General features: G+C 63.0%; 97 protein-coding genes, 1 tRNA gene and 2 rRNA genes (2 of these 100 cut by a window edge). 61 read left to right on the forward strand and 39 right to left on the reverse strand.

Going from position 1 to position 114,178, the window contains the following annotated elements; translation table 11 throughout:
• From U9R80_RS03070 to U9R80_RS03105, 8 genes are all read left to right on the forward strand, one after another.
• Positions 1–1,684: ribosomal RNA gene (locus tag U9R80_RS03070) — 23S ribosomal RNA — on the forward strand; it begins 1,206 nt to the left of the window's first position.
• A 137-nt stretch (positions 1,685–1,821) separates the two neighbouring features.
• Positions 1,822–1,937: ribosomal RNA gene (gene rrf, locus U9R80_RS03075) — 5S ribosomal RNA — on the forward strand.
• Positions 1,938–2,060: 123 nt separating this feature from the next.
• On the forward strand, positions 2,061–5,540 hold the full coding sequence (gene recC / locus U9R80_RS03080; protein ID WP_301842644.1) for an exodeoxyribonuclease V subunit gamma: 3,480 nt from the start codon (positions 2,061–2,063) through the stop codon (positions 5,538–5,540).
• Complete coding sequence (gene recB, locus U9R80_RS03085) at positions 5,537–9,217, forward strand: exodeoxyribonuclease V subunit beta (RefSeq protein ID WP_301842642.1); 3,681 nt, start codon at positions 5,537–5,539, stop codon at positions 9,215–9,217. The genes recC and recB overlap by 4 nt, the downstream gene beginning before the upstream one ends.
• Complete coding sequence (gene recD, locus U9R80_RS03090) at positions 9,214–11,295, forward strand: exodeoxyribonuclease V subunit alpha (protein ID WP_301842639.1); 2,082 nt, start codon at positions 9,214–9,216, stop codon at positions 11,293–11,295. The genes recB and recD overlap by 4 nt, the downstream gene beginning before the upstream one ends.
• A gap of 113 nt (positions 11,296–11,408) precedes the next feature.
• On the forward strand, positions 11,409–11,984 hold the full coding sequence (locus tag U9R80_RS03095; protein ID WP_301842638.1) for a YfiR family protein: 576 nt from the start codon (positions 11,409–11,411) through the stop codon (positions 11,982–11,984).
• Positions 11,981–13,249, forward strand: a complete 1,269-nt coding sequence (locus U9R80_RS03100; protein WP_301842636.1) for a diguanylate cyclase domain-containing protein — start codon at positions 11,981–11,983, stop codon at positions 13,247–13,249. Before U9R80_RS03095 ends, U9R80_RS03100 begins: the two co-directional genes overlap by 4 nt.
• A 3-nt stretch (positions 13,250–13,252) precedes the next feature.
• Complete coding sequence (locus U9R80_RS03105; RefSeq protein ID WP_442964932.1) at positions 13,253–13,753, forward strand: OmpA family protein; 501 nt, start codon at positions 13,253–13,255, stop codon at positions 13,751–13,753.
• Here U9R80_RS03105 and U9R80_RS03110 read toward each other — a convergent pair.
• Positions 13,750–14,697: a LysR family transcriptional regulator gene (locus U9R80_RS03110; protein WP_301842634.1), complete on the reverse strand. Its 948-nt coding sequence runs from the start codon at positions 14,695–14,697 to the stop codon at positions 13,750–13,752. The two genes, U9R80_RS03105 and U9R80_RS03110, sit on opposite strands and share 4 nt — an antisense overlap.
• Positions 14,698–14,831: 134 nt before the next feature.
• Between U9R80_RS03110 and U9R80_RS03115 the strand changes: the two genes are divergently transcribed.
• On the forward strand, positions 14,832–16,358 hold the full coding sequence (locus tag U9R80_RS03115; RefSeq protein ID WP_301842632.1) for a CoA-acylating methylmalonate-semialdehyde dehydrogenase: 1,527 nt from the start codon (positions 14,832–14,834) through the stop codon (positions 16,356–16,358).
• Positions 16,359–16,368: 10 nt separating this feature from the next.
• Positions 16,369–17,256: a 3-hydroxyisobutyrate dehydrogenase gene (mmsB, locus tag U9R80_RS03120; RefSeq protein ID WP_301842630.1), complete on the forward strand. Its 888-nt coding sequence runs from the start codon at positions 16,369–16,371 to the stop codon at positions 17,254–17,256.
• Positions 17,257–17,316: 60 nt separating this feature from the next.
• On the opposite strand, the gene U9R80_RS03125 is transcribed toward mmsB, so the two are convergent.
• The 3 genes from U9R80_RS03125 to U9R80_RS03135 are packed head-to-tail and all read right to left on the reverse strand — an operon-like array spanning position 17,317 to position 19,417.
• Entirely contained in the window at positions 17,317–17,661 is a 345-nt protein-coding gene (locus tag U9R80_RS03125; protein ID WP_038614945.1) for a cupin domain-containing protein, read from the reverse strand.
• Positions 17,662–17,708: 47 nt separating this feature from the next.
• Complete coding sequence (locus tag U9R80_RS03130; protein ID WP_301842627.1) at positions 17,709–18,524, reverse strand: aminoglycoside adenylyltransferase family protein; 816 nt, start codon at positions 18,522–18,524, stop codon at positions 17,709–17,711.
• An 11-nt stretch (positions 18,525–18,535) separates the two neighbouring features.
• Positions 18,536–19,417: a LysR family transcriptional regulator gene (locus tag U9R80_RS03135; protein ID WP_301842623.1), complete on the reverse strand. Its 882-nt coding sequence runs from the start codon at positions 19,415–19,417 to the stop codon at positions 18,536–18,538.
• A gap of 77 nt (positions 19,418–19,494) precedes the next feature.
• Here U9R80_RS03135 and U9R80_RS03140 point away from each other — a divergent pair, with 77 nt between their 5' ends.
• A complete protein-coding gene (locus U9R80_RS03140) occupies positions 19,495–20,259 on the forward strand; it encodes a sulfite exporter TauE/SafE family protein (protein WP_301842622.1) in 765 nt (254 codons plus the stop codon).
• Here the strand turns inward: U9R80_RS03140 and U9R80_RS03145 are convergent.
• Entirely contained in the window at positions 20,249–20,563 is a 315-nt protein-coding gene (locus U9R80_RS03145) for a putative quinol monooxygenase (protein ID WP_301842620.1), read from the reverse strand. The genes U9R80_RS03140 and U9R80_RS03145 overlap by 11 nt on opposite strands.
• Before the next feature lie 196 nt (positions 20,564–20,759).
• Between U9R80_RS03145 and U9R80_RS03150 the strand changes: the two genes are divergently transcribed.
• The 3 genes from U9R80_RS03150 (at position 20,760) to ggt (ending at position 24,099) form a co-directional block, all read left to right on the forward strand.
• Positions 20,760–21,350, forward strand: coding sequence for an NAD(P)H-dependent oxidoreductase (locus U9R80_RS03150; RefSeq protein ID WP_301842619.1), 591 nt, complete (start codon positions 20,760–20,762; stop codon positions 21,348–21,350).
• Positions 21,351–21,417: 67 nt separating this feature from the next.
• Complete coding sequence (locus U9R80_RS03155; RefSeq protein ID WP_301842618.1) at positions 21,418–22,314, forward strand: LysR family transcriptional regulator; 897 nt, start codon at positions 21,418–21,420, stop codon at positions 22,312–22,314.
• 117 nt (positions 22,315–22,431) lie between these two features.
• Positions 22,432–24,099: a gamma-glutamyltransferase gene (ggt, locus tag U9R80_RS03160; RefSeq protein WP_301842617.1), complete on the forward strand. Its 1,668-nt coding sequence runs from the start codon at positions 22,432–22,434 to the stop codon at positions 24,097–24,099.
• An 89-nt stretch (positions 24,100–24,188) separates the two neighbouring features.
• On the opposite strand, the gene U9R80_RS03165 is transcribed toward ggt, so the two are convergent.
• Both U9R80_RS03165 and ypfJ read right to left on the reverse strand, forming a co-directional pair.
• The gene (locus U9R80_RS03165) at positions 24,189–26,108 is read right to left on the reverse strand and encodes a methyl-accepting chemotaxis protein (RefSeq protein ID WP_324804800.1); all 1,920 of its coding nucleotides are present in this window, start codon (positions 26,106–26,108) and stop codon (positions 24,189–24,191) included.
• Positions 26,109–26,306: 198 nt separating this feature from the next.
• Entirely contained in the window at positions 26,307–27,188 is an 882-nt protein-coding gene (gene ypfJ / locus U9R80_RS03170; protein ID WP_301842615.1) for a KPN_02809 family neutral zinc metallopeptidase, read from the reverse strand.
• A gap of 200 nt (positions 27,189–27,388) precedes the next feature.
• On the opposite strand from ypfJ, the gene pcaH reads away from it, so the two are divergent.
• Both pcaH and pcaG read left to right on the forward strand, forming a co-directional pair.
• A complete protein-coding gene (pcaH, locus tag U9R80_RS03175) occupies positions 27,389–28,108 on the forward strand; it encodes a protocatechuate 3,4-dioxygenase subunit beta (RefSeq protein ID WP_301842613.1) in 720 nt (239 codons plus the stop codon).
• 10 nt (positions 28,109–28,118) lie between these two features.
• On the forward strand, positions 28,119–28,724 hold the full coding sequence (pcaG, locus tag U9R80_RS03180) for a protocatechuate 3,4-dioxygenase subunit alpha (RefSeq protein WP_301842610.1): 606 nt from the start codon (positions 28,119–28,121) through the stop codon (positions 28,722–28,724).
• Positions 28,725–28,805: 81 nt separating this feature from the next.
• On the opposite strand, the gene U9R80_RS03185 is transcribed toward pcaG, so the two are convergent.
• Positions 28,806–30,524: an FAD-dependent oxidoreductase gene (locus U9R80_RS03185; protein ID WP_301842607.1), complete on the reverse strand. Its 1,719-nt coding sequence runs from the start codon at positions 30,522–30,524 to the stop codon at positions 28,806–28,808.
• A gap of 177 nt (positions 30,525–30,701) precedes the next feature.
• Here U9R80_RS03185 and U9R80_RS03190 point away from each other — a divergent pair, with 177 nt between their 5' ends.
• The 3 genes from U9R80_RS03190 to U9R80_RS03200 all read left to right on the forward strand — a co-directional run bounded on the left by U9R80_RS03190 (position 30,702) and on the right by U9R80_RS03200 (position 33,327).
• Positions 30,702–31,481, forward strand: coding sequence for an IclR family transcriptional regulator (locus tag U9R80_RS03190; protein WP_301842605.1), 780 nt, complete (start codon positions 30,702–30,704; stop codon positions 31,479–31,481).
• Positions 31,482–31,616: 135 nt separating this feature from the next.
• A complete protein-coding gene (locus tag U9R80_RS03195; protein WP_301842604.1) occupies positions 31,617–32,432 on the forward strand; it encodes a sugar phosphate isomerase/epimerase family protein in 816 nt (271 codons plus the stop codon).
• 16 nt (positions 32,433–32,448) lie between these two features.
• Positions 32,449–33,327, forward strand: coding sequence for a DMT family transporter (locus U9R80_RS03200; protein WP_301842601.1), 879 nt, complete (start codon positions 32,449–32,451; stop codon positions 33,325–33,327).
• On the opposite strand, the gene U9R80_RS03205 is transcribed toward U9R80_RS03200, so the two are convergent.
• Positions 33,324–34,664, reverse strand: a complete 1,341-nt coding sequence (locus U9R80_RS03205; RefSeq protein WP_301842599.1) for an MFS transporter — start codon at positions 34,662–34,664, stop codon at positions 33,324–33,326. The two genes, U9R80_RS03200 and U9R80_RS03205, sit on opposite strands and share 4 nt — an antisense overlap.
• Before the next feature lie 303 nt (positions 34,665–34,967).
• Between U9R80_RS03205 and quiC the strand changes: the two genes are divergently transcribed.
• Positions 34,968–36,875 (forward strand): 3-dehydroshikimate dehydratase QuiC, encoded by a 1,908-nt coding sequence (quiC, locus tag U9R80_RS03210; RefSeq protein ID WP_301842597.1) that lies wholly within the window; start codon positions 34,968–34,970, stop codon positions 36,873–36,875.
• Between the two features lie 66 nt (positions 36,876–36,941).
• Complete coding sequence (locus U9R80_RS03215) at positions 36,942–37,610, forward strand: TetR family transcriptional regulator (protein WP_301842596.1); 669 nt, start codon at positions 36,942–36,944, stop codon at positions 37,608–37,610.
• Between the two features lie 60 nt (positions 37,611–37,670).
• Here the strand turns inward: U9R80_RS03215 and U9R80_RS03220 are convergent, their stop codons facing one another.
• Entirely contained in the window at positions 37,671–38,531 is an 861-nt protein-coding gene (locus U9R80_RS03220; RefSeq protein ID WP_301842594.1) for a shikimate dehydrogenase, read from the reverse strand.
• Positions 38,532–38,689: 158 nt separating this feature from the next.
• Between U9R80_RS03220 and U9R80_RS03225 the strand changes: the two genes are divergently transcribed.
• Positions 38,690–39,853, forward strand: a complete 1,164-nt coding sequence (locus U9R80_RS03225; protein WP_301842592.1) for an alkaline phosphatase family protein — start codon at positions 38,690–38,692, stop codon at positions 39,851–39,853.
• 57 nt (positions 39,854–39,910) lie between these two features.
• On the opposite strand, the gene trmA is transcribed toward U9R80_RS03225, so the two are convergent.
• Positions 39,911–40,996: a tRNA (uridine(54)-C5)-methyltransferase TrmA gene (trmA, locus tag U9R80_RS03230; RefSeq protein WP_301842590.1), complete on the reverse strand. Its 1,086-nt coding sequence runs from the start codon at positions 40,994–40,996 to the stop codon at positions 39,911–39,913.
• Positions 40,993–42,288 carry an NCS2 family permease gene (locus U9R80_RS03235; RefSeq protein ID WP_301842587.1) on the reverse strand — a complete coding sequence of 432 codons (1,296 nt, stop codon included), beginning with the start codon at positions 42,286–42,288 and terminating at the stop codon, positions 40,993–40,995. Before U9R80_RS03235 ends, trmA begins: the two co-directional genes overlap by 4 nt.
• A gap of 228 nt (positions 42,289–42,516) precedes the next feature.
• Between U9R80_RS03235 and U9R80_RS03240 the strand changes: the two genes are divergently transcribed.
• Positions 42,517–43,068, forward strand: a complete 552-nt coding sequence (locus U9R80_RS03240) for a DJ-1 family glyoxalase III (protein ID WP_301842583.1) — start codon at positions 42,517–42,519, stop codon at positions 43,066–43,068.
• 57 nt (positions 43,069–43,125) lie between these two features.
• On the opposite strand, the gene U9R80_RS03245 is transcribed toward U9R80_RS03240, so the two are convergent.
• Complete coding sequence (locus U9R80_RS03245) at positions 43,126–44,343, reverse strand: MFS transporter (protein WP_301842581.1); 1,218 nt, start codon at positions 44,341–44,343, stop codon at positions 43,126–43,128.
• A 362-nt stretch (positions 44,344–44,705) separates the two neighbouring features.
• Here U9R80_RS03245 and U9R80_RS03250 point away from each other — a divergent pair, with 362 nt between their 5' ends.
• The 3 genes from U9R80_RS03250 to U9R80_RS03260 are packed head-to-tail and all read left to right on the forward strand — an operon-like array spanning position 44,706 to position 47,323.
• Positions 44,706–46,145: a cytochrome ubiquinol oxidase subunit I gene (locus tag U9R80_RS03250; RefSeq protein ID WP_301842579.1), complete on the forward strand. Its 1,440-nt coding sequence runs from the start codon at positions 44,706–44,708 to the stop codon at positions 46,143–46,145.
• A 3-nt stretch (positions 46,146–46,148) separates the two neighbouring features.
• On the forward strand, positions 46,149–47,156 hold the full coding sequence (gene cydB / locus U9R80_RS03255) for a cytochrome d ubiquinol oxidase subunit II (protein WP_301842578.1): 1,008 nt from the start codon (positions 46,149–46,151) through the stop codon (positions 47,154–47,156).
• An 11-nt stretch (positions 47,157–47,167) separates the two neighbouring features.
• Positions 47,168–47,323, forward strand: a complete 156-nt coding sequence (locus U9R80_RS03260) for a DUF2474 domain-containing protein (protein ID WP_036989853.1) — start codon at positions 47,168–47,170, stop codon at positions 47,321–47,323.
• A 154-nt stretch (positions 47,324–47,477) separates the two neighbouring features.
• Here the strand turns inward: U9R80_RS03260 and U9R80_RS03265 are convergent, their stop codons facing one another.
• Positions 47,478–48,602: a methyltransferase gene (locus U9R80_RS03265; RefSeq protein ID WP_301842574.1), complete on the reverse strand. Its 1,125-nt coding sequence runs from the start codon at positions 48,600–48,602 to the stop codon at positions 47,478–47,480.
• 218 nt (positions 48,603–48,820) lie between these two features.
• On the opposite strand from U9R80_RS03265, the gene U9R80_RS03270 reads away from it, so the two are divergent.
• Positions 48,821–49,597 carry a ferredoxin--NADP reductase gene (locus U9R80_RS03270; RefSeq protein ID WP_301842571.1) on the forward strand — a complete coding sequence of 259 codons (777 nt, stop codon included), beginning with the start codon at positions 48,821–48,823 and terminating at the stop codon, positions 49,595–49,597.
• A gap of 105 nt (positions 49,598–49,702) precedes the next feature.
• On the opposite strand, the gene mscL is transcribed toward U9R80_RS03270, so the two are convergent.
• Positions 49,703–50,116, reverse strand: a complete 414-nt coding sequence (gene mscL, locus U9R80_RS03275; protein WP_301842569.1) for a large-conductance mechanosensitive channel protein MscL — start codon at positions 50,114–50,116, stop codon at positions 49,703–49,705.
• 175 nt (positions 50,117–50,291) lie between these two features.
• Here mscL and radA point away from each other — a divergent pair, with 175 nt between their 5' ends.
• The gene (radA, locus tag U9R80_RS03280; RefSeq protein WP_028944029.1) at positions 50,292–51,659 is read left to right on the forward strand and encodes a DNA repair protein RadA; all 1,368 of its coding nucleotides are present in this window, start codon (positions 50,292–50,294) and stop codon (positions 51,657–51,659) included.
• 70 nt (positions 51,660–51,729) lie between these two features.
• On the opposite strand, the gene U9R80_RS03285 is transcribed toward radA, so the two are convergent.
• Both U9R80_RS03285 and U9R80_RS03290 read right to left on the reverse strand, forming a co-directional pair.
• Complete coding sequence (locus U9R80_RS03285; RefSeq protein ID WP_301842568.1) at positions 51,730–53,250, reverse strand: nucleobase:cation symporter-2 family protein; 1,521 nt, start codon at positions 53,248–53,250, stop codon at positions 51,730–51,732.
• 274 nt (positions 53,251–53,524) lie between these two features.
• On the reverse strand, positions 53,525–53,890 hold the full coding sequence (locus U9R80_RS03290) for a PilZ domain-containing protein (protein ID WP_301842566.1): 366 nt from the start codon (positions 53,888–53,890) through the stop codon (positions 53,525–53,527).
• 181 nt (positions 53,891–54,071) lie between these two features.
• Between U9R80_RS03290 and U9R80_RS03295 the strand changes: the two genes are divergently transcribed.
• The 3 genes from U9R80_RS03295 (at position 54,072) to yjiA (ending at position 57,411) form a co-directional block, all read left to right on the forward strand.
• Complete coding sequence (locus U9R80_RS03295; protein ID WP_301842563.1) at positions 54,072–56,138, forward strand: carbon starvation CstA family protein; 2,067 nt, start codon at positions 54,072–54,074, stop codon at positions 56,136–56,138.
• A gap of 18 nt (positions 56,139–56,156) precedes the next feature.
• Positions 56,157–56,354, forward strand: a complete 198-nt coding sequence (locus tag U9R80_RS03300; protein WP_028944033.1) for a YbdD/YjiX family protein — start codon at positions 56,157–56,159, stop codon at positions 56,352–56,354.
• A gap of 85 nt (positions 56,355–56,439) precedes the next feature.
• Positions 56,440–57,411, forward strand: coding sequence for a GTPase (yjiA, locus tag U9R80_RS03305; RefSeq protein ID WP_301842561.1), 972 nt, complete (start codon positions 56,440–56,442; stop codon positions 57,409–57,411).
• Positions 57,412–57,531: 120 nt separating this feature from the next.
• On the opposite strand, the gene glyA is transcribed toward yjiA, so the two are convergent.
• Both glyA and U9R80_RS03315 read right to left on the reverse strand, forming a co-directional pair.
• The gene (gene glyA, locus U9R80_RS03310; RefSeq protein ID WP_028944035.1) at positions 57,532–58,785 is read right to left on the reverse strand and encodes a serine hydroxymethyltransferase; all 1,254 of its coding nucleotides are present in this window, start codon (positions 58,783–58,785) and stop codon (positions 57,532–57,534) included.
• Between the two features lie 250 nt (positions 58,786–59,035).
• A complete protein-coding gene (locus tag U9R80_RS03315; protein WP_301842557.1) occupies positions 59,036–62,863 on the reverse strand; it encodes a bifunctional diguanylate cyclase/phosphodiesterase in 3,828 nt (1,275 codons plus the stop codon).
• Positions 62,864–63,130: 267 nt separating this feature from the next.
• On the opposite strand from U9R80_RS03315, the gene ettA reads away from it, so the two are divergent.
• Both ettA and gdhA read left to right on the forward strand, forming a co-directional pair.
• Complete coding sequence (gene ettA, locus U9R80_RS03320) at positions 63,131–64,795, forward strand: energy-dependent translational throttle protein EttA (protein ID WP_301842556.1); 1,665 nt, start codon at positions 63,131–63,133, stop codon at positions 64,793–64,795.
• A gap of 245 nt (positions 64,796–65,040) precedes the next feature.
• Positions 65,041–66,378: an NADP-specific glutamate dehydrogenase gene (gdhA, locus tag U9R80_RS03325; protein ID WP_301842555.1), complete on the forward strand. Its 1,338-nt coding sequence runs from the start codon at positions 65,041–65,043 to the stop codon at positions 66,376–66,378.
• On the opposite strand, the gene U9R80_RS03330 is transcribed toward gdhA, so the two are convergent.
• The 4 genes from U9R80_RS03330 to U9R80_RS03345 all read right to left on the reverse strand — a co-directional run bounded on the left by U9R80_RS03330 (position 66,375) and on the right by U9R80_RS03345 (position 69,861).
• Positions 66,375–66,872, reverse strand: a complete 498-nt coding sequence (locus U9R80_RS03330) for a GreA/GreB family elongation factor (protein WP_301842552.1) — start codon at positions 66,870–66,872, stop codon at positions 66,375–66,377. The genes gdhA and U9R80_RS03330 overlap by 4 nt on opposite strands.
• Positions 66,873–66,938: 66 nt before the next feature.
• The gene (locus U9R80_RS03335; RefSeq protein WP_301842550.1) at positions 66,939–67,295 is read right to left on the reverse strand and encodes a hypothetical protein; all 357 of its coding nucleotides are present in this window, start codon (positions 67,293–67,295) and stop codon (positions 66,939–66,941) included.
• Between the two features lie 147 nt (positions 67,296–67,442).
• Entirely contained in the window at positions 67,443–69,296 is a 1,854-nt protein-coding gene (locus tag U9R80_RS03340; protein WP_301842548.1) for an Lnb N-terminal periplasmic domain-containing protein, read from the reverse strand.
• Positions 69,297–69,372: 76 nt separating this feature from the next.
• On the reverse strand, positions 69,373–69,861 hold the full coding sequence (locus U9R80_RS03345; RefSeq protein WP_301842546.1) for a DUF3015 domain-containing protein: 489 nt from the start codon (positions 69,859–69,861) through the stop codon (positions 69,373–69,375).
• Between the two features lie 279 nt (positions 69,862–70,140).
• Here U9R80_RS03345 and U9R80_RS03350 point away from each other — a divergent pair, with 279 nt between their 5' ends.
• From U9R80_RS03350 to U9R80_RS03370, 5 genes are all read left to right on the forward strand, one after another.
• On the forward strand, positions 70,141–72,579 hold the full coding sequence (locus U9R80_RS03350) for a Lon protease family protein (RefSeq protein ID WP_301842541.1): 2,439 nt from the start codon (positions 70,141–70,143) through the stop codon (positions 72,577–72,579).
• Between the two features lie 159 nt (positions 72,580–72,738).
• Positions 72,739–73,080 (forward strand): PA4575 family protein, encoded by a 342-nt coding sequence (locus U9R80_RS03355; protein ID WP_028944043.1) that lies wholly within the window; start codon positions 72,739–72,741, stop codon positions 73,078–73,080.
• 101 nt (positions 73,081–73,181) lie between these two features.
• The gene (locus U9R80_RS03360; RefSeq protein WP_028944044.1) at positions 73,182–73,670 is read left to right on the forward strand and encodes a TIGR00645 family protein; all 489 of its coding nucleotides are present in this window, start codon (positions 73,182–73,184) and stop codon (positions 73,668–73,670) included.
• A gap of 134 nt (positions 73,671–73,804) precedes the next feature.
• Positions 73,805–74,110, forward strand: coding sequence for a DUF6482 family protein (locus U9R80_RS03365; protein WP_301842538.1), 306 nt, complete (start codon positions 73,805–73,807; stop codon positions 74,108–74,110).
• Between the two features lie 86 nt (positions 74,111–74,196).
• On the forward strand, positions 74,197–74,814 hold the full coding sequence (locus tag U9R80_RS03370) for an FKBP-type peptidyl-prolyl cis-trans isomerase (protein WP_301842537.1): 618 nt from the start codon (positions 74,197–74,199) through the stop codon (positions 74,812–74,814).
• A 64-nt stretch (positions 74,815–74,878) separates the two neighbouring features.
• On the opposite strand, the gene U9R80_RS03375 is transcribed toward U9R80_RS03370, so the two are convergent.
• The 3 genes from U9R80_RS03375 to U9R80_RS03385 form a co-directional block, all read right to left on the reverse strand.
• Positions 74,879–75,127, reverse strand: coding sequence for a PA4570 family protein (locus tag U9R80_RS03375; protein WP_028944047.1), 249 nt, complete (start codon positions 75,125–75,127; stop codon positions 74,879–74,881).
• A gap of 133 nt (positions 75,128–75,260) precedes the next feature.
• Entirely contained in the window at positions 75,261–75,602 is a 342-nt protein-coding gene (locus U9R80_RS03380) for a zinc ribbon domain-containing protein YjdM (protein ID WP_028944048.1), read from the reverse strand.
• A 100-nt stretch (positions 75,603–75,702) separates the two neighbouring features.
• Entirely contained in the window at positions 75,703–76,671 is a 969-nt protein-coding gene (locus U9R80_RS03385) for a polyprenyl synthetase family protein (RefSeq protein WP_301842534.1), read from the reverse strand.
• A 251-nt stretch (positions 76,672–76,922) separates the two neighbouring features.
• On the opposite strand from U9R80_RS03385, the gene rplU reads away from it, so the two are divergent.
• From rplU to U9R80_RS03410, 5 genes are all read left to right on the forward strand, one after another.
• Entirely contained in the window at positions 76,923–77,234 is a 312-nt protein-coding gene (gene rplU / locus U9R80_RS03390; RefSeq protein WP_038614793.1) for a 50S ribosomal protein L21, read from the forward strand.
• Positions 77,235–77,266: 32 nt separating this feature from the next.
• Positions 77,267–77,524, forward strand: a complete 258-nt coding sequence (gene rpmA, locus U9R80_RS03395; protein WP_010225698.1) for a 50S ribosomal protein L27 — start codon at positions 77,267–77,269, stop codon at positions 77,522–77,524.
• A gap of 193 nt (positions 77,525–77,717) precedes the next feature.
• Complete coding sequence (cgtA, locus tag U9R80_RS03400; RefSeq protein ID WP_301842523.1) at positions 77,718–78,941, forward strand: Obg family GTPase CgtA; 1,224 nt, start codon at positions 77,718–77,720, stop codon at positions 78,939–78,941.
• A gap of 75 nt (positions 78,942–79,016) precedes the next feature.
• A complete protein-coding gene (gene proB / locus U9R80_RS03405) occupies positions 79,017–80,135 on the forward strand; it encodes a glutamate 5-kinase (RefSeq protein ID WP_301842519.1) in 1,119 nt (372 codons plus the stop codon).
• Between the two features lie 10 nt (positions 80,136–80,145).
• Entirely contained in the window at positions 80,146–80,604 is a 459-nt protein-coding gene (locus U9R80_RS03410; protein ID WP_301842518.1) for a CreA family protein, read from the forward strand.
• 55 nt (positions 80,605–80,659) lie between these two features.
• Here U9R80_RS03410 and mksF read toward each other — a convergent pair whose 3' ends face one another.
• From mksF to mksB, 3 genes are read right to left on the reverse strand one after another with little or no spacing between them, the layout of a single operon-like run.
• Entirely contained in the window at positions 80,660–83,491 is a 2,832-nt protein-coding gene (gene mksF / locus U9R80_RS03415) for an Mks condensin complex protein MksF (protein ID WP_301842517.1), read from the reverse strand.
• Positions 83,488–84,189 (reverse strand): Mks condensin complex protein MksE, encoded by a 702-nt coding sequence (gene mksE / locus U9R80_RS03420; RefSeq protein WP_301842515.1) that lies wholly within the window; start codon positions 84,187–84,189, stop codon positions 83,488–83,490. The genes mksF and mksE overlap by 4 nt, the downstream gene beginning before the upstream one ends.
• Entirely contained in the window at positions 84,179–85,456 is a 1,278-nt protein-coding gene (gene mksB, locus U9R80_RS03425) for an Mks condensin complex protein MksB (RefSeq protein WP_301842514.1), read from the reverse strand. Before mksB ends, mksE begins: the two co-directional genes overlap by 11 nt.
• Before the next feature lie 179 nt (positions 85,457–85,635).
• Between mksB and U9R80_RS03430 the strand changes: the two genes are divergently transcribed.
• The gene (locus U9R80_RS03430) at positions 85,636–86,433 is read left to right on the forward strand and encodes an energy transducer TonB (RefSeq protein ID WP_301842513.1); all 798 of its coding nucleotides are present in this window, start codon (positions 85,636–85,638) and stop codon (positions 86,431–86,433) included.
• Positions 86,426–86,878 carry a ribosomal protein S18-alanine N-acetyltransferase gene (rimI, locus tag U9R80_RS03435; protein ID WP_301842512.1) on the forward strand — a complete coding sequence of 151 codons (453 nt, stop codon included), beginning with the start codon at positions 86,426–86,428 and terminating at the stop codon, positions 86,876–86,878. Before U9R80_RS03430 ends, rimI begins: the two co-directional genes overlap by 8 nt.
• 4 nt (positions 86,879–86,882) lie before the next feature.
• On the opposite strand, the gene U9R80_RS03440 is transcribed toward rimI, so the two are convergent.
• Positions 86,883–87,293, reverse strand: a complete 411-nt coding sequence (locus U9R80_RS03440; RefSeq protein ID WP_301842511.1) for a serine kinase/phosphatase — start codon at positions 87,291–87,293, stop codon at positions 86,883–86,885.
• A gap of 122 nt (positions 87,294–87,415) precedes the next feature.
• On the opposite strand from U9R80_RS03440, the gene can reads away from it, so the two are divergent.
• From can to U9R80_RS03455, 3 genes are all read left to right on the forward strand, one after another.
• On the forward strand, positions 87,416–88,054 hold the full coding sequence (gene can / locus U9R80_RS03445) for a carbonate dehydratase (RefSeq protein WP_301842508.1): 639 nt from the start codon (positions 87,416–87,418) through the stop codon (positions 88,052–88,054).
• A gap of 108 nt (positions 88,055–88,162) precedes the next feature.
• Positions 88,163–89,305 carry a helix-turn-helix domain-containing protein gene (locus U9R80_RS03450; RefSeq protein WP_442964933.1) on the forward strand — a complete coding sequence of 381 codons (1,143 nt, stop codon included), beginning with the start codon at positions 88,163–88,165 and terminating at the stop codon, positions 89,303–89,305.
• A 138-nt stretch (positions 89,306–89,443) separates the two neighbouring features.
• Positions 89,444–90,055 (forward strand): D-Ala-D-Ala carboxypeptidase family metallohydrolase, encoded by a 612-nt coding sequence (locus tag U9R80_RS03455; protein ID WP_301843401.1) that lies wholly within the window; start codon positions 89,444–89,446, stop codon positions 90,053–90,055.
• On the opposite strand, the gene U9R80_RS03460 is transcribed toward U9R80_RS03455, so the two are convergent.
• A complete protein-coding gene (locus tag U9R80_RS03460; protein WP_301843402.1) occupies positions 90,043–90,921 on the reverse strand; it encodes a LysR substrate-binding domain-containing protein in 879 nt (292 codons plus the stop codon). The genes U9R80_RS03455 and U9R80_RS03460 overlap by 13 nt on opposite strands.
• 123 nt (positions 90,922–91,044) lie before the next feature.
• On the opposite strand from U9R80_RS03460, the gene U9R80_RS03465 reads away from it, so the two are divergent.
• Positions 91,045–91,662, forward strand: coding sequence for a LysE family translocator (locus U9R80_RS03465; protein ID WP_301843403.1), 618 nt, complete (start codon positions 91,045–91,047; stop codon positions 91,660–91,662).
• A gap of 103 nt (positions 91,663–91,765) precedes the next feature.
• Here the strand turns inward: U9R80_RS03465 and U9R80_RS03470 are convergent.
• The 4 genes from U9R80_RS03470 to U9R80_RS03485 all read right to left on the reverse strand — a co-directional run bounded on the left by U9R80_RS03470 (position 91,766) and on the right by U9R80_RS03485 (position 95,916).
• Positions 91,766–91,842: transfer RNA gene (locus U9R80_RS03470), tRNA-Met, on the reverse strand.
• Between the two features lie 93 nt (positions 91,843–91,935).
• Positions 91,936–94,353 carry a TonB-dependent siderophore receptor gene (locus U9R80_RS03475; protein WP_301843404.1) on the reverse strand — a complete coding sequence of 806 codons (2,418 nt, stop codon included), beginning with the start codon at positions 94,351–94,353 and terminating at the stop codon, positions 91,936–91,938.
• A gap of 103 nt (positions 94,354–94,456) precedes the next feature.
• Entirely contained in the window at positions 94,457–95,398 is a 942-nt protein-coding gene (locus U9R80_RS03480) for a FecR family protein (protein WP_301843405.1), read from the reverse strand.
• Positions 95,395–95,916, reverse strand: a complete 522-nt coding sequence (locus U9R80_RS03485) for an RNA polymerase sigma factor (protein WP_301843406.1) — start codon at positions 95,914–95,916, stop codon at positions 95,395–95,397. Before U9R80_RS03485 ends, U9R80_RS03480 begins: the two co-directional genes overlap by 4 nt.
• Positions 95,917–96,088: 172 nt before the next feature.
• Between U9R80_RS03485 and U9R80_RS03490 the strand changes: the two genes are divergently transcribed.
• From U9R80_RS03490 to U9R80_RS03520, 7 genes are all read left to right on the forward strand, one after another.
• Positions 96,089–97,306, forward strand: a complete 1,218-nt coding sequence (locus U9R80_RS03490; RefSeq protein WP_301843407.1) for an MFS transporter — start codon at positions 96,089–96,091, stop codon at positions 97,304–97,306.
• Between the two features lie 342 nt (positions 97,307–97,648).
• A complete protein-coding gene (locus tag U9R80_RS03495; RefSeq protein ID WP_301843408.1) occupies positions 97,649–98,818 on the forward strand; it encodes an MFS transporter in 1,170 nt (389 codons plus the stop codon).
• A gap of 182 nt (positions 98,819–99,000) precedes the next feature.
• Positions 99,001–99,864 carry an MBL fold metallo-hydrolase gene (locus U9R80_RS03500; protein WP_301843409.1) on the forward strand — a complete coding sequence of 288 codons (864 nt, stop codon included), beginning with the start codon at positions 99,001–99,003 and terminating at the stop codon, positions 99,862–99,864.
• Positions 99,865–99,979: 115 nt separating this feature from the next.
• A complete protein-coding gene (locus U9R80_RS03505) occupies positions 99,980–101,776 on the forward strand; it encodes an acyl-CoA dehydrogenase (RefSeq protein WP_301843410.1) in 1,797 nt (598 codons plus the stop codon).
• Between the two features lie 104 nt (positions 101,777–101,880).
• Positions 101,881–102,051 (forward strand): hypothetical protein, encoded by a 171-nt coding sequence (locus U9R80_RS03510; RefSeq protein WP_324804804.1) that lies wholly within the window; start codon positions 101,881–101,883, stop codon positions 102,049–102,051.
• A 755-nt stretch (positions 102,052–102,806) separates the two neighbouring features.
• Complete coding sequence (locus U9R80_RS03515) at positions 102,807–103,856, forward strand: MBL fold metallo-hydrolase (protein ID WP_301843447.1); 1,050 nt, start codon at positions 102,807–102,809, stop codon at positions 103,854–103,856.
• A gap of 148 nt (positions 103,857–104,004) precedes the next feature.
• Positions 104,005–105,147, forward strand: a complete 1,143-nt coding sequence (locus U9R80_RS03520; protein WP_442964933.1) for a helix-turn-helix domain-containing protein — start codon at positions 104,005–104,007, stop codon at positions 105,145–105,147.
• Between the two features lie 64 nt (positions 105,148–105,211).
• Here U9R80_RS03520 and ehuA read toward each other — a convergent pair whose 3' ends face one another.
• The 4 genes from ehuA to ehuB all read right to left on the reverse strand — a co-directional run bounded on the left by ehuA (position 105,212) and on the right by ehuB (position 108,295).
• Positions 105,212–106,063: an ectoine/hydroxyectoine ABC transporter ATP-binding protein EhuA gene (gene ehuA, locus U9R80_RS03525; protein WP_301840961.1), complete on the reverse strand. Its 852-nt coding sequence runs from the start codon at positions 106,061–106,063 to the stop codon at positions 105,212–105,214.
• Entirely contained in the window at positions 106,063–106,719 is a 657-nt protein-coding gene (gene ehuD / locus U9R80_RS03530; RefSeq protein WP_301840960.1) for an ectoine/hydroxyectoine ABC transporter permease subunit EhuD, read from the reverse strand. The genes ehuA and ehuD overlap by 1 nt, the downstream gene beginning before the upstream one ends.
• Positions 106,716–107,375: an ectoine/hydroxyectoine ABC transporter permease subunit EhuC gene (gene ehuC / locus U9R80_RS03535; RefSeq protein ID WP_301840959.1), complete on the reverse strand. Its 660-nt coding sequence runs from the start codon at positions 107,373–107,375 to the stop codon at positions 106,716–106,718. The genes ehuD and ehuC overlap by 4 nt, the downstream gene beginning before the upstream one ends.
• Positions 107,376–107,437: 62 nt before the next feature.
• On the reverse strand, positions 107,438–108,295 hold the full coding sequence (ehuB, locus tag U9R80_RS03540) for an ectoine/hydroxyectoine ABC transporter substrate-binding protein EhuB (RefSeq protein WP_301840957.1): 858 nt from the start codon (positions 108,293–108,295) through the stop codon (positions 107,438–107,440).
• A gap of 292 nt (positions 108,296–108,587) precedes the next feature.
• Between ehuB and ehuR the strand changes: the two genes are divergently transcribed.
• From ehuR to doeB, 5 genes are all read left to right on the forward strand, one after another.
• Positions 108,588–109,982, forward strand: a complete 1,395-nt coding sequence (gene ehuR / locus U9R80_RS03545; RefSeq protein ID WP_301840955.1) for a MocR-like ectoine utilization transcription factor EhuR — start codon at positions 108,588–108,590, stop codon at positions 109,980–109,982.
• Between the two features lie 108 nt (positions 109,983–110,090).
• A complete protein-coding gene (gene eutB / locus U9R80_RS03550; protein WP_301840953.1) occupies positions 110,091–111,062 on the forward strand; it encodes a hydroxyectoine utilization dehydratase EutB in 972 nt (323 codons plus the stop codon).
• 25 nt (positions 111,063–111,087) lie between these two features.
• On the forward strand, positions 111,088–112,080 hold the full coding sequence (locus U9R80_RS03555; RefSeq protein WP_301840951.1) for a cyclodeaminase: 993 nt from the start codon (positions 111,088–111,090) through the stop codon (positions 112,078–112,080).
• A 34-nt stretch (positions 112,081–112,114) separates the two neighbouring features.
• Positions 112,115–113,305, forward strand: coding sequence for an ectoine hydrolase DoeA (gene doeA / locus U9R80_RS03560; protein WP_301840950.1), 1,191 nt, complete (start codon positions 112,115–112,117; stop codon positions 113,303–113,305).
• Positions 113,306–113,308: 3 nt separating this feature from the next.
• Positions 113,309–114,178: the 5' portion of a N(2)-acetyl-L-2,4-diaminobutanoate deacetylase DoeB gene (gene doeB, locus U9R80_RS03565; protein ID WP_301840949.1), read on the forward strand. The gene runs 150 nt beyond the window's last position; the window shows 870 of its 1,020 coding nt (coding positions 1–870); it begins with the start codon at positions 113,309–113,311; its stop codon lies off the right edge, out of view.

Genomic DNA, 114,178 nt, shown 5'->3' on the forward strand with positions numbered 1-114,178 from the left:
GTTGAGAAGCTTGCTGGAGGTATCAGAAGTGCGAATGCTGACATGAGTAACGACAATGGGAGTGAAAAACTCCCACGCCGAAAGACCAAGGTTTCCTGCGCAACGTTAATCGACGCAGGGTTAGTCGGTCCCTAAGGCGAGGCTGAAAAGCGTAGTCGATGGAAAACAGGTTAATATTCCTGTACTTCTAGTTATTGCGATGGAGGGACGGAGAAGGCTAGGCCAGCTTGGCGTTGGTTGTCCAAGTTTAAGGTGGTAGGCTGAGATCTTAGGTAAATCCGGGATCTTAAGGCCGAGAGCTGATGACGAGTTGCCTTTAGGCGACGAAGTGGTTGATGCCATGCTTCCAAGAAAAGCTTCTAAGCTTCAGATAACTAGGAACCGTACCCCAAACCGACACAGGTGGTTGGGTAGAGAATACCAAGGCGCTTGAGAGAACTCGGGTGAAGGAACTAGGCAAAATGGCACCGTAACTTCGGGAGAAGGTGCGCCGGTGAGGGTGAAGGACTTGCTCCGTAAGCTCATGCCGGTCGAAGATACCAGGCCGCTGCGACTGTTTATTAAAAACACAGCACTCTGCAAACACGAAAGTGGACGTATAGGGTGTGACGCCTGCCCGGTGCCGGAAGGTTAATTGATGGGGTTAGCTAACGCGAAGCTCTTGATCGAAGCCCCGGTAAACGGCGGCCGTAACTATAACGGTCCTAAGGTAGCGAAATTCCTTGTCGGGTAAGTTCCGACCTGCACGAATGGCGTAACGATGGCGGCGCTGTCTCCACCCGAGACTCAGTGAAATTGAAATCGCTGTGAAGATGCAGTGTATCCGCGGCTAGACGGAAAGACCCCGTGAACCTTTACTATAGCTTTGCACTGGACTTTGAATTTGCTTGTGTAGGATAGGTGGGAGGCTTTGAAGCGTGGACGCCAGTTCGCGTGGAGCCATCCTTGAAATACCACCCTGGCAACTTTGAGGTTCTAACTCAGGTCCGTTATCCGGATCGAGGACAGTGTATGGTGGGTAGTTTGACTGGGGCGGTCTCCTCCTAAAGAGTAACGGAGGAGTACGAAGGTGCGCTCAGACCGGTCGGAAATCGGTCGTAGAGTATAAAGGCAAAAGCGCGCTTGACTGCGAGACAGACACGTCGAGCAGGTACGAAAGTAGGTCTTAGTGATCCGGTGGTTCTGTATGGAAGGGCCATCGCTCAACGGATAAAAGGTACTCCGGGGATAACAGGCTGATACCGCCCAAGAGTTCATATCGACGGCGGTGTTTGGCACCTCGATGTCGGCTCATCACATCCTGGGGCTGAAGCCGGTCCCAAGGGTATGGCTGTTCGCCATTTAAAGTGGTACGCGAGCTGGGTTTAGAACGTCGTGAGACAGTTCGGTCCCTATCTGCCGTGGACGTTTGAGATTTGAGAGGGGCTGCTCCTAGTACGAGAGGACCGGAGTGGACGAACCTCTGGTGTTCCGGTTGTCACGCCAGTGGCATTGCCGGGTAGCTATGTTCGGAAGAGATAACCGCTGAAAGCATCTAAGCGGGAAACTTGCCTCAAGATGAGATCTCACTGGAGCCTTGAGCTCCCTGAAGGGCCGTCGAAGACTACGACGTTGATAGGTTGGGTGTGTAAGCGCTGTGAGGCGTTGAGCTAACCAATACTAATTGCCCGTGAGGCTTGACCATATAACACCCAAGCAATTTGCGTCGAATGACCAGATTGCGGTGTTGTGAAGACGAAACGAACCGAAAGTTTGCGACTCACAAAACATCACATACCCGATTTGCTGGAGCGTCGAACGACGGTCCGGTACACAGAATTTCTTGACGACCATAGAGCATTGGAACCACCTGATCCCATCCCGAACTCAGTAGTGAAACGATGCATCGCCGATGGTAGTGTGGGGTTTCCCCATGTGAGAGTAGGTCATCGTCAAGATTAAATTCCGAAACCCCTATCTGCACATGCAGGTAGGGGTTTTGTCTTTTCTGGCTCTGCAATCGCAGCGCCACTTCCCCATGATATGGTTCCCCTCTGCCCGCACAGACTCAAGGATGTCCAATGCCGCACGTAAATCCCTTACTTCCAGGATTCATGGTGGTCCACGGCAATCGCCTGGACGAATTGCGCAGTCTGGTCGTCAGTTGGATGCGGCGTTACCCCCTCAAGCCGCTGGAAAACGAGATTGCCCTGGTGCAGAGCAACGGCATCGCCCAGTGGCTGAAACTCGCCCTGGCTGAAGATCCCGAAGACGATGATTCAGGCGGCTGCGGCATCGCGGCAGCCATCGAAGTGCAACTGCCCGGTAGCTTCATGTGGCAGTTGTACCGCCGCGTGCTGGGCCGCCACGAGATCCCGGAAGTTTCGCTGCTCGACAAAGCCCCCCTGACCTGGCGCCTGATGCGCCTGCTGCCCGAAGTCATCGACAAACCGCACTTCGAGCCCCTGCAGCGCTTCCTCAATGACGACACCGACCTGCGCAAGCGCTACCAACTGGCCGAGCGCCTGGCCGACCTGTTCGACCAATACCAGGTGTACCGGGCCGACTGGCTCAAGGACTGGGCGGCTGGCCGGCATGTGCTCAACACCGCCAGAGGCGAAACCAAGCCACTGCCCCCCGCCAATTGCTGGCAAGCCGAACTCTGGCGCGCACTGCTGATGGATGTCGGGGAAGAGGGCATGGCCCAGAGCCGTGCCGGGGTACACCAACGGTTTGTCGAGCGCATCAACAGCCTCGAAAAGGCCCCGCCAGGGCTCCCTTCACGGGTGATCGTCTTCGGGATTTCCTCGTTGCCGGCACAGGCGCTGGAGGCGCTGGCCGGCCTGGCCCGCTTCAGCCAGGTGCTGCTCTGTGTGCACAACCCCTGCCGTCACCACTGGGCCGATATCGTTGCCGACAAAGACCTGCTCCGTCACCAGTACAAACGCCAGCAGCGTAAGCAAGGTATGCCCAGCCTGATCGACGCCCAGTCCCTGCACCAGCACGCTCACCCGCTGCTGGCCGCCTGGGGCAAGCAAGGGCGCGACTACATCAACTTGCTCGACAGCTATGACGACCCCGGCAGCTACCGCGCAGCGTTCAGTGAGGGCCGCATCGACCTGTTCAGCGATAGCGACCCCAAGACCCTGCTCAACGAATTGCAGGACGACATCCTGGAACTACGTCCGCTGAGTGAAACCCGCGAGCGGTGGGCAGACGTCGACCCTGCCAAGGATCGCTCGGTACGCTTCCACATCGCCCATAGCCCGCAGCGTGAAGTCGAGATTCTTCACGACCAATTGCTGGCCCGCTTCAGCGCCGACCCGCACCTGCGTCCCCGTGATGTCATCGTCATGCTGCCGGACATCAACACCTACGCGCCGCACATCCGCGCCGTGTTCGGCCAGCTGGAGCGTGATGATGCCCGCTACATTCCCTACACCCTGACTGACCAGGGCCAGCGTGGACGCGATCCGTTGCTGATTGCCCTGGAGCACCTGCTCAAGTTGCCGGACAGCCGCTTCTCGGTCAGTGAAGTGCTCGACTTGCTCGACGTTCCCGCCTTGCGGGCCCGCTTCGCCATCAAGGAAAGCGATCTGCCGACCCTGCATCGCTGGATCGAAGGCGCCGGTATCCGCTGGGGGCTCAATGCCGAGCAGCGTGCCAGCCTGGGCTTGCCCGCTGACCTGGAGCAGAACAGTTGGCGATTCGGTTTGCGCCGCATGTTGCTGGGCTATGCCGTCGGTGTCGGTGAGGCCTGCGATGGTATCGAACCGTACGATGAAATCGGCGGCCTCGATGCGGCGTTGATCGGCCCATTGGTGGCCTTGCTCGATGCCCTGGAGGTGGCCTACCAGCAGCTGTCCCTGCCAGCGACCGCCACTCAATGGGGGGAGCGACTGCACTCCTTGTTGCAGGTGTTCTTCCTCGCCGAAAACGAACACGACGATTACCTCTTGGTGCAGTTGCAGACCCTGCGCGAAACCTGGCTGCAAACGTGTGAGTCGGTGGCCCTGCAAGACCTGCTGCCGCTGACGGTAGTGCGTGAAGCCTGGCTGGCCGGGCTTGATCAAGGACGTTTGTCCCAGCGTTTCCTGGCCGGCTCGGTCAACTTCTGCACCCTGATGCCGATGCGTGCGATCCCGTTTAAGGTGGTGTGCCTGCTGGGCATGAACGATGGCGATTACCCGCGCGCGCAACCGCCGCTGGACTTCGACCTGATGGGCAGCGACTACCGCCCGGGTGACCGCTCGCGCCGCGAGGACGATCGCTACTTGCTGCTCGAAGCATTGCTCTCGGCGCGTGAACAGCTGTATGTCAGTTGGGTCGGGCGCAGCATTCGCGATAACAGCGAGCGACCGGCCTCGGTGTTGATCGGGCAGCTACGCGATCACCTGGCCGCCGGTTGGCGCCTGGCCCGTGCCGACGCCGCCAGCAAGCTTGATGCGGGTGAGCAATTGCTTCACACCCTGACCGTCGAGCATCCCCTGCAACCCTTCAGCAGCCGCTACTACCTCAAAGGCAGCAACCTGTTCAGCTATGCGCGTGAATGGCATTCACTGCACCTGCCCGCAGAAGACAAGGTAAAGCCTGAAGACGAGCTGCCGCCTTATGTCAGTGACGAGGCGTTGAGCCTGAACCTGCTGCAGGACTTTCTGCGCCGTCCGGTGCAGCACTTCTTCAGCCAGCGTCTGAAGGTGTTCTTTGAATCGGCCCAGGCCCCGCTGCCCGACGAAGAACCTTTCGTGCTCGATGCCCTCGAGCGCTACAGCCTCAGCGCGAGCCTGCTCGATGCAGCCCTTGCGGCACCGGACGATGCGGCCCAGGCGTTGCACGCCCAGGCCCGCCGCCTGCAGGGTAGCGGCATGCTGCCGCTGGCAGGTTTCGGCGAGTGCCTGCAGGAGGAGTTGATCGAGCCGTTGCCGGACCTGTTGCAGCGTCACCAACAATTGCTGCGCCAATGGCCCACCCCGCTGGACAGCGCCTTGCCCGTGCACTTCGAGCACCGCCAGCTCACGCTTGAGGGGTGGCTTGGCCGGGTCTATCAAGGTGACGATCAGTCCCTCTTGAGCATTACCACCGTCCCCAACACCATCAGCAGCGGCCGCACCCGCAAGTGGCATCGGCTGACGGCAACCTGGGTGACGCACCTGGCGGCCTGCGCTGTCGGCCTGCCCCTGAACAGCGCCGTAGTGGCGACCGACGTCACCTTGCTGCTCCCCCCTCTTGAGCAAGCGCAGGCCGCCAAGTTGCTGGGTTACCTGCTGCTGGCCCGCCAGGCCGGGATGTGCGCGCCGTTGCCCGTGGCGGTCAAGACGGCCTTTGCCTGGCTGGCCCAGAGCGATCCCGACAAAGCGCTGGCCGCAGCGATCAAACAATACGAAGGCGATGGTCGCAACAGCGCCGGTGAGCGTAGCGAAAGCACAGCGCTGGCCCGTCAGTTCCCAGACTTTGCCGCCCTAAGCGCCAGCGAAGAATTTGAAGGCTGGTGTGAGTCGCTTTACCGTCCGATGTTCGATGCGCCCTGGCAGACCTTGGGCAATGAGGAGGCCGGCCAATGAGTCGCGCAGCACCCCTGGCACTGACCTTTCCCCTGCATGGCAGCCAACTGATCGAAGCCAGCGCCGGTACCGGCAAGACGTTCACCATCTCTGCCCTGTACCTGCGCCTGGTGCTCGGCCATGGCGGCGAGCAGGGGTTCGGCCGTGAGCTGTTGCCGCCCCAGATTCTGGTGGTGACCTTCACCGATGCCGCGACCAAGGAGCTGCGCGAGCGTATCCGCACCCGCCTTGCCGAAGCGGCGCGGTACTTTCGCGGTGAGCTGCAGGAGGCCGATCCACTGCTCCAGCAACTGCGCGACGATTATTCGCCCGACCTCTGGAGCGCTTGCGCCAACCGCCTGGACGTGGCGGCGCAATGGATGGACGAAGCCGCTGTATCGACCATTCACAGCTGGTGCCAGCGCATGCTGCGCGAGCATGCGTTCGACAGCGGCAGCCTGTTCACCCAGAGTCTGGAAACCGACCACAGCGAATTGCTCGGGCAGGTCATGCGCGACTACTGGCGCCGGTTCTGCTATGGCATGCAAGGTGAGGCACTGGACTGGGTCCGCGCCCACTGGGTCAGCCCCCAGGACTTGCTGCCACGGGTGCGTGCCCTGTTCGGCCGCCAGCGTGTCCTGAGCAACGATGAAGAACCCCAGGCATTGATCGAAGCAGTCTTGCAGCAGCGTGCCGAGCAACTGCGCACGCTCAAGGCGCCGTGGGCCAAATGGGCGGATGAATTGCTGCAGATTTGCCGTGACGGCGTCGCCGCCAAGCAGGTCGATGGCCGCAAGATGCAGGCGCGTTTCTTCGAGCCCTGGTGCGAAAAACTGGCGGCGTGGGCAACGGATGAACACGCGCTGGATCTGGACCTGGGCACAGGCTTCACCCGCCTGACCCGGGCCGGTATGGCCGAAGCCTGGAAGGGCGAGCCGCCCGAGCATCCGGCCTTGCAGGCGATGGAGAGCCTTGCCCAGCAACTCCAGGGCCTGCCAACGGCAGACGCCTGCCTGCTCGAACACGCGGCGGTCTGGGTCGGTGCGCGCTTTGAGGCGGAAAAGCGTCGGCGCGCCGAAATGGGCTTCGATGACATGCTGCTGCGCCTGGATCACGCCCTGCACAGCGACACCGGTGAGCGCCTGGCAGGCGTGATCCGCGAGCAATTCCCGGTGGCCCTGATCGATGAATTCCAGGACACCGACCCGGTGCAGTACCGGATTTTCCAGCGTATCTACCGTATCGAGGAAAACCTGCACGACACCGGCCTGTTCATGATCGGCGACCCCAAGCAGGCGATCTATGCCTTCCGTGGCGCCGATATTTTCACCTACCTGGGCGCTCGCCGCGCCACTGCCGGGCGCCTGCACAGCCTGGACACCAACTTCCGCTCCAGCCAGGCCATGGTCACGGCCGTCAACCATGTGTTCATGCAGGCCGAGACGCGTGTGCTCGGGCGTGGCGCGTTTCTGTTTCGCGACGGTGATGACAACCCGGTGCCCTTTGTCGAGGTCAAGGCCAAAGGCCGTAGCGAGCACCTGCAGATCGACGGGCAAGCAGTTGCTGCGTTGAACCTCTGGCAACTGACCAGCGAAGAGCCAGTGTCCGGTGCGGTATACCGGCAACAGCTGGCCGCCAGCTGCGCCAGCCAGATCGTGGCCTTGCTCAATGGCGGGCAGCAGGGCCGCAGCGGTTTTGTTCAGGCCGATCAGCGCGTGCGTGGTTGCCTGCCGTCGGACATCGCCATTCTGGTGCGCGACGGTCATGAGGCACAGTTGATTCGTGCCGAACTGGCGGCGCGCGACGTGCGCAGCGTGTACCTCTCGGATAAGGACTCGGTGTTCGCGGCCCAGGAAGCCAAGGACCTGTTGAGCTGGCTCAAGGCCTGTGCCGAACCGGACGCCGAGCGCCTGCTCAAGGCCGCGCTTGCCAGTGTCACCCTTGACCTGCCGCTCACCGCCCTGGAGCAATTGAATCAGGATGAGCGGGTCTGGGAACGCTGGGTCATGCAGTTTCGCCAGTACCGGATGATCTGGCGCAGCCAGGGTGTGTTGCCGATGCTGCGCCACCTGCTTCACGATTTCGACCTGCCCCAGGTGCTCATGGTCCACAGCGACGGCGAGCGGGTACTGACCAACTTGCTGCACCTGGCCGAACTGCTGCAGCAGGCTGCCACCGAGCTTGATGGCGAACAGGCATTGATCCGTCACCTGGGCGAGCACCTGGCCAACGCCGGGCAGGCCGGTGAAGAGCAGATCCTGCGCCTTGAAAGCGACGAACAGTTGGTCAAGGTGGTGACCATCCACAAGTCCAAGGGCCTCGAATACCCGCTGGTGTTCCTGCCGTTCATTTGCTCCAGCAAACCGGTGGATGGCCAGCGCTTGCCCCTGGGTTGGCACGACAGCGACGGCCAGGCCCACCTGACCCTCACCCCGGATGCCGAACAGATCGCCCTGGCCGATGAGGAGCGTCTGGCTGAAGACCTGCGCCTGCTCTATGTCGCCCTGACCCGAGCCCAGCACGCCTGCTGGCTGGGCGTGGCCGACCTCAAGCGTGGCAACGTCAAAAGCTCGGTGCTGCACCGCTCGGCCCTGGGTTATCTGCTCGGTGGCGGCGCGCCGCTGGCGTCCTCGGGTCAGTTGAGTGATTGGCTGAAAACGCTGCAGGCCGATTGCCCGGCCATCGCCAGCAACCTCATGCCGGAGGCGGACGACCTCAGCTTTATCGCCCCGGCCAACACGGCTGAGTTGCTTCCTGTGCGCCAGCCAAAACGCCGGGCGGCGGAAAACTGGTGGATCGCCTCCTACAGTGCGTTGCGTATTGGTGAAGAGTCGCTGTCACTGACCGCCGACAGTTCCCAGGCGCAGCACCTGCTCGACGACGAGCGGCCCGACCCGCAACAACTGCGCGAAGTGGCGCCTGGCAGCGGTGATATCCACCGATTCCCTCGCGGCCCGAACCCCGGCACCTTCCTTCACGGCCTGCTTGAATGGGCGGGGCACGAAGGTTTTGGCCCGGTGACGGCCGACCTGGAAAAACTGCAGCGCACCGTCGGCCAGCGTTGCAACCGCCGCGACTGGACCGGCTGGATCAATACCCTGACCTCGTGGCTGCAGACGCTGCTGGTGCAGCCCATGAACCTGGCGCCGGACAGCCCGCCAACGGCCCTGAATCAATTGGCCGAGTACCAGATCGAAATGGAGTTCTGGTTCGCCAGCCACAAGGTCGATGTCGGTCAGCTGGACCGCTTGGTCGGCGAGTTCACCCACCAGGGCATGAGTCGGGTCGCCGCTCAGCCGGCCCAGCTCAACGGCATGTTCAAAGGCTTCATCGACCTGGCCTTCGAGCATGACGGGCGCTATTACGTGGCCGATTACAAGTCCAACTGGCTCGGTCCTGATGACCTGGCCTACAGCGAGCAGGCGATGGAAGCGGCGATCCTCGCCCACCGCTACGACCTGCAATATGTGTTGTACCTGCTGGCCCTGCACCGCCAGCTGCGCGCGCGGCTGCCGGACTACGACTACGACCTGCACGTCGGCGGGGCATTGTTCGTGTTTCTGCGCGGCGTGCATGCGGCGTCGGGCGGCCTGTACTTCGTCAAGCCGCCACGGGAGCTGATCGAACGCCTCGATGACCTGTTCCGCGGCGTGAGCACCTTGCAACAACACGACCTGTTCCTGGGAGATGCATCATGAGCCGTACCCTCGACGACCTGCTGCCTACACCGCTGGATGCCCGGCATCTGGCGGCGCTCGAGCCGTTGAGCAACAGTGCCGACTTGCTGGCCCTGCTCGATCGCTGGGTCGAGCGGGGATGGTTGCGAGCGCTGGACCGTGCATTCGTCGGCTTTTTGCAGGAGCGCGAGCCGGGCAGTGATTCGCTGGTATTGCTGGCCGCTGCCCTGGCCAGCCATCAGTTGGGCCATGGCCATGTGTGCCTGGACCTGGGCGAAACCCTGGCCGAGCCGGACTTTGCCCTGTCCTTGCCGCCGGAAGGCGATGCTCTGGCCGGCCCGTTGCTGCTGCCCTCGCAGTTGCTCGAACGCCTGGTGCTGGGCACCTGGCTGCAACGGCTGGCCAGTAGCGGCCTGGTGGCCGATGCGGATCATCCGGCACATACATCGCGGCCCCTGGTGCTCAGTGGCCAGCGCCTGTACCTGCGTCGTTACTGGGCCTACGAGCGCAGTATCGACCGTGCCCTGCATCAACGTCTGGAGCAGGTCGAGCCCAGCCCGGCCGACTTGCCGGCGCGCCTGGCGCAATTGTTCGCAGGTGGCGGCCCGGCAGGGCAGGTGGACTGGCAGAAGCTCGCCTGTGCCCTGGCGACCCGGGGTGCGTTCAGCATCATTACCGGCGGCCCCGGGACCGGCAAGACCACCACCGTGGTGCGCTTGCTGGCCCTGCTGCAAGCCCCGGCCGTGGAGGCCGGGCGGCCTTTGCGCATTCGTCTGGCGGCGCCCACCGGCAAGGCGGCAGCGCGGCTGACCGAGTCCATCGGCCAGCAGGTGGAGCGCCTGGCGGTTGCCGCTCAAGTGCGCGAGAACATTCCCACCGATGTGTCCACCGTTCACCGCTTGCTGGGCAGCCGCCCGGGCTCGCGGCATTTTCGTCACCATGCCGGTAATCCATTGCCCCTGGATGTGCTGGTGCTCGACGAAGCCTCGATGATTGACCTGGAGATGATGGCCAATCTGCTGGCTGCGCTACCGCCTCACGCGCGCCTGGTGTTGCTGGGTGACAAGGACCAGTTGGCTTCGGTGGAGGCCGGTGCGGTACTGGGTGATCTGTGCCGGGATGCCGAGGCGGGTCGCTACAGTGCGCAGACCCAGGCGTGGCTGGAGCAGGTCAGCGGCGAAACGTTGACCGATAGTGGGCTCGAAGCGGGCACTGCCGAGCAATTCCCGCTGGCCCAGCAGGTGGTGATGCTGCGGTTTTCCCGGCGTTTCGGTGAAACCAGCGGCATTGGCCGTCTGGCGCGCCTGGTCAACCAGCAAGACGCCGACCAGGCGCGGGCTTTGCTCAAGGACAAGCTGGAGGATGTGTTTGGCCTGAGCCTGCGCGGCGAGCAGGATCGCGCCCTGGATCGCCTGCTGCTGGACGGATTGGGCCGCGGCGAGCAGGGCCCCCAGGGCTATCGAAGCTACTTGCAGGTCATCGGTCGGCAGCGCCCGGCTGCGGGTACTGCTGCCGATGATCCGCGCTGGGAAACCTGGGCCATGGCGGTGCTGCAGGGCTTTGAGACATTCCAGCTGCTGTGCGCGGTGCGCAAGGGGCCGTGGGGTGTCGAGGGGCTTAACGTGCGGGTCAGCCGGGTGCTGGCGGCAGCGGGCCTGATACCGGCCGACCAGCCCTGGTATGAAGGCCGTCCGGTGCTGATGACACGCAACGACTATGGCCTGGGGCTGATGAACGGCGACATCGGCATCGCCCTGCGCCTGCCGGATGAGCAGCACCCCGGGCACTCGGTCCTGCGCGTCGCCTTTGCCCGCAACGACGGTCGTGGCGGCGTGCGCTTCGTACTGCCGAGCCGGCTCAACGAGGTGGAAACGGTCTTCGCCATGACCGTGCATAAGTCCCAGGGCTCGGAGTTCACCCACACCGCACTGGTACTGCCCGATGCGTTGAATCCGGTGCTGACCAAAGAACTGATCTACACCGGGATCACCCGGGCCAAGACCTGTTTCACCTTGATCGAACCGCGCCAGGGTGTGTTTGAAGACGCTGTGCGGCGCAAGGTCAAGCGGATCTCGGGGTTGATGCTCAAGCAGGTGTGAGCGCGGCGGTCCGGTAAATGACCGGACCGCCCCTGGCTTGCCCCCTCGCTGGCAAATCGCCCACTGTGCTATCGTTGCGACAGTATCCTGCAGTGTTTTAAGAGATTTCCTTCATGAAAGTGGCCGCCCCGACATCGGGACGTGTGACGAGCCGGGGGCGTTCGCTGCTGGCCGCGTTGCCGTTGATGTTCGCAGCGCTGGCCCACGCCGAGACAGATTCAGCCTCGACCCTGGCAGAACAACGCGCCAAAGCCGTGACCCAAGTGGTACTGGGCATCCTCAGTTATGCGCGCTGGCCGGTGGAGCCCGAGCAGCTGCGCCTATGCCTGATCGGCCCCACTGAATACGCCGACGACCTGGTCAAGGGCACCACCCAGGCCAGCGGTCGCCCGGTGGCCGTACGCCGGTTGCTGGCCAACGATCCCCGTATCGTCACCGAGTGCGACGCCATGTACCTGGGGCGACTGGACCAGGATGAACGCAAACAGCTGTTCAGCGCCGTCACGGGCCATCCGGTGTTGAGCATCAGCGAGGCCCATGATCCCTGTACGGTCGGCAGTGTGTTCTGCTTGCGGGTCAGCGACCAGCAGGTGGCCTTCGACGTCAACCTCGATTCGGTGGCGCGCAGCGGCGTGCGTATTCACCCCAGCGTGCTGCAGTTGTCGCGGCGCCGGGCGGCACAGCCATGATGGGCTTTAAATGGAGGCGACAGCGCCCGACCTTGCGCTCGGTACTGGGCCGCCGACACTTGAGCGTGGCGTTGTTGGCCGTGGGCCTGGCCGGCATCTCACTGACCGTACTCGGCGTGCTGGCGCTGCGGGTGTATGCCAATCACAACCTGCACTTGATCGCCCGCTCGATCAACTACACCGTCGAAGCCGCCGTGGTGTTCAACGACAGCAGCGCCGCCAACGAAGCCCTGGCAATGATTGCCTCGACCGAAGAGGTGGCCGACGCCAAGGTATTCAACCACCGCAATCAACTGCTGGCCCGCTGGCAGCGCAGCGAAGACTCCGTGATGGCTCAGATCGAGCAACGGGTGGCTCGTGCATTGCTGGAAGAACCGATCATCCTGCCGGTGCTGCACCAGGACCGCCAGGTCGGACGCATCGAGCTGGTGGGGCAGGGCGGGAGTCTGTTGCGCTTCATGCTCAGTGGCCTGGCCGGCATCATCCTCTCCACGGTGTTGAGCGCGTTGGGGGCGCTGTACCTGTCGCGGCGCCTGTTCGGCGATATTGTCGGCCCGCTGCGCAGCCTGGCCACCGTGGCTCACGCGGCGCGGCGCGAGCGCAGTTTCGACCGGCGCGTGCCACCGGCACAGATCGCCGAGCTCAATGAACTGGGCAACGACTTCAATGCCTTGCTCGACGAGCTTGAGAACTGGCAGAACCACCTGCAAAGCGAAAACGAAAGCCTCGCCCACCAGGCCAGCCACGACAGCCTCACCGGGCTGCCCAACCGGGCCTTCTTTGAAGGCCGGCTCAGCCGCACCGTGCGCAATGCCATCAAGCACCAGGAACACCTGGCGCTGTTGTTCCTCGACAGCGACAACTTCAAGGACATCAACGACAACTTCGGGCATGCGGCCGGTGACGAAGTGCTGATCAGCGTCGCGGCGCGCGTGCGCTCGCAGTTGCGTGAAAATGATCTGGTGGCGCGCCTGGGGGGCGATGAGTTCGCTGTACTGCTGGCCCCCCTGCACAGCCGAGAGGATGCCCAGCGCATCGCCGAGAAGATCATCATCAGCATGCGCCAGCCCATCGGCCTGAGCGAGGGCAGGAGCATCGTCACCTCGTTGAGCGTCGGCATTGCCTACTTCCCGGATGACGGCCGTAGCCCGTCCGATTTACTCAATGCCGCCGATGCGGCGATGTACCAGGCCAAGCGCACTGAGCGCGGCCAGTGGCAAACGGCAGAGGCGGAGTGCTCTGCCCATCAAAAAAACAGGAGCTGAACCGTGACACATTTGAGTCGATACCTGCGTTTTCACTTTGCCTTCCTGGCCTTGGCGTTGTTGGCCTTGACCGGTTGCCAGAGTGTGCCGCCCAAAGGACTGACGGCCGAGCAGATTGCCGTACTCAAACAGGAAGGCTTTCGTCTGACCGACGAGGGCTGGGAATTCGGCTTGTCTGGCAAGGTGCTGTTCGGCAGCGACCTGGACTCGCTCAACAGCCAGAGCCAGGCCATTGTCGAGCGCATCGGCAAGTCGTTGCTGTCGGTGGATATCCAGCGTGTACGGATCGACGGTCACACTGACTCCACCGGCCAGGCCGCCTACAACGAGCAACTGTCGCTGCGCCGGGCCAAGAGCGTGGCCAACGTCCTGACCTCGGTCGGCATGCGTCCGGAAAACGTCGTAACCCGTGGCCTGGGCAGCAGTGAGCCGGTGGCCAGCAACGCCAACCGTGCCGGGCGCATGGAAAACCGCCGGGTGGCCATCGTCGTCGCCTCCGACTAATCGGCAAAACTCATCGAGCGCGACGTGCCCATCAACAGCGGCGCGTTGCGCTCGGTGACATTGCGGATGTAATCCCACAACAGGGTAATCCGCTTCAACTTGCGCAAGTCCTCGCGGCAGTACATCCAGAACTGCCGGGTAATCTCCACTTCCTCCGGCAATATCGCCACCAGGCGCGGGTCCTGTGCCGCCAGAAAACACGGCAGAATCGCCAGCCCTCGGCCCTGCTGGGCGGCCACGTACTGGGCGATCACGCTGGTACTGCGCAGGTTGGCGCTGGCCGAGGGAATCAGGTTGGCCAGGTACAGCAGCTCGGAGCTGAAGGCCAGGTCGTCGACATAACTGATGAACTGATGATTGGCCAGGTCGCTGCTGCGCGTGATCGGCTCATGGCTGTCCAGGTATTCCTGGGTGGCGTACAGGCGCAGGCGGTAGTCGCACAGTTTGCAGCACACATAGGGCCCGTGTTCCGGGCGCTCCAGGGCGATGACGATGTCGGCCTCGCGCTTGGACAGGCTGATGAAGTGCGGCAGCGGCAGGATGTCCACCGAGATGGCCGGGTAGGCATCGACGAAATGGCTTAGCTGCGGGGTGACGAAAAAGCTGCCAAAGCCCTCGGTACAGCCCATGCGCACATGCCCGGACAACGCCACGCCAGACCCCGACACCTGCTCGCACGCCATGTGCAGGGTGCTTTCGATCGACTCGGCATAGCTGAGCAGGCGCTGGCCCTCGGCGGTCAGGACAAAGCCGTTGGTCCGCGATTTTTCAAACAGCAACGTCCCCAGCGACACTTCCAGTGAACTGATCCGCCGCGACACCGTGGTGTAGTCCACACCCAGGCGCTTGGCGGCCGCGCTGGCCTTGCGGGTACGGGCTACTTCGAGAAAAAACTTGAGGTCGTCCCAGTTCAGCGACCCCAGCGAGGTGATGTTTTTTTGCATGTTGGTCCGGTTTTTATGTGCGTTCTTATTGGATCTTTGCACATCTATACTCCAAAACAAGCCCCAGACCCAAGCGTCCGTCGCGGCAAACCCGGCGGCGTTCTCTTCCTAACAACAATTTCAGGAGAGCCCACATGAACGCATCCCTCACTCCCGACCAGACCAAGGTCGAGCAGGTCAAGCTGCTGATCGACGGCCAGTGGGTCGAATCGAAAACCAACGAATGGCGCGACGTGGTCAACCCGGCCACCCAGCAAGTGCTGGCCCGTGTACCGTTCGCCACCGCCGAAGAAGTCGATGCCGCTATCGCCGCTGGCCAGCGTGCGTTCCAGTCCTGGCGCGACACCCCGATCGGCGCCCGCATGCGCATCATGCTCAAGCTCCAGGCCCTGATCCGCGAACACTCCAAGCGTATCGCCGTGGTGCTCAGCGCCGAGCAGGGCAAGACCATTGCCGACGCTGAAGGTGACATTTTCCGTGGCCTGGAAGTGGTCGAGCACGCCTGCAGCATCGGCAGCCTGCAAATGGGCGAGTTCGCCGAGAACGTGGCAGGCGGTGTCGATACCTACACCCTGCGCCAGCCCATCGGCGTGTGCGCCGGCATCACCCCGTTCAACTTCCCGGCGATGATTCCGCTGTGGATGTTCCCGATGGCCATCGTCTGCGGCAACACCTTCGTGCTCAAGCCGTCGGAGCAGGACCCGCTGTCGACCATGATGCTGGTGGAGCTGGCGCTGGAAGCCGGTGTGCCGGCCGGCGTGCTCAACGTGGTACACGGTGGCAAGCAAGTGGTCGATGCCCTGTGCACCCACACCGACATCAAGGCCATCTCGTTCGTTGGCTCTACCGAAGTCGGCACTCACGTCTACAACCTGGCCGGCCAGCACGGCAAGCGCGTGCAGTCGATGATGGGCGCCAAGAACCACGCCGTGGTGCTGCCGGATGCCAACCGTACCCAGACTCTCAACGCCCTGGTCGGCGCAGGCTTCGGCGCGGCCGGCCAGCGTTGCATGGCGACGTCGGTGGCGGTGCTGGTGGGCAAGGCCCGCGAGTGGCTGCCGGAGCTCAAGGCGCTGGCTTCCCAGCTCAAGGTCAACGCTGGCAGCGAGCCTGGCACCGACGTCGGGCCGCTGATTTCCAAGCGCGCCAAGGAGCGAGTCCTGGGCCTGATCGAAAGCGGCATCAAGGAAGGCGCCACGCTTGAGCTCGACGGTCGCGACGTGAGCGTGCCGGGTTACGAGCAAGGCAACTTCGTTGGCCCGACCCTGTTCTCCGGGGTGACCACCGACATGCAGATCTACACCCAGGAAATCTTTGGCCCAGTGCTGGTAGTGCTGGAAGTCGACACCCTCGATGAAGCCATCGCCCTGGTCAACCGCAACCCCTTCGGCAACGGCACTGGCCTGTTCACCCAGAGCGGCGCGGCAGCGCGCAAGTTCCAGAACGAGATCGACGTCGGTCAGGTCGGCATCAACATCCCGATCCCGGTACCGGTCCCTTACTTCAGCTTCACCGGTTCGCGTGGCTCCAAGCTCGGCGACCTGGGCCCGTACGGCAAGCAAGTGGTGCAGTTCTACACTCAGACCAAGACCGTCACCAGTCGTTGGTTCGATGACGACAGCGTCAACGACGGTGTGAACACCACCATCAGCCTGCGCTAAGGAGTTCACCATGCGTATTGCATTCATCGGCCTGGGCAACATGGGTGCGCCCATGGCGCGCAACCTGATCAAGGCCGGGCATCAACTGAACCTGTTCGACCTGAACAAGACCGTCTTGGCCGAGCTTGCCGAGCTGGGCGGGCAGATCAGCAGCTCGCCACGCGATGCCGCGCAGCAGAGCGACATGGTCATCACCATGCTGCCGGCCGCCGCGCATGTCCGTGGTGTGTACCTGAGTGAAGACGGTGTGCTGGCCGGTGTGCGCAAAGGCACGCCGGTCGTGGACTGCAGCACCATCGACCCACAGACCGCCCGTGATGTCTCGGTCGCCGCGGCCAAGCAAGGCATCGACCTGGCCGATGCCCCGGTATCCGGTGGCACCGGTGGTGCAGCCGCCGGCACCCTGACCTTCATGGTCGGTGCCAGTGACGAACTGTTCGCCACCCTGCAGCCAGTGCTGGCGCAGATGGGCCGCAATATCGTCCATTGCGGTGCAGTGGGGACCGGGCAGATCGCCAAGATCTGCAACAACCTGCTGTTGGGCATCTCGATGGTCGGCGTGTCTGAGGCCATGGCTCTGGGCAACGCCCTGGGCATCGACACCAAGGTACTGGCCGGGATCATCAACAGCTCGACCGGGCGCTGCTGGAGTTCGGACACCTACAACCCCTGGCCGGGCATTATCGAGACGGCTCCGGCCTCACGCGGCTACACCGGAGGCTTTGGTGCCGAGCTGATGCTCAAGGACCTGGGGCTGGCAACCGAAGCGGCGCGCCAGGCACACCAGCCGGTGATCATGGGCGCCGTGGCCCAGCAGCTGTACCAGGCCATGAGCCTGCGAGGTGACGGCGGCAAGGACTTCTCGGCGATTGTCGAGGGGTATCGCAAGCCGGAGTAATAAAGCATCGCGGGGCAGGCCCGCTCCTACCGTAGGAGCGGGCTTGCCCCGCGATCAATTTCAAGCAAACACAAAATACTTGCGCACCGTCTCCACCACTTCCCAGGTCCCCTTCATTCCCGGTTCGATCACGAACACATCCCCCGCCTTCAGATGCACCGGCTGCTCACCTTCCGGGGTGATCACGCAGTAGCCGTCGAGAAAGTGGCAGTACTCCCATTTTTCATAATTGACCTCGAACTTGCCCGGCGTGCAGATCCAGGTGCCCATGATCTTGCTGCCGTCTTCGGACAAATAGGCATTGAGGTTCACGGTGTGCGGGTCGCCGCCGATGCGTTTCCACTTGGTCGCGTTCAACACGGGAGTAGGGCAGGTGTCGCGCAGTACGGTGATGAAATCAGACATGTGAACTCCATAGGATCGGCTCAAAGATCCGTCACCATAGGCCCGAACTACGGGGTGGAGTTGTCTGGGTTCGACGTCGAGCGCTCGATCTGCGCCTTGCAGTGGTACACGAACGCGCTCACCTGTCCGGAATCATCCGCCAGGTTGTCTTTGACATGGCCAAGGTAAGCATCGCGCGCATGCCTCAACACGGCCTGGTGTTGTTGTGGCAGGCGCTCCAGCAGCCATGCCGCCGCCATATCCTTGGGCACGATCGCGCCGGTCTCCACGCTGTACCCGATGCGCGCCAGCGCCAGTACCACGGTCAGTTCATCACCTTGCCAATCGGCCGGGACCTGCCATTGCGCAAGCGTATCGGCGAAGGCCCGGGCCAGGTCCGCCGTTGGCACAGGCGCGAACCAGGCCGGCGCCGCGACGCCCGCCAAGCAGAAGCTGTGCTGCCGGGCCTTGGTCAGCAGGATCGCCAGGTCGGGGTCGGGCTGGGCGGGCTCGACCTGACCGGCCAGCACCGCGTTGCGCAGCCATTCGCCAAACTGCAGTTCGCGCCGTGGCGGGTAGCGCCAGGGCTGCACATCGGCCTTGACCACCACGGTCACTTCCAGGGCGCGCACCGGGCCTCCGGGTGGCGCCGAAACGCCGAGCAAGTCGGTCATCAGCGCCAGCCGCACCGGCCCCGGCAGCGGTGCGCTGACGGTCACCAGCAGGTCCAGATCGCTGGCCGGCTTGAGCCCGCCGTCGGCAGCCGAGCCGTACAGGTGAACAGCTTGCAGGGTGTGGGCGAGGTGGCGTTCAAGTACCGCGCAGGCCTTTACCAGCTGCGCCGCAACAGCGCTGGAACAGGTGGGGGGGAGCGTGAAGTCCATGGTCATTCTCCTTATGGGCGCAGGTGCTGCACCAACGCCAGGCTGTGGCCTGGCAAGGTGCTGAAGTCACGGGCGCACAGCCTCAGTTGGCGCTGGCCCCAGGGTTCCTTGAGGGCCACGCTGTGCAATGCCAGCACGCCCTGCCAACGGCGCACCGCTGCCAGCGGCACCACGCCCAGCCCGGCGCCATGGGCGACCATGCGGATCATGCCGTCGAAGCCCTCGGCCCGCACCCGGATCTGCAAGCGCCGGCCCAGGTGCAAGGCTTGCTCCTCCAGGTGCAGGGTCAGGGCGCTGTCGCTCGACAAGCCGACAAACCCATAGTCCAGCGTGTCGGCAAAGCGCAGGTCGGTGCGTGTCGCCAGTGGGTGCGCCGGCGGCATGATCAGCACCAGCGGGTCGTCGCGAAAGGGCAGGGTCTGCAAGTGCTCGCTGGTGACGGCGGTGGAGATGATGCCGATGTCCGCTGCGCCCTCGGTAATGGCCTGGACAATTCGCAGGCTGGGCAGCTCCTGGATGTCGAGGGTGATGGCCGGGTAGTCGGCGAGAAAGCCTGCCAGCCGTTCGGGCAGGTATTCGCTGAGGGCGGCGGTGTTGCACAGCAGCCGCACCTGGCCTTGCAGGCCCTGGGCATGTTGGGCCAGGTCGAACTGCAAGCGCTCCACTTGCTGGCCGATCAGGCGTGCATGCTGCAGCAACGCCTGGCCGGCCGGGGTTGCCTGCACCCCGCGGCGATTGCGTTCGAGCAGAGGCGTGCCGAGCGACGCTTCCATGGCGCGGATCCGCGCACTGGCGGCGGGCAATGACAGGTGGCTGCGCTGGGCACCGGCGGTGATGTTGCCGCACTCCAGGGTGTGCTGGAACAGTCGCAGGTCGATCAGATCAAAATGCATGAGCCTCTGCCTGAGCAATAGTCTGGCTCAGTATATGGCAGATTTTCAGGCAGCCGCAGTGCAGGCAGCATGGGCCCATGACGACCTTACTTGGCTTTTATCAGGACATCGGGCCGGCGCTGACGCTGCTGGTGATGCTGACGTTCTTGCTGGCGGGGGCGGTGAAGGGCGTGATCGGCCTGGGCCTGCCGACCATTGCCATGGGCCTGCTCGGGCTGGCTATGCCCCCGGCGCAGGCTGCAGCGCTACTGATCGTGCCGTCCACCCTGACCAACCTCTGGCAACTGGCGGCCGGCGGGCACTTGCTGGCCTTGCTGCGACGCTTGTGGCCGATGCTGGTGATGATCTTCGCCGGCACCTTGCTGGGCAGCGTGTGGCTTGGGATCGACAGCGGTCAGTGGGCCGTGCATGCCTTGGGTGGGGCGCTGCTGGTGTATGCCCTCTATGGGCTGTGTGGGCCTGGCCTGCGCCTGGCGCCTGGCCCGGCGCTCTGGCTGGGGCCGCTGTGTGGGCTGGTAACCGGGGTGGTGACGGCGGCCACCGGGGTGTTCGTGATCCCGGCGGTGCCCTATTTGCAGAGCCTGGGCCTGAGTCGTGACGAGATGGTCCAGGCCCTGGGCCTGTCGTTCACGGTCTCGACCCTGGCCCTGGCTATCGGCCTGGCCGGCCAGGACGCGCTCGGCGCCCAGGCGCTGGGGGCGTCACTGCTGGTGCTGGCGCCAGCGCTGTTGGGCATGCTGTGCGGCCAGTGGCTGCGTCAGCGCATCAGCGCCGTGCTGTTCAAGCGCTGCTTCTTTATCGGCCTGGCGGTGCTCGGCGCGCACCTGTTGCTCAACGGCTAGCCGAGGACGGGCTGAGCATCTCGACCAACTGAATATCGAAGTCGCGCTCGAGATAGTCCATGCGCGTTTCAAAGAACTGCTGCATGTGTGGCAGTGCCGAGTGCACGTCCAGCGCAGCCTTGCTGGCCCAGATCTCGTAGAACACGAACAGGCTCGGGTCTTCCTTGTCGCGCAGCATGTGGTACTCGATGCAGCCGGGCTCGGCACGGCTCGGCTCGACATAGGCGCGAAACAGCGCCTCGAACGCTTCGGCTTTTTCCGGACGGGTCTTGGCTTTGAGGATGAAGCCGTAGGGTTCGCTCATGAGGTGGACCTCTGGTGGGGGAGGCCTGATTTTATTTCAATAATAAGTGGTCTATTCGTGCCTTTTGGTCAAAAGCCTTTTGCCTGCGAGGTGGTTTTTCCATCGCTCGCGAAGCCCTAATCTGCCGCCATTCAAATTCACCCGATCCCAGGCTTCCAAGACGCAGCAGCGGATCGAACGACAGATGAGGCAAGTGATGAAAAAGGTCCTGTTGCTCAACGGCGGTAAAAAATTCGCCCACTCCGATGGTCGCCTGAACGAGACCCTGCACGAGGCCGCCCTGGCATTCCTCGACCGCGCGGGCTTCGACGTCAAGACCACCTATATCGACGGTGGCTACGACAACGCCGAAGAAGTGCAAAAATTCCTCTGGGCCGATGTGATCATCTACCAGATGCCCGGCTGGTGGATGGGGGCGCCCTGGACCGTCAAGCAGTACCTGGACGAAGTCTTCACCGCCGGCCACGGCAGCCTGTACGCCAACGATGGCCGTACCCGCTCCGATGCCTCGCAGAAGTACGGCAGCGGCGGCCTGATCCACGGCAAGCAGTACATGCTGTCGCTGACCTGGAACGCACCGCAGCAAGCCTTTGACGACCCCAGCGACTTCTTCGAGGGCAAGGGCGTGGATGCGGTGTACTTCCCGTTCCACAAGGCCAACCAGTTCCTCGGCATGACCGGCCTGCCGACCTACCTGGCAGTGGATGTGATGAAGCGCCCCAACGTCGAGGCCGCCGTGGCCGCCTACGAGCAGCACCTGGCCCGGGTTTTCCAGACACCGGCCTGATGAGTCCTTGCGTTGGCCGCGCCAAGCGGCTATCTATCACGGCTGTTGCTCACCCCAAGGTACAGCCGTGAAAGCCAGGTCCGATGAATTGCAGGTGTTTGTCTCGGTGATCGAGTGCGGCTCGATTTCCGCTGCCGCCGAGCAGGGCGGGCAGACGCCTTCGGCAATCAGCCGGACCCTGTCGCGCCTGGAGGCAAAGCTTGGCACCACGCTGATCAACCGCACCACCCGGCGCATGGACCTGACCGAAGAGGGGCGGTTTTTCTTCGAGCGGGCCAAGTCGATCCTGCAGCAGATGGACGAGCTTGAAGAGCACCTGTCGGTGCACCACCAGACCCCTTCCGGTCGCCTGCGCATCAATGCTGCCTTGCCTTTCATGCTGCACGCCATCGTGCCCTGGGTTGGCGAGTTTCGTGAGCTGTACCCGCAGATCCAGCTGGAGCTCAACACCAGCGACTTGATCATCGACCTGATCGAGCAGAGCACCGACGTCGCCATCCGCATCGGCGAGCTGGCCGATTCCAGTCTGCATGCCCGCTCGCTGGGTTGCAGCCCGTTGAATGTGCTGGCCAGCCCCGCATACCTGGCGCGTCATGGCATGCCCGAGCGGGTTGAAGACTTGCAGGCGCATTCGCTGCTCGGCTTCACCCAGACCGAAACCCTCAACCACTGGCCGCTGCGCCATGTGGAAGGTGACCGCCTGCTGATCCGTCCGAGCCTGTCGGCGTCCAGCGGGGAAACCCTGCGCGAGCTTGCCCTGGCCGGTGAAGGCATCGCGTGTCTGTCGCACTTCATGACCCATGAAGACATCCGCACCGGCCGCTTGCATGTGGTGCTCGGCGAGCACAACAGTGGTTATCGCCAGCCCATCAATGCGGTGTACTACCGTAACTCGCAGTTGGCGCTGCGCATCCAGTGCTTTCTCGATTTTATCCAGCACAAGCTGGCGGCCTACGCCTGCTGAGCACTCCGGCCACGACAAAACCTGCCTGCCTGCGGCGCATTTTCTTGCGGTGTTTGATTAGTTTTCGGACATAAGCCTTAATGGCTGTTCAACGAAAACAACACCAAGGAAGCTCTCATGCGCGTTGTGATGTTCCGAACCCTGGGCCTGAGTGCCGCAATAATCGCCAGCTCATCGGCTTACGCGGTGACCCTGGAAGGTGGCGCGGTAGCTGCACCTGATCAATATGGTGCACAGGTGGCCGCCGACGTCCTGAAAAAAGGCGGTAACGCGGTCGATGCCGCCGTCGCCACCGCGTTCACCCTGGCCGTGACCTACCCCGAAGCCGGCAACATCGGCGGCGGCGGTTTCATGACCCTGTACATGGATGGCAAACCTTACTTCCTCGACTACCGCGAAGTGGCGCCCAAGGCAGCCAGTCGCAACATGTACCTGGACGAAAAGGGCGAAATCATCGAGAACCTGAGCCTGGTCGGCGCCCGTGCCGCCGGTGTGCCGGGTACGGTGATGGGCTTGTGGGAAGCGCATCAGAAGTTCGGCAAATTGCCCTGGGCCGAGCTGATCACCCCAGCCGTGGGCTACGCGAAGAACGGCTTCAAGATTGCTGAAAAACAGTACCAGTACCGCGAAGACGCCCTGGGCCTGTTCAAGGACAGCACCAACTTCAACGACTACTTCGGCAACATGAAAGTCGGCGAGACCTTCAAGCAGCCAGAGCTGGCGCAAACCCTGGAGCGCATTGCCGACAAGGGCGTGAGCGAGTTCTACCAGGGCAAGACCGCTGACTTGCTGGTGGCGCAGATGCAGGCCGACAAAGGCCTGATCAGCAAGGACGACCTCAAGGACTACAAAGCCGTATGGCGTGACCCGATGGGCATCGAATGGCGCGGCAACATGGTCTACACCGCACCGCTGCCAAGCTCTGGCGGCGTGGCCCTGGCGCAACTGCTGGGCATCAAGGAAAACCGCGCGGCGGACTTCAAGGGCGTTGACCTGAACTCGGCACGCTACATCCACTTGCTGGCCGAAATCGAGAAGCGTGTGTTCGCTGACCGCGCCGACTACCTGGGCGACCCTGCGTTTTCAAAGGTGCCTGTGGATAAGCTGATCGCCAAGGACTACCTGGCCAAGCGTGCCCAGGAGGTCAACCCGACGGCCATTTCCGAAACCGAGAAAGTCCGCCCGGGCCTTGAACCGCACCAGACCACCCACTTCTCCATCGTCGACAAGCAGGGCAACGCGGTCAGCAACACCTACACCCTGAACTGGGACTACGGCAGTGGTGTAGTGGTCAAGGGCGCAGGCTTCCTGCTCAACGACGAGATGGACGACTTCAGCTCCAAGCCCGGGGTCGCCAACGCCTTTGGTGTGGTGGGCGGTGATGCCAATGCCATCGAGCCGGGCAAGCGCATGCTCTCGTCCATGGCTCCGACCCTGGTCACCCGTGACGGCAAGGTCACCCTGGTGCTGGGTACGCCCGGTGGCTCACGGATCTTCACCTCGATCTTCCAGGTGCTGAACAACCTGTACGACTACAACCTGCCACTGGAAAAAGCCGTGGCGGCGCAGCGGGTTCATCACCAGTTGCTGCCTAAGGACACCATCTACTTCGATGCCTATGCACCGCTGACCGGCAAGGTGGCGGATGAGCTGAAGAAGATGGGCTACACCCTGGAAGACCAGGGCTGGGAGATGGGCGATATCCAGGCGATCCGGGTCAATGGCACGGCGCTGGAAACTGCCTCCGATCCGCGTGGGCGGGGCGTGGGACACGTCGTCAAATAAAGCCCCCTGATGTAGGCGCGGGCTTGCCCCGCGATGGCGTCGTGTCAGTCACATCGCCATCGCGGGGCAAGCCCGCGCCTACGCAGGTGTTAGACGCGGAAGTGGCTGACCATGGTCTGCAGCTGGTTACCCAGGCGGGCCAGCTCGACACTGGAGGCTGCGGTTTCGTCACTGGCCGCCGCGGTCTGCTCCGACACATCGCGCACGTTGATGATGCTGCGGCTGATCTGTTCGGCCACCGCGCTCTGCTGTTCGGCCGCCGCTGCAATCTGCTGGTTCATCGACTGAATGTTCGACACGGTGCGGGTGATGCTTTCCAGCGAGGCGCCAGCCTTGCGGGTCAGCTCGACGCTGCTGTCGGTCAGGTTGCGGCTACCAAGCATCACATTGGCCACTTGCTGGGTACCGCTCTGCAAACCGGCCACCAACTCTTCGATCTCTTCGGTGGACTTCTGCGTACGCTGGGCCAGCCCACGAACCTCATCGGCCACCACGGCAAAGCCACGTCCGGCTTCACCGGCACGGGCGGCTTCGATGGCGGCGTTCAGGGCCAGCAGATTGGTTTGCTCGGCCACTGACTTGATCACATCCATGACGCTGCCGATCTTCTGGCTCTCCTGCTGCAGCAGGCCCATGGCCTCGGTGGAGCGGTGTACTTCTTCGGCCAGGCGTTCGATCTGGTTGATGGCTTCGGCGACCACTCGATCACCGTCCCGGGCCTGCGCGTCGGCATCGGTGGCGGCGGCAGAGGCGTGCTCGGCGTTGCGCGCCACCTCCTGCACGGTGGCGGCCATCTCGTGCATGGCCGTGGCGACCTGGTCGGTCTCGACTTTCTGGCTGTTGACCCCGGCGCTGGTTTCTTCGGTCACGGCCGACAGCTCTTCGGCGGCGCTGGCGATCTGGGTGACGCCGTCACGGATGCCGCTGATCAGGTCGCGCAGGGTCGCGCCCATGCGCTGGATGCCTTGTTGCAGCACGCCCAGTTCGTCGCGGCGGGTAACGCGCAGGTCATGGGTGAGGTCGCCGGCGGCGATTTTTTCCACCACGGCCAGGGTCTCGCGCAGCGGACGGGTGATCTGGCGGGTGATGACTACCGCCGCCAACACGCCCACCAACAGCGCCAGCAGGGTGGCGGTCAATTGCAGGGTACGGGCCTGGGCGCTTTCGCTGTCACGGCGTTCGAGCTGGATCGTGTACAGCGCGTCGCTGATCTTGACGATGGTGGCGCCTTGTACGGTCATTTCCTGGCGGGCCACGGCGACGTCGGCAGTGGCATCGCGGAACTGACGCACCGCTTCGCGGTAGGCCAGCACGGCGTTTTCAAACTGCTGGATGCGTGCGCCTTCGTGCGGCATCTGGCGGTTCAGGCTGGCAATCTCGGCCAGGGCGCCATCGAGCTGACGCAGGGCCAGTTGTTCGGCTTCGCTGCTGATGTCGGCTATGTAGCTGCGCACGGCCAGGCGCACCTGGAACAGCTGCTCCTTGGCCTGGGTGATGGTGCGAAACTGCTCCAGACGGCTGGCGTCGCCTTCGGGCAGGGCGAGGATATCGCGGTTGATCGCCTCGACCAGGTCGATGGCGCGCGAAGCGGCCAGGTTCATGGCGTCACGCGCCGCAAGGCTGGCCCGATAGCCGGCGCGCATCTTGTTGATCGAGACCTGGTATTCGTCGATGGTCTGGCCCAGCTCCTGGAGCAGCTTGACGTTCTCAGGGCTCTTGAAGCTCTTGAGCAGCTTTTGCTGTTGTTCGCTGAAGGCATTGAGCTTGACCTGCACGGTACCGGCGGAGGCATCGTCACCGTTGGTCAGCATGTATTGCAGGCGAGTGATACGCAGGTTGGTCAGGTCGCTGTTGAGCTGGGTGATATCGCTCATCCAGTTACTGCGGTCGATCAGCCCGCCCATGCTGTTCCAGCCGGTCAGGGCCAGCAGGCTGGTGAGCAGCAGCACCAGGCCGAAGCCCAGGCCGAGTTTCAGGTTGACGCTGATGTTGGCAAACCAGCTATTCATGCAATCCCTCCAGGAACGTTGTGCGTCTTGATCCGTATCGCTGGAAGGTTGTTGTTGTAGCCAGTCGATGTACTTGAGCATGGGTTATCGGCGGCTCGGTGCGGAGCTGAAACGCTTTTTCAGCAAAAATGACCGATGGTCGTAACCGGGTATGAAAACGGCAGCCCGAAGGGGCTGCCGTGCATCAGGGGCGGGAGTTTAGAGGGGGCGGCTGGTAAAAGTATCGCACTGGTTGATGTCGCCCTTGGCGAAGCCGGTCTTGAACCAGCGCACGCGCTGTTGCGAGGTGCCGTGGGTGAAGGAGTCCGGGACCACGCGGCCCTGGCCTTTCTGCTGCAGGCGGTCGTCGCCGATGGCGTTGGCGGCGTTCAGGGCCTCTTCGATGTCACCCGGTTCCAGCCAGTTCAGGCGTTGTTGCGCCTGATAGGCCCAGACGCCGGCCAGGCAGTCGGCCTGCAGTTCCTGGCGCACCAGCAGGCCATTGTCGCCTTCCATGCGCTCGCCGCGCTGGCGTGCCGCCTGGACCTTGGCCGACACGCCCAGCAGGGTCTGCACATGGTGACCGACTTCGTGGGCAATCACGTAGGCCTGGGCGAAGTCGCCGGCGGCGGCGAAGCGCTGCTCCATTTCGCGGAAGAAGCTCATGTCCAGGTAGACCTTCTGGTCGGCCGGGCAGTAGAAGGGGCCGACCGCCGAGGAGGCGAAGCCGCAGGCCGAATTGATCTGGCCGCTGAACAGGGTCAGGGTCGGGTCTTTGTACTGGCGGCCGGCCTGGGCAAAGATCGCCCGCCAGGTGTCTTCGGTGTCGCCGAGGATCGAGGCGACGAATTCGGCCTGCTCATCGTTGGCCGGTGGCGCCTTGGCCGGGCCCGTGCTGACCGGTGCGCTTTGCTGATCCATCTGCCCGGCCAGCTGGCCGAGAATCTGCAGGGGGTCCTGCCCGGTAATCCAGCCGATGCCGACGATCAGCAGGATCGCACCGATGCTTAGGCCCTTGCCACCGCCGAAGCGCATGCCGCCGCCACCCTCGCCACGGGCATCGACCACATTGTCGCTACGCCTGCCTTTTCGCCATTGCATAAGTGCTCTCCCGACCTTGGAAACATGAGCTAAAAGATTAGTTCACCGGGGGTCGCTCTGTCAGATTCCTGAAGGTTACATAACCATATGGTTATGAGTGAGCGGGCTCTTTTCAATATCGCCGCGGCTGAACATGCCGGAAACTGCAAGCTCGCCTGCCACGCCCAGGTGTTCCAATAATTCCAAGACAGGAGAACGGCATGTCTGCACAAGACAACAGTCGCTTCGCTATCCGTGATCGCAACTGGCACCCCAAGGCCTTGACCCCCGATTACAAAACCTCCATTGCCCGGTCGCCGCGCCAGGCATTGGTGAGCATTCCCCAGTCGATCAGCGAAAGCACCGGCCCGGATTTCTCCCACCTGAAGTTCGGCGAGCATGACCACGACCTGCTGCTCAACTTCAACAATGGCGGCTTGCCGATCGGCGAGCGGATCATCCTTGCCGGCCGCGTGTGCGACCAGTACGGCAAGCCGATCCCGCACACCCTGGTGGAGATCTGGCAGGCCAACGCCGGTGGCCGCTACCGCCACAAGAACGACCGCTACCTTGCGCCGCTGGACCCGAACTTCGGCGGTGTCGGCCGTGCCTTGACCGACAGCGAAGGCTATTACAGCTTCCGCACCATCAAGCCGGGCCCGTACCCATGGCGCAACGGCCCCAACGACTGGCGTCCGGCGCACATCCATGTGTCGATCAGCGGCCCGTCGATTGCCACCCGGTTGATTACCCAGCTGTATTTCGAGGGCGATCCGTTGATCCCGATGTGCCCGATCGTCAAGTCGATCGCCAACCCCGAGGCGGTACAGAGCCTGATTGCCCGGTTGGACATGAGCAACGCCAACCCGATGGACAGCCTGGCCTATCGCTTCGACATCGTGTTGCGCGGTCAGCGCAAGACCCACTTCGAAAACCGCTGAGGAGGTGACCATGCCCATTCAATTGCTGCCGGAAACCCCTTCGCAGACGGCCGGCCCGTATGTGCACATCGGCCTGGCCCTGGAAGCGGCCGGCAACCCGACCCGTGACCAGGAAATCTGGAACCGCATGGCCCGCCCCGATGCGCCGGGCGAGCATATCCTGGTGTTTGGCAACGTCTACGACGGCAACGGCCACCTGGTGCGCGACTCGTTCCTGGAGTTCTGGCAGGCCGACCACAATGGCCAGTACCAGGGTGATTTCGACCTGGAGCAGCCGTTCAACAGCTTTGGCCGTACCGCCACCACCTTCGATGCCGGTGAGTGGACACTGAACACCATCAAGCCGGGTGTGGTGCGCAACGCCGCGGGCGTGCCGATGGCGCCGCACATCAACGTCAGTCTGTTTGCGCGAGGGATTAACATTCACCTGCAAACGCGGCTGTATTTCGATGATGAGGCTCAGGCCAATGCCCGGTGTCCGGTGCTGAACCTGATCGAGCAGCCGCAGCGTCGCGAGACGCTGGTGGCGACGCGCTGTGAGGTGGATGGGAAGCTGGCGTACCGCTTTGACATCCGCATTCAGGGCGAAGGCGAGACAGTGTTTTTCGACTTCTGAGAACCGGTAGGAGCGGGCTTGCCCCGCGATGCGATGTGACGGACGGATCGCTATCGCGGAGCAAGCCCGCTCCTACAGCCATCATTCGTATTCGGTGACCCCGGCGATGTGCCGCCCGGCGATGTAGCCGAAGGTCGCCGCCGGTCCCAGGTTGATCCCTCCCGCCGGGTAATGCCCACCCATGATGCTGGCCATGTCGGTACCCGCCGCGTATAGCCCGGCAATGGGCTGGCGCTGGCTGTCGAGCACCTGGGCATGTTCGTTGGTCTTGAGCCCGGCAAAGGTGCCAAAGCAGCCCGGTTCCACTTTCACGGCATAGAACGGCCCTTGTTCGATGGGCGCAACGCAAGGGTTCGGGCCGTGCAGGGCATCACCCTGTTTGCGGTTGTAAGGCGTCGAGCCGCGGCCGAACGCCGGGTCTTCGCCCAGGCGGGCGTGGCGGTTGTACTCGGTCACGGTGTCTTGCAAGCCTTGCGGGTCGATGCCGCAGGCTTTGGCCAGGGCTTCGAGGGTGTTGCCGACCTTGAGGTAGCCCGAGTCGATACAGGGCTGCAGCGGCAGCGGGAAGGGGCGAGAAATGCCCAGCCCATAGCGGCGCTGGAAGGCATGGCTGCAGATCAGCCACGACGCCACCTGCTCCCCCGGCGCCTGGGCGACCATGGCACTGACATAGTCGTAATAGCCGTCGGCTTCGTTGACGAAGCGCTTGCCGTTGGCCAGCACGCCGATGATGCCGGGCTTGCCGCGTTCGATGATGTGCGGGAAGTGTCCGACCGTGCCGTCCTTGTGCGCCACACGCGACACCGGCGCCCAGGCCACCGGGCTGTGCAGGTCGTCCGCCACCTGGCCGCCGACGCTTTCGCCCAGGCGCAGGCCATCACCGTTGACGCCCAGTGGCGGCAAGGCCAGGTGTTCATGCCCGGTGGGCGTGCGCGGAAACAGCGCCTTGCGTCGCTCGATGTCGTTGGCAAAGCCACCGGCCGCCAGCACCACCGCCTTGCGGGCATGGAGGGTCACCGGGCCGTGAGCCGTGTCGACCACGGCGCCACTCACCCGGCCCTGCTCATGGATCAATGCCGTAGCCGGGGCCGACGCCCACAGGAGCACCCCCAGGTCTTCTGCCGACTTGGCCAGGCGTGCCACCAGCGCTACGCCATTGACCAGTTGCAAGGCGCGGCCGTGCAGGGCCAGATCGAGCAGGTGCCGGCTGACGCGTTTACCCACATGCAGCAGCGAGCGCCACGAGCGGGTGAGGGTGAGAAAGGCGCCGAGGTCTTTGCCGGCCATGATCGGCATGCCGATGAACGACGTTTCGCGCATGGTCTTGCGCAGGCGCTTGAGCAGTTTGCCCAGCTGGCGGGCGTCATAGGGCGCGGCGATCACTGAGCGTCCGCCGGTGCCGGCACCCGGTGTTTGCCCATGGATGTCGGCGATACCGTTGCCGTCGGCAAACTGCAAGGCTGTGTGGCGCTCGAAGAACGACACCATGCGCGGCGCGGCGTCGAGAAAGGCATCGATCATCGCGGCGTCGAAGCGCTCGCCCAGTTCGTGTTCAAGATAGGTGCGCGGTTGTGAGCGGTCTTCGATGATGCCGGCGCGCTGCGCCAAGGGGTTGCACGGTACCCACATCCAGCCGCCGGACCAGGCGGTGGCGCCGCCGAACACGGCGTCCTTTTCCACCACGATGACCTTCTGCCCGTGCCAGGCGGCGGTCACTGCCGCCGACAAACCGGCAGCGCCGGAACCGATGACCAGTACATCGCAATCCACGCGGGAGGACGTGGGGGTATCGACAGCCATGGGCAGTGTCTCCTGAATGTTGGGTTTTGTTATATTCTGGAACAAGATTCCATATTCTATGATTCGGGGCGTCTCGCGGCCAAGTGGCCGGAGCGACAAAGTGGGCGAAGATCGGACAGTGATTTGCGCTTTGCCCGCGGCTCTTTAGAATCGGCACAATTTTCAGGGACCGTGACCATGGCCGGCAGTCAGATCGAACGCGCGTTCAGCCTTGTTGAACGCCTTACCAGCGAGCCCCGCGGCCTGCCATTGCAGACCCTGGCCGACGAGCTGGATATCCCCAAGAGCGCCACCCACCGCATGCTCACCGAGTTGATGCGCCTGGGTTATGTGCGCCAGAACCCGGAGAGCAGCCGCTATCACCTGAGCACGCGGCTGGTGGCCATGGGCTTTCGCTACCTGGCCAGCAGCGGTGCCGATATCGTTCAGCCGATTCTTGATCAGCTGGCGCAACAGACCGGTGAGCTGGTGCGCCTGGGGGTGATCGACGGCGACCGCCAGACCTGGATCGCCAAGGCCCAGGGCGCCCGCTCGGGCTTGCGTTACGACCCGGACATGGGCCGCGATGCGCCGCTGTTCTATACCGCCTCCGGACATGCCTGGCTGTCGAGCCTGAGCGATGCCCAGGCCCTGGTGCTGGTGGAGCGCCAGGGCATTGCCCGGCGTGAAGACTTCGGCCCCAATGCCCCGGCCTCCAATGCCCAATTGCTCGAACGCCTGCGCTTGGCGCGCGAGCACGGCTATGCCTGGGTGGTGGAAAGCTCGGCGGTGGGGACGTCGGCATTGGCGGCGGTGGTGCGCCACCCGGTCGATGGCCATGCGGTGGGCGTGCTCAGCGTGGCCGGGCCCAGCGCGCGGATGAGCGAGGCGCGTATGCATGAGCTGGCGCCGGTGCTGCTGGCGGCGGCAGCAGAGCTGTCGGCGGCCAGCCCCGCTTCCGAGTTGTTCGTCTCGTAGGAGCGGGCTTGCCCCGCGATGCGATGTAACTGACACGACGCCGTCGCGGGGCAAGCCCGCTCCTACAGGTTTTTCTTGCATTGAAAATGGAACTTGGTTCTAAATAATCAAAATTCATTCTGCGAGATAACAACAATGAGTCAACGCGTGATGTCCCTGGCTGCCCTGACAGTGCTGGAGCTGTCACCCGAAGCAATGGTCGAGGTCGCCGCCCGTGCGGGCTACAGCCATGTCGGCCTGCGTCTTGAGCCGGCGACGCCGGAGGAACATCACTTCGCGCTGGTGACCGATGCCGACCTGCGCCGCCGCACGGCGGCCCGTTTGCGCGACACCGGCATCCAGGTGCTGGACTTGGAAATCCTGCGGCTCAAGCCAGAAACCTGTGTATCCGATTTTGAAGCCTTGCTGGCCGTGGGCGCCGAGTTCGGTGCCAGCGAATTGCTGGTGGCCGGCAACGACCCGGACGAGCGTCGCCTGACGGATAACTTCGCCGCCCTGTGCGACCTGGCCGGGGAGTACGGCCTGCACCCGCACCTGGAGTTCATGCCCTGGACCGACGCGAAGAACCTCACCCAGGCCCTGCGTATCGTCGAGCAGGCCGGGCGCGACAATGGCTGTGTGCTGGTCGATGCCTTTCACTTCGACCGCTCGGCGTCGTCGCTGGATGCGTTGCGCCAGGTCGCGCCGGCGCGTCTGCGATATGCTCAGCTGTGCGATGTGGCCGGTCCGCGTCCTGACGACATGGCCGAGATCTTGCGTCAGGCCCGCAACGAGCGGCGCTTTCCGGGCGACGGTGATTGCGACCTGGCGGGGCTGCTGCAGTGCCTGCCGTCGTCGATCCCCCTGAGTCTGGAAATTCCCACCCGGGAGTTGTATGAACAGGGCGTGAGCGCCCTGCAACGGGCACAGATGGCCCTGGACAAGACCCGTCAGCTGCTTGAGCAGCACTAACCTGCGAGCCGATTACATGCCCCGTCCCACCGCGCTTACCGACGCCACCCAGCCACTGCGGGGCATTTTGCTGGTGGTGCTGGCGACCTTCCTGTTTGCCAGCCACGACGCATTGTCCAAGTACCTGGCCGGGTTCTATCCGATCCTCTGGGTCGTGTGGGCGCGCTACCTGGTGCACACCTTGCTGATGATGGCGATCTTCCTGCCGCAGTCCGGGTTGCGGGTGTTGCGCACCCGTCGGCCGGGGCTGCAGGCGTTGCGGGCGTTGTGCCTGCTGGGTACCAGTCTGTTGTTCACCACGGCGTTGCAGTTCATCCCGCTGGCGGAAGCCACGGCGGTGAACTTTCTTGCGCCCTTGCTGGTGACGGCGCTGTCGCTGCCGCTGCTGGGCGAGAAGGTGACCCGGGGGCAGTGGGTCGCGGTGCTGGTGAGTTTTGTCGGCGTCACGGTGATCATCCACCCGGGCGGTGAGTTGTTCACCCCGGCGGTGCTGCTGCCGTTTGGCTCGGCGTTGTGCTTTTGCTTCTACCAGCTCTTGACCCGCAAGCTCAGCGGCATCGACAGCCCGACCACCAGCAACTTCTTCACCGGCGTGCTCAACACACTGATCATGAGTGCCATCGTGCCGATGTTCTGGCAGACCCCGACCCTGGTACACGGTCTGATGGCGGTGGCGCTGGGTACCTGCGGGATGACGGCGCACCTGTTCCTGACCCAGGCCTTCCGCCATGCGCCCCCGGCGATGCTGGCGCCGTTCAGCTACTGCCAGATCGTGTTTGCCGGGGTGCTTGGCCTGGTGCTGTTCGGACACAGCCCGGACATGGCCGGGCTGGTGGGGATTGCCTTGATCTGCCTGAGCGGGCTGGGCGCTGCCTGGTTGCAGCGCAAGCCTTAGGCTTCGACCTTGGGCACCTTGCGGGGGGCCGTCAGGTACATCCAGACCAGGGCGATGAAGTACATGGCCGGGATCATGGTGAACAGCAGGGTGTAATTGTTGTTGGTGGTGGTCAGGATGTAGCCCACCAACTGGGTCATGAACATTCCGCCGATGGCCGCGCACATGCCGCCGAAACCGAACACCGTGCTCATCATGTGCTTGGGGGTGTAGTCCATCACCAGGCTCCAGATGTTGGCTGTCCAGGCCTGGTGGGCGGCAATGGCCAGGGAGATGGCCAGTACCGCGACCCACAGGCTGCTGGCGCCGGCGGCGAAGATCACGCTGACGATGGTGGCGGCGAACAGCAGCATCGACAGCAGGCGCGCCTTGACCGGGGCCATGCCGCGACCGATCAGGAACGACGAGAGAATGCCGCCGCCGACGCTGCCGAAGTCAGCGCTCAGGTAGATGACGATCAGCGGGATGCCCATCTGGGTCACGCTGATACCCAGGTTGTACTGCTGATTGAGAAACGGCGGCAGCCAGTACAGGTAGAACCAGAACACTGGCGCGGTGATCGAGTAGGCCAGGGCGAAGGCCCAGGTGCCCCGCATGCGCAGGATCCGCGAGAACGGCACGCGGGTTTGTTCCGGCTCCAATTCACTTTGCACGTAGGCAAGTTCTTCCTGGCTGACGCTCGGGTGGTTCTCGGGGTTGTAGTACTTCAGGCCCCAGAACACCACCCACACCAGGCCCAGTGCGGCCATGCCCATGAACGCAGCCTGCCAGCCCCACACGGTGAGGATCAGCGGCAGCAGCATCGGGGTGAACATCGCGCCCACGTTGGTGCCGGCGTTGAAGATGCCGGTCGCCACAGCCCGCTCGCCGGCCGGGAACCACAGGCGCGTGGTCTTGACGCAGGCGGGGTAGTTGGCCGCTTCGGTGAGGCCGAGGATGAACCGGCAGACCATGAAGCCCACCGCCGAAGTCGCCAGGCCATGGGCACCGGTCGCCAGGCTCCAGAGCAGTACGGCGCAGAAGAACACGCGCTTGACGCCGATGCGGTCGATCAACCGGCCCTGGAGGACGAAGCCGATGGCGTAGCCCACCTGGAACCAGAAGTTGATGTTGGCGTAATCCATCGCCGTCCAGCTCATTTCCTTGGCCAGGATCGGCTGCATGACGCCCAGGGCGGCGCGGTCGATGTAGTTCAGGGTGGTGGCGAAGAACACCAGGGCCAGCATGACCCAACGGGTCTTGCCCACCGCCATGGCGCCACGGATTTTGTCGCCGATGCCGGCGTGCGGGGTGCTGGCCAGCGGCTGGGCCATGCGGGTGCTTTGTGAATGGATCATGGGAGGGTTACCCGTATTTTTATGTTTATGGGTCAAGCCTTGGGTCACGCATCACTACGGTCGCCGGGGTGCTCGGCGGTCGATTGAGCGGCAGGGGTCGACGGGCTTTTGGCCCCTCGAGCAACACTGCCCGGTGTCGAAATGGTGCGCCTGTGGTCAAAAAAGGGTCAATTCGCAGAACGCTATTATGGGCGATAATCGAACACAAAACTAACCAGTTCGTACATATTGCATTGAGCAATTTTTGCCCAGCGCCAATACTGGCTGCATCCGGGTTTTGCCTACCCATCGGAGCGAATAAAAATGCAGCGTTCGATTGCCACTGTGTCCTTGAGCGGTACCTTGCCTGAAAAACTCGAAGCCATAGCCGCCGCGGGGTTCGACGGGGTCGAGATCTTCGAGAATGACTTGCTGTACTACGCCGGCAGCCCGCGGGAAATCCGCCAGCGCTGCGCCGATCTGGGCCTGGCAATCACCCTGTTTCAACCGTTCCGCGACTTCGAGGGCTGCCGCCGCGACCGCCTGGTACGCAACCTGGACCGGGCCGAGCGCAAGTTCGACCTGATGCAGGAGCTGGGCACCGATCTGGTGCTGGTGTGCAGCAACGTCGCCGCCGATTCCCTGGGCGAACGCGAGGTGTTGATCGATGACCTGCGCCTGCTGGCCGAACGTGCCGGGGCGCGGGATCTGCGCATTGGTTACGAGGCGCTGGCCTGGGGTCGTCATGTGAACACCTGGGAGCAGGTCTGGGACATCGTCAAGGCGGGCGATCATCCAAGCCTGGGCATGATTCTCGACAGTTTCCACACCTTGTCGATCAAAGGTGATCCGCGCGGCATTGCCCAGGTGCCGGGCGACAAGATCTTTTTCGTGCAAATGGCCGATGCACCCGTGCTGGCCATGGATGTGCTGGAGTGGAGCCGCCATTTCCGTTGCTTCCCGGGGCAGGGCGAATTCGACCTGGCCGGGTTCCTGGCGCCGATCCTGGCCAGCGGTTATCGCGGGCCGTTGTCGCTGGAAATCTTCAACGACGGTTTCCGCGCAGCGCCACCACGGGCCAATGCCGCCGACGGCCTGCGCTCGCTGTTGTACCTGGAAGAGAAGACCCGCCAGCGCCTCGAGCAGGACAACCCGCAACCGCTGGACGACTTGCTGTTCGCCCCGCCCGCCGCCAGCGCCTACGACGGCATCGAGTTCCTTGAGTTCGCCGTGGACGACGCACTGGGCGCCAAGCTGGGCAATTGGCTGGAGCGCCTGGGCTTTACCCGCGCCGGTGCGCACCGCTCGAAGAACGTCAGCTTGCTGCGCCAGGGTGACATCAACCTGATCCTCAACGCCGAACCCTATTCGTTCGCCCACAACTTCTTTGAAAGCCATGGTCCGTCGTTGTGTGCCACGGCGATCCGGGTCAAGGACAGCGCCCAGGCCCTGGCCCGGGCCGTGGCCTATCACGGCCAGCCGTATCGCGGCCTGGTCGGGCCCAACGAACGTGAACTGGCCGCGGTGCGGGCGCCGGATGGCAGCCTGATCTACCTCGTCGATCAGGACGCCGAAGGCCGCACCATCTACGACACCGACTTCAGCCAGTTGCAGCCGTCGGGCAACAGCCTGGGGCTCAAACGCATCGACCACATGGCCCTGGCCCTGCCGGCCGATGGCCTGGACAGCTGGGCGCTGTTCTACAAGAGCCTGCTGGACTTCACCGCCGACGACGAGGTGGTACTGCCCGACCCTTACGGCCTGGTGAAAAGCCGTGCGCTGCGCAGTCGCTGCAGCTCGATCCGCCTGCCGCTGAACATCTCGGAAAACCGCAATACCGCCATTGCCCATGCGCTGTCGCACTATCGCGGCTCGGGTGTGCACCACATTGCGTTCGACTGCGACGATATCTTTGCGGCGGTCAAGCAGGCCAAGGAGGCGGGCGTGGCGTTGCTCGACATCCCGCTCAACTACTACGACGACCTGGCCGCACGCTTTGACTTCGACGACGAGTTCCTCAGCGAACTGGCCTACTACAACGTGCTCTACGACCGCGACGCCCAGGGCGGCGAGCTGTTCCATGTGTACACCGAGCCGTTCGAGGAGCGTTTTTTCTTCGAGGTGCTGCAGCGTCGCAATGGCTACAGTGGCTATGGCGCGGCCAACGTGGCCGTGCGTCTGGCCGCCATGGCCAAGGCGCGGGCCGGTGCGCCGGCGCAGGCCCGTTTGTAGGCAGGCTTTCTTCCTTATCCCCCGGGGCTCATAATCACCGGGTTAACCGTTGGCCACGAGTCCCGTATGACGACTACCCCAGCACTTTTCGCAGCCCCGGAACCGGCGGCGCGCAAAGGCCGCAAGAACAACCCGGAAAAAACCCGCGAGAACATTCTTCAAGCGGCGATCAGCGAGTTCGTCCAGCAGGGGCTGGCCGGGGCGCGGGTCGATTCGATCGCCGAGCGCACCCAGACCTCCAAGCGGATGATCTACTACTACTTCAACAGCAAGGAGCAGTTGTACGTCGAGGTGCTGGAGAAGCTCTACGGTGATATCCGCAACACTGAAAGCAGCCTGAACCTGGCCGAGCTGGAACCGCGCCAGGGCATTCGCCGGTTGGTGGAATTCACCTTCGATCACCATGATCGCAATGTCGATTTCGTGCGCATCGTCTGCAACGAGAACATGCACCACGGCGAGTACGTGAAGTGCTCCTCGACCATCCGCTCAATGAACAAGACGGTGCTTACCGCGCTGGACGAGATCCTGCACCGCGGTGCCGAGCAAGGCCTGTTCCGCCAGGGGCTGCAAGCGCTGGATGTGCACCTGCTGATCAGCTCGTTCTGTTTTTACCGGGTATCGAACCGGCACACCTTTGGTGAGCTGTTCCAGGTCGATTTCGAGGATGAGGCGATCAAGGATCGCCATCGCGAGATGATCTGCGAGTCGGTGCTGCGGTATTTGCAGGCGTGATCGCGAGGCAAGCCCGCTCCTACAGGGATGTGTAGGAGCGGGCTTGCCCCGCGAAGCTTTTCAGCCGCCCAGGCTGTTGAAGTGCTCGATCATCCGCGAAGCATCCGCAGTCACCCCGCTGAACAACTCGAACGCCTTCACCGCCTGGAACACCGCCATGTTCGAGCCATCCAGGGTCCGGCATCCCAACGCCCGCGCCTCACGCAGCAGCTCGGTTTCCAGCGGGAAATAAACAATCTCCGCCACCCACAATGCAGGGCGCAGCAACGCCTTGGGTACCGGCATGCCCGGCAGCTTGGCCATCCCCATCGGCGTGGTATTGACCAGCCCGTCGGCGGCGACCAGGGCACTTTCCAGGTCATGGCCGACGCGGGCGCGGCTGCCGTTGACGTGTTGATTGAGGTTATCCACCAGCGCCTGCGCGCGGGCCGTTTCGACATCGAACACGGTCAGTTGCGCGACGCCTTCGGCCAGCAGTGCGTGTGCCACCGCAGCCCCTGCACCGCCGGCACCCATCTGCACCACCCGGGCGCGCGGCGCATCGGCCAGGCCCCGGCGAAAGCCTTCGGCAAAGCCCAGGCAGTCGGTGTTGTGGCCGATGCGCTTGCCGTCCTTGAGCACCACGGTGTTGACCGCACCAATGCCCCGCGCTTCAGCCGAGAGATCGTCCAGCAATGGCAGGATCGCCTGCTTGCACGGGAAGGTGATGTTCAGGCCGGTGTAACCCATCGACTCGGCAGCGGTGAGCAGTTGCTCCAGCGCGGTGCTGTCCAGTTGCAGGCGGTCCAGGTCGATCAGCCGGTACAGGTAATTCAAGCCCTGGGCACGGCCTTCGTGCTCATGCAGCGCAGGGGTGCGCGAGGCCTGGATGCCTGCGCCGATCAGGCCGGCGAGAATGCCGCCGGAGGTGGCCGGGTTCATGGGGAAACTCCATTGTTGTTCTTGGAAATGGCGTTCAGTGAAAATGTACCGTTTGGTTAATAAGGTCAATTGGCGGAGCCGGGGGGCCGTACTTTTCTGTGCGCTGATCGCACAGCCTGTGCTACACCTGATGATTTGAGCTGCCTGCGGAGGGAGACATGGCAATGCCGTTCAACGATTCACAGTTGATGGGTGAAACCTGGCCGGGGCTGGCCAGCCTCACCCAGTCGATCTTCGCCGGTCTTGGCGGGCAGGGCTTTCGCAACAGCTTTCACCTCGACCGCTCGCAGGCTACCTGCCTGATGTTGATCGACGGCCTGGGCTGGAACCTGTTGAAGGCCCATGCCCGCCACGCGCCGTTTCTGGCTTCACTGGCGCAGCCGGATTCCAGTTTTCGCGTTGGTTTCCCCGCGACCACTGCATCGAGCCTGGCTTCGGTCACTTCAGGGCTGGGCAGTGGTGCCCACGGCATTGTCGGCTGCAGCTTTGCCCTGGATGAGCACACCGAGCTTTCGCCTTTGCAGTGGGCCACCGCTGCGCTGCAACCCGGAGCGCAGCCTTGTGCGGCGCCGGCTCCGGCGTCGTTCATCGTGCCGCCCGATGCGTGGAGCCTGGCTGCTGAACAGGGCATCGCCATCAGTACGGTGATGCTGGGGCGCTTTGCCAACTCGGCGTTCAGCCAGGCGATCTACAAGGCCGGACAGATACTGCCCGCACCCGCGTACGACGCTTATCCTTCGCTGGTCAATGCGGCGCTGGACGTAGCAGGGCCGGCGTTCTGCTTTGCCTATTTCGGCGACCTGGATTTTGCCGGGCACCTGTTCGGCCCCGGTTCGGACGGCTGGATCAATCAACTGCAGATTGCCGATCAACTGGCCCAGGCCATCGCCCGCGGGTTACCGGAACGCGCCCAGCTGATGATCATCGCCGACCACGGCATGCTGGCGCTGGACAGCGAGCAGGTGCGGGACTTCGACCTTGAGCCCGCCTTGCAGGAAGGCGTACGCGCTATCGCGGGGGATGTCCGCGCGCGCTATCTCTACACCCACGAACACCAGCAGGATCGCGTGCATGAGCGCTGGCAGAACCGTCTTGGCGACGACTACCGGGTATTGAGCAAGGCCCAGGCGATTGCCAAGGGATTGTTTGGGGATGTGATGCTCAGCCAGGCCGAGGCGCGGATCGGCGACTTGATCGTGGTGCCGAACGGGGCAGGGGGGATTATTCGCAGCGAGGTGGAGAAGCATGCCAGCCAGTGGCGTGGGCACCATGGGGCGTTGACGGATGAGGACCAGGTGGTGCCGTTGCTGATGTACTCGTGAAGCTGTCGCGGGGCCAGCCCGCTCCTACGGTAGGAGCGGGCTGGCCCCGCGATGTCGTCAGCGCCTGACCAGCAACACCCCACTCTCCATGTGGTGCGTATACGGAAACTGGTCAAACAACGCACACCGCTCGATACGGTGGGTGTCGTGCAGTTGGGCGATGTTGGCCGCCAGGGTTTCCGGGTTGCAGGAGATGTACAGGATGTTGTCGAAACGCCGGGTCAGCTCACAGGTGTCCGGGTCCATGCCGGCACGCGGCGGGTCGACGAACACGCTACCGAACGCGTAGCTCTTCAGGTCAATGCCTTCCAGGCGGCGGAACGGACGCACCTCATTGAGCGCCTCGGTCAGCTCTTCGGCAGACAAGCGCACCAGGCGCACGTTATCCACACCGTTGTCATCGAGGTTGTGCAGTGCGGCATTCACCGAGGTCTTGCTGATCTCGGTGGCCAGTACCTTGCGCACCCGGGTGGCCAGCGGCAGGGTGAAGTTGCCGTTGCCGCAGTACAGCTCCAGCAAGTCGTCCTGGCGTTCGCCCAGGGCCTCGTAGGCCCAGTTGAGCATCTTCTGGTTCACCGTGCCGTTGGGCTGGGTGAAGGCGCCTTCCGGCTGGCGGTAGCGGAAGCTGCGCCCGGCGACTTGCAGCTCTTCAACGGCGTAGTCACGGCCGATCACCACGCGCTTGCCCTTGGAGCGACCAATGATGCTCACACCCAGGTCGCTGGCCAGTTGCTGCGCCGCTGCTTCCCAGTGCTCGTCCAGCGGACGGTGGTAGCACAGGGTGATCATCGCGTCGCCCGCCAGGGTGGTGAGGAACTCCACCTGGAACAGCTTGAAGCTCAATGCCGAGCTGGCCATCCAGGCGGCCTTGAGGCGTGGCATCAGCTCATTGATGCGCAGGCTGGCGATGGGGAAGTCTTCGATCAGGATCGGCGTGTGCTTCTCGCCCGGCGCGAACATGGCGTAGAAGCGCTGCTCGTTCTCGCGCCACAGGCGAAACTCGGCGCGCAGGCGATAGTGCTCGCGCGGTGAGTCGAACACCGCAGGTTCCGGGGCATCGAACGGCGCCAGCAGCTCGCGCAGGCGGGCAGCCTTGGCGTCGAGTTGCTGGGTGTAGGACGAAGGATCGAGGACAGCACTCATGCGTTGAACCAGCCCAGCTTGATGACAAAGAGGATCGAGAGGATCACCAGCGCCGGGTTCAGGTCACCACGGCGGCCGGAGATCAGCTTGATCGCGGTCCAGGAAATGAAACCGAAGGCGATGCCGTTGGCGATCGAGTAGGTCAGCGGCATGGCCAGGGCAGTGATGACCACCGGTGCGGCTTCGGTGACGTCGTCCCAGTTTATTTCTGCCAGGCCCGAGGCCATCAGCACGGCGACGAACAGCAGCGCCGGGGCGGTGGCGAAGGCCGGCACGCTACCGGCCAGCGGGGCGAAGAACAGCGCCAGCAGGAACAGGATGGCGACCACGATGGCGGTAAGGCCGGTGCGACCGCCGGCACTCACACCGGCTGCCGATTCGATGTAGCTGGTGGTGGTCGAAGTACCCAGCAGGGAACCGGCCATGGCCGCAGTACTGTCGGCGATCAGGGCGCGGCCCATTTTGGGCATGTGGCCGTCCTTGCGCATCAGGCCGGCACGCTTGGCAACACCGATCAGGGTGCCGGAGTTGTCGAACAGGTCGACGAACAGGAAGGCGAAGATCACGCTGATCAGGCCCACATCCAGCGCGCCCTTGATGTCCAGCTGCAGGAAGGTCGGCGCCAGCGACGGCGGCATCGAAACCACACCGGCGAACGGGGTGAAGCCCAACGCGATGGAGGTCACGGTCACCGCCAGGATGCCGATCAGAACCGCACCACGGACCTTCAGGGCCTCCAGGGCGACGATCAGGAAGAAGCCCAGGGTGGCGAGGATCGGTGCCGGTTGCTTGAGGTCGCCCAGGCCCACCAGGGTCGCCGGGTTGTCGACCACGATGCCGGCGTTGTGCAGGGCGATCAGCGCCAGGAACAGGCCGATACCGGCTGCAATGGCCGAACGAAGCGGCAGGGGGATGCTGTTGACGATCCATTCCCGGATACGAAAGATCGACAGCAGGAAGAACAGCACCGCCGAGATGAACACCGCCCCCAGTGCCACCTGCCAGGTATGGCCCATGTGCAGGACCACGGTGTAGGTGAAGAAGGCGTTCAGGCCCATGCCCGGCGCCAGGGCGATCGGGTAGTTGGCGATCAGGCCCATGGTGGTCGAACCGATGGCCGCTGCCAGGCAGGTGGCAACGAACAGCGCGCCCTTGTCCATGCCGGTCTCGCCGAGAATGCTCGGGTTGACGAACAGGATGTAGGCCATGGCCAGGAAGGTGGTGACGCCCGCGAGAATCTCGGTACGCACATTGGTGTTGTGTGCTTTTAGTTGAAACAGCCTTTCCAGCATGCCTGCTCCCCGTGGCGCGCCCCGGCGCCGTGAATGTATCGACCCCATCAGCAAAGCACAGACCGTACCGGGTGGCGTGTGCAATTTGAATGGGCCGGAAAAAAGCCGCGCATCATACCAGCATGCTCGCCGAGCGGTAATTAATGTGTGGATACACTGCAGATGTGCGCAGTTTCAGGGCGTTTTTCCGATCAACTACGCTTGAGAGATACACACAGGAGAACGCCCATGAGCCACAGAGCCCTGATCGTAGTTGCCGAAGGCGTCGATGACCTGCAGTGCGTGACCTTGATCGATGTCTTGCGCCGGGCCGAGGTAGAGGTGGTGGTCGCCAGCATCGAGGGCAGGCGGATGCTGACCTGCGCCCGGGGTACGCGCCTGACTGCCGACGGCATGCTGGTGGACATCCTTGCCCAGCCCTTTGACCTGATCGTCTTGCCCGGGGGCGAGAAGGGCGCGATGCACATGGCGGCGCACCAGCCGCTGGAACAGCAGGTGAAGGACCAGGCCAAGACCGGTAAATTCTTTGCCGCCATCGCCGAGGCCCCCGCGCTGGCGCTGCAGGCGTTCGGTGTCTTGCGCCAGCGGCGCATGACCTGTCATGCCGATGTCAGTCAGCAATTGTCGGGGTGCAGTTTTGTCGACCAGCCGGTGGTGGTGGATGGCAACTGCATCACGGCGCAAGGGTCGGGAGCGGCCTTGGAGTTTGCCCTGGTGCTGGTGGAGCAACTGGCGGGAAAAGCGCTGAGAAAAAAGGTGGCGGCGCAGTTGGGGGTGTAAGCATCGCGGGGCAAGCCCGCTCCTACGGTAGGAGCGGGCTTGCCCCGCGAAAGGCCTTCATGACGAATGCATATGATCGCGCCGCGCCAACGTCGGAAACAGCTTGATCCACACCCCCGTCACCACCAGCGTCCCCACCCCGCCCAGCACCACGGCGGGCACCGTACCGAACCAGTGCGCCGTCACCCCGGATTCAAATTCCCCCAACTGATTCGAGGCGCCGATGAATAAGCCGTTCACCGCACTCACCCGCCCGCGCATTTCATCCGGGGTTTCCAGCTGCACGAAGGCACCGCGGATCACCATGCTGATCATGTCGGCTGCACCCAGCACGGCCAGTACCGCCAACGAGAACCAGAACGAGGTCGACAGGCCAAAGGCGATGGTGGCCACGCCAAAGATGCCGACCGCGGTAAACATCACCCGGCCCACGTTGCGCTCCACCGGGAAGCGCGCCAGCCACAGCGACATCAGCAATGCGCCCACCGCCGGCGCCGAACGCAACAGGCCCAGGCCCCAGGGACCGGTGAGCAGGATGTCCTTGGCGAATACCGGCAGCAGTGCAGTGGCGCCGCCCAGCAATACGGCGAACAAGTCCAGGGAAATAGCGCCAAGGATGTCCGGGCGGCTGCGGATAAAGCGAATGCCGGCCAGCAGCGAGTCCAGGCTGGCGCGGCCGGTTTGGGGCACTTGCGGGCGGACGCTGAGGCTCAAGGTCAGCAGGCAGGCGGTCACGTACAGCAGCACCGTCGGGCCATAGACCCAGACACTGCCAAAGGCATACAGAAAACCCCCGACCGCCGGCGCCACGATGGTCGCCGACTGCATTGCCGAGGCCGAGGCGGCCACCGCGCGCGGGAACAGGCCCGGCGGCACGACGTTAGGCAGCAGCGCCTGGGTGGCCGGCATTTCAAAGGAGCGGGTGGCACCGAGCAGGAAGGCCAGGATGAAGATCATCTCGCGGCTGACGCTGTCGGTGCTGCTGCCAATCACCAACGCGACGGCGATCAGCGCCTGGATGCTCTGGCACAAGGCGGCGACCCGGCGGCGGTCATAGCGGTCGGCAACATGGCCGGTGTGCAGCATGAACAGCACCCGTGGGGCGAACTCCACCAGGCCGACCAGGCCCAGGTCGAGCACGTTGCCGGTCAACTGGTACAGGTGCCAGCCGATGGCCACAGTGAGCATCTGGAAGCCGCTGGCGGTACATACCCGGGCCAGCCAGAACTTGAGGAAGGGACGATGGTGACGCAACAGCTGCGGATGGTCTGACATCGGCGGAACAGAGCCTCGGCGAGGGGGGCGGGGCAGCAGATTATCATCAGTTTGTAACAGCAGGTTGCAGGGTTCGCGGCTGTTGTGCGGTTAGCGCACTGTTTTGGGGCGCCGTAAAGGGGGTGAGACAACCGGTCACGCGGCAATCAACCACACAACCGCGCGGGGCTTTCAGGACTATCCTTTCTGGCAACCGTTGACCTGGATCAATAGTTTCATTTGCAACGGTTGGGCCGTACGGCCGAATTCCCTGCGATTTGATGTTTTTAGAACAATTCCAACCAGCCGCACTCAACTACCGTGGGGGCAGTTGGCGCCAAGGCGCGTTGCCTGACGCCGGATTACCTGACAGAGGAAGCACTATGTTCGGATTAGAGGCTCTAGATCTCGCCCGAATTCAGTTCGCATTTACCGTGTCGTTTCACATCCTGTTTCCGGCCATCACCATTGGCCTGGCGAGTTACCTGGCGGTACTTGAAGGGTTGTGGCTAAAGACCAACAACAGTGTCTACCGTGACCTTTATCACTTCTGGTCGAAGATCTTTGCCGTCAACTTCGGCATGGGGGTGGTGTCTGGCCTGGTCATGGCGTACCAGTTCGGGACCAACTGGAGCAAGTTCTCCGACTTTGCCGGTTCCATCACCGGCCCGCTGCTGACCTACGAAGTGCTCACCGCCTTCTTCCTCGAGGCCGGTTTCCTCGGCGTCATGCTCTTTGGCTGGAACCGTGTTGGCCGTGGCCTGCACTTCTTCGCCACGGTCATGGTGGCCATCGGCACCATCATTTCCACCTTCTGGATTCTTGCCTCCAATAGCTGGATGCAAACCCCCCAGGGTTACGAGATCGTCAATGGCGTGGTAATCCCGGTGGACTGGTTCGCCGTTATCTTCAACCCATCGTTCCCGTACCGCCTGGCGCACATGGCCACCGCTGCGTTCGTGGCCACCGCGTTCTTCGTTGGCGCTTCGGCGGCCTGGCATTTGCTGCGCGGGCGTGACAACCCGGCCATCCGCAAGATGCTCTCGATGGCCATGTGGATGGCCCTGATCGTTGCCCCGATCCAGGCGGTGATTGGTGACTTCCACGGCTTGAACACCCTCAAGCACCAGCCGGTGAAAATCGCTGCGATCGAAGGCCACTGGGAAAACATCCCCGGCGAGCCGACGCCGCTGATCCTCTTCGGCATTCCCGACATGGAAGCCGAGACCACCCGCTTCAAGCTGGAAATCCCCGCCCTGGGCAGCCTGATCCTGACTCACAGCCTGGACAAGCAAGTGCCGGCGATGAAGGAGTTCCCGAAAGAGGACCGGCCAAACTCCACCGTGGTGTTCTGGTCGTTCCGGATCATGGTCGGCCTGGGAATGCTGATGATCTTCGTTGGCTTGTGGAGCCTGTGGCTGCGCAAGAGCGACAAGCTCTACAGCTCGCGTCCGTTCCTGTACCTGACCTTGTGGATGGGCCCCTCCGGCCTGATCGCGATCCTGGCCGGGTGGTTCACCACTGAAATCGGCCGTCAGCCCTGGGTGGTCTATGGCCTGATGCGTACCGCCGACGGTGTCTCGAACCACAGCTACACCCAGCTGGGCGTGACCCTGGTGATGTTCGTGGTGGTCTACTTCGCCCTGTTTGGCGCGGGCCTGGGCTACATGATGCGCCTGGTGCGCAAGGGGCCGAAGACCGGCGAGGGTGATGAAACCAACCCCGGTGGCCCTGGCCAGAAACGCACGCCTGCACGGCCGCTGTCGGCTGCCGGTGACGATCATGACGATGGCGAACACGCCAGCCTGAGCAAGGGGAACTGAATCATGGGTATTGATCTTCCACTGATCTGGGCCGTGATCATCATCTTCGGGATCATGATGTATGTGGTCATGGATGGCTTCGACCTTGGCATCGGCATTCTCTTTCCCTTCGTCAAGGCCGAGCAGGACCGCGACGTGATGATGAACACCGTTGCGCCGGTCTGGGACGGTAACGAAACCTGGCTGGTACTGGGCGGCGCGGCATTGTTCGGCGCCTTCCCGCTGGCCTACGCCGTGGTGCTGTCGGCGCTGTACCTGCCACTGATGCTGATGCTGATCGGCTTGATCTTCCGGGGCGTGGCGTTCGAGTTCCGCTTCAAGGCCAAGGCCGACAAGCGTCACCTCTGGGACAAGGCCTTCATCGGCGGCTCGCTGGCCGCCACCTTCTTCCAGGGTGTGGCCCTGGGCGCCTTCATCGAAGGCTTCAAGGTGGTCGACCGCAGTTATGCCGGCGGCTCCCTGGACTGGCTGACACCGTTCAGCCTGTTCTGTGGCCTGGGGCTGATCGTGGCCTATGCCTTGCTCGGCTGCACCTGGCTGATCATGAAGACCGAAGGCAAGCTGCAGCTGCAGATGCACGACCTGGCACGCCCGCTGGCGCTGGTGCTGCTGGCGGTGACCGGTATCGTGAGCATCTGGACGCCGCTGGCGCACCCGGACATCGCCACCCGCTGGTTCAGCCTGCCTAACCTGTTCTGGTTCCTGCCGGTGCCGATCCTGGTGCTGGTGACCCTGTACGGTTTGCTCAAGGCCGTGGCCCGCAATGCGCACTACACCCCGTTCCTGCTGACCCTGGTACTGATCTTCCTCGGCTACAGCGGCCTGGGTATCAGCTTGTGGCCGAACATCATCCCGCCGTCGATCTCGATCTGGGACGCTGCCGCGCCACCGCAGAGCCAGGGCTTCATGCTGGTGGGAACGCTGTTCATCATTCCGTTCATCCTTGGCTACACCTTCTGGAGCTACTACGTGTTCCGCGGCAAGGTGACCCATGAGGACGGCTATCACTAGGAGTCCTGGCGATGACTGGCAAGCACACGTATGACGAAGAGAAAAAGCCGCTCTGGCAACGGCTGGGCTGGCTGGCGGTCATTTGGGCCGGCAGCGTGGCGGCCCTGGGGATTGTGGCCTGGCTGATGCGCATGTTCATGGCGGCAGCCGGCCTGAGCACCCACTGACAAACATTCCCATCCCGCCTTGCGGCGGATTTAGCGCCCTTCGCGACCCAGGTTGCGAAGGGTTTTTTTTGCCTGTAGGAGCGGGCTTGCTCCGCGATAGCGGTCTGTCAGCCACATCGCATCGCGGGGCAAGCCCGCGCCTACCGGCGGTGTATTACTTGCGAGCCTTGAGCACCACGAACTTGGGCGTGGCCGCCACTTGCTCGACACCACGGAACAAACGCGCCAGCTTGCTGTGGTAGCCCAGGTGTCGGTTGCCGACGATGTACAGCGAGCCGCCCACCACCAACGCCTCACGGGCTTGCTGGAACATGCGCCAGGCGAGGAAGTCGCCCACCACTTGTTGCTGGTGGAACGGCGGGTTGCACAGCACCACATCCAGCGATTGCGCCGGTTGCCCGGCCAGGCCGTCGTCGGCACGTACGCTGACTTCGCGCTCGCCCAGTGCCGCACGCCAGTTTTCCAGGGCCGACTGCGTGGCCATGTACGACTCATCCACCAGGGTGTAGTGCGCCTGTGGGTTGCTCAGGGCGCTGGCGATGGCCAGTACGCCGTTGCCGCAGCCAAGGTCGGCGACCCGGGCCGTGCCCAGGTTGCCCGGCAGGTGCGGCAGGAATGCCCGGGTGCCGATGTCCAGGCCTTCGCGGCAGAACACGTTGGCATGGTTGAGCAGCTCCAGGCGTGGCGACTCCAGCGCGTAGCGGGTCGGGTAGGGGGAGGTGAATGCCGGCTTGTCCGCGGCGGTGGCAATCAACAGGCGGGCTTTTTTGCGCGCCAGCGAGGCCTGCACCGGGCCGATGTATTTTTCCAGCAGGTCGCCGGCGGCGCGTGGCAGGTGCTTGATCATCGCCCCGGCAATGACCTGGGCGCCCGGGGCAAGGTGACCTTGCAGGCGGATCAGTTGCTCTTCGAGCAAGGCCAGGGTCTTGGGTACCCGTACCAGCACACGGTCGAACGGGCCTTGCCACGTGGTATTGGCCGGGATGAAGGCGACGGCATCGAAGGCCTGGCCGTTGCGCACCAGGTTCTTCTCCAGTGCCAGGTGAGCCAGGTGCGAGTCACCGCTGCTGTGGAGCGGAAAATGCCGGCTCAGGCTGATCGCCAAGGCCCCGAAGCTGTCATTGAGTACCAGGACCCGGGTCGAGGGCGCCGGTGCCTGCTCGGCCAGGTGTTCCAGCACGTATTCGTCGGCGGCGTCGAACGCTTGCAAGGGATCGTTGGCTTGCTCGGGCTGGCGTAGCAGGTCGAGTTCGGCAAAAGGGCTGGTCAGCAAGGGCATGGCGTAAGGCTCTGAGGCTATGGCGCGCCGCGCAATTGGCGGCGAGTGACAGGGGCGCAATTCTACAAGGGTTTTGCCAGGCAGGGGCCGATTCACGCAGGCATCGGCTGATCGGTGGCCGTCAGGGGTGACAGCGAAACGGATGCCACTACAATCCTGCGGTGTTTATCCGGGCCTGTTTGCGCGACACTGGGCGCATCTGTTTTTTGGAGGAAGTCATGACTGCCAGCGCTGAAAAGTTCACTCGCCAGACGTTGCTCGACGTCCAGCCGCTGACCCCCAGCCTGTTCAGCCTGCGTACCAGTCGCGATCCGGGGTTTCGCTTCCGGTCCGGCCAGTTCGCTCGCCTGGGCGTGACCAAGGCCGATGGCAGCGTGGTCTGGCGCGCCTACTCGATGGTGTCGGCGCCCCACGATGAGCACCTGGATTTCTTTTCCATCGTGGTGCCGGGCGGTGAGTTCACCAGCGAGCTGAGTCGACTGCGCGAGGGCGACAGCCTGCTGATTGATCGCCAGGCCTTCGGCTTCTTGACCCTGGATCGCTTTGTCGATGGCCGTGACCTGTGGTTGCTGGCCACCGGCACCGGCATTGCACCGTTCATGTCGATCCTGCAGGACTTCGAGGCGTGGGAGCGTTTCGAGTCGATCAAGCTGGTGTACTCGGTGCGCGAAGCCAAGGAGCTGGCCTACCTGGACCTGATCGCAGGCCTTGAGCAGCGCGATTACCTGGCCGAGTACGCGGGCAAGTTGCAGTTCATTCCGGTGGTTACCCGCGAGCAGCACCCGGGTGCCCTCAACGAACGCATCACGACCCTGATTGAGAACGGCGAGCTGGAGCGGGCCGCCGGGCTGGCACTGACGCCTGAGCACTCGCGGGTGATGCTGTGTGGCAACCCACAGATGATCGACGACACGCGTCAGGCGCTCAAGCTTCGGGGTTTGAATTTGAGCCTGAGCCGCCGGCCCGGGCAAGTGGCCGTGGAAAACTACTGGTAGGAGCGGGCTTGCCCCGCGATGCGATGTGGCTGACAGACCGCAATCGCGGGGCAAGCCCGCTCCTACAATGAAAAACGGCGCCATTGGCGCCGTTTTTCTTTGGATTCAGGGTTGCCGATTCTGCGACTTGAGCAGGTCGCGGATCTCGGTGAGCAGCTCTTCTTCCTTGGTGGGGACCGGTGGCAGGCTAGGCGCCTCGGCTTCTTCACGCTTGAGGCGGTTGATTACCTTGACGCCCATGAAGATTGCGAACGCGACGATGACGAAGTCCAGCACAGTCTGGATGAACTTGCCGTAGGCCAGCATCACGGCCGGGACGTCACCTTCGGCCGCCTTGAGGGTAATGGCCAGGTCACTGAAGTCCACGCCACCGATCAGCAAACCGATTGGCGGCATCACCACATCGCCTACAAAGGATGAAACGATTTTGCCGAAGGCCGCGCCGATGATGATACCGACGGCCATGTCGACCACGTTGCCTTTGACCGCGAAGGCCTTGAATTCACTGAGCACGCCCATGGTTTATTCCTTGTAACAGATGAGGTTGGTAGGCGAAGTGTAAATCAGCTATGCGCTTCATGCTCCGCGCTGCTGCAACAGACTGCGTTTATATCCAATAGTTTTGTCGATTTCTGTGGCGGCCCAGGTCACCCCGGTCGGCTATCATGGTCCCTTTTTCCAGAGGACCGTCCCCATGGCCAAGGCCAAGCGCATGTACGGCTGCACTGAGTGCGGCGCCACCTTTCCCAAGTGGGCTGGGCAATGTGGCGAATGCGGGGCCTGGAACACCCTGGTCGAAACCGTGCTGGAAAGCGGCGCAGCCGCGGCGCCCAGCGGTCGTACCGGCTGGGCCGGGCAGCAGGCGCAGATCAAGACGCTGGCCGAGGTCAGCATCGAGGAAATCCCGCGCTTCAGCACCGCCAGCGCCGAGCTGGACCGGGTGCTCGGCGGTGGCCTGGTCGACGGCTCCGTGGTGTTGATCGGCGGTGACCCAGGCATCGGCAAGTCGACGATCCTGCTGCAGACCCTGTGTGCCATCGCCACGCGCATGCCGGCGCTGTACGTCACCGGTGAGGAGTCCCAGCAGCAGGTGGCCATGCGCGCACGGCGCCTGGGGCTGCCCCAGGACCAGTTGCGGGTCATGACCGAAACCTGCATCGAAACCATCATCGCCACGGCGCGGGTGGAAAAGCCCAAGGTCATGGTGATCGACTCGATCCAGACCATCTTCACCGAGCAACTGCAATCGGCACCGGGCGGGGTTTCCCAGGTGCGGGAAAGCGCCGCCTTGCTGGTGCGTTACGCCAAGCAGAGTGGCACGGCGATCTTCCTTGTCGGTCATGTGACCAAGGAGGGCGCGCTGGCCGGCCCTCGGGTGCTGGAGCACATGGTCGACACCGTGCTGTATTTCGAGGGTGAGTCCGATGGCCGCCTGCGTTTGCTGCGGGCGGTGAAGAACCGCTTCGGCGCGGTCAATGAGCTGGGCGTGTTCGGCATGACCGACCGTGGCCTCAAGGAAGTCTCCAACCCCTCGGCGATCTTCCTCACCCGCGCCCAGGAGGAAGTCCCCGGCAGCGTGGTCATGGCCACCTGGGAAGGTACCCGGCCGATGCTGGTGGAAGTCCAGGCGCTGGTCGATGACAGTCATTTGTCCAACCCCCGGCGGGTCACCCTGGGCCTGGACCAGAATCGCCTGGCCATGCTGCTGGCGGTACTGCACCGCCACGGCGGCATCCCGACCCATGACCAGGACGTGTTCCTCAACGTGGTGGGCGGGGTCAAGGTACTGGAGACCGCCTCGGACCTGGCATTGATGGCGGCGATCATGTCCAGCCTGCGTAACCGTCCGTTGGACAACGGCCTGCTGGTGTTCGGCGAGGTGGGCTTGTCTGGTGAGGTGCGCCCGGTGCCCAGCGGCCAGGAGCGTTTGAAGGAAGCGGCCAAGCATGGCTTCAAGCGGGCCATCGTGCCCAAGGGCAACGCCCCCAAGGAGGCCCCGGCCGGCCTTCAGGTGATTGCCGTGACCCGGCTTGAGCAGGCGCTGGACGCGCTGTTCGAGTAGTCGCCCGAATCGCACAAACAAAAAGGGCCGGTGATGCGCACCGGCCCAGCTTCAATGGCCTTGGGAAAGATCAGTGTTCCGAGACGGCCTCTCGGCGCACAGGTGGCTCCCCGTGCTCCCCTTCACCCATCACAGGCACTTCCTTGCCTTCGGCATTGAACAGCTTGCCATCCTCGAAGTAGTCACCGTCACGCAGGGCGGAGATGTCCGAGTAATGGATGGTGCGTTCGTAGGCGGCGGCGAACACCGACTGCTGATCCGAGTTGCCGGCCGTGAAGTGGTTGAACACCAGGTTCAGGACGATGGCCATGATCGCAGCCGAGCTGATGCCGGAGTGGAAGATGGTCTCGAACCAGTTGGGGAACTGCGCGTAGAAGTTCGGTGCGGCGATCGGGATCATGCCAAAGCCCAGGGAGGCGGCGACGATGATCAGGTTGACGTTGTTCTTGTAGCTGACCTTGGACAGGGTACGGATACCACTGGCCGCCACGGTACCGAACAGGACGATACCGGCGCCACCGAGTACCGAGGTCGGCACTGCGGCAATCACGCGGCCCATGATCGGCAGCAGGCCGAGCACTACCAGGATGACACCGCCGGTGGCGACCACATAGCGGCTCTTGACCCCGGTCACGGCGACCAGGCCGACGTTCTGGGCGAAGGCGCTCTGGGTGAAGGAGCCGAAGATCGGTGCCAGGATGCTGGACGCCATGTCGGCGCGCAGGCCGTTGCCCAGGCGCTTGGAGTCGACTTTGGTGTCGATGATTTCACCCACGGCGAGGATGTCTGCCGAGGTTTCCACCAGGGTCACCATGATCACGATGCACATCGACAGGATCGCGGCGATGTGGAAGGTCGGCATGCCGAAGTGGAAGGGCGTCGGGAAAGCCACCAGCGGGCCTTCGAGCACCTTGCTGAAGTCAGCCATGCCCAGCGACCAGGCGATCAGGGTACCGATGACCATGGCCAGCAGGATCGACAGGCGCGAGATGGTCGCGCTGCCCAGTTTGCTCAGCACCAGAACGATGACGAAGGTCAGCGCTGCCAGGCCGATGTTGGCCATGCTGCCGAAGTCCGGGGCTTTGCTGTTGCCGCCCATGACCCAGCGTGCGGCGACGGGCATCAGGGTCAGGCCGATGGTGGTGATGACGATACCGGTCACCAGCGGCGGGAAGTATTTGGTGATGCGCGAGAACACCGGCGTGATCAGAAACCCGAGGAAGGACGCCGCCATGACCGCACCCAGTACGCCGGGCAGGCCGCCACCGCCTTCACTGCTGAGAATCGCACCCATGGTTGCCACACCAGCGAACGAAACCCCTTGCACCAGCGGCAGCTGGCAACCGAAGAACGGCAGGCCGAGGGTCTGCAACAGGGTGGCCAGACCACCGGCAAACAGCGATGCGGCGATCAGCAGGCCGATTTCCGCCGGTGTCAGGCCAGCGGCCTGTCCGAGGATCAGGGGAACGGCAACGATACCGCCGTACATGGTCAGAACGTGCTGCAGGCCGTACGCCAGGTTTGCACCTAGGCCCAGATTTTCGTCTTCGGGACGTGGGGCTGAAGACGTGCTAGGGGAGGACGTATTCATGGGGCAGGGTCTCTGTGTTTTATTTTTGTGGGGCTACTGTAGACATTTCCTACAGTCGAAAGCCAGCGCAATTGTATACAATTTTTAGATTGGCATAGGAACAGTAAGGCTATCCGTTTGGGTCCATTACTCAATGCAGGTATCGTTCCAACGCCCAGGCGCAGGCCTCGCAGGGCTGCGTGAAAGGTGACATTCGGTGGAAAAAAACTGTCCAAGTGGACAGAAAAAGAGAGAAGCCTGCCAGGAAGGGAAGTAGATAGCAGGCTAATAGATTCTAAACTTCGATCAGTTCTCGCAGTTCGCGCATCATTTCGGTGCTGTCGGCCAGGTTCAATTCCACCAGACGGTGCAAATGGGTCATCGAATCAATGTCGATGTGCAGGCAGATGAAGCCGAGCTGGTCGGACTCTTCATGGCGCAGTTCAACCTGCATGCAGACTTTTTCCAGGTCGCCCAAGTGAACAATGGCCTCGAAGTCCTGGGTCAGGTCGGCATCCCAGGGCTCGGGCCGTTCAACCAGCATGCCCTTGAGTGAAAGGTCGATCAGGGTCACGGGCCAGCAGCGCTCGCCCTGGCACAACTCGGTGGGCGCATCGAAGGCCACACGCTGAAAACGTCGACGTTCTTGGTGGTCGCTCATGATCGGGCACTCCGGGGTTCTTCCTGACTATAGCTCAGGCCTTGCCAAGGCCTGCGCATGGGCGCATAACAACAGCTGCCCATACCGCGTTGAGGGCTCTAGACCAACGTGGGGGCTGGCCTTTCCTGCCAGTATCGCTAGACTCCAATGGCTGTCTTTTATCCACTAGTGGAAGCAAACCATGAACAACAATAATAGCCTGCTACGCCACATTCCGTGGCTGGCGCTGGCAGTCATAGGGGCCTGTGCGCTGGGTGTGGTAGCCCTGCGTCGTGGCGAGGCCATCAACGCCTTGTGGATCGTGGTCGCGTCGGTCGCCATCTACCTGGTCGCCTATCGCTACTACAGCCTGTTCATCGCCACCAAGGTGATGCAGCTGGACCCGCGCCGGGCCACCCCGGCGGTGCTCAACAACGATGGTCTGGACTATGTGCCGACCAACAAACACATTCTTTTCGGTCACCACTTTGCCGCCATCGCTGGCGCCGGCCCCCTGGTCGGTCCGGTCCTGGCCGCGCAAATGGGCTACCTGCCCGGCACGCTCTGGCTGATCGCCGGCGTGGTGCTGGCCGGTGCGGTACAGGACTTCATGATCCTGTTCCTGTCCACCCGCCGCAACGGTCGCTCCCTGGGTGACATGGTCCGCGAGGAAATGGGCCGTATCCCGGGCACCATCGCCCTGTTCGGCTGCTTCCTGATCATGATCATCATCCTCGCGGTGCTGGCGCTGATCGTGGTCAAGGCCCTGGCCGAGAGCCCGTGGGGCATGTTCACGGTGATGGCGACCATCCCGATCGCGATGTTCATGGGCATTTATATGCGCTACATCCGCCCGGGCCGCATCGGTGAGATCTCGCTGATGGGCGTGGTGCTGCTGTTGCTGTCGATCTGGCTGGGGGGCCAGGTTGCCGCCGATCCGGTCTGGGGCCCGGCCTTCACCTTCACCGGTGTGCAGATCACCTGGATGCTGGTGGGCTACGGCTTTGTTGCCGCCGTACTGCCGGTCTGGCTGGTACTGGCGCCGCGTGACTACCTGTCCACCTTCCTCAAGATCGGCACCATCGTCGGCCTGGCCATCGGTATCCTGATCATCGCGCCCGAGCTGAAAATGCCGGCGCTGACCCAGTTCACCGACGGCACCGGCCCGGTCTGGAAGGGCACCCTGTTCCCGTTCCTGTTCATCACCATTGCCTGCGGCGCGGTGTCGGGCTTCCACGCACTGATTTCCTCGGGCACCACGCCCAAGCTGCTGGATAACGAAACCAACGCCCGCTACATCGGTTACGGCGGCATGCTGATGGAGTCGTTCGTCGCCATCATGGCCATGGTTGCCGCTTCGGTGATCGAGCCTGGCGTGTACTTCGCCATGAACAGCCCGGCTGCGGTAGTCGGTTCCGATGTGGTCAGCGTGGCCCAGACGGTCAGCAGCTGGGGCTTCACCATTACCCCGGACGCCCTTGAGGCGGTCGCCAGGGACATCGGCGAGCACACCATCCTGGCCCGTGCCGGGGGTGCGCCGACCCTGGCGGTCGGTATCGCGCAGATCCTGCACCAGGTGCTGCCGGGTGAAAACACCATGGCGTTCTGGTACCACTTCGCGATCCTGTTCGAGGCGCTGTTCATCCTCACCGCCGTGGACGCCGGTACCCGTGCCGGGCGCTTCATGCTCCAGGACCTGCTGGGCAGCTTCGTTCCAGCCCTCAAGCGTACCGAGTCGTGGGGTGCCAACCTGCTCGCGACCGCAGGCTGCGTGGCCCTCTGGGGTTACCTGCTGTACCAGGGCGTGATCGATCCGCTGGGTGGCATCAACACCTTGTGGCCGCTGTTCGGTATCTCCAACCAGATGCTGGCCGGTATCGCGCTGATGCTCGGCACCGTGGTCCTGATCAAGATGAAGCGCCAGCGCTACATGTGGGTCACCCTGCTGCCGGCGGTATGGCTGCTGATCTGCACCACCACCGCGGGCTTCATCAAGCTGTTCGATCCGAACCCGGCGGTCGGCTTCCTGGCCCTGGCCAACAAGTACAGCACCGCGCTCGACGCCGGTCAGGTACTGGCCCCGGCCAAGGACATCGGCCAGATGCAGCACGTGATCTTCAACGCGTACACCAACGCAGCCCTGACCGGCCTGTTCCTGCTCGTGGTCTTCAGCATTCTGTTCTTTGCCCTCAAGGTCGGTATCGCCGCCCTGAACAAAAAAGAGCGGACTGACAAAGAGTCCCCGTTCCAGGCCCTGCCGGATGCGTAACCTTCGAGGAATGCAGTGATGTTCAACGATCTCGGTCGACTGGGTAAGTACCTGGGGCAGGCAGCCCGCCTGATGGTCGGCATGCCCGACTACGACAATTACGTCGAGCATATGCAGACCAAGCACCCGGACAAGCCGGTGATGAGCTACGAGGCGTTCTTCCGCGAGCGCCAGGAAGCCCGTTACGGCGGCAAGGGTGGGCCCAAGTGCTGTTGAACCACAGTCACTGACGGCGCTAGAACCTGTGGGAGCCCGGCTTGCCGAGCTCCCACAGTCATTTTCAGCTCAGGAGATTTTCCGTTTGCACGCGCCCATACCCGTAACAGTACTCAGCGGTTTTCTGGGGGCCGGCAAGACCACCTTGCTGCGCCATCTGCTCAAGGCCGAGCACGGCCTGAAGATCGCCGTGATCGAGAACGAATTCAGCGACGCCGGTATCGACACCCAGTTACTGGGCGACGAGCCGGTGCAGGTCGTGACCCTGGCCAACGGTTGCGTGTGCTGCAGCATCCATACCGACCTGACCAAGGCGCTGGTGCTGTTGCTCGAGCGCCTGGACAGTGGCGAGATCGCCTTCGACCGACTGGTGATCGAGTGCACCGGCCTGGCCGACCCTGCGCCTGTGGCGCAGACCTTCTTCATCGACGAGGAGCTGCGTGATCGCTATATCCTCGACGGCATCATCACCCTGGTCGATGCCGCCCACGCCGAGCAGCACCTGACCCAGGCCATCGCCCAGGCGCAGGTGGGGTTCGCCGACCGCCTGCTGGTGAGCAAGACCGACCTGGTCGATGCCGACAGCTTCCAGGCATTGAGCGAGCGCCTGGGGCGCATCAACCGCCGGGCGCCGATCCGGGTGGTCGAGCACGGTCGCATTGACCTGGCCGAACTGCTGGATGTACGCGGTTTCAACCTCAATGCAGACCTGGGCGGCGGCTTGAGCTTGCGCCCGGTTTCGCAGCCTGTGACCCCGGACCGTATCTCGAGCCTTGTGCTGCGCACCGAGACGCCATTGGACATCGACCGGCTCAGCGACTTCATGAACCAGTTGCTGGAAGACCATGGCAAGCAACTGCTGCGCTACAAGGGCGTGCTCAACATTGCCGGTGAGGACCGGCGCCTGGTGTTCCAGGGCGTGCTCAAGCTCTATGGCTTTGACTGGGATACCGACTGGGCGCAAGGGGAGACGCGCGAGAGCGTGATGGTATTCATTGCCGACGAGCTGCCGGAGGCGAAGATCCGCGCAGGTTTCGAGGCCTTGACCACCTTGTAGGAGCGGGCTTGCCTCGCGATTCGAGGGTGCGGCCACTACCGCTATCGCGGGGCAAGCCCGCTCCTACAGGCACAAAAAAGCCCGGCTATTGAGCCGGGCTTTTTCACATCAGGCGTGCGATCAGTTGCCGTAGACCGGCAGCTTGGCGCAGATGGCCTTGACCTTCTCACGAACGGCGTCGATCACCGCTTCGTTGTTCAGGTCAGCCAGGATGTCGCAGATCCAGCCGGCCAGTTCCTTGCACTCTGCTTCCTTGAAGCCGCGAGTGGTCACAGCCGGGGTACCGAAGCGCAGGCCGGAGGTGACGAACGGGGAACGTGGGTCGTTAGGGACCGAGTTCTTGTTGACGGTGATGAAGGCGCGACCCAGGGCGGCGTCGGCGTCTTTACCGGAGATTTCCTGCTTGATCAGCGACAGCAGGAACAGGTGGTTCTGAGTACCGCCAGAGACGACGTCAAAACCGCGCTCGATGAACACGCCGGCCATGGCCTGGGCGTTCTTCACCACTTGCTGCTGGTAAGCCTTGAACTCAGGCTGCAGTGCTTCCTTGAAGCAGATGGCCTTGGCGGCAATCACGTGCTCCAGTGGGCCGCCCTGGGCGCCTGGGAATACGGCGGAGTTCAGCTTCTTCTCGATGTCGGCGTTGGCGCGAGCCAGGATCAGGCCGCCACGTGGACCGCGCAGGGTCTTGTGGGTCGTGGTGGTAACGACGTCGGCGAATGGAACCGGGTTCGGGTACACGCCTGCAGCGACCAGACCGGCAACGTGGGCCATGTCGACGAACAGGTAGGCACCGACCTTGTCAGCGATGGCGCGGAAGCGTGGGAAGTCCAGGATCTGCGAGTAGGCAGAGAAACCGGCAACGATCATCTTCGGCTTGTGCTCGACCGCCAGACGCTCGACTTCGTCGTAGTCGATCAGGCCGTTGGCATCGATACCGTACTGGACAGCGTTGTACAGTTTGCCCGAAGAGCTGACGTTGGCACCGTGGGTCAAGTGACCACCGTGGGCCAGGCTCATGCCCAGGATGGTGTCACCGGCCGACAGCAGGGCCAGGTAGACAGCGGCGTTGGCCTGGGAACCGGCGTGCGGCTGGACGTTGGCGTAGTCGGCGCCGAACAGTTCCTTGGCACGGTCGATAGCCAGTTGCTCGACCACGTCGACGTACTCGCAACCGCCGTAGTAGCGCTTGCCTGGGTAACCTTCGGCGTACTTGTTGGTCAGCACCGAGCCCTGGGCTTCCATGACAGCCGGGCTGGTGTAGTTTTCCGAAGCGATCAGCTCGATGTGCTCTTCCTGGCGCTGAGCTTCTTGCTCCATAGCGGCAAAGAGATCGGCGTCGTACTTGGCAATGGTCAAATCACGGCTGAACATGGCGGTCCTCAAGGATCGTGCTGAAATAGGCGGGCATTCTACCCCATCAGAAATTGTCTGGCATATGAAAGGGCATCATGTCGCAGACAAATGGGGTTCATGAGCGACAAGCTGCAAGTTTCAAGCGGCAAGAGGAGCAGGGTGGGACGTGAATTGTCGTTCACCCGATGCTTTTCGCTTGCAGCTTGCAGCTTGCAGCTTGCAGCTTGCAGCTTGCAGCTTGCAGCTTGCAGCTTGCAGCTTGCAGTCCTCAGTCGAACATGAAGAGTGTTTCGTTGCTGAATTGGGCTTCAAACTGGTTGGCCGGCATGGGCCGGCCGAACAGGTAGCCCTGTACTTCGTCGCAGCCGTGCTCACGCAGGAATTCCAGCTGCTCATGGGTTTCCACGCCCTCGGCGATCACCGCCAGGTTCAGGCTGTGGGCCATGGCGATGATGGCCCTGGCGATCTGGGCATCCTGTTCGCCTTCGGGCAGGCCGTCGACGAAGGTGCGGTCGATCTTCAGTACGTCGATCGGGAACTGCTTGAGGTAGTTGAGCGACGAGTAGCCGGTGCCAAAGTCGTCGACCGCAATGCTCAGGCCGAGGTTCTTCAGGCTGTCGAGAATCACCATGGCTTCGTTGACCTCGCGCATCAGGATGCTCTCGGTCAGCTCCAGCTCCAGGCACGCCGGCGGCAGGCCGGTGTCTTTGAGGATGGTGGCGATCCGCGTACCCAGCTGGCCGTCGGAGAATTGCCGGGCGGAGATGTTCACCGACACCTTGGGCACGCGCACCTTGTCCTGGTGCCAGGCCTTGAGCTGGCGGCAGGCTTCCTTGATGACCCAGTCGCCAACATCCACCACCAGCCCCAACTCCTCGATCACCGGGATAAAGTCACCCGGCGGCACCAGCCCGCGACGCGGGTGGCGCCAGCGCAGCAGGGCCTCGGCCCCGGTCAGGCGCTTGCCGTCGCCGCTGAACTGCGGTTGGTAATAAAGGATGAATTCGTTCTGCTCCAGCGCGTGGCGCAGGTCGCTTTCCAGTTCCAGGCGCTCCAGGGCGCTGGCGTTCATGTCGGCCTGGTAGAACTGGAAGTTGTTCTTGCCGCGCTCTTTGGCGTGGTACATGGCCGTGTCGGCGTTTTTCATCAGTTGGCTGAGCTCGCTGCCGTCCTGCGGACTCAGGGCAATGCCGATACTGGCCGTGACGAAGAACTCGCGGTTTTCCAGCACGAACGGTCGCACCAGGCTGGCGAGGATTTGCTCGGCCACATGGATGGCGCGATTGAGTGCCATCTCGCGGGTGGCCCGTGGTTGCAGCAGCAGGGTGAATTCGTCACCGCCCATGCGCGCCACGGTGTCGTCATTGTCGACGCAGTCGAGCAGACGCTCAGCCATGTCCTTGAGCATGCGATCGCCGGCGGCATGGCCGAGGGAGTCGTTGATCGGCTTGAAGCGGTCCAGGTCCAGGAACATCAGCACCACCCAGGCCTTTTGCCGCTCGGCCTGTTGCAGGGCCGTGTGCAGGCGGTCCTGGAACAAGGTGCGGTTGGGCAGGTGGGTCAGGGCGTCATAGTAGGCCAGGCGGTGGATGCGCTGTTCGCTGGCCTTGCGCTCGCTGATGTCGGTAAAGAAGCACACATAGCTGGCCAGGTCGCCTTCGTCATCGAGCACGGCAGTGATGCCGACCCAGGCCGGGTAATGCTCGCCGCTGCGGCGCTTGAGCCACACTTCACCTTCCCAGGTGCCGCGCTGGTTGAGTTGCTTGAGCACGTAGCGCAGGTGCGCTTCCTGGTGTTCATCGACAGTCAGCATGCCCGGCAGTTGGTCGAGGACATCGGCCACGGCATGGCCGCTGACCCGGCTGAACGCCTCGTTGGCCTGGACGATGTAGCCGGCCGGGTCGGTGATCAGGATCGCCGAGGTCGAGTGCTCGAATACCGTGGCAGCCATGCGCAGGTCCTTCTCGGCCCGGCGTTGCTGGCTGATGTCGCGGCCGACGCCGAGGATTCCCTCGAAGCGCTCCTGGTCGTCCCACACCAGCACCAGGCGCAACTCGATCGGAATCTTGCGGCCATCGGCGCGCAGGCAGTCGAACAGGAACAGCTGGGTTGGCAGTTGGGTGCGCAGTTGTTCGAGCTGCGCGGGGTCGCCCAGGGCGCGATTGACCCGCTCGACCAGGCTGTAGATGCCGGTCAGTTGCGCGGGGTTGGCGATGGTCGACTGCCAGCCATTGTCGAAGATCCACTGCACGCCGTAGCCGAGCACGGCGTGTACCGACGGGCTGACATAGTTGAGCTGTAGCTGGTTGTCGGTAGAGAAGATCACGTCGCTGATGCTTTCGGCCAGCATGCGGTAGCGCTGCTCGCTGTCGCGCAGCGATTCGCTGGCTTCGATCTGGTCGGTGACGTCCTTGCCCACGCCGATGATGCGGGTGACCTGGCCCGCGCTGTTGCGGGTCAGGGCCTGTTCGCGGATATCGAAGCGCCGCCAGCTGTTGTCGTGGTGACGGAAGCGCAACTGGCAATGCAGTTGCTGGGCGTAGCCGGAGTCGCGTTGTTGCCGGCGCATCTTCAGGTAGAGCTGGGCATCCTCAGGGTGCAGCAAGCGCTCCCAGAACTGCTCGCCCAACTGCGCGAGTTCCGCACGGTCGTAGCCCAGGGTCTGGCCCAGGTTGCGGTTGCTGAAGATCATCCGCTGGCTGTCTACATCCTGCACATAGAGTTGGTCAGGCACGGTTCGCACCACATCCGACCAGAAGCTTTCACGCTCCAGCAACGACAGCTCGACCTGCTTGCGGCTGGTGATGTCGCTGATGCTCAGAATCACCGCCTGGTAATCGCGGCGGTGTTCGGGGAAGCGCACCATCAACCACAAGTGCATCTCCTGGCCATCGGCCAGGGGCAGGCGGACCTCCAGTTCCAGCAGGTGCTGCTTGTCCAGCACTGCCTCGAGCAGTTGCAGGCCAATGCCGTCGCTGCCGTCCCCGGTGCCTTCGATCAAACGTTGCCAGGCGCCGTTGCTGCATTGCACGCCGAGCAACTGCAGGGCGACCTGATTCACTTCGGTCACTTTCAACTCTTGCAGCAGCGCACGGCGCAACGGCAGGTCGAAGCCCAGGCGTTGGGCGAGCGCCTGGCGGCTGGGCAGGCGGTGGCGCTCCAGCATCCCGGGCAGGCCGGAGAGATCGAGCACGCACAGGGCGACCCCGGTGCCTTCGAAGATGTCGTGATAGCGCCGGCGGCTTTCTTGCAGCATGCGATGGCGACGACGCATGTTGATCAGCGCCAGCAGCGGGATCAGGGCGCAGAACAGGCCCAGTACACATTTGCCGATCAGCGCCGGCAGCAGTTGCTGGCGGGCAAGTCCCGCATCGAACAGGCCGCGCAGTTGCCAGGTACTGTTGTCGAGGAACGCCAGCATCACGCTTTGCAGCGGCTCGTCACTGCCGGGCGTTGGCGGGTGGCGGTTGATGATGTGGCCGGTGCGGCTGTTTTCCAGCAGCCACAGCGGATGATTGGGGCGGTCCAGGTGCGAGGTCAGGTCGTTGTAGTAGGTCGCGTCCAGGCGCAGCAGCCAGTGCCCCGGTGCCGCATCGGGCTGGTGAAGCAGCAAGTAGATGAGCCGGTTGTCCGGGGTGTTGCTGTAGTAATAAGGACGATCCTGGCTCAACTGCAGCAGAGTGTGCAGGGTGCTCGAGTCGGGGGTGTCGCCGAGGCTGTCGGCGAGCACGGAACCGTTTGCGTCGATCCAGGCCAGGCTTTGCAGCGCAGGCATGCGGGCTTGCAGGTGCGCGAGCGTCTCCGGCAGTTGTTCCTTGGCAACCGACGAGCGGTAGGGCTGCACCAGGTTCAGGGCCTGCTGGGCCTTGAGTGCCATGTTCAGGGACAGGTGATCGGCAAGCTCGACGCTGGCGTCCAGGCTGTGCTGGTACTGGTCGGCCTGGGTGTGGCGGTACTGGTCGACAAGCTGCCAGAGCAGCAGGCCAAGCAACAGGAATACCAGCAGGGCCAGGGCACTCTTCAAGGAGCCGCGCAAGGGTGAGCCGGACGCGCTGGACGGTGTGCGCAAGGATGTCGGCTGAGTGAGATTGGTCAAACGATGATCCTGCGGTATGGCTGGATGGCAGGTTTAGAGCTGCTGGGGGGCAGGCACCGCGGTCCTGGCGGCTACTCCGGTTTCGCACTATAAGCCCGACGCCCGAAGGGCGGTTAGCATGCCCGCAAACGTGGCAAAGTGCCAGCCCTGTTCGTCGGCGGTTTGCCCAACCAGGCGCATTACGGTAGCTTTGGCCCTTTCCTGGGGGCTGCGGCTCCCCTCATCTGTTTCGTACTCATTTTTTCGTCTCTGACGCTAGGTTTTTCCATGGCTCAATACGTCTTTACCATGCATCGGCTGGGCAAAGTTGTCCCACCGAAGCGGGAAATTTTGAAGAACATCTCCCTGTCGTTTTTCCCAGGCGCCAAGATCGGCGTGCTTGGCCTGAACGGCTCGGGTAAATCCACCCTGCTCAAGATCATGGCCGGTGTCGACAAAGAGTTCGACGGCGAAGCCCGCCCGATGCCAGACCTGAACATCGGCTACCTGCCACAGGAACCGCAACTGGACCCGACCAAGACCGTACGTGAAGTGGTCGAGGAAGCGGTCAGCGTGATCAAGAACGCCCAGGCGCGTCTGGACGAGGTCTACGCGGCCTACGCCGAGCCGGATGCCGACTTCGACAAGCTGGCCGCCGAACAGGCCAAGCTCGAAGCCATTCTGCAGGCCAGCGATGGTCATAACCTGGAGCGCCAGCTGGAAGTGGCGGCCGACGCCCTGCGCCTGCCGGCCTGGGACGCGAAGGTCGAGCACCTGTCCGGTGGTGAAAAGCGTCGCGTGGCCCTGTGCCGCCTGCTGCTGTCGGCCCCCGACATGCTGCTGCTCGATGAACCGACCAACCACCTGGACGCCGACTCTGTCGCCTGGCTGGAACATTTCCTCCACGACTTCCCGGGTACCGTGGTCGCGATTACCCACGACCGTTACTTCCTGGACAACGTTGCGGGCTGGATCCTCGAACTCGACCGCGGCGCCGGTATTCCGTACGAAGGTAACTACTCGGGTTGGCTGGAAGCCAAGTCTGATCGACTGGCCCAGGAATCCAAGCAGCAGTCGGCCCATGAAAAGGCCATGAAGGAAGAACTGGAGTGGGTGCGCAAAGGCGCCAAGGCACGTCAGTCCAAATCCAAGGCCCGTCTGCAACGCTTTGAAGAAATGCAGTCGCAGGAATTCCAGAAGCGCAGCGAGACCAACGAGATCTACATCCCGGCAGGCCCACGCCTGGGTGACAAGGTCATCGAATTCAAGAACGTCACCAAGGGCTACGGCGATCGCGTCCTGATCGACAACCTGTCTTTCAGCATGCCAAAAGGCGCCATTGTTGGCGTGATTGGTGGTAACGGTGCCGGTAAATCGACCCTGTTCCGTATGCTCATGGGCAAGGAACAGCCAGATTCGGGCACCATCGAAATCGGTGAAACCGTGCAACTGGCGTGCGTCGACCAGAGCCGCGAGGACCTGGACGGCAGCAAGACCGTGTTCCAGCAGATCTCCGACGGTTCCGACCAACTGCGTATCGGCACCTACGAGATTCCGTCGCGTACCTACGTGGGTCGCTTCAACTTCAAGGGCGGCGATCAGCAGAAGTTCGTCAAGGACCTCTCCGGTGGTGAGCGTGGCCGTCTGCACCTGGCCCTGACCCTCAAGGAAGGCGGCAACGTCCTGCTGCTCGACGAACCGTCCAACGACCTGGACGTTGAAACCCTGCGTTCGCTGGAGGAAGCCCTGCTGGACTTCCCGGGCGCCGCCATCGTGATCTCTCACGATCGCTGGTTCCTTGACCGTGTGGCCACCCACATCCTGGCGTACGAAGACGACTCGCAAGCCGTGTTCTTCGAGGGCAACTACACCGAGTACGAAGCCGATCGCAAGAAGCGCCTCGGCGAAGCCGCTGCCCAGCCGCATCGGGTACGGCACAAAAAACTGGCATAACCTTTACCGGTTTGCACAAAAACGGGGCCTTCGGGCCCCGTTTTTTTTTTAGCGTTTTTTTTCGCGGGGCAAGCCCGCTCCTACAGGATGTGGGGCGGGGTTGCTTGGCGAACAAAGTGTATACACTTATACAAACGCACCATTTAATTTCATAAAAACGACATTCCGCCCTGTTGCGGTGCGACTGGTTCTTGGTAAAGTTCCGAAAAAATAAATAAGTCCCACTCTATCTGGTGAAATGTCTCATGTCTGAATCCGTCGAAGACTTCCTCTCTCGTCTAAAGCAACGCGACCCAGCCCAACCTGAATTCCATCAGGCCGTGGAAGAAGTGCTGCGCAGCCTCTGGCCTTTCCTTGAAGCCAACCCTCATTACCTGCAGGCCGGCGTCCTCGAGCGCATGGTCGAGCCTGAGCGGGCGATCCTGTTCCGTGTGTCGTGGGTCGATGATGCCGGCAAGGTCCAGGTCAACCGCGGCTACCGTATCCAGATGAGCAGCGCCATTGGCCCGTACAAGGGCGGCCTGCGCTTCCACCCGTCGGTGAACCTGGGCGTGCTCAAGTTCCTGGCCTTTGAACAGGTGTTCAAGAACTCCCTCACCTCGCTGCCCATGGGCGGCGGTAAAGGCGGTTCGGACTTCGATCCGAAGGGCAAGAGCGACGCTGAAGTCATGCGCTTCTGCCAGGCCTTCATGAGCGAGCTGTACCGCCACATCGGCGCTGACCTCGACGTGCCGGCCGGTGACATCGGCGTGGGCGCCCGCGAGATCGGCTTCATGTTCGGCCAATACAAGCGTCTGGCCAACCAGTTCACCTCGGTACTGACCGGCAAGGGCATGACCTACGGCGGCAGTCTGATCCGCCCAGAAGCCACCGGCTACGGCTGCGTGTACTTCGCCGAAGAAATGCTCAAGCGCCAGGACCTGCGCATCGATGGTCGTCGCGTGGCGGTCTCCGGTTCCGGCAACGTGGCCCAGTATGCCGCGCGCAAGGTCATGGACCTGGGCGGTAAGGTGATCTCGCTGTCCGACTCTGAAGGCACCCTGTACTGCGAAGCCGGCCTGACCGACGAGCAGTGGGATGCGCTGATGGAGCTCAAGAACGTCAAGCGTGGCCGCATCAGCGAACTGGCCGAGCGTTTCGGTCTGGAGTTCCGCAAAGGCCAGACGCCTTGGAGCCTGCCGTGCGACATCGCCCTGCCGTGCGCCACCCAGAACGAACTCAATGGCGAAGACGCCCGTACCTTGCTGCGCAATGGCTGCATCTGCGTGGCTGAAGGCGCCAACATGCCAACCACCCTCGATGCTGTGGATATCTTCATCGAGGCCGGCATCCTCTTCGCACCGGGCAAGGCCTCGAACGCCGGCGGCGTTGCGGTCAGTGGCCTGGAGATGTCGCAGAACGCCATGCGTCTGCTGTGGACTGCCGGTGAAGTGGACAGCAAGCTGCACGCGATCATGCAGTCGATCCACCACGCTTGCGTGCACTACGGTGAAGAAAACGGCCGTATCAACTACGTCAAGGGCGCCAACATCGCCGGCTTCGTCAAGGTCGCCGACGCCATGCTGGCCCAGGGCGTGGTCTAAGCCTCGGGTGTGATGGCGACGATCTCGATCTGTTGATCCCCGGCCGGTCGTCGCCATAACACTTCATCACCGGGGGCTGCGCCCAGCAGTGCCCGGCCCAGTGGTGAACCCCAGTTGATCAGGCCATGCGCAGCATCGGCCTGGTCTTCGCCGACCAGCTGCACCCGGTGTTGCTGGTTGTGTTCATCGACGTACGTCACCCGACTCCCTATCTGCACTTTGTCTTCAGCCGTTGCCTTGGGTACCACCTGGGCGCTCTGTACGCGCGCGTTGAAATAGCGCAGGTCGCGCTCGGTGTCGGCCAGGCGTTGTTTGTCGACGTGCTCACCCTGGGCTTGCAGCTCGCTGCGCAAGGCCTTGAGTTCGCCGAGCCGTTGCTGCAGCTGAGCCAGGCCCTGGGCGGTGACATAGTTGGGTTGCTCGCTGACGCGGCGCTCCACCGGCTGGTCGGCCTGGGTAGCGGCCTGGTCTTCGTTGACGAATGCTCGGCTCATGATGGCCTCCTTTCAGAGGAGACCATGCTGACAGGTTGGCGGTTTCATTGACTGTCTGTTTGCGACCTACGGGCGTCGGTATGCACGCGCGGCGTCGCGGTCTTTCTCTTGCTGCCACTGCTCATCGCGCTCATCCCAGTGACGGGCGCGGTAGTCCTGCAGGTCCTGGTTTTCCTGGAGGGCGTGGCACTGGCGAAAGCCGTCGTCCCAACCGCTTTCGTACTGAGGATTGTGCAGGTAGCGCGGCACGTCCTTGCGAAAGTCCCCGGCCATCACCCCGGCGGCCTGGCGACCACTGCTGCAGCCGTCCTGAAAGCCGTCGGCATAGGCCGGCGGATAACCCTGGTCGATCAATTGCTCATGGGTCGATTGGCAACCTGCGAGCCATATCGCCAACGCCATCATTACCCCGTACCGCCACATAGTCAGACTCTCCGCTTGCCGGGGAAAGTCTAGGTGGGGTGTTGTTGGTGGGGTGTCAAAACGGTGTGAAGGCGATGCAAAAGCTTCGCGGGGCAAGCCCGCTCCTACAGAGCCTGTAGGAGCGGGCTTGCCCCGCGATCTAATGAATCAATAGTGATACCACTTCAGTTCCAGCATCACCTCATTCTGCGCCGTCGACAGCTGGCTGAACTCGCGCTTGGCGCTCAGGCGCAGTCCCAGGTTCTGTGACAGCTCCCATTGCTGGTTCAGGCTCAGGGTGCGGCGTACTTCGCCGTTGGTGAAGTAGTCGCCCTTGGCTTCGAGCGTCATGTTCCCCAGTGGGTTGCGCCACAACAGGCCGGTATTGAAACCGGCGGCCGGGGCAATGAACTCGGCGAAGTCATTGTTGTGCTCCACCCGCACGGTGCCCAGGGCAAAGCCGAGCATGTCGTCGGCCAGTTGCCAGGTACCGCCTGCGCCGCCGTTGACGTGGCTGACCAGTACATCGTCCTCATGCTTGCCCAGCACACGCTCAAGGCCCCCGGTGACTTGCCACGACCAGGGTTGCAGCAAGGCATTGCGTGGCGTCAGCGAGCGGATCGTCGCCAGGTCCAGGCGCTGCACCTGCCAGTCGTTGTTCTCGTACTGGCGCACCTTGAGCTGCAGGATTTCGATCTGCGCGCCCAGGGGGAAGCCGTAGGCATTGTCGTTGAGGTCGTGGTAGGCCATGCGCAGGCCGTACTCGGCGAAGGCGCGGTCTTCGCGGGTGCCCACGCCAAGCTGCCAGGTGCGTGATTCGTGGCCGTCTTCGGGCAGGCCAGGGCGTTCGATGTCCAGCTCGGGCGCCGGATTGCGGTTGATCGCCCGCAGCAGCTCAAAACTGCGTTGGGTGCGCGCCGGATCACGCTCCTGGCCGTTGGCGCGGTAGCGCTCCAGGCGGTACGCCGCGTCCTGGATCAGCGCCTGGCGCTCGCGGGGCAGGGCAGTGAACTCGGCGCTCTGCAGTTGGGCGGTGTCGGCGCTGACCGCCAGCACTTGCTGCTGTTCTTCGACATCCAGCGGCTTGGCCCGCTCCAGCAGCTCGCGTTCGCGGGACGGACGATAGTCGATGCGCTCCACCAGGCCCGACTGCTTGACGGCCTTGACGGTGTCGGTAGGGATGGCTGTCAGCGGGAACTGCGAGGTGAGGTCCAGGCTCGGGCGAGCCACCTGCAACAATTCAAGCAGGCGGTAGGAGCAGTTCTCGTCGAAGAAGAAGTAATCGAACTGGATCTGCTTGAGTTCCCAGATGTGCTCGACCATGCGCCCGGTTTCTTCGGGGGTCAGGTTCAGCCGGTATTCCCACAGGTCGCGGTTTTCCAGGCTGCGGTACTCGGAGAGTTTTTCCTGGTAGGGCACCAGGGCGAACAGGCCGGGGTAGCCGCCCATCAGGCCCTTCCAGGCATAGAGAATGCTGTTGTCGTTGCCTTCGATGTAGGCGCCGAAGTTGATCGCGTAGCTGAGCAGGGCCGTCTCGTTGCTCTGCACATCGGCCTGGTCGATACGCAGCAGGGTATGGCCGAACATCGAGGAGGGGCTGTTGAGGTAGGCCGCCGGGAAGATCATCACCGCGCTGTGCGGCGACACATCCGTGAACCATTGGCGGTAGTCCTTGCAGTCTGGCGCTGGCAGGTCATCGAGCTGGAGTTGCTCGCGCAGCCAGCGGGTGCGTGCCGGGAATACGCACTGCGCATGCTGGTTGCCGAGGTTGGCCGGTGCGTAGAGCGCCTTGAGCGTGGCGCGCAGTTCCTGGTCCGGATGGTGGGCGCCGTCTTCGGCGAGGAAGAAACGTCGGTCATCGACGTAGCTGCGCCAGCCGCCGAGCTTGGCGGTTTCATAGTGACCCAGGGCGATCCAGTAACGGTCGGCAGCCAGTTGCGCAAGGCGCGCGTCATCGAACGAGGGGGCAGCATGCAGCGGGGCGCAGGCACAGAGCGCCAGGTAGGCAAGGCGTTTGAGCATGTCGGGCAACTAAGTCTGAATGATGCCGATAGAGGCGGAAAACAACCCGCCCCGGTAATGGGGCGGGTGGCCGAGCTTAAGCCTGGGTCGCGTACTTGGCCAGGCGTGGATCGCTTTTGAGAATGGCCAGGGTGTTGGAGTGGACATCTTCGGCGGTCACATCCGCCGTCTTGAAGATTTCCTGGAAGTGCTGGTGGGTGACGGCCGCGAAGTGGGCGCGGTCTTCCGGGGCTACACCGAGCACCACGGCATAGGTGGTCAGGGCTTCGCCCTGGCCCTTGGCCATGTCTTCGGAGAGCTCGTTCATCATGCCGTTCATGGCAAACCAGGATTTGCCGCCGTAGGTCAGTGCCGCGTTGGTCGAGCAGCCGTTGGTGCCCGAGGTCATGCCGAAGGTGGCGTTGCCAGACGTGCCGTTGGTGGTGGAAGCGAGGAAGTGGGCCGGTGTGCCGCGTTGGCCCTCGAACAGCATGTTACCCCAGCCGCAGTCCGGTCCGCCTGGCGCCTGGGCCATGGCGTTGAGGGAAACCGCGGTGAACAAAGTACCCAGAAGAATCCGTTTCATAGCGTTGTTCTCTTTCTAGTCGTACATACCAAAGGTCAGGGTTGTCTGGCGTGGCCTTGGGAGCGCTTGCCAGGGGCGGGTCGGTTGTTTACCCAGCCGCGCAGTTATGGAGTTTAGGCACGATCTAAGGGTTCCGTGATTTATTGCGAATAATTGGCTTGAAACATTGACGTAACGCGGCTTTTCGACCCTGCGACATATTGTTCCGATGAGCCTTGCAAGGCGCGGGCAGGCGGCGCCAGAATGCCGTCATCTGCCCCGCCGAAGTAAGGAAGCCCGATGCCCGATCCTGTCGCTGCGAGTCTGCGTCTTGCGCCTGAAGCCCTGACCCGGCCGTTTTCCGCCGAACAGTTCGCTTTTTCCACCACCAATGATCTGGAGCCTTTTCGCGGTGTGCTAGGCCAGGAACGTGCGGTCGAAGCCTTGCAATTCGGCGTCGCCATGCCACGTCCCGGCTACAACGTGTTTGTCATGGGTGAGCCCGGCACCGGGCGTTTCTCTTTCGTAAAACGTTACCTCAAGGCCGAAGGCAAGCGCCTGCACACGCCGTCGGACTGGGTCTACGTCAATAACTTCGACGAGCCCCGCGAGCCGCGTGCCCTGGAGTTGCCAGCCGGCAGTGCCGGCGCGTTCATCAGCGATATCGGTGGCCTGATCGACAACCTGCTGGCCACCTTCCCGGCAGTCTTCGAGCACCCGTCCTACCAGCAGAAAAAAAGCGCCATCGACCGCGGCTTCAATCAGCGTTACGACCGTGCCCTGGATGTGATCGAGCGCGCCTCGCTGGAAAAGGACGTGGCCCTTTACCGTGACAGCAGCAACGTCGCGTTTACCCCCATGGCCGACGGCAAGGCGCTGGACGAGGCGGAGTTTGCCCAGTTGCCGGAAGCCGAGCGCGAACGCTTCCATGAAGACATCGCGGCCCTCGAGGAGCGCCTCAACGAGGAGCTGGCGAGCCTTCCGCAGTGGAAGCGCGAGTCGAACAATCAGCTGCGTCAGCTCAATGAGGAAACCATCACCCTGGCGCTTGGGCCGCTGTTGGCGCCGCTGTCGGAGAAGTACGCGGAAAATGCTGCCGTGTGCGCCTACCTGCAAGCCATGCAGGTGTACCTGCTGCGCACGGTGGTCGAGCAACTGGTCGATGACAGCAAGACCGATGCCCAGGCGCGCAAGCTGCTTGAAGAACAGTACGCACCGAGCCTGGTGGTCGGTCATCACGCCAGTGGCGGCGCGCCTGTGGTATTCGAGCCGCACCCCACCTACGACAACCTGTTCGGCCGTATCGAATACAGCACCGACCAGGGCGCGTTGTACACCACCTACCGGCAACTGCGCCCAGGTGCCTTGCACCGCGCCAATGGCGGTTTCCTGATTCTTGAAGCAGAGAAGATGCTGGGCGAGCCTTTCGTCTGGGACGCACTCAAGCGTGCGCTGCAGTCGCGCAAGCTGAAGATGGAGTCGCCGCTGGGTGAATATGGTCGCCTGGCCACTGTTACCCTCAACCCGCAGATGATTCCGCTGAACATCAAGGTGGTGATCATCGGCTCGCGCCAGCTGTACTACGCGCTGCAGGACCATGATCCAGACTTCCAGGAAATGTTCCGGGTACTGGTGGACTTCGACGAAGACATCCCCATGGTCGACGAGAGCCTGGAGCAGTTCGCCCAGTTGCTCAAGACTCGTACCAGCGAGGAGGGCATGGCGCCGCTGAGCGCCGATGCGGTTGCCCGCCTGGCGACCTACAGCGCACGCCTGGCCGAACATCAAGGGCGCCTGTCGGCACGTATCGGTGATCTGTTCCAGCTGGTCAGCGAGGCGGACTTCATCCGTCACCTGGCCAACGATGAGATGACCGATGCCGGGCACATCGAGCGGGCGCTCAAGGCCAAGGCCACGCGAACCGGGCGGGTGTCGGCGCGCATCCTCGACGACATGCTGGCCGGCATCATCCTGATCGACACCGAAGGCGCAGCGGTTGGCAAGTGCAACGGTCTGACCGTGCTGGAAGTCGGCGACTCGGCCTTCGGTATCCCTGCGCGGATTTCTGCCACGGTCTATCCCGGCGGCAGCGGCATCGTCGATATCGAGCGTGAGGTCAACCTTGGTCAGCCGATCCACTCCAAGGGGGTGATGATCCTTACCGGTTACCTGGGCAGTCGCTACGCCCAGGAGTTCCCGCTGGCGATCTCGGCGAGTATCGCCCTGGAGCAGTCCTACGGTTACGTGGATGGCGACAGTGCGTCGCTGGGTGAGGCCTGCACATTGATCTCGGCCTTGTCGAAAACCCCGCTCAAGCAGTGCTTTGCCATCACCGGATCGATCAACCAGTTCGGTGAAGTACAGGCGGTGGGAGGGGTCAACGAGAAGATCGAAGGGTTCTTCCGCTTGTGCGAGGCACGCGGCCTGACCGGTGAGCAGGGCGCGATCATCCCCAGGGCCAACGTCGCCACGCTGATGCTCGACGAGCGGGTACTGCAGGCGGTGCGCGCGGGCATGTTCCACGTCTATGCGGTCAGCCAGGCCGACGAAGCGCTGAGCCTGCTGGTAGGCGAGCCGGCCGGTGAGCCCGATGCCGAGGGCGAGTTCCCCGAGGGCAGCGTCAACGCCCGGGTGGTGGAGCGCCTGCGCGTGATCGCTGAAATGATCAGCGAGGAGGACCTCAAGGAAGCCGAGAAGGAGCAGGCCGAGCAAGCCTTGGCCCAGGTCAAGCCGACCTGAGTCAAATAATCGGCGCCGCAGCGGGTCTGACCGCTCGGCGCCGGTTTTCCCACGCAGTATCGGAATTCTTCTATCCTGATAAACAGGGACCGTAGTCGCTAAAGGATCGAAACAGCCTTGTCCGCAGGGCTGAACAAGGGTTTACCGAGGGACGTCGCCATGCCGCGCAACCTCAGCCTCACCCGCCAATGCCTGGGCCTGGTGACCCGCATTGAATGCAGCATCCGCCCACTGGCCGGCGACAACGGCATGTGGACCCTCCTGTTTGCCGCCGGCATGGCTGGCGAGCAACCTTCAGCTATCAAGGCCCAAGGGCCGTTTCATGGGCCTTTCGTGGCCGAATCGGTCCTCAGCGCCATTGTCGACAGCCTGACCTTGCACGGTTATCAGGTGGCCGACGACCCGCAGATCTGGTGTGTACACCTGCAAGCCCAGCTACGCCGGATCAATGGTGAGCGGGTCCATCACGTCGGCGACTTCCAGTTCCATCCGGAAACCTGAGCCGCCTGCGCGCCATGCCTGTGGCAGCATGCCACGGGCTTTTTCTGTCATGGCTGGCTGTTATACTCGCGCTCGCTTTTTGGCCACCTGACGAGTTTTCAATGGAACGTATTATCGAAAATGCGATGTATGCCTCGCGCTGGCTGCTCGCCCCGATTTATTTTGGTCTGTCGTTGGGCCTGCTGGCGCTGGCACTGAAGTTCTTCCAGGAGATCTTCCACGTCCTGCCCAACGTCTTCGCCCTGGCCGAAGCCGACCTGATCCTGGTGCTGCTGTCGCTGATCGACATGGCCCTGGTGGGAGGTCTGTTGGTGATGGTGATGATCTCGGGCTACGAGAACTTCGTCTCGCAGCTGGACATCGACGAGGACAAGGAAAAGCTCAACTGGCTGGGCAAGATGGATTCTTCTTCGCTGAAGATGAAAGTCGCAGCCTCCATCGTGGCGATTTCCTCGATTCACTTGCTGCGGGTGTTCATGGACGCACGCAACATCGAGACCCAGTACCTGATGTGGTACGTGATCATCCACATGACCTTCGTGGTATCGGCCTTCGCCATGGGGTATCTGGACAAGCTGACCAAGCACTGATCACTCGCTCGGCGCAGTACTCGACCGCCCGTCCGTTGCAAAACGGACGGGCGGTTGCGTTTTTGCCTTGTGCTTTGCGCCGTGCTGTACGAAAAATGAACGGTCACCCGAAGTGCCAGTCATGAGGTATCGCAATGAACCTTCAACAACTGAACACCGAGGCCAGGGCCGGTCATGTCGAAGAGCTCAACCTGATCGCCATCGAAGGCGGGGATTACATTCTCGAAGCCCGCGTAAAAGGCCACGCCCATCCGCTGTCGGATACCCACGGCGAGCGCCTTAAAGTCCATTCCGTAGTTGATGCGCAGCGCCTGCTCAATGGCTTGCCTGCTGTGCCGCTGCACCTGGTGCATTGGTCGATGGACGATGAGATGTGCGGGGGAGACGTCACCGGCGACGGCGACCTGAAAATACCGATGCCCCGTCGTTCCGCCTGGTAGCTGATCTGCTTTGCCGCAGTGTGCTAGGCTGCTCGCCCTTTTCATAAAGGGCGCAGTTGTCGTGCGCCCTGCTGCGGAGCAAGCAAATGTCCGAAATCAACCTGTCTACCGACGAAACCCGCGTCAGCTACGGCATCGGCCGTCAACTGGGTGGCCAACTGCGTGACAACCCGCCACCGGGCGTGAGCCTGGAAGCCATCCTGGCCGGCCTGACCGACGCCTTCAACGGCCAGGACAGCCGCGTCAGCGAAGCAGACCTGTCGGCCAGCTTCCAGGTCATTCGTGAAATCATGCAGGCCGAAGCCGCTGCCAAAGCCGAAGCGGCTGCTGGCGAAGGCAAAGCCTTCCTGGCCGAGAACGCCAAGCGTGACGGCATCACCACCCTGGCATCGGGCCTGCAGTTTGAAGTGCTGACCGCTGGTGAAGGCGCTAAGCCAAGCCGCGACGACAGCGTTCGCACCCACTACCACGGCACCCTGATCGACGGCACTGTGTTCGACAGCTCCTACGATCGTGGCCAGCCAGCCGAGTTCCCGGTCAGCGGCGTGATTGCCGGCTGGACCGAAGCCCTGCAACTGATGAACGCCGGCAGCAAATGGCGCCTGTACGTTCCGAGCGAGCTGGCCTACGGCGCTCAGGGCGTTGGCAGCATCCCGCCGCACAGCGTTCTGGTATTCGACGTCGAGCTGCTGGACGTCCTGTAACACCTGATCGCGGGGCAACTCCTGCTCCTACCTGTAGGAGCGGGCTTGCCCCGCGATGCTTGTATCAGTTCCACTCAGTCCCACCCCCAGGGCGCAACGCCCGGGCATAGCAGAACAGGAACAGGTTCCTCACCAGCTCCTTGAGCACGATCGGCTCGCTCGAATTCAAACCATTGAGATCCAGGTCACCCTGGTCGCGAAGTTCGTCCAGTGCTTCTTCTTCAAGCACGGCACAGACCTCGCCGGTCTCCCGGTGCAGGATGCGCAGGTACGGATGGGGGCGGTCAAGCCAGGCGTCTATCAGATAAGTCATGGCTATTCTCCTTGGAAGCGTCCAATGAGAATAATTCTTATTATCAAAATAGCAAGTGTCTATTGGCAGAAAATTGCCGGCATGTGCTTGCGCCGTGCTTCGAGGCTGGTGGCCAGCCCCGAAACCACTGGGGTCAGACCTTGCGGACGAACTCCGACTTGAGCTTCATCGGACCGATGCCGTCGATCTTGCAGTCGATGTCATGGTCGCCATCGCACAGGCGGATGTTCTTGACCTTGGTGCCGACCTTGACCACCAGCGACGTGCCTTTGACCTTCAGGTCCTTGATCACGGTGATGGTGTCGCCGTCCTGCAGGACGTTGCCTACCGAATCCTTCTTGACCGCTTCGTCGCTCACTGCTTCGGCGTCACCGGCGGCAGACCACTCGTGTGCGCACTCGGGGCAGATCAGCTGGGTGCCGTCTTCGTAGGTGTATTCGGAGTTGCATTTAGGGCAGGGTGGCAAAGTGCTCACTAGGGTTCCTCAAGACGTACAGGTACAAAGCCTACATTGTATAGGGTTTTGTCCGTCAGAGGTGAGTCGGGCCCATCGAGCGATGGGCCACAGGGCGGGCTCAGTGGGTACGGGCGACAGCGAATTCGCTCAGTTCCACCAGGGCGTCGCGGTATTCGCTGGCTGGCAGTACATCCAGGCAGGCGATGGCGCGGGCCACGTAGTCACGGGCCAGTTGTGCGGTGTAGTCGAGGGAACCGGAGGCTTCGACCGCAGCGCGGATGCTTTCCAGGTCCTCGATACCGCCTTTCTGGATCGCCTGGCGAACCAGTGCGGCCTGTTCGGCAGTGCCTTCGCGCATGGTGTAGATCAGCGGCAGGGTTGGCTTGCCCTCGGCCAGGTCGTCACCGACGTTCTTGCCCAGGGTCTGTGCATCGCCCTTGTAGTCGAGCAGGTCGTCGACCAATTGGAACGCCACGCCAAGGTGATCGCCGAAGGTGCGCAGGGCTTCGCTCTGCTCGGCGGTGGCCTGGGCCAGGGCCGCGGCGCTGTGGGTCGAGGCCTCGAACAGCATCGCGGTCTTGCCACGGATGACGTCCATGTAGACTTCTTCGGTGGTGCTGGCGTCGCGGACCTTGGACAGCTGCAGGACTTCGCCTTCGGCGATGACCCGGGTGGCCTTGGAGAGGATCTGCATGACCGGCATCGAGCCCAGTTCGACCATCATCTCGAACGAGCGCGAATAAAGGAAATCACCGACCAGTACGCTCGGCGCATTGCCCCACAGGGCATTGGCGGTGGAGCGACCACGGCGCATGCCCGACATGTCGACCACGTCGTCGTGCAGCAGGGTGGCGGTGTGCAGGAACTCGATGGTGGCGGCCAGCAGGCGCAGGTCGTCGCCTTCGCGGCCCAGTGCCTTGCCGCACAGCAGCACCAGCAGAGGACGCAGGCGCTTGCCGCCGGCCGAAGTAATGTAGTCGCCGATTTTCGATACCAGCGGTACACGCGAAGTCAGCTGTTTCTTGATAATCTCGTCAACGGCGCTGAAGTCGTCCGCTACCGCGCGGTAGAAAGCTTGGGGTTGCATCGGCCACAGGTGCTCCATAAAGGTTGCGCGGCATGCTAGGTCGCGGGTCCCGGCCTGTCAAGGCGCGGTCCCGGCGGGCCGGGGTCGGGACTTGCAAGGGGCCGGCGGCTTGCGTACAATCGCGCACCCTGAACTTCCTGGGCAGCACCTGCCTTACGCAATTGCACTGGGCCGTTCCAGCCCTATGCAGCCATGCCAGCCAATACTCTTCCTATAAAGAGCTGGGTGAGCAGGATTATCGGAGAAATACCATGTACGCAGTAATTGTTACCGGTGGCAAGCAGTACAAAGTCGCCGAAGGTGAATACCTGAAAATCGAAAAACTGGAAGTCGCCACTGGCGAATCCGTGACTTTCGACCGCGTTCTGTTGGTTGCCAATGGCGACGACGTGAACATCGGCGCTCCAGTCGTTGCTGGTGCAAAGGTTGTTGCTGAAGTGATCTCGCAAGGTCGTCACGACAAAGTGCGCATCATCAAGTTCCGCCGCCGTAAGCACCACATGAAGCGTATGGGCCACCGCCAGTGGTTCACCGAAATCAAGATCACCGGTATTTCGGCGTAATCGCCTAAATCCCATTTCTGGAGAATTGAACCATGGCACACAAAAAAGCTGGTGGTAGTACCCGTAACGGTCGCGACTCAGAAGCCAAACGCCTTGGCGTGAAGATGTATGGCGGCCAGGCTATCATTCCTGGCAACATCATCGTCCGTCAGCGCGGCACCCAATTCCACGCTGGCTACGGCGTTGGCATGGGCAAGGATCACACCCTGTTCGCCAAGATCGCGGGTAAGATCAAGTTTGAAGTAAAAGGCGCCTTCGGTCGTCGTTACGTGAGCGTTGTCGCCGAGTAATCGCGCGAACGCTGGAAAAGCCCTGTCTCGCGACGGGGCTTTTTCGTTTGTGGGGTGAGTCTCTTGCAAAGCTGTTTGTATGGGCTGCCGGCGCTGGTGTTTCGGTCGTTGACGGGGGCCGCCGCGCTCACTTTTGCAAGAGCCTTATGTCTTTGTGTCACTCAGCTCGTCCAGCTGACGAGAGGCGGTTTTTATGAAGTTTGTTGACGAAGTATCGATCCGGGTCAAAGCCGGTGATGGCGGTAACGGTTGCATGAGCTTCCGCCGCGAAAAATTCATCGAGAACGGCGGTCCCAACGGCGGTGACGGTGGCGACGGCGGCTCGGTGTTCATGGTTGCCGACGAAAACCTCAACACCCTGGTCGACTACCGCTACACCCGTCATTTCGAGGCCCAGCGCGGCTCCAATGGCGGCAGCACCGACTGCACCGGGAAGAAGGGCGACGACCTGATCCTGCGCGTGCCGGTCGGTACCACCGTGATCGACTCCGCCACCCAGGAAGTCATCGGCGACCTGGTCAAGCCGGGCCAGAAACTGATGGTGGTCCAGGGCGGCTGGCACGGCCTGGGCAACACCCGTTTCAAATCCAGTACCAACCGTGCGCCACGCCAGACCACTCCGGGCAAGCCCGGTGAGCAGCGTGACCTGAAGCTGGAAATGAAAGTGCTGGCCGACGTTGGCCTGCTGGGCTTGCCGAACGCCGGCAAGAGTACCTTCATCCGCTCGGTCTCGGCCGCCAAGCCGAAAGTCGCCGACTACCCGTTCACCACCCTGGTGCCGAACCTGGGCGTGGTCAGCGTCGACCGCTGGAAAAGCTTCGTCATTGCCGACATTCCCGGCCTGATCGAAGGCGCCTCCGACGGTGCCGGCCTGGGTATCCGCTTCCTCAAGCACCTGGCCCGTACCCGCCTGTTGCTGCACCTCGTCGACCTCGCGCCGCTGGATGAAAGCAGCAGCGCCGATGCCGCCGAAGTGATCGTCAACGAGCTGACCCGCTTCAGCCCGTCGCTGGCCGAGCGTGACCGCTGGCTGGTACTGAACAAGACCGACATGCTGATGGACGACGAGCGTGACGAGCGGGTCAAGGAAGTGGTCGAGCGCCTGCAGTGGGACGGTCCGGTCTATGTGATCTCGGCCATCTCCAAGCAGGGCACCGAGCAGCTCAGCCGCGACATCATGCGCTACCTCGAAGACCGTGCCGATCGCCTGGCCAACGACCCGGCCTACGCCGAAGAGCTGGCTGACCTGGATCAGCGCATCGAAGACGAAGCCCGTGCCCAGCTGCAAGCCCTGGACGATGCCCGTGCCCTGCGCCGCAGCGGCGTGAAGAGCGTTCACGACATCGGCGACGACGATGACGACGACTGGGATGATGACGACGAAGACGGTCCGGAAATCATTTACGTGCGCGACTGATTCGTTGCAGTACACTAAACGCCGCTCTCTGGAGCGGCGTTTTAGTATCTAAAGATCTCTATAGGTTGGAAGAAGATGCGGAGCAAGGTGACGGGTGCGCAGCGCTGGGTAGTGAAGATCGGCAGTGCCCTGCTGACAGCAGATGGCAAAGGCCTCGATCGCACGGCCATGGGCGTCTGGGTCGAGCAGATGGTGGCGTTGCATGAGGCGGGTGTCGAATTGGTGCTGGTATCGTCCGGGGCGGTTGCCGCCGGGATGAGCCGGCTGGGCTGGTCCAAGCGACCCAGTGCCATGAATGAGCTGCAAGCGGCGGCCTCGATTGGCCAGATGGGCCTGGTCCAGGCCTGGGAGTCGAGCTTCGCCGAGCACGACAAGCACACTGCGCAGATTCTCCTGACCCACGACGACCTGTCGGACCGCAAGCGCTACCTCAACGCGCGCAGTACCCTGCGCACGCTGGTGGAGCTGGGCGTGGTGCCGGTGATCAACGAAAACGACACCGTGGTGACCGACGAGATCCGTTTCGGTGATAACGACACCCTGGCGGCCCTGGTGGCCAACCTGGTCGAAGCCGACCTGCTGGTGATCCTCACGGACCGCGACGGCATGTTCGACGCCGACCCGCGCAACAACCCCGATGCCCAACTGATCTATGAAGCCCGCGCCGACGATCCGAGCCTGGATGCGGTCGCTGGCGGTACCGGTGGCGCGCTGGGCCGTGGCGGCATGCAGACCAAGCTGCGCGCTGCGCGCCTGGCGGCCCGTTCCGGTGCCCACACCATCATCGTCGGTGGTCGCCTGGAGCGCGTGCTCGATCGCCTCAAGGCTGGCGAGCGCCTGGGCACCTTGCTGTCGCCGGAGCGCGGCATGCTCGCTGCGCGCAAGCAGTGGCTGGCCGGGCACCTGCAGACCCGTGGCACCCTGGTGCTCGATGCCGGTGCCGTTCAAGCCCTGCGCCAGGCCAACAAGAGCCTGCTGCCGGTCGGCGTCAAAACCGTGCAGGGGAGTTTCCGCCGTGGCGAGATGGTCGTCTGTGTCGGTCCGGACGGTATGGAAGTCGCCCGCGGCCTGGCCAACTACAGCGCCCTGGAAGCACAGAAGATCATCGGCCAGTCTTCCGAGGCCATCGAGAGCCTGCTGGGCTACATCGCCGAGCCTGAGCTGGTTCATCGCGACAACCTGATTCTGGTCTGAGGAAACAACCGTGTTCAAAGGGATAGTTGCAGCGGCGTTGCTGGCATTGCCGGCAGTGGCGGCGGCCGAAGAAATCGGTCAGGTATCGACCGTGTTCAAATTCGTCGGGCCGAACGATCGCATCGTCGTCGAGGCTTTCGACGACCCGAAAGTCGAGGGTGTGACCTGCTACCTGTCCCGTGCCAAGACGGGCGGTGTGAAGGGCGGCCTGGGCCTGGCCGAGGACCGTGCCGAAGCCTCCATTGCCTGTCGCCAGGTAGGGCCGATTCGCTTCAAGGAGCAGCTCAAGGACGGTGACGAGGTGTTCAAGGAGCGCACCTCGCTGGTGTTCAAGACCATGCAGGTGGTGCGCTTCCTGGACAAGAAGCGCAATACCCTGGTCTACCTGGTGTACTCGGACCGGCTGATCGAAGGTAGCCCGCAGAACGCGGTGACGGCGATTCCGATCTTGCCCTGGCCCCAGCAGTAATCCTCGCGGGGCAAGACCGCTCCTACGCTAGGAGCGAGCTTGCCCCGCGATTGCGTCAGACCGAAGCCTCTTCCTCTTCCTCGCGCACAACCGCCTTCACTTCATCCAGCCGGCTGATGAACTTCCAGTCTGCTTCGTCGATGTAGATCCCGTTCGGCCCGCTGCCGCCTTCCAGGTCGATGGCGACATGCGCTGAAACCTGCGGCTTCACGCTCGCCAGAATCGGTACGAAGCCCAGCTGCAAGCTGGTTTCCAGCAAGGCAGCCTGGTTGCGTTCGTCGATGTCCGCGGCCTCGTCCAGGTAGTACGGCAGACGCACGCGGCCGGCCAGGTCGCGGTCCATCAGGTGCAGCAACAGGTACATGTTGGTCAGCGCCTTGATGGTCATGGTGGTGCCGTTGGACGCCGCACCGTCGATGTCGGTGTGGATCACCGGCTGACCATTGACCTTGGTGATCTCGAAGGCCAGTTCAAACAGGTCCTTGAGGCCCAGCTGGTTGTGGTTGGACGCTACCAGGCGGGCCAGGTACTCCTTGGCTTCCTCGTTCTTGTTGTCCTGCTCGGCACTGGCGCTCAGGTCGAACACCGACAGGGTCTCGCCTTCTTCGTACTGACCGGCGCTGTGGATGATCTGGTCGATGTGCTTGAGCGCTTCCTTGTTCGGTGCCAGCACGATGCGGAAGCTTTCGAGGTTGGACACCTGGCGTTTGTTGATCTCGCGGTTGAACAGCGCCAGCTGGTGCTCGAGGCTGTCATAGTCGCTGCGGATGTTGCGCAGGGTTCGGGCGATGTCGGTGACCGCCGCGCGGCGCGCCTTGCCCAGGGTCAGGGCTTCGTCGGTGCGGTGCGCGTAGGCGTTGATCAGCAGTTGCAGGCGGCGCTCCATGTCGTCTTCGCTGTCGAACTTGGCCACGCCCTTGAGGCGTACCTGGGCGTACAGCGCCTCGATCTGGCCATCGACCCGCAGCAGGCTCTGCCAGCTGTCCTGATAGTCGTTGAGCAGTGGCAGCAGGTTGTCCATGGAGTCGTCCACCGACTCCATGAACGGCGTACCGAACGGCAGGTCGGCCGGCAGTAGCTGGCGGCGGCGCAAGGCGTCGTCGAGGGTGCGCTGCTTGGCTTCCATGTCGGCGATCTGGCGGCCGACCAATTGCAGTTTGGCCGACAGCTGCTGGACCCGTTCGGTGAACGCATCGCTGGAGCGCTTGAGCTCGTCCTGGGCGGCTTCCATCTGCGCCAGCTGCTCGAGCTTGTCGCCTTCCTCGGCAGACAGCGTCTGGGTGCGGCGGAAGTCTTCCAGGGCCTTTTGCGCGTCCAGTACCTGCTGGTACAGGGTTTCGGTCTGGGTTTTGCTCGCCGCGCGGTCGGCGGCTACCGCCTGCTGGGTCTTGAGCTGCTTGAGCTCTTTTTCCAGGCGCTCCTTCTGGTCGCGCAGGGCGGCGCGGTCGGCCAGGGCTTGCAGGGCCGGCGGCTCGATGTGCGAGAGGTCGATCGACAGGCCGGGGACTTCAAAGCGCTCGCCCTTGAAGCCGTCGAGCACTGCTTCCAGGGATTTGACCCACAGGTCGCTGTCGTCCAGCTCGATGCCGCGCTCACCCAGCGGCAGACTGAACAGCGCGCCATTGAACAGGCGCATCAGGCGCTCGACATCCTGCTGGGAGAACTCTTCGCGCAGACGGGCGTAGCTGTTGTTGTCGGCGTGGTCGAGCTGCTGCTTGACCGACTTGAGGCGTTTTTCCAGGTCGCGCAGACGCTCTTCGAGGTCTTCGGCGCTGAACTGGCGGGACTGGGCCAGCGCGCCGGCCAGTTCGTCGTGGGCGTCCTTGGCGGCCAGCAGTTGCTGCTCCAGCACCTTGACGTCATCGACCAGGGCGAAGCGGTGCTTGAGCACCGACAGCTCGCCGAGCCAGCGCTGGATGCCGGTGATTTCGCGCTCCAGGCGCATCAGCTCCTGGGTGCCGCCACGCTGGTCGTTCTGCAGGCTGTCCTGTTCGTTCTTGTAGTGCTCGGCCTGGATCACCAGCTCTTCCTTGCGGGCGCTGGCGTAGTCCTGCCAGGTGCCCAGCAGCGAGTCGAGCAGCGGCGACAGGCGATGCAGCTTGCCACGCAGGATGTCGCGCTGGGTCACGCCGTTGGCTAGGGCCTCGACCAGGGGGCCGGCGGCGACCAGGGAGTTGTAGTCCTGCTCCATGCGGCGCACGTCGCGGAAGGCTTCTTCGCAGGCGGCGATGTAGTCGACGCTGCCCGAGCGCAGGCTGTGCTCGAAGGCGTCGAGGAACAGCTGCTTGAGCTTGGCCGCGGTGATCTCGCGCATGTGCAGCAGGTTGATGAACAGCGCGCGGAAGGTCTTCAGGCTCTGCTCGCTGGTGGAGCGCAGCGGGATCAGGGTCAGGTCCAGCGGGATCGAGGTGTGGCCGCCGACCAGCAGGCGACGCAGCTCATCGGGCTTGAGCTCGTAGGCCTTGAGGCCGTTGCGCTCCAGGTTGCTGAACAGTTCTTTCTGGCGCAGGCAGGTGTCGTTCTTCTGGTAGTGGGCCAGGTCCAGCTCGCCGGCATAGGCAAAGAACTGGTGACCGAAGCCGCCACCCGGGCCGCGACCGACCACACCGATCACATGCGGGCCGTGGGGCAGGTTGACCTCGCAGAGGATGTAGCTGGTGTCGCTGGCAAAGTAGAAGCGCCGGGACTGTTCCAGGCTGTACTTGCCGAAACTCATGTCCGACATGCGCGCCAGGATCGGGAACTGCAGGGCGTTGATCGAGGCGGATTTACCCAGGTTGTTGGCGCCGTAGACCGACAGCGGGTGTTCCAGCGGGAACAGGCCCAGGCTGTAGCCGGCGGTATTGAGCAGTGCAAAGCGGCGAATGCCGTAGCGTTCCTGGCTCATGCATCAATCTCCTGTTGCTCTTCGGCAATGGCGCGGGCCAAGGCGTCTTCTTCACTTTCCTCGAACGGGCTCAGGTCGAGCGGGTCGTCGGTCCGGTTCAGCACTTCGGGGTTTTCTTCTTCGACCAGTACCGGCGTTGGCAGCGGCAGGGTGCTGTGCAGGCTGGCGGCGAGGTCGCGGTCCTGCTGCACCGACAGGCACACGTCGAGGAAGCGGTGCATCGGCGGCAGGAAGCGGTAGATGCCGTTTTCTTCATGGGCAAAGCCCAACTGGGTCATGCGGCGCATGATCTTTTCTTCCAGCTCGTCCGGGGTCTGCACTTCGGCCTGGATGAACAGGTCGCGGTACTTCTCCAGCATCGAGGGCAGCTCGTCACGGCCCAGGCTGCCGCCATCGAGCACCGACATCGGGTCGCGGCCCTGGTCGGCCAGGTGCTCTACCAGGATGAAGGTGAACAGCGACAGGCGCTGGGCCGTCTTGTTGACCTGGGCGGCGGCCTGGTCGGGAACGAAGTAGTAGAAGCCACGGGTGTCGCACACCAGCTCGAAGCCCAGGGCCTTGAACAGGCCACGGTACTGGTCCTGGAAGTTCGACAGCTGGCCGTACAGCTCCGGGTCGCGGCGACTGATGTGAAAGCCCTTGAACAGCTCGCGGAAGATCGGTGCGAGCTGGGACAGTTCGGAAAGATCAAGATGCATGGGCAGGGCTCGCAGTTGGTTCAGGCGATGGTTCGCGGCTGGATGTCAGGGCGAAGGAACGCAGGCTGACCAGGTGTTCGCGGGTGGTGTATTCGCGGCGTTCGAGGCGCTCGCGGGTAAAGCGCTTTTCCCGCGACAGGCGCGAGAACCAGTACAGCAATTCGTCGGTGGCGCCGTCGGGCTCCTGGTCCAGCAACCAGACCATCAGGTCGGGCAGTGGCAGGGCGCTTTCGCAGCGCTGGAGCATCTCCTTGACCGTGCGCGGCGCCTTCTGGTTGTCGCTGCGGTTGCTCTTGTGGGCCTTGGGGAACTGCGCAGGCTTGGGCTCGAAGCGGGCCAGGGCGTAGACATAGGCCTCGACCTGACTGGCGCTGCCCAGGAAGGTGCTTTGCGGGCGGGTGAACAGTGGCATGGCCGCCTGCGGCACGGCGTCCAGCCCCTTGCGGCGGATGACCGAGAGGGCCAGGGCGGCGCCACGGGTCACGGCGTTGTGGCGGCGGGCTTCTTCGCGCAGCGGCAGCAGCAGTTCGCGGGCATGGCGCAGGGTCAGCTGGGCGCTGGTCTGCATCTCAAGGATTCGCGCGTGGGTGCGCAGGAGCATGTCGTCGTCGACCAGATGGCCCAGGCGGGCCTGTTCGCCCAGCAGGCGCAGCAGCACCGTCTCGACCTTGCGCACGCCTTGCTCGAAGGCGCCGTCAGCGTTGACCAGCTGGATCATGGGCTCGACGTACTCGTCCCAGGTCGCCAGTACTTCGGCATAACGCTGGCGCAACGGAATCTGCCGGTCGCTGGTCTTGGCCCGTTCGGCCACGGCAACCAGGGCCTGTTCGTCGTTGTCGAGTTTTTTCAGTACGTCGCGCACGCGCATGTCGAGCAAGCGCAGCTGGCGGGCCAGGTCGTTGCTGTCACGAATCTCGAAGGCGTCCTGGATATGCCCGGCCAAACGCTCGAGGTGGCGCAGGTAGGCTTCGATCTCGAGGCACAGGCCCAGGCGGTGTTCGCGGCGCAGGTAGGCGAGGAAGTCGTGGATCTGCGCATTGAGCTCGAATCGGTTGGGGCTCTTGGCCACCGGCACCAGAATATCGAGGCGAATCCAGACGTCGAGCAGGCTGGTGATGTCCTGGGGCGTGCTCTCCAACTGCTGGCTGGCCAATTGCTGGCGCAGTTCGCCGAGGCTCAGGGTGCCTCCGTCGAAGCGCTCGCACAACGGCTCAAGCAAGGCCCAGTGTTCGGCTAGGGCGCGCAGGACGCGCTTGGGTTCGATCATTGGCGGGTCGACTCGTTGCCAAATAAAAGCGCCGATTGTACTGCATCAAGTGCCTGTCGATTCACCCCCTGATCGTTTCGCGAGGCTTCCCGGCGGATTTGTGCCGATCAACAGCGGCGCAGCGTGGCGAACAACGTTAGAATGGCGCCCCTGACTTATCCACAGATGGCCGACCCTTCTTGTTAATCGAGTCCCGCCGCCGCGCTTACCTCAACGCCATGCAAGTGGTGCACTGGCTGCCACGTGCCGAACTGCCGTTCGCCGCACCGTCGCGCCCGGCGCTGTTGCAGCCGGTGGCGCCGCTGGAGGAGCCGGTATTCGAGCCGCAGGCACAGGCACCTGCTGCGGTAGCCGTGGCACCCAGCGCACCGGTAGCGCGCAGTGGCGAGCGACCGAAGATCGAAATCCCGCGCCCTGGCAGCACGCCAAAAGTGGCCGGCAAGCCGGCGGCGGAGGCCGAAAAGGCGCCTGTTGCAGCGCGCCCGGCACCCGTACCGCCACCGCGATTTGCCCTCCAGCTGCTGCGTGCCGGCAATTGCCTGCTGCTGGTCGAACTCGCCACGGGCGAGCCGTTCCAGAGCCGCGACCCGTCGTACCTGCTGCTCAAGGACATGCTGCGCGCCGCCGGTTTGCCCGACAGCCCGCAGATCATCGGTGAGCCGGTGCGTTGGCCGTTGCTGGTGCGCGGCAACATCGACCAGGGGCCGCAAGCGGCCACCGATTTCGTCCAGGGCTTTATCCAGGCCCGGCTTGAAGAGGCGCCGTGCGTCTGTTTGTGGCTGGTCGGCCTGCCTGCCGTGCGTTTTGCCGGCGAGGCGGATGCCGAAAGTTATTACCGCGAGCTGCCCGTCGAGAGCCTGGGCGCTGCCTGGGCCTTGCCTGGCCTCGAACTGTTGATGGACGAGCCGCAGCGCAAGGCGGACGTCTGGCAAGCCATGCGCCGGCTGATGGCGCGCTGGAAACCAAGTGATGAGTGACACGATCAGCTTCCGCCGGATGACCGAGGCGGATCTGGATGCCGTACTGAAGATCGAATACGCCGCCTTCAGCCACCCCTGGACCCGCGGGATTTTCCTCGACGGGCTCAAGTCCTATGAGATCTGGCTGATGTTCGAGGGCGAGCAGCAGGTCGGTCATGGCGTGATCAACGTGATCATCGACGAGGCCCACCTGCTCAACATCACCATCAAGCCCGAAAGCCAGGGCCGTGGCCTGGGCTTGCGCCTGCTCGAAGAGTTGATGACGCGCGCCTACGCGCTCAACGGCCGCGAGTGCTTCCTTGAAGTGCGTGCCAGCAACCAGTCGGCCTACCGCCTGTACGAACGCTACGGCTTCAACGAGATCGGCCGGCGTCGCGACTACTACCCGATTGCCGGTGGCCGTGAAGACGCGCTGGTCATGGCCTGCACCCTGTTCGAGTAACGCCTCAGCGCTCGGGCTTGCCGTCCAGCGGATCGCGCCGGGCAAGCTCAGCTTCATCCAGGCCGGTGCCGCCACCGATATCGTCTTCATCGACCAGGCTCAGGTCCCAGTCGGCGGGGTTGTCTGCGCCGTCTTCAGTGGCCGAGCGGGCACCGTCTTCATGAATCAGGGTTTCCGGGCTCAGGTCATCGTCGGTGGGCTCGTGGTCGTCGCTTGAGGCGCCGGTCATGCCGGCTTCGCGTACGCGCTCGGCGGGCATCAGTTGCTCGCGCTCCTGATCGGGAATCAGGTCACCGATCTTTTCGCTGGGCGTATCATCGTCAAAATCCAGGCTTTCCATTGAGCCCATGCGGTCTTCGAGGGTGTCGATGGGGGCGGGTTCCGGGGCGTGGGGCGGGCGTCTTGAATCGTTCATGGGGCTTTTCTCCTGCAGGTGCCTGTCTTTGGGTGGACCGGGCCCTGGCGGGAAGATTCAAAGGCGTGACCCGAACGGGGTCTCGCCTGTCACAACATGCGCATCAACCATGAGGCTTGAACATGCACGACCTACAAGAACTGATTGATAACAACGCGCGTTGGGCTGATGCAATCAAGCAGGAAGACCCGGATTTCTTCGCCAAGCTTGCCCGCCAACAAACCCCCGAATTCCTCTGGATCGGCTGCTCCGATGCCCGTGTACCGGCCAACGAGATCGTCGGCATGCTGCCGGGCGACCTGTTCGTCCACCGCAACGTGGCCAACGTGGTGCTGCACACCGACCTCAACTGCCTCTCGGTGATCCAGTACGCCGTGGACGTGCTCAAGGTGAAGCACATCCTGGTGACCGGCCATTACGGTTGCGGCGGTGTGCGGGCCTCGATGCAGGACCGTCAGTTGGGCCTGATCGACGGCTGGCTGCGCTCGATCCGCGACCTGTATTACGAAAACCGGGTGGAGCTGGGCAAATTGGCCACCGAAGAGGAACGTGTTGACCGCTTGTGCGAGCTCAATGTGATTCAGCAAGTGGCGAACGTCGGTCACACTACCATCGTCCAGAACGCCTGGCACCGTGGCCAGAGCCTGTCGATCCATGGCTGCATCTATGGCATCAAGGATGGACGCTGGAAGAGCCTGAACGCCACCATCAGCGGCCTGGACCAGCTACCGCCGCAATACCGCCTGTGCCCGCAAGACTGACCCCTGTAGGAGCGGGCTTGTCCCGGGTACAAACCGGAGACATCGTTTACATTTCAAACCGGGGACATGGTTTACAGGCTAATACGCATGATCAGGAGGTATCTGATCATGCCCTGGAACCAAGAGTCCCCCATGAATCAACGCATCAGATTGATCAGCGACTGGCTTTGCGGTGACTACACCAAGAGCCAGCTCGCACGACGTTTCAACGTCAGCCGTCCCACCGTGGACAAATGGATCGCCCGCTACACCGCTGCTGGTGCCAGCGGGCTGGTCGATGCCTCGCGCAAGCCGCACAGCAGCCCTCATCAGGTCGATGATGAAATCCTGATGCGCCTGATCGCCATGAAAGAGGCGCACAGCAGTTGGGGGCCGAAAAAACTCATCCAGCTTCTGCACCTTGAAGACCCATCCGTCGCCTGGCCCGCGCCAAGCACGGCCGGGCAATGGCTTGATCGCTGTGGGCTGGTGAATAAGCGCCGCCCCAAACGACGCTACGGCAAGAGCGCCACGCAGATGCGTGAGGCCAACGAGCCCAATCAGACCTGGTGCGCGGACTACAAAGGCCAGTTCAAAATGCTGAATGGCCAGTGGTGTTTTCCTTTGACGGTCACCGACCATGCCTCTCGGATGATTCTGGCCAGCCGCGCGCACGCCAAGGTCATGACCCAGCCGGTGCGTCAGACGTTTGAGCGGTTGTTCGAGGAACACGGCATGCCCGATGTCATCCGCAGCGATAATGGCATCCCGTTCGCCTCCCCAGGCTTGGCGCGGATGTCGACCTTGGCGGCGTGGTGGATCCGGCTAGGCATCTATCCCGAGCGAACCGGGCTGGGACGTCCGGACCAGAATGGTCGACACGAACGCATGCATCGCAGCTTGAAGGCCGAGCTTCCACTGGGGCAAAACTTCCTGGAACAGCAGCTTCTGCTGGAGCACTTTCGCCACGAGTTCAACCATGTGCGCCCTCACGAAGCGCTTGAAATGAAGCGCCCGGGCGAACTGTATGTGCCATCCAATCGCCCTTATCCGGGCTGTTTGCCCGATGTGGAATACCCGTCAGAAATGGTGGTACGAAGCGTCAGACAGAACGGCTCGATCAAATGGAAAGGCAAGCTGCTCTTCGTCAGCGAAGCCCTGGCCGGCGAGCGGATAGGGCTTAAGGAGGTGGAGGATGACACCTGGGAGTTGTACCTGTGTGACTATCCCTTAGGGAGGCTGGGACGCGGTGAGAACCGCGTCCAGGCCTAAAATGTGTAAACCATGTCTCCGGTTTACGGTGTAAAGGATGTCTACGGTTGTACACCCGCGATAGCAGTAGCCCAGACTACGCTGATCACGGGGCAAGCCCGCTCCTGCAATGTCATGGATCAGATGGGGGAAGGGACGATGAAGCTCTGGAGCAAGGCCGGACTCGGCACAGGCGTTCTACTGGCCGGGCTGTGCAGCGCCCATGCCGACCCACGCGATCTGTACATGTTCGCGCAATGGGCCGGTGACCATGAAACCCGCGCTTTTCGCGAAATGCTGGTGGATGCGCGCCTGTACGGCGTTGTGCCGATCTACCAATTGCTGCGCTCGGCCAGCGACTGGCGCCTGTGTCACGCCGAGCCCTTCGCCGTGACCCCCGCCAGCCAGTGGCCAGCGGTGCGCTCTACGGTGCAGCTGCTCAAGACGTTGGGCGATCAGGGTATCTTGCGGCAGTTTGAAGTGGTCTCGGCCTATCGCGACCCGCAGCTCAATCGCTGTGCCGGCGGTGCGGTGGCCAGCGCCCATACCCGGGCCTTTGCCGTGGATGTACTGCTGCCGCGCTGGACCGACCCCACGCCGCTGTGCACGTTCTGGCAAACCCACGGCAAGGCCTGGAACATGGGCCTGGGCCGCTATCCGTCGGGCCGCATTCACATCGACACTGCGGGGTTTCGCACCTGGGGCGGGGACTTCAGTGCCAACTCGTCGTTCTGCGCCTTGCCAGTGGCGGGCAAGCCTCAGAGCAAGTGAGCCAGGCAGGCCTGCGCTTCTTCGCTGACCCACTGCGCAAAGCGCCGGCATTTGTCGTCGGCCAGGATCGGTTGCGGGCACAGCAGGAAGTAGGCCGATTGATCCTGCACAAAGCTGCGCGGCGCGCGCAGCTGGCCGCTGTCGATTTCATCCTGGACCATCAGGAACGACGCCATGGCCACGCCGAGCCCCGCCACGGCCGCCTGGATGCACAGGTAGAAGTGTTCGTAGTCGGTGCGGCTGGCGCCGTTGGCCGATTCGCCACTCAGGCGCAGCCAGGTGTTCCACGCCCCCGGGCGTGAGGCGCTGTGCAGCAGGCGCTGGCCGTCGAGGCTGTCATCGGGCAGCGGCAGGTGCGCGCTGCACACCGGCCCCACCCATTCGTCGCAGATCTTCAGGCTGTGCAGGTTGGCATCCCAGCGAAAGTCATCGCGGCGCAGGGCCAGGTCGACGCCGCTGCGCGAAAAGTCGATGGGCCCGCCGGCCGCCACCAGGTGCAGGTGAATGTCGGGATGTGCGGCATGAAAGGCCGGCAGCCGCGGAATCAGCCATTTCATGGCGATGGTCGGTTCGCACGACAGCACCAGCACGTTTTCCCGGGCTTGTTGCTGCAAGCGGTACACCGTTCCTTCCAACTGCTCGAAAATCGACTGCGTGGTGCCGTGCAAGGTGCGTCCGGCGGCCGTCAGGAAGATCGCCCGGTTGCGCCGCTCGAACAACTGCACACCCAGTGACTCCTCCAGCAGGCGCACCTGGCGGCTGACCGCGCCATGGGTGACGTTGAGCAGTTCGGCGGTGCGCACGAAGCTCTGGGTCTGGGCGGCGACATCGAAGTAGCGAAAGGCGGAGAGGGCTGGCAGTTTCATATCTGTGAGAAAAACTAGCGGATTTCCAACACTATAAATCGCTTTTGGCTCGCCATTAAGCTTTCGATAATGGGCGTGCACGGTGCTATCTGTGCAATTGCCTAGCAGATCGAGGAGCTTTTCGTGAATGAACTCATAGCCGTTGCCCTGTTCACCATCCTGGCGGTGATCAGCCCCGGCGCCGACTTCGCCATGGTCACCCGCAGCAGCTACGCCTTTGGCCGCCGCGCCGGGTTGTCGGCAGCGCTGGGCATTGCCCTGGGGGTGCAGGTCCATGTGCTGTACACCGTGTTCGGCATCGCCGTGATCATCAGTCAGTCGCCGGCGCTGTTCATGGCGATGAAGGTGGTGGGGGCGGGGTACCTGGTGTACCTGGGCTACAAGTCGCTGACCAACACCACGCGAATCTCGCTCGACGATAGCGAGGCATCAAACCGGCTGGGGGTGCTGGCGGCCTTTCGCTCGGGCTTTTTGACCAACGCAATGAACCCCAAGACCATGTTGTTCGTGGTCAGTGCCTACACGCAGGTGGTGCAGCCGGGCAGCTCGCTGGTCAGCAGCCTGGGCTACGGCCTGTTCATGTCGGTGGCGCACTGGGTGTGGTTCAGCCTGGTGGCGATCTTCTTCTCATCCCACGGCCTGCGCCGGATCATGCTCGAGCGTCAGATCCTGGTCGACCGGGTGATCGGCGTGGCGCTGATCGGCTTGGGCCTGGCGGTGGTGATGGCCAGCGTGCGCTGAACGTTTCGCGGGCCAAGCCTGCAGTAGGAGCGGGCTTGTCCCGCGATCAAAAAATCAACGCATAAAAAAAGGGCCTACCTTTCGGTAAGCCCTTTTTAGTACTTGGTGGCTACACAGGGACTTGAACCCCGGACCCCAGCATTATGAATGCTATGCTCTAACCAACTGAGCTATGTAGCCAAGTGGCGCGCATTATTCGCTCGAAACGAAGTTGTGTCAACACCTCTTTCAAAAAAATTTTACGCGCGATCAACCGCTTAGCCGATTACCGGCTCAGAAGTCGTATTTGAACGTGGTCATCAGGTTACGCGGCGCGCCGTAGTTGCCGTAGGACGAGGCCATGGAGAAGTACTCGCGGTCGAAGGCGTTGTTCAGGTTGACGGTGGCGCTGAGGTTTTTGCTGATCTCATAACGCGCCATGAGGTTGACCAGCGCATAGCTGCCTTGATCGAAGCTGTGCAGGTCCTGGCCCACCTTGCTCTGCCAGTTAACCCCGCCCCCTACTGTCACTTTGTCGAGCATGCCCGGCAGGCGATAGCTGGTGAAGGTCTTGAGGCTGTGGCGCGGCACGATGGTGGCAATGCGTTCATCCTGATTGTCGGTGGTCAGGGTGTAGGTATAGCCCGCCGACGCCTGCCAGCCTTGCGCCAGCTCGCCATTGAGCTCCATCTCCAGGCCCTTGGAGGTGGTGTCCTGTTTGGCTTCGTACACGTTGTCATGCATCCAGATCGCCAGGTTGTCCTGTTCGAGCTTGAACAGCGCCAGGCTCGAGTTCAGCGCGCCATCGAAGTGATTGCCCTTGATGCCGACTTCATAGCCCACGCCTTCCATGGGGTCGAGCGGCTGGTTGTTCGCATCGGTTACCCACGAGGCTTGCGGGTTGAAGATCTTGGTGTAGCTGGCGTACAGGGCCCAGGTCTCGTCGAGGTCGTAGACCGCACCGGCGTAAGGGATGAAAACGCCGGTCTCCTTGCGATTGACCTCGGTGGTAGCCCCGCCGTACGGACGGTCTTCGGTGTCGCGCCTCCAGTCGATCACCCGGCTGCCGAGGATCAGGTTCAGGTCATCGGTCAGTTGCAGGCGTGACGTGAGGTAGGCCGCGTACTGGGTCTCTTCCATCGAAGATTTGCCGCTGATGCTCCAGTCCGGTTCGGGCTGTTTGCCGTTCCAGTCGAAAATGTTCTCGACCGCCGCGCCGGGTGTGGCGTTGTAGTCGTAGCGCCAGCCGCCCCAGCTCGGTACGTTTTCGTTGTACCTGGACAGGGTCACGCCGCCGATCAGCTCGTGTTCCCGATTGAACAGGCTGAACGGGCCCGTCACGTACACATCGAGGTTGTCCTGGCGCGGGGTGCCGGAAAAGCGCACCGGCAGCTGGCTCAGGCCGCTGCCATCGGGTTGCAGGTCGCCCATGAGAAAGCCGAACACTTCGTCGAACTGGTTCTCGGAGTGGCTGTACTCGACCTTGCCGCTCCAGCCGTTACCCAGTTGCTGCTCAATGGAGGTAAAGAAGCTGGTCTGCTCGTGGTCGTTGTACGACCAGGTCGGCGCCATGTTGATCGAACGCTTGAGGTCCGAGCGTTCACCGGTGCTGAAGCGGGTGGGCAAGCCGGTCCGCAGGGGCGAGTCGACGTCGGTGCGCTGGTAGCTGAAGCCCATGGTCAGCAGCGTGTCTTCGCTCAGGTCGAATTCGGTGATGCCGTAGAGCAACTGGCTTTCCAGCTTGTAGCGGTCAACCCAGGCGCCTTCGGTCTTGTAGTCGGCGACCAGGCGGCCGCGGATGTTGCCGGTTTCGGTCAGCGGCCCGGACACGTCGAAGCCGGTACCGTAGCGGTCCCAGGTGCCGGCCGAGCCGGTGACGCTGGCCTGGGTGTCGGCGGTGGGGCGCTTGCGGATCAGGTTGATGGTCGCCGAGGGGTTGCCCATGCCACTGATCAGGCCGCTGGCGCCCCGCACGATTTCGATGCGGTCATACATCGCCATGCTCTGGGTGTAGTTGTCCATGCGCGAGATGGTCGGCACACCGTCGATCTCGTAGTTCTGGATGACGAAACCGCGCGAGTAGTAGGTGTCGGTTTCCGCGCCCAGGCCGTCGCGTACCACGATGACGCCTGGCGTTGCCTCCAGGGCGTCGCTGAGGTTGGTCAGGCGCTGGTCGTCCAGGCGCTGGCGGGTCATCACCGTCAGCGACTGCGGGGTTTCCTGGGGCGTGAGGTTAAGGCGCGTCGAACTGCTGGAGGAGTAGGTGGTGTACAGCCCCGTGCCTTCGGTGGTGGAGCCCGGTGCCTTGCCGGAAATGCTCAAGGCATCCAGTTGCAGGGCGTTGCCCAGTTCCACGGGCAGGTCGATCACGAAGCTGCCGGCATTGGGCTGGCTGAGGCGGGCATTGCTACCGGCGGTCAGGGCCTGGAGCGCCTCGGTCGGGCTCAGCGTGCCCTGCACACCGGGCGAAGTGCGACCGGTCAGCTGACTGGCGTCGTAGATCACCTGCAATCCGCTCTGGGCGCTGAACTGGTCCAGGGCATCGGCCAGGGGCTGGGCCTTGATGTTGAAGTCCAGGCGCTGGGCCTGGCCTTGCGCGGCGGCGGGTTGTGCCGCCAGGGCAGCCAGCGGCAGCGCCGAGAGCAAGGTGGTTGCAAGAATGGCGCTGGCCAGTGGCAAGCGGGCGAAGCCGAAATCGCGTGGGTACTGCATGTGTTCTCCCCCAGAAAGTGCAAATGCTAATGCTTCTTATCCGAGGTGTGACGCAGCAGCGAACGGAATTACCGCAGGCCGCGAAAATTATTTACCGGGGCCATCAGCGCACGAGAATCAACTGCCCGGCCAGGTTGTGAATGTTCAGGTCCTGGCTCTGGGCCAGGGCGTCGAGTGCGTTGTCGGCCTTGTCGAGGTTGAAGCTGCCACTGACCAACCGTCGTCCGACCTGTTCATCGAGCAGTACCAGCCGAGCGCCCTGATAACCGGCCAGTTGTTCGAGTACCTGGCGCAGTGGCACCTCGCGAACGCGCAACTGTCCATCGCGCCAGGCCGTCAGGCGTTCGGCATCGACAGCCTGCACCGCGTCCAGGCGCTGGCTGTTGAAGGTGACGCGCTGGCCGGGGTCGAGCAGGCGCTTCTGGCCATTGTTGCTGACTTCGACCTTGCCCTTGAGCAACACCACCTCGTCGTGATCCTTGGCCCGGCTGACGGAAAAACGTGTCCCCAGCACCTGCACCTGTGCGCCATCGACCTCCACGACAAAGGGTCGGCCGTCATGGCTCACATCAAGGAACAGCTGCCCCTGAACCAGGCGGATTTTGCGCACCGGCCCCCGCAGGTCGACATCCACGGCGCTGGCACTGTCGAGCACCAGCAGCGTGTCGTCGGCCAGGCGCAGGTGACGGCGTTCGCCGGCCGAGGTGGCGTAGTCGCTGTTCAGTCGCTGCAGAGTGGGCAGTTGCAGCACCAGCAGGCCGCTGACCAGTATGATGCACGCGGCCACCGCCAAACGCCGCCAAGGACGTTTGGCCGGGCGGTACTCAGCGCGGCGCACCCGGCGCGCCGGCAGTTCCAGCTGTTGCCAGAGCTGCTCGAGTTCGGCAAAGGCCCGGGCGTTTTCCCGCTGTTGGTGCCATTGCGCGAAGGCCAGTTGCTCGGCGGCGCTCAGGTCGTGGGCGCGCACACGGGTAAACCAGTCCAGGGCTTGCTGTTCCCGGTCGCCCGGTTCGATCGTTGACGTAGTTTCAGGCGATGGGTTCATGGCGAGACATCTTTGTGTTGGGCATGAAGTGCAGCCGCGGCGCAATGGCTCAGGGCCTTGTTCAGGTGACGCTCGACGGCGCGCGGGTCCAGCCCCAGGCGCGCGGCGATGTCCTTGTAGCTCAGCTGTTCGACCCGGGCCAGCAGGAACACCTCGCGGGTGGGCGAGGGCAGGCCGTCGATCAGGCGTTCCAGGTGGTCGAGGGTATTACCGGCCACGGCGCTGCGCTCCGGTGAGGTTTCATTGAGCAGCAGCCCCAGCGCCTGTTCGTCGTTGACGCCGCGTACCTGGGTGCGACGGGCATGGTCGATGCTCAGGTTGTTGGCAATGCGGTAGAGAAAGGCGCGCAGGTTGCCCACCTGGCCACGCTCGCTGTGCATCAGGCGGACGAAGGCATCCTGTAGCAGGTCCAGGGCCGTTTCCCGGCAACGTACCCGCCGGGTAAGGAACGCCAGCAGTTCGCTGCGATGACGCTGGTAGAGCAGCGACAGATTGCGTTGATCCTGGTTGTCGGGCATGGCGAATGCGGCCTCTGGACAGGCGGGCAGTGGGGGTTTGCAAGATTCGGCGATGCTAACGTTATTGAGAATTATTAACAAGCACGTCTGTCGGGAGCCGCGGAAAAGAATAATGCGCTTGCTAACGAATTCTGGATAATTGGATCCCGCCTACCGAATGGACGCTTTTGTCATGGCTGTGAGCAGTGCCTCGTCAACTTCACCCGCCAGCACCGCGACTGCCCAGAGCAGCCCGCTGGTCATGCGCATCATTGCCGCCTGCGCCCTGGCGCACTTGATCAACGACCTGATCCAGGCGGTGCTGCCTTCGATCTACCCATTGCTCAAGGCCAACTATGGGCTGACCTTCACCCAGGTGGGCCTGATTACCCTGACATTCCAGATCACCGCTTCGCTGCTGCAGCCGTGGGTCGGCTTTTACACCGACCGAAAGCCGATGCCGAACCTGCTGCCGCTGGGCACCCTGTGCACCCTGGTGGGGATCGTCATGCTGGCCTATGTCGGCAGCTTTGCGATGATCCTGCTGGCGGCGGCGCTGGTGGGCATTGGCTCCTCGACTTTTCACCCCGAGACTTCACGCATTGCGCGCCTGGCCTCGGGTGGGCGTTTCGGGCTGGCGCAATCGACCTTCCAGGTGGGCGGCAACGCCGGCTCGGCCTTCGGCCCGTTGCTGGCGTCGGCGATCATCATTCCCTTCGGCCAGGGCAACGTGGTGTGGTTCGGCCTGTTCGCGATCTTCGCCGTGCTGGTCACCTACGGCCTGAGCCGCTGGTACAAGGAGCACCTGAACCTGTTCAAGGCCAAGCAAGGCCAGCGCGCCACCCATGGCCTTTCGCGCCAGCGGGTGATCGGGGCGCTGGTGGTGCTGGGCCTTCTGGTGTTCTCCAAGTACTTCTACATGGCCAGCTTCACCAGCTACTTCACGTTCTACCTGATCGAGAAGTTCGACTTGTCGGTGGGCAGCTCGCAGTTGCATCTGTTCCTGTTCCTGGGCGCCGTGGCGGCCGGTACCTTCTTTGGCGGGCCGATTGGCGACCGTATCGGCCGCAAGGCGGTGATCTGGTTCTCGATCCTGGGCGTTGCGCCGTTCACCTTGTTGTTGCCCTACGTGGACCTGTTCTGGACCAGCGTGCTGAGCGTGATCATCGGCTTTATCCTGGCCTCGGCGTTCTCGGCCATCGTCGTGTATGCCCAGGAGCTGGTGCCGGGCAACGTCGGCATGATCGCCGGGATTTTCTTCGGCTTGATGTTCGGTTTTGGCGGCATCGGCGCCGCGATGCTGGGTTACCTGGCCGACCTCAAGGGCATCGAGTACGTCTACAGCCTGTGTTCCTACCTGCCATTGTTCGGCCTGCTGGCGATCCTGCTGCCCGCTACCGGCAAGCGTTGAAGGCTCAAGCACGGGCTATTGACGGGTGGCATGGGTTCTCCTAGAGTGCCGCCCGTCCTTTACTGCGTAGCCGACGAATGAATCGCTCCAGCCTCCCTTGCCAGTACTGCCAGCCGGTCATCCTGACCCGCTGCTGCGATTGGCCGAGCGATACCGTCCTCAAGCGTCGGCGCAGTGTGCTCTTCGCCTTCACCTTCTCCCCACCCCGTCAGGCCCTCTGACAAGGCTGTCGTGTGCCCGGCGCTTTGCCGTGGCCTGGCCTGTGTGTACCTGAATATTTTATCGGTCGTGTTTACCACGCCTGGGGGCGGTGTCGCTCCTGTGCGGGTGGGTGGAGTTGTGATGAACAAGCGTTTTCTGGCGGGCCTGTTGTTCGCCGTGTCGGTGGTTGGTTTCAGCCTGGGGGCGAGCCTGCCACTGGTGTCCCTGCGTCTGCTCGAAGCGGGCGCCAGTACCCTGCAGATCGGGGTGCTTTCGGCCATTCCGGCGGCGGGGATGATGCTCTCGGCGTTCATGGTCGATGCCTGCTGCCGGCACCTGACCCGGCGCACCATCTACTTGCTGTGCTTTGGCTTGTGCACCTTGAGCATCGGCTTGCTGGAGTGGGCGTTCTCCTCGATCTACCTGCTGGGCCTGTTGCGCCTGGGGCTGGGGATCGGCATGGGCATCGCCATCATCCTGGGCGAGTCGTGGGTCAATGAACTGAGCCCGGAGCACAACCGCGGCAAGATCATGGCGCTGTACGCCACGGCCTTTACCGGTTTCCAGATGCTCGGCCCGGCGATGCTGGCGCTGGTGGGGGCGCAGAGCACATCGGTGACCGCCGTGGTCACGGCCTGCTACGGCCTGGCGTTGCTGTGCATTGTGCTGACGGTGCCCAACGACCATGTCGAGCATGGTGAGGAAGGCGAGAAGAGCTTCTCGCTGGCAGGCTTTTTCCGTGTGGCGCCGGCGCTGTGCATGGGCGTGTTGTTCTTCTCCTTCTTCGATGCCGTGATCCTTTCATTGATGCCGGTGTATGCCTCAAGCCACGGCTTTGCCGTGGGTGTGGCGGCGTTGATGGTCACCGTGATCCTGACCGGCGACATGCTGTTCCAGCTGCCGCTGGGCTGGCTGGCGGATCGCAGCGAGCGCACCCTGGTGCACTTGGTGTGCGGTGTGGTGGCGATGCTGATCGGCATCGCCTTGCCGTGGTTGCTGCAGGTGCAGTGGCTGCTGTGGCCAGCGCTGGTGTTGCTCGGTGCGGTGGCGGGCGGGGTGTATACCCTGGCGCTGGTGCTGATCGGCCAGCAGTTCAAGGGGCAGGACCTGGTGACCGCCAATGCCAGTGTCGGCTTGCTGTGGGGCGTTGGCAGCCTGGTCGGGCCGCTGGTCAGCGGTGCAGCGATGGACGTGGCGCCGCATGGCTTGCCGATGGCGCTGGCGGTCATGGCCGCGTTGTTTGTGTGCTTTGCGCGCAATGCCAATCGCAAGGCACGCGGCTTGCGCAAGAGCGGGCTTGTCTCGCGATAGCGGTAATCAAGCCCCGTCGTATCGTGGGACAACGCTCGACAAACCTCTTTTTCCAACCACCAATCCCTTCACCCACTCCACGTGGGTGGGGTCTTGGTGGCTGCCGGCGCATTAGGCTGCACTTATCGTCACGCGCCGGTCTGCCCGGGGCGTGATTTGCCCGAATTGAAGAGGTACGCGTTGTGAACCGGAGTATTTCCACCCTCTCCAGCGGCAGCCGCACGCTCGATGGCGGCGTCATGTTCGGCGCTACCCCACGAAAAGACTGGGCAGCGGTGATCGAACCCGACCACGAGAACCAGGTGCAGTTGCCCTCACGCGCCTTGCTGGTGCAGCAGGGCGACAAGAACATCCTGGTCCTGGCAGGCACCGATGCGCTGCTGGCGCCACTGCCGCGCACCTGTCGTTGCCAGAAACACACCCACGGCCTGCTCGACAGCCTGGCCCGGCACGGCCTGGGCGAGCACGACATCCATGCCGTGGTGCTGACCCACCTGCAAGCCCTGGTGTCGGCCGAGCTGCGCCATGCCATCGAGGACGGCGACACCCCGCGCCTGCTGTTTCCCACCGCGCGCTACATCACGGGCAGGCGTCATTGGCTGCGGGCATTGCGGCCGCATCCGCGTGATCGCGCGATGTTCATCAACCCGATCCTGGGCCAGCTGCAAGTCAGCGAGCGCCTGGAGCTGGTCGATGAAACCAGCGAAGACGTGCTGGGCAGTGGCTGGCGTTTTCATTTCAGCGATGGGCACACCCCCGGCCAGCTGTTGCCTGAAATCGACCTGCCCGGTGGCTGCGTGGTGTTTGCCGGCGACCTGATTCCCGGCACTCACTGGCTGAGCCTGGACGCAGGCAGTGGCTTTGATCGCAACCCCGAAGGCCTGGCCGACGAGAAGGAGCGCCTGCTCGACCACCTGGTGGCCAAGCGGGGGCGGTTGGTGCTGGCGCGTGATCCCAGCGTGGCAATGATCAAGGTGATGCGTGACCGCAAGGCACGCTACGCACCCTATGACCAGTACGCCCGTCTGCGCTCCTTCGACAACTGAGCGCAAGACGCAGGCGTAAAACACAGCCCGCCCACTCACTACGGGTGGGGCCGCCGACCGTGCGCTCTGCTTTACTCGCACCCTCAAAAGCCCCGCCCGATACGAGTACTGAGCCATGAGTGAATACACCGCGCCGCTGCGCGACATGCAGTTCGTCCTCAACGAACTCGGCAACCTGGACCAGGTCCGCCGCCTGCCTGGCTGCGAAGACCTGGGCAGCGATCTGGTCGATGCCATCCTCAACGAAGCCGGCAAGTACGCCCAGGGCGTGCTCTCGCCGCTCAACGTCAGCGGCGACCGTGAAGGTGCACGCTGGGTCGATGGTCAGGTGATTACGCCCAAGGGCTGGCGTGAAGCCTATGAACAATTCGTTGAAGGCGGCTGGAACGCGCTGTCCTGCGACCCGACCTTCGGCGGCCAGGGCTTGCCACGGCTGGTCTCGGCCCTGGTCGAGGAAATGTGGAACGGCGCCAACGTCTCGTTCGGCCTGTGCCCCATGCTCACCCGCGGCGCCATCGAAGCCATCGAACTGCGCGGCGGCGACCTGCTCAAGCACACCTATCTGGCCAAGATGATCAGTGGCGAGTGGACCGGCACCATGAACCTTACCGAGCCCCAGGCCGGTTCCGACCTGGCCGCCGTGCGCAGCCGCGCCGAACCCCAGGACGACGGCAGTTACCGGGTGTTCGGTCAGAAGATATTCATCACCTACGGCGAGCACGACCTGACCGACAACATCGTCCACCTGGTACTGGCCCGGGTGCCTGGCGCACCGGAGGGGGTCAAGGGCATCTCGCTGTTCGTGGTGCCCAAGTTCCTGGTCGAAGCCGACGGCAGCCTGGGGGAGCGTAACGATGTGCGTTGCGTGTCCATCGAACACAAGCTCGGCATCCACGCCAGCCCGACCGCAGTGCTGGCTTTTGGTGACAAGCAAGGGGCCACCGGCTGGCTGGTGGGCGAAGAGAACCGCGGCCTGGAATACATGTTCATCATGATGAACGCGGCGCGCTTCTCGGTTGGCATCGAAGGCGTGGGCCTGTCCGAGCGTGCGTACCAGCGCGCCCGCAGTTATGCCCGCGACCGGGTCCAGGGCACTGAGATCGGGGTGAAAAGCCGCGACAAGGTGGCCATCATCCGCCACCCCGACGTGCGCCGCATGCTCCTGTCGATGAAGGCCCGCACCGAAGCCATGCGCGCCCTGGCCTGCACCGTGGCCGCGGCCATGGACAGTGCCGAGCGCAATGGCGACCCGCAACAGCGCGAGCTCGACCAGGCCTTTGTCGATCTGATGATTCCGGTGGTCAAAGGCTGGAGCACCGAGCAATCGGTGGACATCGCCTCCCTTGGCGTGCAGATCCATGGCGGCATGGGCTTTATCGAAGAAACCGGCGCGGCCCAGCACCTGCGAGATGCCCGCATCACCACCATCTATGAGGGCACCACCGGAATCCAGGCCGCCGACCTGATCGGCCGCAAGATCGCCCGTGACCAGGGCCGGGCCATCGGTTGGGTGATAGAACAGATTCGCCAGGTGACCCAACAACTGTTGGCGGCCGACGACCTGACACTGACGGCGATCGCCGCTGCCCTGGGGCAGAGCGTCAGGGCGCTGGAGCAGGCTGTGGCCTTCATCGTCTCGAACTACGACAGCCGTGTGGCGGCTGTCAGCGTCGGCGCGGTGCCCATGCTGGAGCTGTTCAGCACCGTGGTCGGTGGCTGGCAGCTGGCCCGCTCGGCGCTGGTGGCGCAGCAACGCTTGCAGGCTGGCACCGGCGAGCAGGACTTCTACAGCGCCAAGCTGGTGACGGCACGCTTCTATGCCGACCACCTGCTCTCCCGTGCTCCAGGCCTGGCCCATGTGCTGATCCAGGGTGGTGATGCGGCCTTGGCGCTTGCCGACGATCAGTTTTAGGACTCGCCGCTTGCTGATCGGGTCAGCAAGCGGCAGTAACGCAGTGCCGGCGACGGTGGGTTCGTCGGCCTGCTTTCTTGGGCCGTCGATGTGACGGCCTTTTTTTGTTCTTCACGGATTGTCGGGAAGGTTTGGCTTGGGTGGTGGTGGTGGTGGTGGTGGTGGTGGTGGTGGTGGTGGTGGTGGTGGGGAGCTTATCCATTTTGTGTGGTGGGGCCACTGGCCCCTTCCGCCCTTACGGCGGCTTACTTTTTTTCAGTCGAAAAAAAAAGTAAGCAAAAAATTCTTGCCCCACCAGGGGCCCTGCGCTTCGCTCCGGGTCCCCTCGCTACGGTGTCGTTACGGGGCATTGCGAGCTACGAGTTGCAAGCAACTCTACGCTTCGCAACTTCGGCCACGGCCGAAGGCGCTTCGCGCTAGCCCCTCCACGACACCTACGCTCGGCCCTTCTGGTTAACGGGGCGGGTGGATCAAGATCAAGAGCACAATTCGCTGCGCTCTTGCTTTTGGACCACGGTGGGTCAGTAAACACAGCTTTTGCTTTTGCTTTTGCTTTTGATCTTGCTTTTGATCTATCTGCCCCGTTAACCAGAAGGGCCGAGCGGAGGTGTCGTGTAGGGGTGAGTGCGAAGCACCTTCGGCGTTAGCCGAAGTCGCGAGACGTAGACTTGGCGAAGCAAGTCGTAGGCCGCGATACCCCGTAGCGGCACCGGAGAGAGGGGACCCGTAGCGAAGCGTAGGGCCCCTGGTGGGGCGAGAATTTTTTGCTTACTTTTTTTTTCGACTGAAAAAAAGTAAGGCGCCGTAAGGGCGCAAAGGTGACTCAGCGCCGCCTTGGCAAACGGATAATCCCGCAACACTCAAAGCCACAAAGCCACAAAGAACATCAAACCCGTAAATCCGTGAAGAACCTTTTTTATCTGCAGGCGCGGGCTTGCCTCGCGATACGATGATGGCTTCACTATCGCAATCGCGGGCAGAGCCCGCACTGACCAGGCGGCGGTACGCGCGAACAGGAGAGTCACAGGTCATGAATCAGGAACGCCAATCACTGAACTACCCCTGTGGTCCCGCGCCAGAGCCAGGCTCGGCGGTTGAAATTGCCCCGGGGGTTTTGTGGCTGCGCATGCCGCTACCGATATCGCTGGATCACATCAATCTGTATGCGGTACGCGACGGTGAAGGCTGGGCGATCTTCGATACCGGCATGCACACCCCGGGTACCGTCGATGCCTGGCAGGCCCTGCTTGCCAGTGACGGGCCACTGGGTGGCCTGGGCATCACCCGGGTGTTCGCGACCCACATGCACCCCGACCATATCGGCATGGCCGGCTGGCTGAACGAGACCTTGGGCTGTGAGCTGTGGATGACCTTTGGCGAGTACATGAATTGCCGGGTGCTGGTAGCCGATTGTGGGCGCGCGGCACCCGCGCAGGGCGTGAACTTCTATCGGCGCGCCGGTTGGGAGGCCAAGGCCATCGAGAACTATCGCGTGCGCTTTGGTGGCTACGGCCGCTACATCACGCCATTGCCCCAGGGGTATCGGCGCCTGCGTGACGGCGACAGCTTGCGCATAGGCGAACATGACTGGCAGGTGGTGGTGGGCGAGGGGCACTCACCGGAGCACGCATGCTTTCATTGCCCGGCGCTGCAGTTGTTGATTTCGGGCGATCAGGTGCTGCCGCGTATTTCTTCCAACGTCTCGGTGTTTCCTACCGAGCCCAATGCCGATCCGCTGGCGTTGTGGTTGGCGTCGCTGGAGAAGCTCAAGCGCCAGGTCCCCAATGACGTGCTGGTGCTGCCGTCTCATAACGAGCCGTTCAAGCCGTTGCATGCCAGGCTCGATCAATTGCACGACAGTCAGCACCGCGCCATCGAGCGCTTGCAGCAAAAACTGCTGGAGGGGCCGATGCGTGCGGTGGATCTGTTCAGTGTGTTGTTCAAGCGCACGATCGACGATGGGGTGCTGACCATGGCCACCGGGGAGTGTCTGGCCAATCTCAATTACCTGTTGCATCGGGGGTTGGTGCAGGTGACGGAGGATGATGAGGGGGTGGCGTGGTATAGCAGTGCGCGGTAGCGACCCATCCGGGGCATCGCATCGCGGGGCAAGCCCGCTCCTACCGGTAGGAGCGGGCTTGCCCGGGTACAAACCGGAGACATCGTTTACATTTCAAACCGGGGACATGGTTTACAGGCTAATACGCATGATCAGGAGGTATCTGATCATGCCCTGGAACCAAGAGTCCCCCATGAATCAACGCATCAGATTGATCAGCGACTGGCTTTGCGGTGACTACACCAAGAGCCAGCTCGCACGACGTTTCAACGTCAGCCGTCCCACCGTGGACAAATGGATCGCCCGCTACACCGCTGCTGGTGCCAGCGGGCTGGTCGATGCCTCGCGCAAGCCGCACAGCAGCCCTCATCAGGTCGATGATGAAATCCTGATGCGCCTGATCGCCATGAAAGAGGCGCACAGCAGTTGGGGGCCGAAAAAACTCATCCAGCTTCTGCACCTTGAAGACCCATCCGTCGCCTGGCCCGCGCCAAGCACGGCCGGGCAATGGCTTGATCGCTGTGGGCTGGTGAATAAGCGCCGCCCCAAACGACGCTACGGCAAGAGCGCCACGCAGATGCGTGAGGCCAACGAGCCCAATCAGACCTGGTGCGCGGACTACAAAGGCCAGTTCAAAATGCTGAATGGCCAGTGGTGTTTTCCTTTGACGGTCACCGACCATGCCTCTCGGATGATTCTGGCCAGCCGCGCGCACGCCAAGGTCATGACCCAGCCGGTGCGTCAGACGTTTGAGCGGTTGTTCGAGGAACACGGCATGCCCGATGTCATCCGCAGCGATAATGGCATCCCGTTCGCCTCCCCAGGCTTGGCGCGGATGTCGACCTTGGCGGCGTGGTGGATCCGGCTAGGCATCTATCCCGAGCGAACCGGGCTGGGACGTCCGGACCAGAATGGTCGACACGAACGCATGCATCGCAGCTTGAAGGCCGAGCTTCCACTGGGGCAAAACTTCCTGGAACAGCAGCTTCTGCTGGAGCACTTTCGCCACGAGTTCAACCATGTGCGCCCTCACGAAGCGCTTGAAATGAAGCGCCCGGGCGAACTGTATGTGCCATCCAATCGCCCTTATCCGGGCTGTTTGCCCGATGTGGAATACCCGTCAGAAATGGTGGTACGAAGCGTCAGACAGAACGGCTCGATCAAATGGAAAGGCAAGCTGCTCTTCGTCAGCGAAGCCCTGGCCGGCGAGCGGATAGGGCTTAAGGAGGTGGAGGATGACACCTGGGAGTTGTACCTGTGTGACTATCCCTTAGGGAGGCTGGGACGCGGTGAGAACCGCGTCCAGGCCTAAAATGTGTAAACCATGTCTCCGGTTTACGGTGTAAAGGATGTCTACGGTTGTACACCCGCGATACTCAATTGGCCTCTTTCACCGCACTCAGAAACGCCCGCGTCCGCTCCTGCTGTGGGTTCTCGAAGATCTGCTTCGGCGTGCCTTGCTCGTGGATCTGGCCCTTGTAGAAAAAGCACACCCGATCCGCGAACTCGCGGGCAAACCCCATCTGGTGGGTCACCATCAGCATGGTCAGGTTGTGCTCGCTGCCAAGCTTGCGAATCACGTTGAGCACTTCACCACACAACTCCGGGTCCAGCGCCGAAGTGACCTCGTCAAACAGCATCACCTTGGGCCGCATGGCCAGCGCCCGGGCGATGGCGACCCGTTGCTGCTGCCCGCCCGACAACTGCGAGGGGTAGTGATCGAACTTGTTGCCCAGGCCCACCAACTCCAGCAATTGCGCGGCGCGCTCGCGGGCCTCCGCAGGCTTGACCCCCAGCACCTGCACCGGCGCCTCGATCACGTTCTGCAGGGCGGTCATGTGCGGGAACAGGTTGAAGCTCTGGAACACCATGCCGATCTTGGCGCGTACCTTGCGCACATGGCGATCATTGGCCGGCACCAGGACGCCGTTGCGGTTGCGCATGTGGGTCAGGGAGTCGTTGTCGACCTCGATCATGCCTTCATCGATGCCTTCGAGGGTCATCAGTACCCGCAGCAGGGTCGATTTGCCCGAGCCGCTGGGGCCGATGATGGCGACTTTCTCCCCGGGTGACACGCTGAGGTTGAGACGGTCCAGTACGGTAAAGCTGCCGTAGCGCTTGGTCACGTCGTTGAAGCTGACGATGGACTGGGCACTGTCCAGGGCAGGCGTCGCCACCTGCTGCAGCGGGTTGGTGTTGACGGCAAGGGTCGAGACGGGCGCGATCATTAGCGTAACTCCAGGCGCACTTCGAGGCGCCGAACCAGGTAAGCCAGAGCAACGCTCAGGGCCAGGAAGAACAGGCCGACCAGGGTGATCGGTTCCAGGTAACGGAAGCTCTCGGAGCCTGCGTTTTTGGCTTGCTGCATGATTTCCACCACGGTGATCGCCGACAGCACGGGCGTGTCCTTGAGCATCGCGATCAGGTAGTTGCCCAGCGGCGGCAGGATCGGCCGGATCGCCTGGGGCAGGATGATGGCGCGGTAGGCAGTCCAGGGTGCGAAGTTCAGGGCGATGACCGCTTCCCACTGACTGCGCGCCACCGAGTCCAGGCCACCGCGGTACACCTCGGCGATGTAGCAGGCGTAGTGCAGCCCGATACCGAGTATCCCCGCCTGCATGGCCGTGAGGCTGACGCCGTAGTTGGGCAGTACGTAGTAGAGGAAGTACACCTGGATCAGCAGCGGCGTGCTGCGGATGAACTCGATCAGCAGGGTCGTCGGCCACGACAGCCAGACCTTGCGACTGCGCCGGCCTATGGCCAGGAACAGTCCCAGGACGATGGCGATCATAAAGCCCACCAGGGTGATGCCCAGGGTGTTGAGCGAAGCGCGTAGCAGGTCGGGAAGAATCTGCCAGACGTAGTTCCAGTCCCACAGGTTCATGACAGACCTCCACGCAGACGACCACGGCTCAAGCGGCGTTCAAAGCCACGCATGGTGAAGTTGATGACCTGGGCCAGGACGAAGTACATCACCAGGGCCAGGCTGAAGATTTCCAGGGTCTGGAAGGTCGCCTGGTCCAGCTGGCGGGCCCGGAAGCTCAAGTCCGACAGGGTGATCAACGACACCAGCGAGGTGTTCTTGAGCAGCTCGATCAGCAAGTTGGTGCCCGGTGCGATGGCCGCGAGCAACGCCTGGGGCAGGATGATCCGCCGAAAGCGTGTGCGCGCTGGCATGTTCAGGGCAATGGACGCTTCGTACTGACCCTTGCCGACCGAACTGATGGCACCGCGCATCACCTCGGCACCGTAGGCGCCGATGTGCAGGCCCAGGCCGACGATGGCCACGGTGTAGGCGCTCAGCTCGATGTTGAAAGGCGGCAGCGGCAGGACGAAGAACAGCCAGAACAACTGCACCAGCAATGAGGTGCCACGAAACAGCTCGATGTAGGCCACGCAGAACCAGCGTAGCGGCCGCCAGTTGGAGAGGCGCCCGAGGGCGGCGAGGATCGCGGCCACCACGGCCAGGATCGAGCCGAAGAAAGTGACCTGGATGGTGATCCAGGCACCCTGCAGTAACAACGGTATCAATTCACCCATGGTTCGACCTGACTATTCAGACTACGCAGGGAACGGCATGGCAGGGGCCATGCCACCTCGACTCACTGGGCGCAGAGCTCGGCAGCGGTCTTTTTGGTCACGTTGGACTGGTCGAAGCCAAAGGGCTCGACGGCCTTCAGATGCTCTTCGCTGCCCAGCCACTTCTGCAGCTCGGCGTTGACCGCATCGCGCAGCTCCTTGTCTTCGGGGCGGAAGGCCAGGGCGCCGTAGCCGGTGTGCGACGGGTCATCGGTGAAGTCGCTGATGGCCTCGACTTTTTCACCGCCTTTCTTGGCCAGGCCCTTCATGGTCAGTTGGGTGCCGACGGCTGCATCGGCGCGACCGGCGCGCACGGCCTGCAACTGGGCGGTGGTGTCGGGGACCTGGAGAATCTGTGCTTCTTTGACGCCGGAGTCGCGGGCGTAGGCCAGGTTCACGGTGCCGGCCATGATCGCCAGCTTGACGTCGGGGTTCTTGGCCACGTCGGCATAGCTGTGCAGGTTTTTCGGGTTGCCCTTGGCCACCAGCAAGGTGTCGGGCAACTGGTACTGCGGGTCGGTGAAGATCACCTGCTTGCAGCGCGCCGGGGTGATGTACATGCCCGCGGCAATCACGTCGAAGCGCCCGGCACGCAGGCCCGGGATCAGCGAGCCCCATTCGGTGAGCACGCCATCGACTTTCTTGATGCCCATTTTCTCGAAGATGATCTTGGCGATTTCCGGCGACTCGCCAGTGACCCGGCCGTCGGTTTCGGTAAAGGCGAAGGGGGTTTCGTTGGCATAGCCGATGCGGATGCTGTTGTTCTGCTTGATCGTTTCGAGTGTGGTTGCCGCCTGGGCGCTGGCCATCAGGCCGAAGGCGGCGCAGGCAAGCACCAGTTGCTTGAACGGTGTTGCTGCGTTCTTGAACGTTGGGCTCATCGTTGAAATCTCCTGTTTGTTATACGTCCGTCGCTGACGGCACTGTGTTAGGAGGCAGTGGAGCAAGAACTTCAAACGTGCAGGGCCGTTCCTTTTTGGAGCGGGCAAACGGTGGATCCGTTCCGGCACCGGTCGAGTTGGCTATTGTTGACGCCGGCGAACCGGGCGAATGATCGACCTTGGACCGAGCATACAAAAGCTGCGCCAGCGATTGCATTGCACTAGGACAATTGCCTGCAATCGCTTCCCGGGTGATGCTGTGCATCCCGTCAGTCCTTGCGGTGCGATCACTATGGAAAGCTGGAAAACGGCCCTCGGCACGGCGCGTATCGGCGAGTCGAAGTACAAGATTCTGGTGCAGGCCATCACCCGCGAAATCGAGCAGGGCCAACTGGTCAACGATCAGCGCCTGCCGCCCCAGCGCCAGGTGGCCGATGCGCTGGGCATCAGTGTGCAGACCGTAACCAATGCCTACAAGGAGCTGGAGCGCCAGGGCCTGGTGCGTTGCGAGATTGGCCGTGGCAGCTTCGTCACCCGGCGCATGAGCGATCGTGTGGCCAATGACATTCTCGATGCACCGGAACGGGCCCTGGTGGATTTCTCCATCACCCGCATCCTGCACACCCAGGCCCATGAGCGGATCTGGCGCGATACCTGTGCAGAGTTGAGCGTTGAAGAGGATCAACCGTGGATTCATGCCTTTCGTCCCATCGCCGGGTTCGAGGCACACCGCGAGGCCGCCGCGCAGTGGGTGCGCGGCCTGGGGCTCGACGTGGCGCGCGAGGATGTGCTGATCACCAACGGCGCGGCCCATGGAATCTTCCTGGCGCTGGCCTCGCTGGCAGGCCCGGATGATGTGGTGTTGTGCGAAGGCCTGACCGACCACGGCGTGATTGGCAATTCCCAGGTGCTGGGCTTCACCCTCAAAGGCCTGGAGCTGGACCGCGACGGGATTGATCCGGAGCATTTCGAGGACATGTGCAGCAACGAGCGCATCACTGCGCTGGTGTGTACGCCGAACCTGAACAACCCCACCACCAGCCTGATGCCCGATGCCCGGCGCCGCGAGATTGCCGCGATTGCCCGGCGCTTTGGCGTGCATATCATCGAAGACGATGTGTACGGGCCGCTGCTGGGGGAGCGCCACGCGCCACCGCTGAGTCATTACGCGCCGGAGCTGTCGTTCTACTGCACCAGCATGACCAAGTCGGTGCTCACGGGCCTGCGCGTGGGTTACCTGGCAATGCCCAAGCGCCTGGCGCTGCGCACCGAAAGCATCCTGCGGGTCAACAGCTGGATGGCCACGCCCATGGTCTCGGAGATCGCCAGCCGCTGGATCCGCGACGGGCGTGCCGAGACGCTGGTGCAGTTGCAGCGCAAGCTGCTGGGGGCGCGGCAGGCCATGGTGCGCGAGTACCTTGATGAGTATCTGCTGGGGCACCATCCCCAGGCACTCAGTGCCTGGCTGGGCATTCCTGCGCACTGGGAGGTGGACAGCCTGGTGCGGGCTCTGCGCCACCGGCACATCGCCGTGACACCGCCCGAGCCGTTCCTGGTACGGGGCACACCACGGCCGCGGGCGGTGCGTTTGTGCGTGGGCGCCGAGTGCAGCGACAAGGAAATGCGCCAGGCGCTGGCCGGCATGCGCGAGCTGTTCGGGCAGTATCCGCAGATCCACGACTTCTGATTGCACAGCGAAAATAAAAATCTGGGTAAATTGACCTAGTACATTCATCACGACAATTTGCCGCTCTTACACTCCGCCCAACACCAGACCTCCTGTTGGGATTCGGATATGTCAGCGCTCTCGCTCAACGCTATCTACCTTGCCCGCCAGCGTATCGCCGGCCTCGTACGGACAACGCCGATGGAGCATTCGCCAAGCCTGTCCAAGCGCTTGGGCGTGGCGGTCTACCTCAAGCTCGAATCCCAGCAGATCACCGGCAGCTTCAAGCTGCGCGGTGCCAGCAACGCAATCGCCCAGCTCGATGCCGACAAAAAGGCCAAGGGCGTGGTGGCCGCCTCCACTGGAAATCATGGCCGGGCATTGGCTTATGCCGCTGCACAATTGGGGGTGCGAGCCACCATCTGCCTGTCGCAGCTGGTGCCGGCCAACAAGGTGCAGGCGATCCGCGACCTGGGCGCCGAGGTGTGCATCGTCGGTCACTCCCAGGATGACGCCCAGCGCGAAGCCGAGCGCATAGCCGCCGAGCACGGCGCCACCTTGCTGCCGCCGTTCGATCATCCCGACATCATTGCCGGCCAGGGCACCCTGGGCCTGGAGATTCTTGAGCAGCTGCCTCAGGTGGCCCAGGTGCTGGTGCCGCTCTCGGGGGGTGGCCTGTTTGCCGGCGTGGCGCTGGCGCTCAAAAGTGCCAACCCGGCCATCTGCCTGCACGGCATCAGCATGCGCCGTGGCGCTGCCATGCACGCCAGCCTGTTTGCCGGCCAGCCGGTGGAGGTGCCGGAGCTGTCCACCCTGGCCGACTCCCTGGGCGGCGGCATTGGCCTGGACAATCAGTTCACCTATTCCATGACCCGCGAGCTGTGCGACCAGGTACACCTGCTCGATGAAGCTTCGATTGCCGCCGGCATGCGTCACGCCTACCGCCAGGAGCGCCAGGTGGTGGAGGGCGCGGGCGCCGTGGGCATCGCCGCCTTGCTTGACGGTCTGATCCCGGCGCGGGGCCCGATCGTGGTGGTGGTCAGCGGTCGCAATGTCGACATCGAACAGCACCTGCGGGTGATGAACGGCGCCGACGCCTGAGACGTTTTTCAACGGAGGATTTGTGATGCCTGCTACTACCTTGCTCAGCGAAGCCGATCTGCGCGCCTGCGTCAGCCTTGACCAGGCGGCGGTCGATGCCATCGAGCATGCCTTTTTGTTGCTGGCGACGGCGGCGGTGGCCATGCCACCGATCCTGCGCCTGGATGTGCCGGAGCATAACGGCGAGGTCGATGTGAAGACGGCCTACCTGCCAGGCCTCGAGCGTTTTGCGATCAAGGTCAGCCCGGGTTTTTTCGACAACCCCTCGCTGGGGCTGCCCAGCCTCAACGGCATGATGATGTTGCTGTCGGCACGCACCGGCTTGCTCGATGCCTTGCTGCTCGACAACGGCTACCTGACCGCGGTGCGTACTGCCGCCGCGGGCGCTGTTGCGGCACGCTGGCTGTCCCGTGAAGACAGCCGCAGCGTGGCCCTGATCGGCACCGGTGAGCAGGCGCGCCTGCAGTTGCAGGCCTTGCGCCTGGTGCGCCCGATCGAGGCGGTGCGGGTGTGGGGGCGCGACGCCGAAAAGGTCGCTGCCCTGTGTGACGAACTGGGCCGGGATGGCCGCCTGCACGTGCAGGCCTGCACCTCGGTCGACGAGGCCATGCGCGGGGTGGACATCGCTATCACCACGACGCCGAGCCGTGAGCCGTTGATCCAGGCACATCATCTGCAGCCGGGCCTGCACATCACCGCCATGGGCTCCGATGCCGAGCACAAGAATGAAATCGCCCCGGCCGCGCTGGCCGCGGTGGACTGCTATGTCGCCGACCGCCTGAGCCAGACCCGTGTGCTGGGCGAGATGCACCACGCACTCAAGGCCGGCCTGGTCAGCGAGGAAAGCGGCTTCAGCGAGCTGGGCCAGGTGGTTGCCGGCCAGCGCCAGGGGCGCAAGGCCGCCCGCGATATCACCCTGTGCGACCTGACCGGTACTGGCGCCCAGGACACCGCCATTGCCAACCTGGCCTACGCGCGTGCGCTCGAGGCGGGCAAGGGCTTGCAGTTCAACAACTGATCACTCCGATTACTCACCCAACGAGGGTATTTGCATGTCTGAGGTCGTCATCAATCTGCCGTTCAGCCGGCAGGAGTATGCGCAGCGTCTGGCCAAGACCCGCGCCGCCATGCAAGCGCAAGGCATCGAGCTGTTGCTGGTTACCGATCCGTCGAACATGGCCTGGCTGACCGGTTATGACGGTTGGTCGTTCTATGTGCACCAGTGTGTGTTGCTGGCGCTGGACGGCGAGCCGGTGTGGTATGGCCGCGGCCAGGACGCCAATGGTGCCAGGCGCACGGTGTTCATGGGCCACGAGAACATCGTCGGTTACCCGGACATCTACGTGCAGTCGCGCGAGCGTCATCCCATGGACTACCTGTGCCAGGAGGTGATCGCTGCCCGGGGCTGGAGCACGCTGAGCATCGGCGTTGAAATGGACAACTACTACTTCAGCGCCGCCGCTTACCTGTCGCTGCAAAAGCATTTGCCCAAGGCGCGCTTCAGCGATGCGGCCGGGCTGGTGAACTGGCAGCGGGCGGTCAAGTCGAGCCAGGAAATCGAGTACATGCGCATCGCCGCGCGCATCGTCGAGAACATGCATGCGCGGATTCTGGAGCGCATCGAGCCGGGCATGCGCAAGAACGAGCTGGTGGCCGAGATCTACAGCAGTGGCATTCTCGGTGCCGACGGCCACGGCGGCGACTACCCGGCCATCGTGCCATTGTTGCCCACCGGTGCCGATGCCAGCGCCCCGCACCTGACCTGGGACGACACCCCGTTCGAGAAAGGCGCCGGCACCTTCTTCGAGATCGCCGGGTGCTACAAGCGCTATCACTGCCCGCTGTCGCGCACGGTGTACCTGGGCAAGCCGCCGCAGCACTTTCTCGACGGCGAAAGGGCTGTGGTCGAAGGCATTGCCGCTGGCCTGGAAGCGGCGCGCCCCGGCAACACCACCGGTGATGTGGCCAAGGCCTTTTTCAAGGTGCTGGAGAAGTTCGGCATCCACAAGGACAGCCGCTGCGGCTACCCGATCGGTATCAGTTATCCGCCCGATTGGGGCGAGCGCACCATGAGCCTGCGTCCAAGCGACACCAGCGTGTTGCAACCGGGCATGACCTTCCACTTCATGCCTGGCCTGTGGATGGACGACTGGGGCCTGGAAATCACCGAAAGCATTCTGATTACCGACACCGGCGTCGAGACGTTCTGCAACGTGCCACGCCAACTGTTCGTGAAGGATTGAGCCATGAACGCACCTCTGCCTGAAGCCACGCTGGCGGTGAACCCGATCAGCAGCACGGTCGACTTTGAACGCGACGGTGTGCAACACGGTTTTCTCAAATTGCCCTATTCGCGGGACGACTCGGCCTGGGGCGCGGTGATGATCCCGATCACCGTGGTGAAGCAGGGGGCTGGCCCTACGGCGCTGCTCACCGGTGGCAACCACGGTGACGAGTACGAGGGGCCGGTGGCCCTGAGCAAGTTGGCGCAACGGCTTGAGGCAGGCCAGGTCAGTGGCCGGGTGATCATCGTGCCGTTCATGAACACGCCGGCGTTCCATGCCGGTCAGCGCACCTCGCCGATCGACAAGGGCAACATGAATCGCAGCTTTCCCGGTAAGCCGGACGGTACCGTGACGCAGAAGATCGCCGACTATTTTCGGCGCACGCTGCTGCCGATGGCCGACCTCGTGGTGGATATCCACTCCGGTGGCCGGACCCTGGATTTCCTGCCGTTTGCAGCCTGCCATGTGTTGCCCGACAAAGCCCAGCAAGCACGCTGCGAGGCCGCCATGCAGGCCTTTGCCGCGCCCTACAGCATGCGCATGCTCGAACTGGATGCGCAGGCCATGTACGACACCGCCGCCGAAAGCCAGGGCAAGGTGTTTGTGACCACCGAGCTGGGCGGTGGCGGGTCGTCCACCGCCCGCAGCGTGGCGGTGGCCGAGCGCGGGGTGCACAACGTCCTGGTACACGCCGGAATCCTCGCCGGCGAGGTGCAGCCCGGCGAGTCGACCATGCTCGACATGCCCGGCGACGACTGCTTTGTGGCCAGCGAGCACGACGGCTTGCTGGAGATGTGCCGCGACCTGGGCGAGCGGGTAGAGCAGGGCGAG

This window comes from Pseudomonas sp. JQ170C, assembly GCF_035581345.1.
In the GTDB taxonomy this organism is placed as follows: Bacteria; Pseudomonadota; Gammaproteobacteria; order Pseudomonadales; family Pseudomonadaceae; genus Aquipseudomonas.

Bases quoted from the DNA above. Each gene is read 5' to 3' on its own strand.
- U9R80_RS03200 (WP_301842601.1), top strand. From the start codon at position 32,449: ATGCCCCGTCCCACCGCGCTTACCGACGCCACCCAGCCACTGCGGGGC.
- U9R80_RS03245 (WP_301842581.1), bottom strand. From the start codon at position 44,343: ATGTCAGACCATCCGCAGCTGTTGCGTCACCATCGTCCCTTCCTCAAG.
- trmA (WP_301842590.1), bottom strand. From the start codon at position 40,996: ATGAGTGCTGTCCTCGATCCTTCGTCCTACACCCAGCAACTCGACGCC.
- U9R80_RS03340 (WP_301842548.1), bottom strand. From the start codon at position 69,296: ATGCTCAAACGCCTTGCCTACCTGGCGCTCTGTGCCTGCGCCCCGCTG.
- U9R80_RS03190 (WP_301842605.1), top strand. From the start codon at position 30,702: ATGGCCGGCAGTCAGATCGAACGCGCGTTCAGCCTTGTTGAACGCCTT.
- U9R80_RS03095 (WP_301842638.1), top strand. From the start codon at position 11,409: ATGAAAGTGGCCGCCCCGACATCGGGACGTGTGACGAGCCGGGGGCGT.
- U9R80_RS03480 (WP_301843405.1), bottom strand. From the start codon at position 95,398: ATGAACCCATCGCCTGAAACTACGTCAACGATCGAACCGGGCGACCGG.
- ehuA (WP_301840961.1), bottom strand. From the start codon at position 106,063: ATGATCGCGCCCGTCTCGACCCTTGCCGTCAACACCAACCCGCTGCAG.
- U9R80_RS03110 (WP_301842634.1), bottom strand. From the start codon at position 14,697: ATGCAAAAAAACATCACCTCGCTGGGGTCGCTGAACTGGGACGACCTC.
- mksF (WP_301842517.1), bottom strand. From the start codon at position 83,491: ATGAGCCAGGAACGCTACGGCATTCGCCGCTTTGCACTGCTCAATACC.
- ehuD (WP_301840960.1), bottom strand. From the start codon at position 106,719: ATGAACCTGTGGGACTGGAACTACGTCTGGCAGATTCTTCCCGACCTG.
- U9R80_RS03475 (WP_301843404.1), bottom strand. From the start codon at position 94,353: ATGCAGTACCCACGCGATTTCGGCTTCGCCCGCTTGCCACTGGCCAGC.
- recD (WP_301842639.1), top strand. From the start codon at position 9,214: ATGAGCCGTACCCTCGACGACCTGCTGCCTACACCGCTGGATGCCCGG.
- U9R80_RS03125 (WP_038614945.1), bottom strand. From the start codon at position 17,661: ATGTCTGATTTCATCACCGTACTGCGCGACACCTGCCCTACTCCCGTG.
- gdhA (WP_301842555.1), top strand. From the start codon at position 65,041: ATGTCTGAATCCGTCGAAGACTTCCTCTCTCGTCTAAAGCAACGCGAC.
- U9R80_RS03385 (WP_301842534.1), bottom strand. From the start codon at position 76,671: ATGCAACCCCAAGCTTTCTACCGCGCGGTAGCGGACGACTTCAGCGCC.
- U9R80_RS03350 (WP_301842541.1), top strand. From the start codon at position 70,141: ATGCCCGATCCTGTCGCTGCGAGTCTGCGTCTTGCGCCTGAAGCCCTG.
- rplU (WP_038614793.1), top strand. From the start codon at position 76,923: ATGTACGCAGTAATTGTTACCGGTGGCAAGCAGTACAAAGTCGCCGAA.
- rpmA (WP_010225698.1), top strand. From the start codon at position 77,267: ATGGCACACAAAAAAGCTGGTGGTAGTACCCGTAACGGTCGCGACTCA.
- U9R80_RS03115 (WP_301842632.1), top strand. From the start codon at position 14,832: ATGAACGCATCCCTCACTCCCGACCAGACCAAGGTCGAGCAGGTCAAG.
- U9R80_RS03195 (WP_301842604.1), top strand. From the start codon at position 31,617: ATGAGTCAACGCGTGATGTCCCTGGCTGCCCTGACAGTGCTGGAGCTG.
- cydB (WP_301842578.1), top strand. From the start codon at position 46,149: ATGGGTATTGATCTTCCACTGATCTGGGCCGTGATCATCATCTTCGGG.
- U9R80_RS03440 (WP_301842511.1), bottom strand. From the start codon at position 87,293: ATGAACGATTCAAGACGCCCGCCCCACGCCCCGGAACCCGCCCCCATC.
- U9R80_RS03495 (WP_301843408.1), top strand. From the start codon at position 97,649: ATGAACAAGCGTTTTCTGGCGGGCCTGTTGTTCGCCGTGTCGGTGGTT.
- U9R80_RS03150 (WP_301842619.1), top strand. From the start codon at position 20,760: ATGAAAAAGGTCCTGTTGCTCAACGGCGGTAAAAAATTCGCCCACTCC.
- rimI (WP_301842512.1), top strand. From the start codon at position 86,426: ATGAGTGACACGATCAGCTTCCGCCGGATGACCGAGGCGGATCTGGAT.
- U9R80_RS03450 (WP_442964933.1), top strand. From the start codon at position 88,163: ATGCCCTGGAACCAAGAGTCCCCCATGAATCAACGCATCAGATTGATC.
- recB (WP_301842642.1), top strand. From the start codon at position 5,537: ATGAGTCGCGCAGCACCCCTGGCACTGACCTTTCCCCTGCATGGCAGC.
- cgtA (WP_301842523.1), top strand. From the start codon at position 77,718: ATGAAGTTTGTTGACGAAGTATCGATCCGGGTCAAAGCCGGTGATGGC.
- U9R80_RS03145 (WP_301842620.1), bottom strand. From the start codon at position 20,563: ATGAGCGAACCCTACGGCTTCATCCTCAAAGCCAAGACCCGTCCGGAA.
- U9R80_RS03345 (WP_301842546.1), bottom strand. From the start codon at position 69,861: ATGAAACGGATTCTTCTGGGTACTTTGTTCACCGCGGTTTCCCTCAAC.
- U9R80_RS03215 (WP_301842596.1), top strand. From the start codon at position 36,942: ATGACGACTACCCCAGCACTTTTCGCAGCCCCGGAACCGGCGGCGCGC.
- U9R80_RS03295 (WP_301842563.1), top strand. From the start codon at position 54,072: ATGAACAACAATAATAGCCTGCTACGCCACATTCCGTGGCTGGCGCTG.
- U9R80_RS03490 (WP_301843407.1), top strand. From the start codon at position 96,089: ATGGCTGTGAGCAGTGCCTCGTCAACTTCACCCGCCAGCACCGCGACT.
- can (WP_301842508.1), top strand. From the start codon at position 87,416: ATGCACGACCTACAAGAACTGATTGATAACAACGCGCGTTGGGCTGAT.
- U9R80_RS03455 (WP_301843401.1), top strand. From the start codon at position 89,444: ATGAAGCTCTGGAGCAAGGCCGGACTCGGCACAGGCGTTCTACTGGCC.
- U9R80_RS03130 (WP_301842627.1), bottom strand. From the start codon at position 18,524: ATGGACTTCACGCTCCCCCCCACCTGTTCCAGCGCTGTTGCGGCGCAG.
- U9R80_RS03290 (WP_301842566.1), bottom strand. From the start codon at position 53,890: ATGAGCGACCACCAAGAACGTCGACGTTTTCAGCGTGTGGCCTTCGAT.
- eutB (WP_301840953.1), top strand. From the start codon at position 110,091: ATGTCAGCGCTCTCGCTCAACGCTATCTACCTTGCCCGCCAGCGTATC.
- U9R80_RS03375 (WP_028944047.1), bottom strand. From the start codon at position 75,127: ATGACTTATCTGATAGACGCCTGGCTTGACCGCCCCCATCCGTACCTG.
- pcaG (WP_301842610.1), top strand. From the start codon at position 28,119: ATGCCCATTCAATTGCTGCCGGAAACCCCTTCGCAGACGGCCGGCCCG.
- ettA (WP_301842556.1), top strand. From the start codon at position 63,131: ATGGCTCAATACGTCTTTACCATGCATCGGCTGGGCAAAGTTGTCCCA.
- quiC (WP_301842597.1), top strand. From the start codon at position 34,968: ATGCAGCGTTCGATTGCCACTGTGTCCTTGAGCGGTACCTTGCCTGAA.
- doeA (WP_301840950.1), top strand. From the start codon at position 112,115: ATGTCTGAGGTCGTCATCAATCTGCCGTTCAGCCGGCAGGAGTATGCG.
- U9R80_RS03235 (WP_301842587.1), bottom strand. From the start codon at position 42,288: ATGCTGGAAAGGCTGTTTCAACTAAAAGCACACAACACCAATGTGCGT.
- U9R80_RS03205 (WP_301842599.1), bottom strand. From the start codon at position 34,664: ATGATCCATTCACAAAGCACCCGCATGGCCCAGCCGCTGGCCAGCACC.
- mksE (WP_301842515.1), bottom strand. From the start codon at position 84,189: ATGCATCTTGATCTTTCCGAACTGTCCCAGCTCGCACCGATCTTCCGC.
- mmsB (WP_301842630.1), top strand. From the start codon at position 16,369: ATGCGTATTGCATTCATCGGCCTGGGCAACATGGGTGCGCCCATGGCG.
- U9R80_RS03460 (WP_301843402.1), bottom strand. From the start codon at position 90,921: ATGAAACTGCCAGCCCTCTCCGCCTTTCGCTACTTCGATGTCGCCGCC.
- U9R80_RS03520 (WP_442964933.1), top strand. From the start codon at position 104,005: ATGCCCTGGAACCAAGAGTCCCCCATGAATCAACGCATCAGATTGATC.
- ypfJ (WP_301842615.1), bottom strand. From the start codon at position 27,188: ATGCAATGGCGAAAAGGCAGGCGTAGCGACAATGTGGTCGATGCCCGT.
- U9R80_RS03260 (WP_036989853.1), top strand. From the start codon at position 47,168: ATGACTGGCAAGCACACGTATGACGAAGAGAAAAAGCCGCTCTGGCAA.
- U9R80_RS03370 (WP_301842537.1), top strand. From the start codon at position 74,197: ATGTCCGAAATCAACCTGTCTACCGACGAAACCCGCGTCAGCTACGGC.
- ehuR (WP_301840955.1), top strand. From the start codon at position 108,588: ATGGAAAGCTGGAAAACGGCCCTCGGCACGGCGCGTATCGGCGAGTCG.
- U9R80_RS03285 (WP_301842568.1), bottom strand. From the start codon at position 53,250: ATGAATACGTCCTCCCCTAGCACGTCTTCAGCCCCACGTCCCGAAGAC.
- ehuB (WP_301840957.1), bottom strand. From the start codon at position 108,295: ATGAGCCCAACGTTCAAGAACGCAGCAACACCGTTCAAGCAACTGGTG.
- U9R80_RS03240 (WP_301842583.1), top strand. From the start codon at position 42,517: ATGAGCCACAGAGCCCTGATCGTAGTTGCCGAAGGCGTCGATGACCTG.
- mscL (WP_301842569.1), bottom strand. From the start codon at position 50,116: ATGGGCGTGCTCAGTGAATTCAAGGCCTTCGCGGTCAAAGGCAACGTG.
- U9R80_RS03225 (WP_301842592.1), top strand. From the start codon at position 38,690: ATGGCAATGCCGTTCAACGATTCACAGTTGATGGGTGAAACCTGGCCG.
- glyA (WP_028944035.1), bottom strand. From the start codon at position 58,785: ATGTTCAGCCGTGATTTGACCATTGCCAAGTACGACGCCGATCTCTTT.
- ehuC (WP_301840959.1), bottom strand. From the start codon at position 107,375: ATGGGTGAATTGATACCGTTGTTACTGCAGGGTGCCTGGATCACCATC.
- U9R80_RS03485 (WP_301843406.1), bottom strand. From the start codon at position 95,916: ATGCCCGACAACCAGGATCAACGCAATCTGTCGCTGCTCTACCAGCGT.
- U9R80_RS03300 (WP_028944033.1), top strand. From the start codon at position 56,157: ATGTTCAACGATCTCGGTCGACTGGGTAAGTACCTGGGGCAGGCAGCC.
- proB (WP_301842519.1), top strand. From the start codon at position 79,017: ATGCGGAGCAAGGTGACGGGTGCGCAGCGCTGGGTAGTGAAGATCGGC.
- recC (WP_301842644.1), top strand. From the start codon at position 2,061: ATGCCGCACGTAAATCCCTTACTTCCAGGATTCATGGTGGTCCACGGC.
- U9R80_RS03515 (WP_301843447.1), top strand. From the start codon at position 102,807: ATGAATCAGGAACGCCAATCACTGAACTACCCCTGTGGTCCCGCGCCA.
- U9R80_RS03220 (WP_301842594.1), bottom strand. From the start codon at position 38,531: ATGAACCCGGCCACCTCCGGCGGCATTCTCGCCGGCCTGATCGGCGCA.
- U9R80_RS03185 (WP_301842607.1), bottom strand. From the start codon at position 30,524: ATGGCTGTCGATACCCCCACGTCCTCCCGCGTGGATTGCGATGTACTG.
- U9R80_RS03505 (WP_301843410.1), top strand. From the start codon at position 99,980: ATGAGTGAATACACCGCGCCGCTGCGCGACATGCAGTTCGTCCTCAAC.
- U9R80_RS03360 (WP_028944044.1), top strand. From the start codon at position 73,182: ATGGAACGTATTATCGAAAATGCGATGTATGCCTCGCGCTGGCTGCTC.
- U9R80_RS03265 (WP_301842574.1), bottom strand. From the start codon at position 48,602: ATGCCCTTGCTGACCAGCCCTTTTGCCGAACTCGACCTGCTACGCCAG.
- U9R80_RS03135 (WP_301842623.1), bottom strand. From the start codon at position 19,417: ATGCATTTTGATCTGATCGACCTGCGACTGTTCCAGCACACCCTGGAG.
- U9R80_RS03165 (WP_324804800.1), bottom strand. From the start codon at position 26,108: ATGAATAGCTGGTTTGCCAACATCAGCGTCAACCTGAAACTCGGCCTG.
- U9R80_RS03335 (WP_301842550.1), bottom strand. From the start codon at position 67,295: ATGTGGCGGTACGGGGTAATGATGGCGTTGGCGATATGGCTCGCAGGT.
- U9R80_RS03555 (WP_301840951.1), top strand. From the start codon at position 111,088: ATGCCTGCTACTACCTTGCTCAGCGAAGCCGATCTGCGCGCCTGCGTC.
- U9R80_RS03355 (WP_028944043.1), top strand. From the start codon at position 72,739: ATGCCGCGCAACCTCAGCCTCACCCGCCAATGCCTGGGCCTGGTGACC.
- U9R80_RS03270 (WP_301842571.1), top strand. From the start codon at position 48,821: ATGACTGCCAGCGCTGAAAAGTTCACTCGCCAGACGTTGCTCGACGTC.
- ggt (WP_301842617.1), top strand. From the start codon at position 22,432: ATGCGCGTTGTGATGTTCCGAACCCTGGGCCTGAGTGCCGCAATAATC.
- mksB (WP_301842514.1), bottom strand. From the start codon at position 85,456: ATGATCGAACCCAAGCGCGTCCTGCGCGCCCTAGCCGAACACTGGGCC.
- U9R80_RS03330 (WP_301842552.1), bottom strand. From the start codon at position 66,872: ATGAGCCGAGCATTCGTCAACGAAGACCAGGCCGCTACCCAGGCCGAC.
- radA (WP_028944029.1), top strand. From the start codon at position 50,292: ATGGCCAAGGCCAAGCGCATGTACGGCTGCACTGAGTGCGGCGCCACC.
- U9R80_RS03140 (WP_301842622.1), top strand. From the start codon at position 19,495: ATGACGACCTTACTTGGCTTTTATCAGGACATCGGGCCGGCGCTGACG.
- U9R80_RS03365 (WP_301842538.1), top strand. From the start codon at position 73,805: ATGAACCTTCAACAACTGAACACCGAGGCCAGGGCCGGTCATGTCGAA.
- U9R80_RS03250 (WP_301842579.1), top strand. From the start codon at position 44,706: ATGTTCGGATTAGAGGCTCTAGATCTCGCCCGAATTCAGTTCGCATTT.
- U9R80_RS03100 (WP_301842636.1), top strand. From the start codon at position 11,981: ATGATGGGCTTTAAATGGAGGCGACAGCGCCCGACCTTGCGCTCGGTA.
- pcaH (WP_301842613.1), top strand. From the start codon at position 27,389: ATGTCTGCACAAGACAACAGTCGCTTCGCTATCCGTGATCGCAACTGG.